Origin of the sequence: Ideonella lacteola (assembly GCF_038066555.1) — a bacterium.
Taxonomy (GTDB): Bacteria; Pseudomonadota; Gammaproteobacteria; order Burkholderiales; family Burkholderiaceae_C; genus Ideonella; species Ideonella lacteola.
This window is the reverse complement of record NZ_JBBUTG010000025.1, coordinates 1-101,532: the sequence shown is the minus strand read 5'-3', so window position 1 is coordinate 101,532 and position 101,532 is coordinate 1. Positions and strand designations below refer to the sequence as shown.

The window sequence follows — 101,532 nt, the reverse complement described above, 5'->3', positions numbered from 1 at the left end:
GTACACTTTGGCATTGGCAGCCCTCTCCTCAACAGGCGTCGTTATTGGCGTCAGATACCTCTAACAACGCCCTCGGAATCAGGGCTGCCGACCGCTCACTCGCGAAATATCCAGGCTAGTGCGTTTTCACACTACGCAGCCCCGGGGCTCCGTAGTGTGGACACGCCCCAATCCACACGAGGCGGAGGCTCGTGCGATCGCCGTCGCCATCACCCGCCTTGTGGATGCCGCCAAGGCCCAGGCCATTGCACAGTGGGGTCCGATGCCAGACGGGTGACGGGGCGGCCAGGTGGTGCGCGGTCGTCCGCAAGGGGGGCTCATGCAGATCCTGGTGGACCGATTTCTTTCGGACAGCGATACGACGATCAGCCATGTGACGGTCGACGGGCAGTTCGTCTGCTTCGGGCTGGAGGACGAGTACCGCGCCGACAAGGTCGCGCACGAGACGCGCATCCCCGCGGGCGAGTACCACGTGGGTGTGCGCACCGCCGGCAAGCACCACACGCAGTACAAGGCCCAATTCCCCGACATTCACCGCGGCATGTTGCATGTGCAGGACGTCCCCGGCTTCGAATTCATCCTCATCCATTGCGGCAACACCCAGGCGGACACCTCGGGCTGCCTGCTGGTGGGCACCGGCGCGGTCACCGATCCGGGCAACATGTCGATTTCCAGCAGCCGCATCGCCTACCGAAAGTTCTACCCGATGGTGATCGGCGCGGCGCTGGAGGGCAGCCTGTCGATCCGCTATGTGGACAACGACCGCCTGCCGTAGACGGGGGCCGCAGGGGGCCTCAAGTCTGGCCGGGCTGCGCCGACAACGGCCCATGAACATCAGCAACAGCCCCAGCGTCAACGCTGCGACAGCCGCTGCTTCGCAAGGCCCCACGGGTGATGCGGTGCAGATCCTTGTGCTTCGCAAGGCGTTGAACACACAGGCCGCCGGCGCCTTGGCGCTGTTGGAGGCTCTTCCCACCCAACCCCCTCTGGCCACCGAAGGCTCGGTGGGCCGGCACGTCAACACCTACGCCTGAGCCGCGTTCGGTCAACAGGCGGGGTCGCCAGAGGCGCTGATCGCCCTCGGCGTGCCGCGTGTGCGCGCTGGACGCGTCAGCCGGGCCGGCGCAGCCGGCAGGCGCGGACGGACCAGTCGAAGCCCGGCTGCACATCACCCTCGCGCCATTGCAGGCGCCAGGTGCCGCTCTCGTCTGGCGCGAATGCCACCTCGCTGGGATTCGGCGTGTGCGACTGGGCGAAACGCAGCGTCAGGCCCTGCAGCACCCAGTCGGTGCCGCGCCAGGGCAGGCGGGCGCCTTGGGCGTCGTCCCCCGGCTGCCAGCGCCCCTGCGCCTGCTGACACTCGGCGACATGGAGGCGAGGCACCAACACCACCGTGGATGGCAGCACCGTCAGCCCGGCGGCTGGCGTGGCGGGCACTCCCAGTTCAAAGCCGCGATCGATCGACGATCCGTGGGCCTGCTGCCATAGAAAGCCGGTGAGTACCGGCACCCAGTCGGGCCGGGATGGCAAGTCGGTGGCGGCGCCTGCTTCGCCCGGCCCGCTCGCCGTGCGGTAGAGCAGGTCGACGCTGAAGCCGGCCGATTCACCAGACGCCTCGTCACCTGACGTCGCCGCCCGGGTGAGCCACCAGGCTTGCCAACCTGCAGCGTCGGGTTGGGCGCCCCAGGCCGCCAATGGTCCGCCTGCGCGAGGCGCGCGCCAGCGCCAGCCGCTGAGCAGCCTCCAGGGCGCGGCGCCGTTGTTGCCCAAGCCGTTCGTTGCGTCGGTGCCGTCGGGCAGTGGGGCCCGCAGCCGCGCGGCCTGCGCCTGCACGTGCTGCGGCACGAGGTTCACCCGCCATTGGTACTGCGGTGCCAGCATGGCCCAGGTGGCAGTGGTGGTCAAGCAGGCTGTGGCCGCGCAGGCGGGCCATCGCCATGACCTGTGGTTGTCGCGGTGAGGGTGAGCTGGGTTCACTGCTTCTTGGTGCCTGGCTTGAACGACCGGTAGGCGACGGCCCAGCGGATAGGGTCGTCAAGGTTGTTGTCCTTGAAGATGACATGATCGGCGTTCCCGCGGGCCGCTTGCAAGCCGAGGTCGAACACACCGATCTCTTTCAGGTGGTGGTCGCTGTTGAGGAAGAAGAACTCGAAGCCGGTGAGGGCAATGGGGCCGGTGATGCGCTTGCCGGAAGACGGCGTCGGCGAGGTGCCAGTGATCTGGTCGTTGCCCTCGAACAACTTCGGGCTGACCCAGGCGTAGCACACGGTCACACCGTAGGGGCGGTACTTGCCGCCGTCAGTGAGGCGGCGCGCGGCGTCAAAGGTGGAGACGGCGCTGCCCATCAAGACACCGTAGGGCACCACCGCCCCGACGGCCAGCGTAGCGCCCACGCTGCCTTCGAAGCCACGGAAGTCGGCACCCTGGTCGTCCATCAACGTCACGCGGATGGTCTGGCGCGCTTCGTCGATCCATGCGCCGATGGCGCGCAGATTGGCGTCCGTGCCCACTCGGCGGATGAAGTCGAAGCCGCACAGCACGGGCACCTCGGTGTCGCCCGGCCGACCCTTCAGCGGGATCTCGAACTGGCCACCCCCCACCTTGGTCTCTTGCTGGACCACCCCGGCGTTGACCAGCGCGAACTGTGCCCTCGCGGCAAACGGATCGTTTCCATCCTGGTCGGCGAAGGTCAGGCGAGCAACGCGGCCATCGGGCAATACGCCGATACGGTTGAGCTTGTGATCGCCGTTCTGGAAGCTGAAGGAGAAGCCTTGCAGGACGGGCACCGGCGACAGTGGGCGGGACGCAGCCACGTCCATCGCCTGGCGGATGTTCGCGTCGCTGACCTCGGCCTGCACCCAACTGGGGGCTTGCAGGGCCTTGGCGAGCTGGGGCTGGTGCAGTCCGTCCAGGCCCTTGGCGGCGGTCTTGGGCACCTGAACGGCCTGGGCCTGGGCGCCGCAGGCCATGGCGGCGACGGCGAAGCCGATGAGCAGGCTCCCGGCTCGCAGGTGAGTCGTGTTGGTCATGAGGTGATCCTTTCGAGCGAGGGCGATTGGGGTCACTGCACCCAGGTCACGGCGGACCAGGTATTGACGTCGCTGGTGCTGCCCAGGCCGAGCTGCCCGTCGGCGTTGGCGCCGGTGGCCTTCGCGCTGCCATCCGTGCCCACGAGCAGCGAATGCGCGTCGCCAGCGGCCACCTGGCTCGCGGCCTGCGCGACCTGGACCAGATTCCCGCCCACCGACGAGTTGCTGCCCTGGCCCAACTGGCCGTTGGAGCCCTTGCCCGCCGCCCACACGGTGCCATCGGCCTTCTGCACCAGGGTGTGGAACGCGGATGCAGCCACCTGCGAGGCCCCCGAGGCCAGCACTTGGGTCAGCGTGCTCACGTTGTCGTCCGAGTGGCCGAGGCCCAGGTTGCCCCAGGCGTTGTATCCGGCGCCCCAGAGGCTGCCGTCGGTCTTGACGATCCAGGTGTCCGTCGGGCCGGCGATGATCCGCTGGGCGCCGTGGGCCAGCACCTGGACCGGGGTGCCGGTCAGTTGCCCCCGGGTGTTGATGCCGAACTGACCGAACTCATCGCGGCCACAAGCCCAGACGCTGCCGTCAGCCTTCAACAGCAGGCTGTAGGCTCGCCCGGCCGCGGCGGCCTGGACACCGCTGGGCAGCACCTGCGCCAGGCTCTGCCGGTCGGTGGCGGTGGGGAAGGACTCGCCCAGGCACAACTGGGCGTGCTGCGCATTGGCGCCCACGGCCCAGAGGCTGCCGTCGGTCTTCACCACCAGCAGGTGGCTGGCGCCGGCCGACACCGAGGCCACGCCGCTGGCCAGCACCTGGGTGGGCGTGGCGCGGTCGGTGTTGTCGCCCAGGCCCAGTTGGCCGCTGCTGTTGTCGCCCATCACCCACAGGCTGCCATCGGTCTTCACGAAGGCGCTGAAGTAGCCGCCCGCGGCCACCTGGGCCACGCCGCTGGCCACCAACTTGAAGGGCGTGCTGCGATCGGCGCTGCCGCCGTCGCCCAGTTGGCCGTGGCTGTTGTCCCCGCTGACCCAAAGGCTGCCGTCGTCCTTCAGGAACAGCGAGTGCGCGGCACCGGCAGCGGCCGCGCTGACCACCGGCGCGTGGCTGGATGAGTCATCGGCGCCGTCGGAGCCGCCGCCGCAGGCGGCCAGGAAGGTGCTCAACGCCAGGCTGCACGCAGTGGCAAGCCAGTGGCGGGGTGGTAGGACGTGAGGGTGCATGGCACGAGGTCTCTGCAAAGGTGAACCGTAGGGGGCTGGGAGGGGCGCGTGCGGCGGCGTGCTGCCCTTCAGGGCCGCGGTGGCGTCATGCCGCCGATCGCTTTGCTCGGGTCGATGACCATGCCGTTCGGCAGCACCATGGAGCCCGGCGCAACGCCGCTGGGGCAGTCGCCGACACGGACGAACGTCATCTCGTGTGCTTCCTCGGCGCGGCCGGGCCGGGCGGGCTGGTAGCGGGCCTGGGTGCGCATCGTCAGGCGAGAGGCGAAGTCGCCGCTGATCTCGCTGTGGTGGGTGGCGGTCACACCGGGCGAGCGGCACACCTGGTCCAGCGTCCATTTGTCCGCTGCGAGTTGCTTCCACACTGGCGCGTCGCACTCGGCGCGCACACCGTCGGGGGGGCGCTGGCGCGTCATGTCGTCGTTGGTACCCACGCACATGCGGCCAGCGCGGGGCATGCCTTGGGCCTGCATTTCCCACAGGCCCGGTGCGCGCAGCGGCGTTGTGCCGCTCGCCCAGGCCGGCATGGTGGCGCACAAGGCGCCCAACAGGCCAAACCCGGCGGTCTTCGAAATGAGCTGGTTCAGGGTCTTTCTCATGGCAAGGCAGTCGTGCTCAACAGGTGCCCCATGGGGCACGGGCGGTCGATCCATGCGGAACCGACCTGGTTCGCGCAGGCGCTCAGTCATGGATCACCAGTGAGGTGTAGCCGAGCGATCCGCCCGTGCTGCCGCTGATGCGGCCCAGGACCTGGATGGCGTTGTCACCCGGCAGCATCGGAACCACCAAAGTGATGGAAGGCCGCACGGCTTGGGTATCCGCATTGCAGAAGGCGTCGTTCAGTCCTTCGGTGAGGGGCAGGACCTGGCCGTTGATCGTGATGTCGATGTCGACCCAGCCGGTGCCGAGCGATCCCCACGCATTGCATTTGGCCGAGAAGGTCAGCACGTAGTTGGTGGTCTTGCTCTTCGGGTTGCGGACGGTGAGCGTGGTGACATCGCTGCCGGTCAGCAGTGGCAGCGGCACCTGCGTGCCCGAAGTCGTCAGCTCGAAGTTGCCCGTGCGTTCGGCGTTGGCGAGGATCTTGGCTTGGCCGCTGGTGCCGATCAGTGAAAGCAGTGCGACGGCGGCCAGTGTGCGGGTGTTCATCATGTCGGTTGGCTCTTCAGAAGAGGAAGGGATGGGCGTTGATCGGGCTGCACCAGGGACGGACAGCCCGTTCCTTCGATCAGACGCAAGCCGTTCCAAAAACGGGCCACGACGACGCAGGCGGTGCCGACGAGCATCGCCCCTTCACTCGGGCGCCTTGGCGAAGCGCTCGCGCATGAAGCTGACATACAGGTAGCCGTAGCGCTGGTACCAGTCGCGGGTGCCGAAGTGATTGGCCTCGCATTCGCCGAGCGCCCGCATGCCGGCTTCAAGGCCGCTCAGGTAGATGGCGGCCTTTTCTTCGTACTTGGCGCGCAGCGTCGCCATGCGGTTCTCGATCGCCGGGCGCTCGTGGGCCTGAAGTACCGGCCCCGCCGCCTGAGCGGCGCCAGACACGGCTTCGAGCATGCTCAGGCCCGCCTTGCCGACCTTGACGGTGTTCACTGTCAGGATGCGGGCACGCAGCAGCCAGTAGCGGTTGAAGTCGATCTTCTCGACGGCTGGCCCGAAGCAGGCGTTGCATGCGGCCTGCTCCAGGCACGACGAGGGCACGGTGGGGCCCGAGTCCGCATCGAAGGCGCGCTGGGCTTCGCGGTCGCTGCCGGCCAGGCCCTCGTAGGCGCCGTTGAGCGTGCCGGCCGCGTCGACCAGCTTGGCCACGTCCTCGACCGCATCGGACACGGTATCGACCTGGTCGTTGTAGTCGCCGCTGTCGTCGTCGGACTTCTGCCCTGACTGGCTGGAACCGCCGGTGCCGCCGCCGGCGTTGTCGTCTTCGGCCAAGGTGGGAGGCGTGCAGACGAGGCCCGACAAGGTCAGGCCGATCCACAGCCACGGGTGTAGAGGGCGCCCGTTCATGACGACCTCCGGCGCAGCCAAAGAGCCGCCAGGCCGCCACCGGCCAGCGCGGCTCCGCCCAGCCAAACCGCCATCGGCACGGTGCTGCCCTGGCCCGCGGGTGCAGTGGCGGGGCTCAGGGCCGAGGTGGGCACCAGGATGGACGGCAGCTTGCGCTTTTCCTCGGGGCCCACCAGCACCAGCAACTGATAGGGCACTGGCTTCGGGCCGCCATGCACCGCGGCGTAGAAGCCACCTTCGGTGCGGAACTTGAGGTTGGCCAGGCCTTTTGCATCCAGCTCGGCCTGGCGCAGCGGCTCGGCCGCCACCTTGCTGAGCACCAGCTTGAGCCCGCTGCCCACGGGCGCGATCAGGGTCACCGACACCGGCTGCAGGATGTTGATCTGGTCCAGGCTGTAGCGTCGCGGCTCGGCACCCGCTGCACCGCGCACCATGGCGCCCTTGGCGGGGGCGAAGCGCCGGGTGGGCTGCAGTTGGATTGGCTGCACCGGGCCCTCGGCGCGGGCCGGGGTGACCGCCGTGGTCGCCACCATGCCCAGGCTGAGGCCCAGGCCCAGACGGGTGAGGGCCTGTCGCCGGCCCGATGGCGGGCGCCCCGATGCTGGGTGGCTTGGTTGTGAGGGGGCTGTAGGTGCCGGTGCTGGTCGTGAGAGCGTCATCATCAGTCTGCCTCTGCGTCAAACTCGCATTCAAGGTGGTGGAGTGGTGCGGCGGTAATCCTGCCCCGGTCGAGGTCGAAGCCCCAGACCTGCAACCAGCGCGGTGCGCGTCCGGCGTTCAGGGCCTCGGTGTCCCTCGTGTAGCCCAGCACCGGCGTGCCGGCCTGGGTGCAACTCAGGAAAGCCTCATCAGGCCGCCCCGGCAAGGCGACCTCGCTCACCACACGTGCCACCGGCCGCGGCCCTTCGTAGCGAATCACCTGCTGCAGAACGAGCCAGTGCCCGTCGCGGCAGTCCCAGCGCGAGAACTGCCAGGCGGCCAGCCGCAGCACATTCGCATCGACCGAACTGCAGCCGGGTGGCAGCGTGACGGCTTGCCAGTTCAGATGGGGCCCGGGCGTGTCGGCGGCCTGGGTCAGCCCGGACAGGGCCGTGCACAGCGCCAGCACCGCCGCGCGGCCGCAGCGCCACGCCCGCCGGCGATGGGCGAGATGGTCGGAAGGAATGGATGAAGGCATGCAGACCTCGTCGGTGGTTCTTGGCGCCCCGGGGTGGGGCATGGGAAGCCTGGCCAAGCCGGCTCTTCTCCCGTCGGCTCTTCTCATGTGCCTTCAGACGCAAACGCGGCGCAGATCGGGCCACCCGAGGGGCTCAAGGTTGCCGGGCTGGCGGTTGGGTGATCGTGAGCGGGGGGCGAGGCGTCACCAGCCGCCCGGCGGCTTGCGCGGCATCTGGCTTCAAGGTTTGCGGCCGGTTCGGGGCCTGGCGGTTGCACTCGGCGAGTTGCTCGCGGCTGAGCGCAGGCCCGTCGACCATGCCGAAGCCGGTGGCCCAGCCCAGCGTCGACACGACGAACCCGCACCAGCCCACGGTGGGCGCGCTCATGGTGGAGACGGCCGTGCAATGGCGCTGGTCGGCTTCACAGCGCCAGAGGATGCTGCCGGCCAAGACCGGCTGGGGGCCGGTGTACGGCGCGAGCAGGGCAATGCGGTAGGTGTGGCCGACGACCCGAGGTTCATCGCCCTTGCCGGCCGCCGAGGCGGCGGCCGGCACCCCGGCGCAGGCAGCGCCCAAGGCGCACCACAGTGCCCAGTGCTGGAGTGATGGGCGGCGATCGGTCGATGAAAGGGTTCCGATGGTTGTGTTCATGAGCGCAGAGGTGGTGTCGAATGGATGGGGTGGTGGCGCTCGTCATCAGCGCAGACTGGGGCCCGGCGGCTGGGGGCGGGCCTGTCGATTGCAGACCATGAGATCGGCCGCGCCCAGCGCCGGCCCACCGACGCGGCCGAATGCAGAGGCCGCCCCGGTCCGGCTCACGAGCGACTGGCAGGCCCGAAGGGTGGGCACCGGCTCGGGCAGGATGGCCTGGCAACGCCGCAGGGTTCCCATGCACGACCAGCGCCGGCCATCGGCCTCGAAGCTACCTCCGATCAGCGACCGCTGCGCCAGCACAGCTTCGTACGGATGACCGTCGGTCTCGGGCGGTGCGGCGGCGCTCTGCCGTGAGCCGATCACCAGCCCCAGCAGTCCGGCGATCGCCGCCCCCCATGTCGCACGGGACGCGGCCTGACGCGCAGCCGATGTCATGGCCGGGCCGTTGGCGGGGTCAGCACGTAGCGCACGCGGATGTGGTTGTTGCTCTCGTCGCGCTCCTGCAGCCGGTTGTCGGGGTCGATGCGGTACTCCAGCACGCCGTTCGTCACGTCGCAGCGGATGTCGCGGTCGAACCGCGCCCACAAGCGCTGCTCCGGCAACAGCACATAGCCGTGCTGACCGGGGTCGTCCGGTGGCATCCGCGACGACACCAGTCGCGTGTCGGCGCCGAGGTAGGGGTTGGGCAGCACCTCCGAGGCACCGATGCCGACCCACATCGACAGCCTGACCGTGTCTTGCGGCGCGTGGCCATTGCAGACCCCGGTCACGTCCAGCGAAATGGGGTCGAGGTTCGTGGCGACGACCGAGCGCAACCGACTGATGTACTGGTCGCCAGTGGGTTGCCAATCAATGCGGCACTCCTGGTAGTACGGGGCACCTGTTTGGCAGTTGTTGGTGTTGGGCGCCTGGGGCAGGTAGCGCATGACGATGAAGCTGTGGTCCACCCACAGGTCCGGCCTGGCGATCGTGCCGGGCGAATCGGGGTTCTTCACACGGGTGGCTGCCTGGATGCAGCCGTAGCGCAGGGTCCGCCCCTCGCTCCACGGCCCGTCAGCGACACGCAGCTTCACCAGCGCGGCGATCTTGTCGCCCGGCAGTTCGAGTGCTTGCTCGAACTGCACCAGATGGAGGGTGGGGTGCCGGTGCAACGGGTCCACACGGTGTGTGACCGGCGCGGACCAGCGGGCCACGCTCTGGTCGTTGACCACCAACTCCATCGTCGCCTTGTCGTCGGTGAAGCCGTCCTCCAGCTGGGCCTGGACCGAGAGCGTCAATCGGGCGACACCGCGGTCGTCGCTGCAGCGCGCCTGGTCGGCATCAAAGGCCAACCAGCGGGGCGGTTGCGCCGTTCGCAGGCTGGCTGCTGGGCCGGGCTTGGCCGCAGTGGGCGGATCCTCCGGGATGGACCGGGCCGGTGCGCGGGTGGACGATGCGTGGTCGAGGCGGCTGGTCGGATGCGCCGCGGTGGCGTTCTTCAGCCGGTCGGCCGCGCCCGCTGCGCGGTTGCACACGCTCAATTCGGACGTGCTCAGGGGGCCGCCGGGGCCGCTGAACGACCGGGCCTCACCGACCTGGGCGACCACCCGTTCGCAGGCTTCGGCCACGGCCATGTTGGCAGGCAGCAGGCCCGAGCAGCGCAACAGGCGTGGCGGGCATTCCCAGCGTTGGCCGGCGAGCCACCACATTCCGGTCCGCGTCGGTGGCTCTACCGTCTGCACGGTGAAGCGTGCCACGTTGGCCATCGACAGGTGGCTGGCCGACGTCAGGGCGGCAAAGAGCATCAAGGCGCGACCAAGCGAGCGCCGGCGTTCGGGGGGCATGCGGATCTCCTGGCCCGCCACCAGATGGGCGGGGTTGCAGGGTCAGACGCGAAATCCGCCCGAAATGGGCCACCACGCGGGCGCTGTGGTCGGAACGCTCAGCCTATCAGGACAGCAGATCCAGCCAGTCGGCGGGGCCGGGCACACGCTGCGGCTGCTGCAGCCAACGCTGCCAGGCCTTGTGCGCCGGGTGCGTGGACGGCAGCTCTGCCATGCCGGCCCGGCAGGCCTGCAGCGCAGGCAGGCGGGCTTGACCCTGCGTGGTCAACAGCGTGTCGACCACGCAGAACTTGCCTCGCAGCGGTTCGTCCGGTGCGAATTCGGACACCAGGCGCCGCGCTTCTGCAAGGTGCTCTGCGTTGCGGGACGGGTTGCTCACCGCCAGGCGCAGCTGCATTTGCATCAGCCGGCTGGGCCGCCAGTTGGCTTCAAAGGCGGCGAGCAGCCGGCCAGCCAGCGCGTGGGCCTCGTCCATGCGGCCCAGGCCGATCAAGGCATCGGTGGCGGCCAGGCTGGCGATATCCGCGCCATAGGCCTCGGGGCGTGGCTCGGCGAGGAAGTAGTCCAGTTGCTCTTGCGCCAGGCGCAGGCCATCGGTTTCGCGGCCGCTGTGCACCCAGGCCAGCGCGCGGTCGGCGAGCAGGGCAACATGCCATTTGCCCCATTCGGGCTTGCTGCGGTCGACCAGCGGCAGCGTCTGCTCGATCAGGGCCAGCGATTCATCGTACAAGCCCATTTCGGTGTCGACCATGACAGCCAGCCGCGATTGGTTGAGCGACAGCACATGCCGTTCACCCAGCCGCGCCAGGAGCTCGGCGCGCAGGGCTGCAGATTCTTCGCGGGCCCGCGCCAGATGGCCCAGGCCCCAGTGGGCGTAGACGAGGTTGCTGCGGGTGTTCAATTGCTCGCGCAAGTCGCGCGATTGGTCACCCTGGGGGTAGCGCCGGTCGTGGTCAATGGCCCGTTGCGTGTAGTCGGCGGCTTCGGCGTAGCGGCCGGTCACGAAGTAGGCGGCCCCGACGTCGTTGTACAGCTCTGCCAGCACCATCGGCGGCATGCGCGGATTGGCCTGCACCTGCTTGAGCAGGTCCACCCGGTCGGCCAGGCCACCTTCGGTGTCGCCCCGGTTACTGCGCAGCGCTGACAACTGCGACATCAGGCTGACCCAGGCCCGGCCGCCTTCGTCGAATTGCTTGCGCGCTGCCGGCAGGGCAGCGCGCCACGTCTTCTCGGCTTCGTCGAGTTGGTCGGACGCCATCAGCGCATCGCCCAGCGACACGCTGGCCAGCGCGACCTCCTGGCTGTCGGCGCCGTGCAGCTCAGTGAGCCAGGCGATCTGCTGGCGCAGCAGCGGCACGCTGCGCTGCGGGTCGCCGGTGCGGGCCCAGACCTCACCCAGCACGCCCGCCAGTTCGGCGCGCGCCGACAGCGGCAGTGTCTTGTTCTCGGCCAGGCGCTTTTCGCCTTCAAGTGCCAGATCACGCGAGGTGGGCAGCTCGTCTTGTGACACCTCGGGCGTTGCCGATCGGAACAGCGAGGTGAGGAATTCGCGCACTGCGTCGGCCCGTGCCGCTTCGGTGGCGGTGCGCTGGGCTTGCCACAGCGTGGCGCCGACCCCGCCAGCCACGGCCACCACGGCGGCGGTGGCAAGCGCCACGGCCGCCGGGTTGCGCCGCACGAACTTGGCGGCGCGATCGGTCCAGGGCGTCTGCCGCGCGGCGACTGGCCGACGCTCCAGGTAGCGGCTCAGATCGTCGACCAGCGCCGGCACGTTGGTGTAGCGCTCGGTGGGGTCGAAGGAGGTGGCCTTGGCAAGGATCGCGTCGAGATCGCCTTTGAGCGCACGGGCGGAGGCCGCAGGATTGGCCACCGTGCTGGCCTTGGGGGCGGTGCGAGCGGGGTGGGTGGCCAAGGCCACGGCGCTGGCGCCCGCGAACGGTCGCCGGCCGGTGAGCAGCTCATAGAGCAGCACGCCGAGGGCGTAGACATCGGTGGCGATGGTGACCCGCCCGCCCAGCACCTGCTCGGGTGCGGCGTAGTCGGGTGTGAAGGCTCGGCCGCTCAACTGCGTCAGTTCAGTGGCATCGCCCATCGCCGCGTCGCCGTCCAGCCACTTGGCAATGCCGAAATCGAGCAGCTTCACCTGCCCTCGGGCATCGACCAGGATGTTCGACGGCTTGAGGTCTCGGTGGACGATCAGGTTCGCATGGGCGTGGGCCACCGCGTCGCAGGCTTGCAAGAAAAGGCGCACCCGTTCGTTGATGGTGAGGCCCGCCTGCTCGGCATGGGCGGTGATGGTGGTGCCGTCGATACGCTCCATCGCCAGGTAAGGCGTGCCGGTCTCGTCCAGACCGGCGTCGTACAGCTGGGCGATGTGCGGGTGAATCAGGCGCTCTTGCAGTGCCTGTTCGCGCTCGAAGCGCTGGCGCATGGCCGAGCTGAGCAGCTCGGGCTTGAGCACCTTGAGCGCCACCAGGCGCTGCGGCCCCTGCCATCGTCGGGCGGCATAGACGTGCGACATGCCGCCACTGCCCAGCAGCGATTCGATGCGGTAAGCGCCCACGGTGTCGGGCCACCGCGCGGCACCGTTGGGTTGCTCGGGCGCCGGTGCGCCCGTGGGCCGCGGCGCCTGCCAGTCGGTGGCGTCGCCGCCTTCGGCGTCGGCCGCGAGCATGGCGCGCACCGCACGCCCGACACGGGGTTCGGCCGCATCCAGCTCGGCCAGGCGCGCGGGCGCATCGGCCTGCGGCAGGTCTTGCAGCGCATCCCACGCCGCCATGGCCCGGCGCAGTTCGTCGGGCGACAGATCGGCCAGGGGTTTCATGCGTCAGCGGCGGGGTCGAGCCCGGCTTCGGCCAAGGCGCCGCGCAAGAAGGCCCGAGCCCCTTGCCATGCGCGCTTGACCGTTCGGGGTGAGAGGTCCAGCGCCTCGGCGGCTTCCTCGATCGTGAGACCAGCAAAGAACTTCAGCTCGACCACCCGCATCATCCTTTCATCGGCTTCGCCCAGGCGATCCAGCGCGTCGTTGAGCGCCAGCAGCCGCTCGTCGTCCATCGCCTCGTCGGCCAGCTCGGGCCATTCGAACTGGGTGCTGTCGATCGATTCGATCTCGACTCCGCCGCCGCGCTTGGCCGCCAGGCGGGCCCGTGCATCATCGATGATGATCGACCGCATGACATGCCCGGCCAGCGCGAAGAACTCGCCGCGTGAGCCGGCACGCACGGCCGCTGATTGCACCAGCTTGAGGTAGGTCTCGTGCACCAAGGTGGTGGCCGACATCGCGCCGTCGCTGTGGACGTGCAATCGCGACCGGGCCAGTTGCTTGAGGTCGCGGTACAGCATGTCGAACAACTGCTGCCTCGCTGACGCGCTACCACCGCGCGCCTGGTCGATCAAGGCTTGAAGGTCACTCATGGCGGTGGCCGCGGCGGCCGGGTACTCCAAACGAACGAGGGCTGGTGCCAATGCTAACGGCAGACATCGGATGCCCGAGGTCGAGTCTGTTTGGCGTCGCGCTCTACCAGCCCCAGGACACCTTCACCGTCTTGCCCTGGCCTTGCCATGCGCCGGTCAGGCTCGCGCCCTGGAGAGTGAGGGAGAGCTGAGCCTTCTTGCCGTCGGTCTCTTCCGTCAACTCCAGCGTCTGGCCCTGAAGCCGGCCAGCGATCGGGATCATTCGGCCGTACTTGTCGTAGTAGTAGCGGCCGGCCACCGAGCCGTCGGTCTGCGGCGTCTCCAGCATCACCGTCACCGGGGCGCCGCCTATCTGGCCGCGAAGGATCTGTCCGAACGGTGAGGCTGGGGCGGGGGCGTCGCCCTGGTTCAGCACCAACGCGCGGCCGTAGGGCGAGAGCAGGGGCTGCAACTCGGCCGTGCGGAACTTCACCGACACCTCGCCCACGTCATCCAGCGCCCGGTTGACGTGTGCACTGCATCGGCCGGTATGGATGGTCACCACCCCGGCGCCCTCGAGCGACAGGGAGGCGTAGTGCAGGGTCTCGGCGCCTTGCTGACTCTGCTTCACGACCTCGCGTGCCCCCTCCAGGCACCCCTGGTTGAGTTCGATGCGTTCGTTCAGGTCGTTCACGACGTCCGCCTGGGCATGGCTCTTTCGCGCCTCGGCGAGCTCCTTCTTCAACGCCTTGAGCTGGCTGACGTAGCGCTGTTCGCGTTCTTTCGCGAAGCGGCGGCCGGCCGCCTGCCAGCCGCTGGGGCTGAACAGGTCGCTCGGCAACAGCAGCCGGCCGGTGCGCGCGTCGAAGTTGTAGACCTGCTCGTAGGTCTCGCAGTACGCACCGCAGCCCTCGATGGTCAGCGAGACTGCCAGCACCCGCTCGTCGTTGCGCACGAGTTGGAACTCCAGCGACGCGGTTCCCTCTGGCAGCAGATCGACGGGTGGGCTGAACGATTCCCCTGGCCGAGGCGGAGGCGGCATGCCGAACTGCTCGATGAACAGGCGCGTGTTGATGCGCATGCCGGCGGCGGGCGGCTCGGCGATGACGAAGGGCATCTTGATCGACCCTTCGGCCCAGCCCGCCGCATACATGCCCAAGTCCTTCGCCTGGGCGGGCGGCTTCATCGTCAACGAGCGCACCTGCAGGGGCGCGGCATGGGCCGACAAAGAGCAAGCAAGGAGGCACGAGAGGCCGAGCACGACCGTGGCCCGTGATGTGAGGCGAGGGATCATGGAAGGATTGTCCACCCCGCGTCGTGCCGCCGCGACCTTGGGGGGATGCCGCAGCATCCGGTGTGCCAGGCATTGACGGGCAAGGGCGCCAGACGACACACTGGCTTCGTGCCGCCCGCCGTTTTCGACTCGACGCCCGGCCTGCTCGATCGGGCCTGGGATCGCTTTGCGCTCGATCCACTGGGTTGCATCGAGCTGTGCGCCCGCGTGGTCGCGCAGGCCCAGGCCGAGGGCGATGCCCGGGCCGAGGCGCTGGCCACCGCGCTGCCCTTGCTGGCGCGTGCGGTGCGGCGCGGCGGCGATGAACCGGCGGCCACGCTGCGCCCTGCGGTGGCGGCCGCCCGGGCTCGTTGCCTGCAACTGGATTGCGAGGCCGCCGCCTGGCTCTGCGACGAAGCCGAGGCGAGGCTGGACATCAGCAGCCATCACTTCGAAGAGGCATCGGCCCGCTTGCTGACCAATCTGGTGCGCCCGGGTCGAAGCCTGCGCGAGCGCTACGTCACCTTGCATGGCTTGCAGCGGCTGGCCGAGCACCAGGGCGATTTCGACGAGGCGCTTCGGGTGAGTTACGAGTTGATCGAGCTGGCTCGCGGGATAGGGCCCGGCCCGTTCTTGACGCATGCCAAGTACAAGCTGGCCTGCCTGCAACTGAACCTGCTGAACCTGGAGCACGGCCTTCCGCTGCATGACGAAGCCCATGCCGAGTTCGAGGCCTTCGGCATCACCTCGATGCGGGTGTCGAAGTTGAACTCCCACGTACTGACGAGTCATTTCCGCCGCATGCCGGAGCAAGGCTATGCGGCTGTGCAGGCTTGGCGGGCGCAGTTCGGCATGGACGACCCCGAGACGCGTTACATGCTCGCCTCACCCGTGGCGCTGGCGGCCATCAACGTCGGCCGTCTGGATGAGGCCGAGGCGGCGTTGGCCGCGGGCGAGCCGCTGCGTGAACGTGAATGGCCCGATCAGGTGTGCATGCGCATCTGGATTCGAGGCCTGCTGCGTTGCGCGCAGGGGCGCCACGCCGAGGCCCGGGAGATGTGCCAGCGCTTCTTGGACTCGGGCGCGCGCACGTCGCCGGCCAACCTGATGCAGTTGCATTCGGTGATCGCCCAGGCGAGTGAGGCCCTGGGAGACCTGCCGGCGGCGCTGCAGGCCACCCGGCAGGCCATGGCCACGATGACGCCGATGGTGGGCCACAGCGCGCGGGCGTTCTACCAGTCGGTGAAGATCGAGCAGGCGATGGCGGGTGAGCCGGTGGTGCCCGAGGTCGATGCCCAGCGCATGCGCGCACTGCAGCAGGCGGTGGACAGGCAGGCGCAGGAGGTCCGCCGCTCCGTCGAGCCGCCGGTGCCCGTGCCGGCGGTGGCACAACCGGCGCCGCCGCCCGGGCCCGATCCGCAGCGGCGTTTCGTGGCCCAGGTCAGCCACGAGATGCGTTCGCAGCTCAACGGGCTGCTGGGCATGACCTCGCTGCTGATGATGTCCGAGCTGGATGAGCGGCAAAGCCGCTATGTGTCACTCGCCCGCAGCTCGGCCCAGCACCTGCTGGAGCTGGCCAACGACATCCTCGATCTGGCCAAGCTCGAAGCCGGCCGGTTCGAGCTGGAGTTGCGCCACTTCAGCCTTCGTGAGCTGGTGGCCGAGGTGTCGGGGCTGTATGAGGGCGAGGCGAGCAGCCGGGGCATTGCGCTGCGCTGGGAGGTGGCCACCGAGGTGGCCGACCATCGGCATGGCGCTGCGTTGCGGTTGCGCCAGGTGCTGACGAATCTCGTCGCCAATGCCTTGCGTTTCACCGACCACGGCTCGGTGCAGGTGCGTGTGATGCCGCTGGTGGGCGAGCGGCTGCGTTTCGAGGTGGCCGACAGCGGCGTCGGCCTCGGCCGGGGGGCGGAGCAGCGCCTGTTCCAGGAGTTCGCCCAGGAGCCCGATCACCGGGGCGGTACCGGCTTGGGCCTGGCCTTGTCGCGCCAACTGGTGCAGCACATGGGCGGAACCATCGGCGTGGTGAGTGCGCCGGGCGAGGGGTCGACGTTCTGGTTTGAGCTGCCGCTGCGGCATGCCGAAGCGGGCCCGACGTTGGGGGCGGTGAGCCGGCCGGGCAAGGGCTGAGCCTCGCGGCGCACGGACACGAGGCTCGACGCCTCAGACCAGCGCGCCAGCGGTCTCCTGCATGCGGTCCGACACCTCGCCCAGGTGGTGCAGCGTGTCGCCGAACTGCATCTCGATCATCGTGAGCCGTTTGAAGTAGTGGCTGGCGATGTATTCGTCGGTCACCCCGATGCCGCCATGCAGCTGGATGCACTGCTGGCCGACGAAGCGGGCCGATTGGCCGATCTGCACCTTGGCCTGGGCGATGGCCTGGCGTCGGCGAGGCTCGGGGTCTGCCAGGCGCAGCGTCGCGTAGTAGCTCATCGAGCGAGCCAGTTCGACCTGCATCTTCACATCGGCGATGCGGTGGCGCAGTGCCTGGAAGCTGGCGAGCGTGGCGCCGAACTGCTTGCGGGTGTTCATGTAGTCGACGGTGATGGCCAGCAGCCTGTCCATCACCCCCACCGCTTCTGCGCACAGTGCGGCAATGCCGATATCCACCGCCGCCTGCAGCACAGCGAGACCATCGGTGGTGATGAGCTGCGCTGACGCGTTGGCCAGCGTGAGCTCGGCGGCGCGGGCGCCGTCTTGGGTGGGATACCCGCGCAACGTCACCCCGGGGGCCGATCGCTCGACGAGGAAGAGGCCGATGCCGCTGTCATCGTCGTCGGCGCCGCCCAGGTTGGCGGGCACCACGAAGGCATCGGCCTCGTCGCCGGCAGGCACGATGCTTTTGACGCCGGTGATCGTGTAGCCGCCACCTTGGGCCACGGCGCGGGTGGCCACGCGGTCGAGCCGGTAGCGTGCGGCGCGCTCCTGGTGGGCCAGCACCACCAATGCCGAGGCATCGGCGATCTGGGGCCACCACGCGTCCTTCAACTCAGCGGGGCCGGTGGCCAGCAGGGCAGGGGCCATCAGCGCACCTTGGGCCAGCGGGGCGTTGACCAGGCCTCGGCCCAGCTCCTCCATCACCACCATCGCCTCGACCGGCCCGAAGCCCATGCCGCCGTGCGAATCGGGCACCGTCAACGCCGTCAGGCCCAGCTCCGCCAGCTCACCGTAAACCTCGCGGGTGCGGCCGCCGGCCTTGGCGATGCCGTGGCGGCGTTCGAAGGAAAAGCCCTTGTCGACCCAGCGGGCCACCGCATCGCGCAGCGAGACCTGGTCGTCGGAAAAATCAAAGTCCATGTCCGTGTCCTGTCGTCAATCGGCCGGGCCGTTCAAGCGCCAAGCACCGTCTGCGAGACGATGTTGCGTTGCACCTCGTTGCTGCCGCCGTAGATGGTGGTCTTGCGGAAGTTGAAGAAGGTGCCGGCCAGCGGTGCGCAGTGCGCCGCGCCGCCCGGCCACATGCCGCCGAGGGCCTGGTCGCCCTGCCAGCCTGCTTCCATCGCTTCGAGCATGAAGGGCACGCCGAACGGGCCGGCGGCCTGCATCATCAGCTCGGTGTAGCGCTGCTGCACTTCGCTGCCGCGGATCTTCAGCAGCCCGGCGATGTCCAGGCTGTGCTTGCCGCTGCGCTCGGCGCTGGCCACCCGCAGCACCAGCATCTCCAGCGCGACCACATCGACCTCGAGCAGCGCGATCTGGTCGCGGAAACGGGTGTCGTCCCACAGGCCCTCGGCCTTGGCGATGCGTTTGAGTCGCTCCAACTCGCGCTTGGCACGGTTCACATCGGCGATGTTGGTGCGCTCGTGGGCCAGCAGGTGCTTGGCGTAGGTCCAGCCCTTGTTTTCTTCGCCGATCAGGTTCTCGGCGGGCACCTCGACGTTGTCGAAGAAGACCTCGTTCACCTCGTGTTCGCCATCGAGCATGATGATCGGCCGCACCGTGACGCCAGGCGATTTCATGTCGATCAGCAGGAACGAGATGCCGGTCTGCGGCTTGCCCTCGGTGGAGGTGCGCACGAGGCAGAAGATCCACTCGCCATATTGGCCCAGGGTCGTCCAGGTCTTCTGGCCGTTGACGATGTACTTGTCGCCATGCCGCTCGGCCCGCGTCTTGAGCGAGGCCAGATCAGAGCCGGAACCCGGCTCGCTGTAGCCCTGGCTCCACCACACCTCCCCCGAGGCGATGCCGGGCAGGAAACGCTTTTGCTGTTCGGGTGAGCCAAACGCCATGATCACCGGGGCCACCATCACCGGGCCGAAGGGCACGATGCGTGGGGCACCGGCCAGCGCGCACTCTTCTTCGAACAGGTGCTTTTGAACGGCGTTCCAGCCCGGCCCGCCGAATTGCTGTGGCCAGGCGTAGCCGAGCCAGCCTTTGGCGCCGAGGATCTTGGCCCAGCGCTGCATGTCGTCGCGCGACAGGCGCAACGAGTTCAGCACTCTGTGGCTCAGGTCGGCCGGCAGGTTGGCGCGCACCCAGTCGCGCACTTCATGGCGGAACGCCAGTTCATCCGGCGTGAGATTCAAGTCCATCGCGGCATGTCTCCAGAGGCGGGGTGGGGCCGGTCGACGCCGGCCGCTGCAGCAGCGGTTCTAGCACGATCGTGCTATTTCTGCTTGTCCCTCGGGCGACAAAAACGCCTGACCACGACGCCTGACTACGACGCGATCGACCGCGACGTTCCTGCTCGGTGGGGTCTCACTGCACCCGCTTGACGCGGGCCGTGCGGTTTGAATTCTCGAGTTCGAGGTAGAAAGCGCCCAGCGCGCCGCGCCGGATCGTCACCTTCGGGTTGGTCAGGTTCATCACCGCATTGCTGTCGTCGGTGACCTGCCAGACCTGGCCGTTGGCGAGCTGGATGCGGTCTTTCGGGCCCCAGCCGGTGAAACGGCCCTCGATCGATGTCTCGAGCGTGTCCACCGAAGCGGCCCTGGCCGCCTTGACCTCGAAGCCGAACTTGGCCGGATCCGGGGCCGCGGGGGGGGGGGCCGTCGGGGTGGCCGTCAGGGTAGCCGTCGGGGCGGCGGGTGCCGTGGAGCTGGTGGCCGGTGCGGCCGCGCCGGTCAAGGGCAGGGCGTCGTAGCACGCGAGGCGCTGGGTGGCGTCGGTGACGGCGCGGCAGGTCTGGAGGCTGGCGTTGCTCTGGGCCAGGGTGGGGGCGGCGGCCAGCGCCAGGGCCCACATCGCAAGGTGTCTCATCGGCGTTCGAAGTGTTCTGTCGAAGCCGCGACGGTACCGCAGCGGCGGTACCCGAAGCCCGTCACGGCTTCTTTTCGAGCCGCATCGTGTCGCCGTCGCGCCGCATGTTGAAGCGCGACAGGTAGTTGTTGCCCAGCAGGATGTACGGCATGTTGGCCTGCACCACGCCCGCCGAGAGGTTGTAGACCTCGACATCGCCGATGCGCACCGAGTTGAGGTTCACCTCGTACATCGGCACGTTGCCGCCGGCGGTGTTGGCCATGCCGCGGCGTCCGCCGTCGTAGCGCAGGCCCAGTCGCTGCGCGTCGGCCGCCCCCATGGCGATGGTGGTGGCACCGGTGTCGACCATGAAGTTGGCGCTCTTGCCGTTGATCGTGCCGTTGGCCATGAAGTGGCCGCCCGGGCCGACGGGCAGCACGATTTCGCGCCCCCCACCGCCGCCCCCCCCTCCGCCGCCCAGGCTGACGGGCGACGCCCCCAGGCGCAGCGCAAAGGGCTTGCCGTCGATCAGCACCACCGCCTCATCGTTGCCAAGGCTGCGCAGCGTGACGCCGCCCATCGTCTGGCCGACCCCCACGGTGCGCATCTGGCCATCGATGATGAGGATGGCCTTGCTGCTGCCCAAGGTGCCCGACAGCACCACGCTCTGGGCCCGGGCCGGGCTGACAAGCCAGGGCCCCAGCACCGCGGCCGTGGCACTGAGGAGGAGACGGCGGCGCGGCAAAGGGGGCATGGGTGGGTCAGTCGCGGAAGTTGTTGAATGACAGCGGCACGTCCACCACGTCCTTGCGCAGCAGTGCCATGGTGGCTTGCAGGTCATCTTTCTTGGCGCCGGTGACGCGCACCGTGTCGCCCTGGATGGCGGCCTGCACCTTCAGCTTGCTCTGCTTGATCAACGATTGGATCTTCTTGGCGGTGTCGCTGTCGATGCCGGCCTTCACGGGAACGGCGAGTTTGAGCTTGTCGCCGCCCAGCTTTTCGGGCTTGCCGGTCAGGTCGAGGAAGCGCACGTCGACATTGCGCTTGCTCAATTTGGCGAGCAGGACATCCTTCACCTGGCTCAGCTGGAAATCGCTGTCGGCGAAGAGGGTGAGGCTCTTGTCTTTGCCTTTGTCGGCCAGCTCGACCCGGGCATCCGAGCCCTTGAAGTCGAAACGGGTGCCGATTTCTTTGTTGGCCTGTTCGGTGGCATTTCGAAGTTCCACCAGGTTGGGTTCGAGGACGGTGTCGAAGCTGGGCATGGGCGTGGTGCGGACAAACGTTGGCTGCCTGCCGCGGGGGCGGGCATGGGATCGTAGAAAATTCTGCCATGCACGACCCTTCCGCGGCCATTGCCGTCGAGTACGACGCGCCCTTGCGCCAGCACAACACCTTCGGGCTGCCCGCCACGGCCAAGCGCCTGGTGCGCATCACCGGCGAGGCCGACGTCCGCCGGGTGCTGGCGCACCCCGAGCTGGGCCGCGCGCCCAAGTTCGTGCTGGGCGGCGGCAGCAACGTCATCCTCACCCGGGACATGCCCGAGGTGGTGCTGAAGGTCGAGGTGCGGGGCATGCGCCTCGTCCAGGAGACTGCAGACGCCTTCATCGTCGAAGCCGGCGCGGGTGAGCGCTGGCACGATCTGGTCGAATTCACGCTCGATCAGGGCTGGCCGGGCCTCGAGAACATGGCCCTCATCCCGGGCACGGTCGGGGCTGCCCCGGTGCAGAACATTGGCGCCTACGGGCTGGAGCTGCAGGATCGTTTCGAATCGCTGGACACGGTGGATCTCGTCACCGGCCGCACCGTGACGCTGAATGCGGCCCAGTGCAAGTTCGGCTACCGAGATAGCATCTTCAAGGGCGCCCTGGCAGGCAAGAGCGTGATCACGCGTCTGCGCTTGCGCCTGCCCAAGCCCTGGCGGCCGGAGCTCGGCTATGTCGACCTGGAGCGCAAGATGGCCGAAACCGGCATCCACGCCCCCGAGCCGCGCACCATCTTTGACTGGATCTGCGCCATCCGCCGCGCCAAGCTGCCCGATCCGGCTGAGATCGGCAACGTCGGCAGCTTCTTCAAGAATCCGCTGGTCACCGCCGAGCAGTGCCGCGACATCATCGCCCGAGACCCGCACGTCGTGCACTACCCGATGGATGATGGCCAGTTCAAGCTGGCCGCGGGTTGGCTGATCGACGCCTGTGGCTGGAAGGGCAAGGCCATTGGCCATGCGGGCGTCTATGAGAAGCAGGCCCTGGTGCTGGTGAACCGGGGCGGCGCCATCGGCTCCGAGGTGGTCACGCTCGCCAAGGCGATCCAGGAGAGCGTCTACGGGCGCTTCGGCATCCGCCTGGAGCCCGAGCCCCTGATCGTCTGAGCCGGCAGGCCCCGCCCCGTCACCTTTCACAGAGTGAGCGTGGAAATCCACCACAGTACCCGGGGCCAAGCCTTTGCGAGGCGGGCGCCGCACGCCGTGCTGGCGATCGGGCTGGCGTTCAGCGTGGGGCTGGGCGTGTGGCAGGCGCGGTCGAACCTGACGGAGCTTGAACGCGCGACCGGCCGGATGGCCGAACGCCTGGCCGACCGCTGCATGGCGCAGCTCGAACGCGCCGCTCTCGGGCTGCGGGCGGCGCGGGGCTTCTTCATGGGGGCTGGGGTGGACGATGCGGACACCACCCACTTCCAGGCCTATGCCGACAGCTGGCAACTCAGCCGCCATTCGCCGGGCGTGATGGGGGTGGGCTTCATCCGCCGGGTGGCCCCCGACGCCGAGGCCAGTTTCATCGCGATGGCGCAGCGCCAGGGCCAGCCCGGCTTTGCCGTGCGGGCGCTTCAGCCGCACGAGGGCGAGCGGCGCATCATCCAGTTCATCGCCCCGGTGGAGTCGAACCGGTCGGCCATCGGCTTGGACATCGCTTCGGAGGCCAACCGGCGGGGTGCCGCCCAGGCGGCGCTGAGCTCCGAGACGCCGGTGCTGACGGCCCCGATCCGCTTGATGCAGTCGCGGCCGAACAGCTCGCAGGGCGTGTTGATGCTGCTGCGGATGCCGCCGCTGGACGGGCCAGCGGGATTCGGCATTGCCGACGGGCCCGCCGGTTTCGTCTACTCGCCGATCCAGTTGGACGAGCTGCTGGCCTCTGCCGAGCTCCAGCCTGAAGCGCTGAGCCTCGGCGTGCGAGACATCGCACCCGATGGCACCGCCACCGATTTCGGCCTGGGCGACCCGGGTGTGCCGCCGCTGGCGCAGGTGCCGGCCGCCGTCGTCGAGCGGCAGATCATGGGAAGGACCTGGCAACTCACCGTCCGCCCCAGGCCTGCGTTTGCCGCCACCATCCCGGCTCGCTCGCCGGTGGGGATGGGGCTGCTGGCGGCCTTCGTCTCCATGCTGCTGGCCGCGCTGGTGCAGGCGTGGGTGGCACTGCGCCAGCGCGCGGTGGATGCCGAACGGCAGGCGGTCGAGCTGCGCGAGCTGGTCGAAGAGCGCAGCGAAATGCTTCGGGTGTTGGCGCACGAGGTTCGCCAGCCATTGAACAATGCATCGGCGGCTTTGCAGGCGGCGCAGCGCGAGCTGGAGCGGCGCCCGGATGGGCCGGCGATGCGGCCCGTGATGGCCGCCCGGGGCGTGCTGAGCGAGGTGGTCACCGGCCTGGACAACACGCTGGCCGTGGCCGCGCTGCTGGCCTCCGGCAAGGCCAGCCATGACGACATCGACATCGACACCCTGCTGCAAATCGCGGTGGCCGACGCGCAGCCCTCGCACATCGGGCGCCTTCGCATCGATCGTGTCTGCGCCACCCGCACCGCGGTGATGGACCTGAACCTGATGCGCCTGGCGTTGCGCAACCTGCTCGCCAACGCCCTGGCCTACTCACCGCCCGAATCGCCGGTGGTCCTGAGGGTTCTGGACAGCGACGACCCGCTGGCCATGATCTTTGAAGTTGAAAGCGCCGGGCCCGCGATCGCAGACGACCTCGCGCCCCAACTTTTCGAGCGTGGCACCCGCGGCGCGACATCGGCCGACAAGCCCGGTAGCGGGCTCGGCCTCTACATCGTGCGCCGTGTCATGCAGCTGCACCAGGGCAGCGTGGCTTTGGCGCGCAACGAAGCCCAGTGCGTCGTCTTTCGCCTGGTGGTGCCACAGGCGCTGGATTGAGCCCGCGCTGAGGCCCTACAACTCGCGCACCAGCGCACCGGACGTCAGGAACTCCAGCCGGCGGCACAGGGTGAGGCTGGCGGCCCAGAGGCGGCGCAGTTCGGCGGCGGCTTGGCCGACCTGCGCGGGTGTCCAGTCGTCGGCCTCGCGCTCGATCGTGTCGGCCTGGGCGGCGAGTGCGGCCAGGCCCAGCAACTGGGCACCGCCCTTGAATCGGTGGGCCGAGGCGTTCATCTCTTCGGTGTCGTGGCGGCCGAGCGCGGCCAGCAGGCCGCTGTAGGCGCCGCTGTCATCGGCGAAAAACGCGGTGAGCAGCGGGCGCACGCCGCCCAGTGTCAGCAGGCCGCTCAACTCGCCAAAGCCCCGCAGGTCGAGCAGTTCAGGGGGCTTGGCGGGCGCGTCCGATTCTTCAGGCCACAGGCCCAGCTCGTCGGTATAGCCGACCAGGCTGGACGCATGGCCGCCGGGGGCCGGCCCCTCGCGGCCGAACAGGTCGAGCAGCAGCTGGTCCAGCTCGGCCGTGCGGAAGGGCTTGACGAGGTGGCGGTCGGCGCCCGCCTCGCGCATGCGTTCGCGGGTGGCCTCGAAGGCATCGGCAGTCACGGCGACGATCTTCACCTGGCCCAACGGTGCGGGTCTGGCTCGCAGTGCCCGCGTGGCGCTGACGCCGTCCATCACCGGCATGTGAATGTCCATCAGGATGAGGTCGGGAACTTCCTTCTCGGCTTCGGCCAAGGCGGCCGCGCCGTTGTCGGCGAACCGCACGCGGTGGCCTGCCCGCTCGAGCACCGTGCCGATGTACTGGCGATTGATGGAGTGGTCTTCGGCGACCAGCACGTTCAGCGGGGCGGGGAGGTGGCGCGCGCCGGGCGGGGGGGCGGCGGCATCGGCCGCGGGCGGGGCGGGCAGGGCACTGAGTGCCGTCAGCGGGAGTTCGAGGCTGAATTCGCTGCCTTCGCCGGGCTGGCTCTCGACGAGGATGTCGCCCCCCATCAACCGGGCCAGGCCGCGGGAGATCTGCAAACCCAGCCCCGTGCCGCCGTGCGCGCGAGTCACGCTGGCATCGGCCTGCATGAAGCGTTCGAACAGGTGCTCTCGCGTGCTGGCATCGATGCCGATGCCGGTGTCGCGAACGCGAAAGGCGAGCCACTGCTGGCCCGGTGGCGCCACCGGTGCATCGGCGTGGGGGGCGACGGGGGCCACCCTGAGCGTCACCTCACCGCGGTCGGTGAATTTGATGGCGTTCGACAGCAGGTTGAAGAGCACCTGCTTCAACCTCGTCCCGTCGGCTACCACAGCCGGTGGCGTTCCTGCCTCCAGGCGGGTGCCGAGCTTCAAGCCCTTGGCCTCGGCGGCTGGCGTCATCACCGTCTGCACCGCGTGGACGAGGGCGTGCAGGTCCACCGGTGCGAGGTGCAGGCTCACCTGGCCATGCTCGAGGCGAGAAACGTCGAGGATGTCGTTGAGCAACGCCAGCAGGTGCTCGGTCGATTCGCGTGCGGTGCGCAGCGTGCGCCGCTGGTCGTCGTCGAGTCGGGTGTCGTCCAGCAGGCCCAGCATGCCTAACACGCCGTTGAAGGGGGTGCGAAGCTCGTGGCTCATGTTCGCCAGGAAAACGCTCTTGCTCTCGTTAGCCACCTCGGCGGCGGCGCGAGCCGCTTCGAGCCGGTCGGCCAGCTCGGCCAGATCGGCCTGGCGGCGCGAGGCCTCGTGCAATTGCCGCACGAGCAGCCACGCGAACCCCAGCGTGGCCAGGCTTTGCAGCGCGGTGAGCACCACGCCCGTGCGCTGGTGCTCGTGCAGGGCTTGGTCTCGCCGCTCGGCGTTGCGCACCGTCATCTGGCTGGACATCTGCGACAGCGCGTGCACCGCTTCGGCCAGCCCGTCCATCTGGCTGCGCAGCGTGGTCACGTCCGTCGGCGTCAGCGGCGTGTCCACCTCGTCAGACAGCAGTGGATCGGCCCGGTTGACGAAAGCGTGCAGTCGGGCGAGCGTGGCGCGATGCTCCTGCGTGCTGGGCAGTGGGGCTTGAACCTGTGCCGGATCGACCAACGCCACCCGGCTGACGAACAGCTCGTAGCGTGCCCGCAGCGCGGCGGCCCGAGGCCCATCCGTGGGCTCGTCAGTGGGCAGATCGCGCAGCGCATCCTGCAGGGCATGGAACTCCGATTCGAGCTGGAAGTGGCTCCAGGTGAGGTTGTTGTCTGCCAGCGTCGACGCTTCGCCGATCAGGCCGTCCAACCTCGCCTGCATCCATGCCGTGCCGAGCAGCAGCACGACCAACGCACCCCCGAGCCACCAGACGAGGCGCTGGGTGGCCCAGGTTCTCGCGCGCTCGGACAGGGGGGTATCGGCGTGGCTCACGTGGCGTTCGTCGGGGGCCTCAAGACCGGACGATCAGGCTGCGCAACTGCCATGCAGACCGGGCGTAGTAGCGATCCGACCGCAGCCGGGGGTCGGCGTCGTACGGATAGACGATGAAGAGGGGCCCTTTGTCGCGCACGCGCATCGGCTCGCCATTCAGCAGGCGTGCCAGCACCACCTCGAAGCGCTCGGCGTCTTCCCACGGGATTTCGCATCGGTAGTCGTTCAGTGCGACGGCGATCAGGTGCTGGCCGCGCGCTCCGGCCTCGGCCAGCACGTCGCGCAGCAGCGGGCCGGTGAAGGTCTGGGGGCCCTGGTGCCAGGGCGTGCGGGTCACCAACTGCCGCTGTGGCAGGGCGGCGAGCATGTCCAGATCGAAATCGGCGCGTCCGGGCGCGTTGGTGCGGCTGACAAGACCGCTGACCGAGAGGACGACCTTCCCTTTGGGCGTCGGCAGGTACCGTGTCGCGCCGGACTCTGCCGCCAAGCCAGGCTGCGAGACCGACAGGGCGCCCAGGGCACCGAGCTGGCGCAGGCATTGGCGACGGTCGATCAGCGCGTGGGTCATGTCGTCGGCGTTGGCGAACCTGCGATCTGGGGCCCCGGGTGAGGACCTTTGAATGAGGCCGGCGATTCTAGGGGGCGAGGCTGGGCCGGCAGCCTATGGGAAAGCCCGCAGTAAGGGTGATACGCGCTCGGGCCTGGGTGCCCTGCGGCGGGCATCAGCGGATGGGGCTGTCGGCCGGGGCGGCCAGGCGCAGATGGCCCAGCGCCTGCTGCAACACGCGTGCGTCGTTGCTGGCGCGGTGGCGGTCGATCTTGAGGCCGGCCCGGGCCTGGGCGCAGGCTGCATCCCAACGCTCGGCTTGCGCATCGTCAAGCAGCTCGCGCAGGTGTCGCAGTTGAAAGGCGGGCGTGGTGTCGGCCTGGTCGAACAGGCGGGCGAGCCAGGCGAAATCGTGGGCCCAGTTGTCGCAGTAGACGGGGCAGCCACGCAGGGTCTCGTTCAGCAGCGCCGCCACTTCGTGGACGGGGCGGCCGTGCCGCAGCAGCAGTTCGCGGGTCAGCCCGTGCAGTTGTTGGGCACTGGCGTCCCAATGCGTCCAACTGGCGTCCGGGCGCACCAAAGTGCAGCGGGCCTGGCCGTCCGGCAGCACGAACCCGATCTCGATCGGATAACTGCCACGTCCGAAGCCGGAGGCCTCAATGTCGATCACGCAGGGCAGGCTGGTCATCGTCGTCGCTGGCGTGGGTGACCGGGCTGGCGTCAAGAGCGGCCCAGGCGTGACCACAATGTAGCGCTGCTCGCTGCCGGCGGCGAGTGATTTGTCGCCGGAGTGACAAGGTGCACTCGGGTGGGCCCGGTTGGCGCCTGGCGGCGAGCCAAGCTATACCCTGGTACCGACGAGTCACGGCGCTGGGCCGGCGGCTTGACCTCTTCATTGGACGACATCGCCATGATCCCTGCCCAACGCCCGCACCTGAAGCACTGGCCCCGTCGGCTGCCGCTGGAATTGACGGTGCCCGAGACCACGCTGTGGTTCAACCTGGAGGTGACGGCCGCTCGCTACCCCCACAAGGTGGCGACCTGGTTTCTGGGCCAGGCCCTGCGCTATGCCGAATTGAAAGCCCAGGCGGAGACGCTGGCGGGCTGGCTGCAAGCGCGCGGGGTGCGCAAGGGGGATCGGGTGGCGCTGTTCATGCAGAACTGCCCGCAGTTCCTGGTGGCGTTCTATGCGGTGATGCGCGCCGATGCGGTGGTGGTGCCGGTCAATCCGATGAACCGGGTCGACGAGTTCGGCCACTACATCACCGATCCCGAGACCAAGGTCGTGATCTGTGCGGCGGATCTGGCGGGCATCGTGGCCGAGGCGAACCAGCGTCTGCCCGAATCGCAGCGCCTGGCGGCTTTGCTCGTGACCCGCTATGCCGAGACGCTGCCTGAGGTATTGGAACCTGGCCTCGCACCCCAGCCGGCCATCGAGCAATGGCTGCGCGCCGACCCACCGCTGCCGGCAGGTGCCACCCGCTGGGCAGATGCCATGGCCGCCGGCCTGAGGCCGCAGGCGCCACCCACGGCGACGGCTGACGATCTGGTGCTGTTGCCCTACACCTCGGGCACCACGGGCTTGCCCAAGGGGTGCATGCACACCCACCGCACCTTGATGCCCAATGCGATCGGCGGGGCGCTGTGGGGCCACGCCAGTGCCGAATCGATCAGCCTCGCGGTTGTGCCCATGTTCCACATCACCGGGATGATGTATGGCGTGATCGGCTCGGTGATGGCCGGGCTGACGATGGTGCTGCTGCCGCGCTGGGACCGCGAACTGGCCGGGCGCCTGATCTCGCACTACAAGGTGACGCACTGGACGTGCATCCCCACGATGATCATCGATCTCTTCGCGAGCCCGCACTACAAGAGCTTCGACCTCTCCAGCCTGGTCTATCTGTCCGGCGGCGGTGCGGCGATGCCCGAGGCGGTGGCCCAGCGCCTGCTCGACGAATTCGGGTTGTCGTTCGCCGAAGGCTACGGCCTCACCGAAACCGCGGCACCGAGCCACGCCAACCCGCCCGAGCGGGCCAAGCTGCAGTGCCTGGGCATGCCCATCTTCGGCGTCGATTCGCTCGTCGTCGACCCCGAAACGCTCGAAGAGTTGCCCGTGGGTGAGGTGGGCGAAATCATCACCAGCGGCCCGATGGTGTTCCAGGGCTACTGGAAGCACCCAGACGCCACGGTGGCGGCCTTCGTCGAGAAAGATGGCCGTCGTTACTTCCGCACCGGCGACCTGGGCCGCATGGATGAAGACGGCTACTTCTTCCTGACCGATCGCCTCAAGCGGATGATCAACGCCAGCGGCTTCAAGGTCTGGCCTTCTGAAGTGGAGCTGCTGCTCTACGGCCACCCGGCCGTGGCCGAGGCCTGCGTGATCGCCTCCAAAGACGAGTACCGCGGCGAGACGGTGAAGGCCATGGTCGTGCTGCGCGCGGACGCCAAGGGCCGTGTGAGTGAGCAGGACGTGATCGCCTGGGCGCGCGAGCACATGGCCGCCTACAAGGCGCCGCGCATCGTGCAATTCGTCGACGCTCTGCCCAAATCGGGTTCGGGCAAGGTGATGTGGCGATTGCTGCAGGAAGCCGAGAGCAGAGCCTGATCCGGGCCGGGCAATGGCCCGGTGGCTCGGCTCAGCCGGTGGTGGATTCGTCGTCGATCCACGACATGGAGGCGATGCGCCAGCCCATCGGGGTCTCGACGAGCTGGAACAGCTTGTGGCCAATGCCCTGATAGGGGCGGCCGTTCAGCAGGCCCTGCTTGGCATAGCGCGAATGCCGGCTCGCCACCCGGCCCCACGCCTGGGTCGTGGCGCCATCTTCCCATTCATGGAAGGAGCTCAGCGTTCCGTCCGTGAGCATGCGGATGCGAGGCCGCACGAAGTCTTCGGGGCTCACGCTGTCGATGTGGCCGTCTTGTCGGAACTGGGTGATGAGCGCTCCGGCGATGAAGAGCCGGCACATGTCGTCGGCTTGCGGCATGCGCCCCTCACGGTTGTCGAACGCGGCGTAGAAGTGCGCCATCAAGGCGTCGATCCCGGTCGGTGCGCCGTTCGTCATCATGGTGGGTGAGGGTGATCGATCAGAACAGCGACTGCCCGGTGAGCGTGGTGAAGCGCTCCAGCGCGTGGCTGCCGGCCATGGAGTTGCCCGAGGGCTCCAGCTCAGGGGACCAGACGCACACGCCGAGCACGTCGGGGATGTGGCCGACGATGCCGCCGCCGACGCCGCTCTTGCAGGGGATGCCCACCCGGTAGGCGAAGTCGCCCGCGGCGTCGTAGGTGCCGCAGGTGAGCATGAGGGCCGACAGGCGTTTGGCCGAGCTGGCATCGACGATGGTTTCGCCCGTCCAGGGGTTCACACCGCCATTGGCGAGGAACGCGACGGCGCGGGCCAGGTCGACGCTGTCCATGCGTATCGCGCAGTGGCGGCAATACGCATCGATCACGTCGTCGACCGGGTTCACCAGATTGCCGAAACTGCGCATGAAGTTGGCCATGGCGCGGTTGCGAAAGCCGGTGGCCAGCTCGCTTTTTGCCACCCGGTCGTCGTACTGGAGCGTGGCGTTGCCAGACAGCCGGCGGACGAACTCCACCAGCGCGGTCTCAGGGTTCACGAAACGTGTGCAAAGCACGTCCGTGATGATCAGCGCTCCGGCGTTGATGAACGGGTTGCGCGGCTTGCCTTGTTCGGTTTCCAACTGCACCAGCGAATTGAAGGCTGAACCGGAGGGCTCGCGGCCCACGCGCTCCCACAGCGCATCGCCGACGCATTGGAAGGCGAGCGTGAGCGCGAACAGCTTCGACACGGACTGGATCGAAAACGGCGTGCGTGCGTCGCCACAGCTGTAGACGGTGCCGTCCAGCGTGACCACGGCCATGCCGAACTGGTCGCCACGCACCTTGGCCAGCTCGGGGATGTAGTCGGCCACGCGGCCGCGCCCCAGCAAGGGCTGCACTTCGGCGTGGATCTGATCGAGGACAGCTTGGTAGTCGACGAAGGGTGGATGGGTCACGATCGGTCGATGAGGGCTCTGTGAACGCGGCCGGATTGTTGCCCATCCCCGCTGGCCTCATGAGATGGGCCTGGACCCAGTTGCTCAGGCTCTTCGCGGCAGCAACAAAAAAGGGCCCGCGAAGGGCCCTTGAGGTTCACGGCGAACCGAGCGATCAGCGACCCAGTTGCTGCCAGAGGTAGGCGAATTCGAGGGCTTGCCGGTCGGCGCGCTGGGCGTTGTCCGCGGCGGCGCTGTGGCCCCCTTCGATGTACTCGTGGTAGAGCACCGGATGGCCCTGCTCGATCATGCGCGCGGCCATCTTGCGGGCGTGCGCCGGATGCACACGGTCGTCACGCGTGCTGGTGATGATCAGCGGCTTCGGGTACTTCACGCCGGCCTTGAGGTTCTGATAGGGGCTGTACTTCGAGATCCAGCCCCATTCCTCCGGCACATCGGGGTTGCCGTATTCACCCATCCAGCTGGCACCCGCCAGCAGTTGGTTGAAGCGCCGCATGTCAAGCAGCGGCACCTGGCAGACCACGGCGTTGAACAGGTCAGGCCGCTGAACCATCACCGCACCGACCAGCAGCCCGCCATTGCTGCCGCCCTGGATGCCCAGGTGGCGCGCATCGGTGATCTTCTGGGCAATCAGGTCTTGCGCCACCGCGATGAAATCGTCGTAGCTCTTTTGCTTGTTCTGCTTGATGGCCGCCTGGTGCCAGCCCGGGCCGAACTCGCCGCCACCGCGGATGTTGGCCAGCACATAGACGCCGCCCTTGCTGTACCAGGCGTTGCCCAACGCGCCCGAGTAAGCCGGGTTCATCGAGACCTCGAAGCCACCATAGCCGTACAGCAGCGTGGGGTTGCTGCCATCGGCTTTGGCGCCCTTGGGCCACACCACGAAGTAGGGCACCTTGGTGCCGTCTTTCGAGGTGGCGAAGCGCTGCTCGACCTTCATGCCGGTGGCGTCAAAGAAGGTGGGGCGGGCCTTGAGCTTTTCCAGCGCATCCGAGCTGGTGGCGCCCAGCGAGAGGGTGTCGGGGGTCAGGAAATCGGTGTAGGTGGCAAAGAAGTTTTCAGCCAGCGGGTCGTCTTGCACCTGTGCATCGTGCAAGCCAGTGACGTGCAGCGTGCCGGGGTAGGGGGCGACGATGTCCTTCTTCGCCCACTGGCCCTTGGCATCGCGGTGCCAGGCCTCGGCGCGGCCCGAGACGTTGTCCAGCACGTTCAGCAACACCCGCGTCTTGGTCGTCGAGTAGCCCGCCAGCGATCGGGTGGCGGTGGGCGTGAACAGCGCAGTGAATGCGCGCTCGCCGCGCAGGTAGGCGGCCGCATCGGCCACCAGCAGCGAGCCGCGGGGCCAGGTCTTGCCGCCCACCGCCCAGTCGCTGCGCAGTTCGACGAACACCAGATCGCGCCAGAAGCTCAGTTGTGCATCGGCGGGCTTGTCGATCACGACCGCCTTGTCGCCCTGCCACAGCGCCATCTCGGTGCTGAAGAAGTCGGGCGAGCGGCCGAAGACCACGCGTTCGAATCCAGGCGTGTGGTCCACGTTGGCGAAGGCCGAGACATCGGTCTTCTGGCCCTCGTACACGGTGACGGCGGCGCTCAGCGGCTCGCCCCGCTTCCAGCGCTTGATGACGCGCGGGTAGCCTGAATCGGTCAACGAGCCGGCCCCGAAGTCGGTGCCAACGAACACCGTGTTTTCGTCGAGCCAATCGACCATGCTCTTGGCTTCGGGCAGCGTGAAGCCACCGTCGACGAAGCGCCGGGTGGCGAGGTCGAACTCGCGCACGACCGAGGCATCAGCGCCGCCGCGAGACAGCGAGATCAGGCAGCGGTTGGACCGCCCGCCCAGGCAGTTGGCGCCAGCCCAGACCCAGTTCTCGCTTTCGGCCTTGGCCAGCGCATCGAGATCGAGCACCACGTCCCACGCCGGTTGCGGCTTGCGGTACTCGGCCAGGGTGGCTCGCCGCCACAGGCCCCGCGGGTGCTGCTCGTCACGCCAGAAGTTGTAGAGCCAACCGCCCTGGTGGTGGGCCATCGGGATGCTCTCTTTGGAGTCGAGGATCTCCTTGAAGCGCGTGCGATTGGCCTGGAAGTCGGGGTGAGCTTCGAGCTGGGGCCGGGTGGCGGCATTGCGCTCACGCACCCACGCGAGCGCCTTGTCGCCGGTCACATCTTCCAGCCACAGGTAAGGATCGGCCTCGGCGGCAGCGGTGGCGGGCGTGACGGGGCTGGGTGTTTGGGCCATGGCAGGTGCGCCCGCGGCGCCGATCAGCGCAGCAGCGAGCGATGTGAGCAGGTGGTTGGGCATGTACGGACGTGGAAGAGGGCCGCGGTGGCGGCGGGGGCTCGGCCCAGGGGTGCGGCCGGCGCGGCGGATGATAGGCCAGCCCCCGGCGCCGCCCGATCAACATCGGTCAGCGCCTGGTGTTGGCGTCCTCAGCGCCTGGTCTGGATCTCTTTCAGCCGCCGAGGTTCCAATGAAACGGAGTCTTTGCCGTTGCCCACCCAGACGGTGCCTTCTTGCACCGTGATCTGCAACTGCATACCGCGTTCGGCCAAGGCGGCCAGCGCCTGGCTCTCGGCGGCATCGATGCGCCAGACTTCCAGGTTGGCCAGACGCGACACCTTGCCCTCGATGCCGCTCCACCAGATCGGTGTGGAGCTGCTGTACGACCAGATGCGCACCTGCTCTGCACGCCCGCAGGCTTTGGCGAGCCGCCGGTCGTCGGGCTGGCCGACTTCGATCCACTGAACCAATGACCCGGTCAGGTCCTTTTGCCACAGGTCAGGTTCGTCGGTGTCCGACAGGCCTGCTGCGAAGTCGAGCGAGCCGCGGTCGGTGTCGGCGGGCACGGCCAGTGAAAAGGCCAGCAGCCGCATCATCATGCGCTCGTCGGTCTCGGAGGGGTGCCGGGCCAGCGTGAGGGAATGGTCGGCGTACAGCGACCGGTCCATGTCGGCGATCTGAAGCTGGGCCTTGAAGATGGTGGATTTGAGGGCCATGGTGCGGGGGCCGCGAGCAGTGCGGGCCGCGGATGGTATCAACCGCCACCGTGTCGGCGCCGCCCCACACGACACCCCTTGGCATCACCACGCCACTTCGCGCCGCTCTTGCGCGCTGCGCCGGCCGAGATCGATCAGGCGCATCACCATGAGCGCTTCCATCGGAGGAACCGGGTTGGCCCCGTGGCCGCGCAGCGCGGCGCAGATGGCGCGGTAGTACTGCGGGTAGTCACCCCGCTGGGTGGCCAGCACCTCGGCGTCCAGCAGGTCGCCGGGCTGGTCGGCTCGCCACAGGCGCAGCTCGCCCGACTGCGTGTCGGCGCCCCAGTCTTCGGGGCGAGCGGGGTCGGGTTGCTGCCCGGCCTTCAGCATGTCTTCCTGCGCGTCCAGGCCCCACTTGCGGTAGCCACCCTTGGTGCCATGCAGCACGAAGCGCGGGCCGGGGTGCGCCGCCAGCGCGCTGGCATGCAGCGTGACGCGCAGCCCGCTGGCGTAGCGCAACTGCCCGTGAAACCAGTCGTCGGCCTCGGCACCCTCGCGCACCGACGCGATGTCGGCCCCGATCGCTTCGGGCACGCCGAAGAGCTGCAGGGCCTGGTCGATCAGGTGGGGGCCCAGATCGATCCACAGCCCGCCGCCCGCATCTGCGGATTCGCGCCAGCGCGGCCGCACCTGGCCGCGGAAACGGTCGAAGTGCAGCTCGGCGTGCACGATGCGGCCCAGGCGGCCGCTGTGCAGCAGTGAGCGAACGGTGAGGAAATCGCCGTCCCAGCGTCGGTTGTGAAAGACGCTCAGCAGCAGCCCGCGGTGCTCGGCCTCGCTCACCAGCTCACCGGCCTGCTCGGCGGACAGGGCAAAGGGCTTGTCAACCACCACCGCTTTGCCAGCCCGCAGCGCCGCCAGGGCCTGCGGATGGTGGCTGGCATTCGGGGTGGCGATGACCACCAACTCGATGTCGTCGCGCTGCAGCAGGGCGTCGACGTGAGGCAGCACGTCGACCTCGTCGCCCAGCGCTTGTCGCACGGCTTCGGCCTGGGTGCTGGCCACGGCGGTCAGCGTCATCCCGGGCGTCGTGCGCAGCAACGGGGCGTGGAAGGTGCGACCGGCGTAGCCAAAGCCGACCAGGCCGACCCGAACGGGTGGCGCGGAGGTTGAGCGGTTGTCCATGGCCGGATTGTGCGTGGGCCCGTGCGCTTGCCGTGCTGGCTGGAAGCCAGATCGCCGCTGGGGTGATTGACAAACCGTGACAGCGCGTGCCAGTGGCATCATCGCCGCCATAACGTCATTCAGCTGTCATATGACTCATTCCGCCGCCGCCCCTTCCGTCAACCCTCTGCTCGCGGCCTGGACGGGGCCGTTCGGCCTGCCGCCTTTTTCCGAGATCCGCCCGGAGCATTTCGCCCCGGCGCTGGCCCACGCGATGCGGCAGCACTTGGCCGAGCTGGACGCCATCGGCGCGCAGCCTGACGAACCCACCTTCGACAACACCGTGGCGGCGCTGGATCGCGCCGGTGCGCTGCTGTATCGGCTCGAAGCGGTCTTGGGCAACCTGACCGCCTCCGAGACATCGCCCGCGCTGCAGGCGGTGCAGCGCGACATGGCCGCCCCGCTGGCCGCACACGACACCGCCGTCAAGATGCATGCGGGCGTGTTCCGGCGTCTGAATGCCCTGCACGCCCGCCGACACGAACTGGGTCTGTCGCCCGAGGCCCAACGGCTGCTGGAGCGGCTGCACGACGACGCCGTGCGCTCGGGGGCTCGCTTCAACCCGGGTGCGCAGGCGCGCTACTCGGCGATCATGCAAGAGCAGGCCACGCTCACGACCCGATTTGCCCAGAACGTGCTGGCGGACGAATCGAGCTATCTGCTGCCGCTGACCAGCGAGGCCGATCTGGCCGGCCTGCCGGACTTTGTGCGCGCTGCTGCGCGGCAAGCCGCGGCCGAACGTGGTCTGCCCGCAGGCAGCCATGTCGTCACGTTGAACCGTTCGCTGATCGTGCCGTTCCTCACCTTCTCTGAGCGGCGCGACCTGCGCGAACAGGCGTGGCGCGCCTGGGTGGGGCGGGGCGAGTCGGGGGGGCCGACCGACAACCGCGCGCTGGCTCGGCAGATCCTGCAGCTGCGCCAGCAGCAGGCCGCGGCGCACGGCTGCACCTGCTACGCCGACTATGCGCTGGCCGACACGATGGCTGGGAACCAGGCCGAGGTGCGCAAGCTGCTGCACGAGGTCTGGCGCCGCGCTTTGCCGGCCGCCGAGCGCGAGCGACAGGCGCTCGTGGCGATGATGCGCACGCACCAGGTCGATGGCGAACCGCAGGCTTGGGATTGGCGCTACTGGTCGGAGAAGGTGCGGCAGGCGCGCTATGCCATCGACGAGGCCGAGCTGAAGCCGTACTTCTCGCTCGACAACATGGTGCAGGCGCTGTTTGACTGTGCGCAGCGCTTGTTCGGTGTTCGCTTCGAGGCGCGCCCTGCCATCCAGGCCTACCACCCGGATGTGAAGGCCTATGAAATGTTCGATGCGGCAGGCCGCAGCGCGGGCCTGTTCCTGCAGGACAACTTCGCACGCCAGAGCAAGCGCTCAGGCGCGTGGATGAGCGACTTCAACTACCAGTCGCGCAACCGCGGCGTTGCGGCGCCGATCATCGTCAACAACAACAACTTCGCGAAGGCGGCGCCCGGAGAGCCGACGCTGCTGTCGTTTGACGACGCGCGCACGCTGTTCCACGAGTTTGGCCACGGCCTGCATGGCTTGCTCTCCAACGTCACCTATCACCGCCTCGCCGGGACGCAGGTGTTGCGCGACTTCGTCGAGCTGCCGTCGCAGTTGTTCGAGCATTGGCTGAGCCAGCCCGAGGTGCTGGCGAGGCACGCCCGGCATTGGCAGACGGGTGAGCCGATCCCGCAGGCGCTGATCGATCGACTTCAAGCCGCGCAGCGGTGGGGGCAGGGCTACGACACGGTGAGCTACCTGGGCAGCGCGCTGGTCGATCTGGCGCTGCACGCGCAAACGAACCTGCAGGGGCTGGACGATGTCAGCGCTTTCGAGCGCGAGGAACTGGCTCGCCTGGGCATGCCACCAGCGCTGGGCGTACGGCACCGGTTGGTGCACTTCCAGCACCTGTTCGCCGGGTCGAGCTATGCCTGTGGCTACTACGTGTACCTCTGGGCCGAGGTACTGGACGCCGATGCGTTCGGCGCCTTTGAAGAGGTGGGGAACCCCTTCGATGCGGATGTGGCGGCGCGCCTGCACCGCCACATCTATTCAGTCGGCGACTCGGTGCCGCCGCAACAGGCTTACACCGACTTCCGCGGCCGCTTGCCGGCGCTGGAGCCCTTGTTGTCGAAGCGCGGCTTGCTCGAAGGCGAGAACTTGCCCGTCGGCTGACCCGCGCGCTGCGGCGCGCGGTCGTGGCGCGGCGCTTCAGCCCGCACGAAGCCCGGGCGATCGCCGCGGTCGTGGTGGTTGAACGCCGGACGATCACCGCCTGCGCGGTGCTCGTGGTGGTGCTCGCGGCGCTCGAAGCCCGCGTGCTCACGGCGTTCGAACGGGGTGCGATCTGCCGGCGGCCGACGGTCGCCACCGAAGCTGGGGCGATCGCCATGGCTGCGGTCAGGGCGCGGGCCGCCGCGCTTGTTGTTGAAGTAATCGCCCACCCGGCCGTATCCCGTACCGCCCTTGCCGTGGTGGCCGCGGGGCGCACCGCTGCGCGGCGGGCGTTGCTGGGTATCGGGCACCGGGCGCGTCGGCTCCAGGCCTTCCACCGTGGCCACCGGGATGGCCTGGGTGGTGTAGTGCTGGATGCGGCGAATCATCGGCACATCGCGGCGCTCGGCGAGCGTCACGGCACGGCCCGAACGGCCGGCGCGGCCGGTGCGGCCGATGCGGTGCACGTAGTCTTCCGCCTTCAGCGGCAGGCCGTAGTTGATGACATGGCTGATCGTCGGCACGTCGATGCCGCGGGCGGCCACGTCGGTGGCCACCAGGATGCGCAGTTGCCGCGAACGCAGGCCTTGCAGCACGCGATTGCGGCGGCCTTGCGGCATGCCACCATGCAGCGAAGCCACCTTGTGGCCCATCTCGTGCAGGCGGTCGGCCAGGCGATCGGCATCGATCTGGGTGCTGGTGAACACGACGGCTTGGTCGACTTCGCGCTCGGTGAGCAGGTGGTCGAGCAGGGCGTGCTTGTGGTCGAGGTCGTCGGCCCACATCAGCTGCTGGGCGATGTTCTCGTGCTTCTCGGTGTGGGCGGCGATTTCGATGCGCTCGACGTCGTCACGTTGCAGGCGCTGGGCCAGTTGGCCCACTTCGCCGGCGAACGTGGCGCTGGCCATCAGCGTCTGGCGCTTGGCGGGCAGCGATTCGGCGATGTGCTCGATGTCTTCGATGAAGCCCATGTCGAGCATGCGATCGGCTTCGTCCAGCACCAGCATCTCGACGTTTTCCAGCACGGCCTTGCCGCTGCCGAGGTGGTCGATCAGGCGGCCCGGCGTGGCCACCAGGATGTCCAGCGGGCTGCGCAGGGCCTTCAGCTGCGCGCCATAGGGCACGCCGCCGACCACATTGGTGACCGCCAGCCACTGGACATGGCGGCCATAGTCCGATGCGGCCTTGCAGACCTGCATGGCGAGCTCACGGGTGGGCACCAGCACGAGGATGCGCGGACCGCGCACTTCGCCGCGCTTGGGCTTGTTGGCCGGATCCTTGCGGGATTCGATGATGCGCATCAGCGCGGGCAGCACGAAGGCCGCGGTCTTGCCGCTGCCGGTGCTGGAGCACACGCGAAGATCCTTGCCGGCCAGCGCGGCCGGAACGGCGCGGGCTTGCACTTCGGTGGGTTGTTCGTAGCCCGCGGTCTTGAGCGCGCGCAACAAAGCCTCGTCGAGGCCGAGCGATTCGAAAGTCATGAAAACAATAGTCCTGGCCACCGAACCGGAGAGGTTCGGCGAGCGGTGGGGCTGAAAAACATCGCCGCCGACCGCTTGATCTGCCACCTGGAAAATTCAGGGGCGAGAACTGTCTACATGGGTGGGTTGCGGCTCGCGCAGCGGCCGGATCCACCAGAAGGGTAGGTCAGAGGGGATGAACTGCTTTGCACTTGGCGCAGGGCCGCCTTGAGTGCAATCACGCAGTATAGCGTAAACCCGGATTTGGCAACGACTATTTATCCGCTGGCCAGACACATTCACACAAAATTCATGCGGCATCCTCTGGCACCCATGTCTCGATATCGTTCCGCGTCCTTTACGGACCACGCCCAAGCGTCCGTTGCTCCCGATGAAGGGCGGCTGCAGTCCGCCGCCGCCACGCCGATGTGGCCCGCCGGATGGCGTCATGCCGGTGTGACGGTCTTGACCGGGTTGGTGTCGATGGCCGCAGCGGCCCAAGACGCCTCGCCGCCGGCCGCGCCAGCGGGCGGTGCCGCACCTGCGCCGAAGCCGGACGCCCCGTCTCAGCGGGTGGAGGTGACCGGTGCCCGCCAGACCGATACCGACGAGCGGCGCCAATCGACCGCGGCCAAGATCATCGTGGGCCGAGACGAGATCGAGCGCTTCGGTGATTCGTCGCTCGGTGACGTGCTCAAGCGGCTGCCCGGCGTCACGGTCGGCGGCAACCCGGGCCGGGGCGGGGCGATCCGCATGCGCGGCTTGGGTGGGGGCTATACGCAGATCCTGCTCGACGGCGAGCGGGTGCAAGGCGGCCTGTCGTTGGACTCGATCGACCCCGAGATGGTCGAGCGCATCGAGATCCTGCGCGCACCCACCGCCGAGACCGGTGCGCGGGCGGTGGCCGGCACGATCAACATCATCACGCGCGAAGGTTTTCGCAAACGCCTGAACGACCTGAAGCTGGGCTTCGGCATCGAGAACGGAAACACCTCTCCCGGCGCCTCCTGGTCACGCGATGACAAGTGGGGCGACCTCAACTACAACGTGACGCTGAACACGTGGTCGTGGCGGCGTGACGACGAGAGCCTGGTCACCACCCACAGCCTGGCGCCTTCATTCGACGAGATCGAGCGCACCGAAACGACCGACCGGCGCCACGGCTTGAACTTCAACGCCCGCCTGCAGTTCCCGATGGGCGAGGGGGCCTCGCTGATGTTGATGCCGTTCATGGTGTTCTCCGAAGGCGGTGGCGCCCGACAGTCCGACGCCGACTTCACACCGGCGACCCCCAAGGACGTGGACGCCTACACCCGCAGCGTGGGCGACAGCGACAGCCGCTTCATGCTGGCCCGCCTCAACGGCCAATGGCGCCAGCCGGTCGGAGGTGGCCGGCTGGAAGTGCGCGGCGGTTTGGGCGCCTCGCAGTCGCGCAATGGTTCGCAGCGGCTGCAGTTCGGCAGCGACACCACCCAGGTCGTCGAAGACACCGATTCGCAGGAGCAGACGGCGCATGCCAATGCCAAGTACACGCTGCTGCTGGGCGAGTCGAACAACCTGGTGGCCGGCGCGGAAGTCGATCTCGGCCGGCGTCGCGAAGACAGCCAGACCCGCATCGTTTTCAACGATCAACTTCGCTATTCGAGTGACGAGAACCTGCGCGCGTCGACGCAGCGTTGGGCCGCGTACGCGCAAGACGAATGGAATCTGACGCCCCAGTGGGCGGCGCACGCGGGCCTGCGCTGGGAAGGCATCACCACCGAGGGGGATGGTGGCGATACGCTGAGCGAGCGCAACCAGTCCAGCGTCTGGACGCCCTTGCTGCACGCGGTGTGGAAGCCCGAGCCCAAAAGCCGCGACCAGGTTCGCATGAGCCTCACCCGCAGCTACCGCTCCCCGACGCTGCAGAACCTGCTCGGCCGGTACAACGTGTCCTCCAGCGCTGCCACGGGCACCAACCAGCCGACGAGCCCCGATAGTGCCGGCAACCCGAACCTGCGACCTGAGATGGCCACCGGCGTGGACCTGGCCTACGAGCACTACCTGTCCGGTGGCGGCATGTTCAGCGCGAACTTGTTCTACCGCCGCATCGAGGACGTGATGCGCACCGTCACTGCGCTGGAAGAGGTGCCCGGCTTCGACGATCCGCGCTGGGTGGCGCGTCCGCAGAACATTGGCAAGGCCAGCACGCAGGGCCTGGAGCTTGAAGCCAAATTCCGGTTGAACGAGTTGGTCGACGATGCGCCGCCGGTCGATTTGCGCGCCAACGTGAGCTTGTTCCGCTCGTCGGTCGACAGCGTACCGGGGCCGAACAACCGGCTCGACTCCCAGCCCGGTGGCACAGCCAACCTGGGCGCCGACTACCGCTGGCCGGGCTTGCCGCTGTCCCTCGGCGGCAACTTCAACTACACGCCGGGATACACGACCCGCCTGGCCGAATCGCAGTGGCTGATCCAGTCGGCGAAACGGGTACTAGATGCCTATGTGCTGTGGACGGTGAACCCTGGCATGCGGGTGCGGGTGACGGCGAGCAACTTGCTGCAGCAGGACGCGGAAACGGTGAGCATGGTGAGCGACGAGACCACCGATACCTTGTCGCCCACGTTCATGAATTGGCGCGTGCAGCTCGAGCTGAAGCTCTGAACATCGTCGTCCATCGCCGCCCGGTCACCCCGGCGGGTGTCACGCGGCGCCTGGTTCGCCGGTCACGCGGATGCACGTATCGCCCCACTGGACGACGCGACCGGCGCGGATCTTGGCCGTTTTGCGCAGCTCGACCTGTCCATCCACCATCACCTCGCCGGAGATGATGGTCTGGCGGGCCGAGCCGCCGCTGGGCGCCATGCCGGTGGCCTTGAGCAAAGCGTCGAGCGCGATGTACTCGCCGCGCAGTTCGAAATCGATCGTGTTCATGCACGGCATTGTCGCCGTCGTGGCAGTGCGCTGATTTTAGGAGTTAGCTAATCGCGCCTTTGAGCTTGTCTGGGGCAGGCTGCGCATCATCCATGTGCATGAGGACGGGCGGCCACACGAAGGATTGACAAGCCAATGGCGGCGCGGCACAGTGCGGGCACCTCGCGCCGGCGACCCGTTGGCGCTCTACCCACCACCGTCGAAGGAGACAGCCATGGATGAAGTCATTGCCACCCCCTTCGCGGTTCGCCAGTCTGTTGCCGCTGACCGGCGCTGACACTTCGGGTTGATCCCGCGCCGTCGCCCTGACGGCGTGTGGCCGGTGATACCGGCCCCCGGTTTCCGACCGATGTCCATTGCTCCGGCACCGACTGCCGGGCGATCCGCACCTCCCCCTCGCTGAGCCCAGGCCTCCAGGCCGGGCTGCCGCATGCGCGTGCCTCATGAAGCCGGCCGCGCAGACGGACCTCCTTTGCCTGACGCGGATCACCCCAGTCATGTTCGACACGATCGATTTCCACGCGCTGCGCCGAATCGGCCTCACCCAAGGCCTGGTGGCGCAGATGTTCAACCTTCAAACCGAACCCGGTGACCGCCTGATGCGCGTCATCGAGGTACACCGCGATCGGGTGCAGTTGCACGACGGCGATCGCGAACATGTCGCCCAGGTCTGGCCCACCCTGCGCATGGCCCTGCAGATGCAAGGCGAGGTGCTGGTGGTGGGCGACTGGGTGGCCGCCCGCGGCGGTGAAGCAGGCGAAGCCCTGTGGGCCGCGGTGCGCGTGCCGCCGGTCAATCACTTGGTGCGCCGCAACGGCAGCGGGCTGCGCCAGACGCTGGTCAGCAACGTCGACACCGCTCTGCTGGTGATGGGCGCAGGACAAGACTTCAACCTTCGTCGCCTTGATCGCTACCTCGCGCTGGTGCGCCTCGCGCAAGTGGCCCCGGTCGTGGTGCTCAGCAAGGCCGATCTGTGTACCGACCCTCGGGCGCGCGTCGAGGCGGTTCGCCACCACACCGGCGGCCGGGTGGATGTGCTCGCATTGAACGGCCTGGATCGGAGCAGTGCCGACGCCCTGGGCCCATGGCTGGGCGAAGGCCAGACGCTGGTGTTGCTCGGCTCCAGTGGTGCCGGCAAGAGCACCCTCACCAACCTGCTCAGCGGTGCATCGCAGGACACCGGTGGCGTGCGCCGTGGCGATGAGCATGGGCGCCACACCACCACCGCCCGATCGCTGCACCGCTGCATCAGCGGCGCGTGCATCATCGACACGCCCGGCCTGCGCGGCCTGCAACTGGACGCGGATGAAGCGCAACTGGACGAGGTGTTCGACGACATCTCGCGGCTGGCGCCGATGTGCCGCTTTCGCGACTGCCAGCACGAAGATGAGCCGGGCTGTGCGGTGCGCCCGATCGTGCCGGCCGGTCGGCTGCTGAGCTATCACAAGCTGCAGCGCGAGGCGCAGCGCCATGAGCAGACGATCTTCGACCGTCACAAGCTGCTCAGCGAATGGAAGGCCCGTGGAAAGAGTGCTCGCGTGGTTGCGCGCCTGAAGCGTGGCTGAACAGTGGGGTGATCACTTTCCATTTTTGCTGGCTCATCGTCTGAGCCACTGCTTTCCTACACTGTGTTCTGCACTGACAGACGGCACCGATGGGACACCGCTCGAAACGATTCGTGGTGGTGAATGGGAGGGCTGCCGGTCGGTGTGGCGCGCCCATCCGGTCGCGCCTGCTTTTTGCAGTTCATGGAGGAACTATGACGTTTCAGACCACGTGGATCCGGCACTTGGCTTGGTTGGCAGTCGCCTTGGCAGGCTCGGCTCAGGCCGAGGCGCTGGCGAGTGGCTTCATCCCGGCCCCGGGCCGGGCCGACATCGCTTTCGACAGCGCCAACCAGGTGCTCTACATCAGCGGCGGAGCCGAGGTGCGGCGTTTCGATTTCGCCAGCAAGAGCTTCCTCGCGCCGTTGGCACTCGGTGGCACGACGATGGGCATGGACATCTCGGCCGATGGCAAGCGCCTGGCGGTGGCCAACGCAACGCGCGGGGCGAACGAAAACTTCGTCGACATCGTGACGCTGAAGAGCGGCAAGACCAAGCGCGTGTCGTTCCCGCTGGCGTTTTACGAAGGTGGCACCCACGCGGTGGCCTACGACGCCGACGGCAAGCTGCTGGTCACGAGCCGCTTCGAGGGCTCGGGTTGGACACCTTTGCGTCGCCATGACTCAGCCACGGGCCTCAGCGAAGAGCTGGGTCAGTTGTCGGCCGCGGCGATGGTGAGCCCCAGCCCCAATCACCGCTATGTGGCGGTTGCCGAGGGCAACATCTCCAGTGGCCCCTACGGGCGCTACACCACCGGTGATGCGAGCTACCAATCAAGCCAGACGACCAACTGGTTCTTGTTCGACATCGCGATCGCGCCGAACGGCTCTCAGATGGCGGTGCCCACCTACAGCGGCACCTTCATCGATGACGCGAAGAAGACCTTCCCCAAGGTGGGCACCTACGCGGGCCAAACGCCGATCGGCGGTGCCTACGCGCCAGCGGGCGATGTCGTGTACTTCCCGTTCGCTCAGAGCAACTTCGTGGCCGAGTACGACCGCAAGACGATGACCGAACGCCGGCGTTTCACCGTGCCGGGCCAGTTCGACTGGGTGGGCAACGGCGCTTTCTCTGAGGGCCGCACCAAGGTGTCGTCCGACGGCCGGCTGTTGTTCGTGACGCTGGACGACGGCGTCTTCTACCAGGAGCTGGCGGCCGCGAAATGAGCGGTTGAGCGGCGATTGATCGGGAGGGGCCGAGGAGGCAACGGCCGCGCAGACGGCCGTCGAATCAGGTGGCGATGCCAGGGAAGGGCCGCCGCATGACAGGCAGCGAAGACTGCCGCAGGGGAGGAGCTGATGGCGGGTTGGCGCGTGTGTGCCAGCCCGCCACTCAGTCTTTCAGCAGGGCCGAGGGGTCAAGGCTTGGCGGGCTGGCCCGCCTTCCACTGCTCTACCGCCTTCATGGCCGCGCTGACGTGGCCGTCGGGATCCAGCGACGAATAGGCCAGCAGTACTTTGCCCTGCGGGCTGATCACGTAAGAGATTCGGCCGGCCATGTTGGGCACGACGGCCATGGTGGCGTCGTACTGCTTGATGATCTTGGCGCCCGGATCGGCGGCGACCGTGAACTGATTGCGGCAGGCCTCCACCGAGAATTTCTTCAGGGTGTCGATGTCGTCGTTGGACATGCCAAGCACCGTCGCGCCCATGGCCGCAAACTTCGGCGTGGCTTCGGCGAACTGGTGGGCCTCGACCGTGCAGCCGCTGGTGAAGGCCTTGGGATAGAAGTACAGCACCACCGGGCCCTTCTTCAGCGCGTCGGCGAGCACGAAGCGGTAGGGCTGCCCCGCCAGGGCGGCGTCGGCGGAGAAGTCCGGGGCCGGTGCCCCGATGGCCAGTGCGGCATGGGCTGCCGGCATCGACAGGCTGGCCAGGCAAAGGGCAACGGCGCTGATGGCGCGCCCCCGGGGCGAGAAGACGTTGTTCATGTCAGGCGTGGTGTGGGGTGGAGAAGCAACCCCTATTGTTTCGGGCAATCACAGGCGTCGTTGCCCATGTCCAGGATGATCCGCCACACGCCAGGGGCTTCCTGGCGCCACACCGAATTGAAGCGGGCCACCAGCTTGCCCGCCGGGTCGCGCACCGGGCCGCTGCTGAGCGCAAGCTGGCCATCGGTCATCACCAGCACGTTGTCGGGCTCCCACGAGAACGGCGCCTGGGGCCCGTCGAAGAATTTCTTCCATGCAGCAGTCACCTCGCCAGGGCCCCGCAGAGGCCCCTTGCCGCCCTGGAACACCGTGTCGGCCGACAGGAAGCGGGTGAACGCGGCGAGGTCACGGTCGGCCATCGTCTTCGCGAATGCGCGTTCGGTCTGCATGACGCTTTGTCGCAAGGCCTCGGCATCCGGCGTCAGTGCACCGGATTGCCCGTGGGCGAGGGTCACCAGGCCCAGGGCACAGCCCAAGGTGGTGAAGAGTCGAAGTGGCGTAGGCATGGTTGGGGGCGGGTTTTGGCAAGACGGTCTGTGCGTTTTACCAGCAGCGCCGCCTCCCCATCAGGGGCCCGACCCCAGGTTGTTGAGCTGGTCTTCGGCTTCGCGCACGTCCTTGGTGTACTCGGCGAGGTAGCGCGAGCGCTCTTCGCTGGTCCACTCCGCGTTGGAGAAGGCCACCAGCGGGTAGTCCTGGGTGCGGTGCACCAGGCCGACGCGTCGTGGCATCAGGGCCCGATCCGGGAAGGCGTCTGGCTTGAGCAGAAAGGCCTCGACATCGCGCAATGCCAGCGGAAACGCCGGTTGCATGTCGCGCAGCAGCTTGCCGAACAACTGCAGCCTGAACTCGCCAGGCCCGACGCCGAGCTCTTCGTTGAAGTTCACCAGCGCCACCGGCCGGCCGTTGGCATCGTCGATGCGGCCGCTGACCACGTAGCGGCCAGCCTGCTGGATCTGCACTGGCAGGTACAGGTTCAACGAGCCCTTCTCGACCGCCTCGCGCACCACACCGCCCCAGACGGCAGGCGCGCCGGGAGAGTGGATGACATCGAAGAACGCGTAGCCTGGCTGGTCGCCTGCCTGAAGCGCGAGCTCGACACGAATCACGCCATCCAGCTCGGCGAATCCGTCGCGCGCCGGTTGCAGCCTGAAGCTCAACACGCCGTCACCGGCCGTCGCATCACCCCCACGGCCGTCGTCGGTGAACTGGATTGACACGGGAGCCACCCGCGAAGGCTTCAACCCAGTGGCACCCTCGTGTGCCATCGCACGTGGCACCTGCATGGGGACGATGCGGCCTTCGCCATCGACCGCCGCCACGGTGAACAGCACGCTCTCGTCGCCTGCCGAGTAGACCCGCTCCTGCGTGGTTCGCAAGTTCAGCCCATCGACGGTCGCACCGCCGGCTACACGCAGCGGGCGCTCGTTGACCACGGGCTCGAAGGGTCGGACCTGGTCGGGGTGCTCGGCAAGGGGCCGGGACTCGTGCGGGTAGCGCGTGGCCAGGCGATAGCTGTCCAGCGTGTGCCTGGCGCGCTGCAGGCGCTGCTCCCACAGCGCCCGCGCCGCCGCCTTGTCGGCATGGCGCGGGGCTGCGGGCTTCGCGCTGTCGGCCATTGGCGCCACGGGCTCGGAGGGGGCGGCCAGGGCCACCGCCGGTGAGGGCGCGGCCTGGGGGCTGTCGTCAGCAGCCCACCACAGCAGCGCTGCGCCGAGCCCCAGCGCCACCACGACGGTGGCGGTGCGACGTGGCTGCATGGCTCAGCGCGCGTTGGCTTCCATGTCGGCGCGCACCTTGCTCATGATGCCGCCCCAGTTGCCGTTGGTGTAGTGGTTGAACGACTCGCCGTTGTCCCGGAAGATCACCGAGTGGTAGCCCCACTTCGCGCGGCCGCCTTCGTTCTTCGCGGTGCCCAGGGTCAGGTCGTTGCAGAACCAGTCCGAGGGGTTGCAGAACGAGCCGTTGCCGCTGCCAGAGACGCCGCCGCTGGAGTGGTAGGCGATGGCCTCGTCGTCTTGCCCTGGCAGCACGAACGAGTAGAGCGTGCCGCTGGCGCCGGCGTACATGTAGAACCAGGTGGCCCGCGTGGAGCTGTGGTCGTACATGGCGCGTGCCGTGGAGGTTTTCAGGTCGGAGACCAAGGGTTCGTCGAGTGCCCAGTCACCCGCATCGGCCAGTTCAGAGCCACCGGCCGCGCCGCCGCCCACATCGACCCACTTGATGTTCCAGCCCGTCTGCGAACTGCCGTTGAGGTTGCCGCATTGGCCCCCGCTGTTCGGCGACGCGTTCTTCACCATGCGCGAGGTGCCGCCGTACATCGCCAGTGCATAGCCGATCTGCAAGTCGCCCGCGCTGTGTGCTGCGATGTAGCACCAGTTCTGCCCGGTGCAATAGCAGTCGAGCGCATCGCGCACGAGGTAGTTCTGGTCGGAGATGTGGTTGTAGCCGTCCCAGTTGACGGACTTCTTGTTGACGCCGGCATTGGCCGTGGCCGGCCCCCAGTAGCTGAAGTCGGCGTGGTTGCCGAGTTGGCCGCCGCCGGTGCGGCCGTTGATCCACAGAGAGTAGTTCGTCGCATGCGCCAGGGCCCAGAACCCTGCTGCGAACAACACGAACCACGACACCCCACGCACGATGCGTTTCGCCATGCTCGTCTCCTGCAGTTTTTAAAATAGCACGCTCGTTCGAAAACGTGCCCGCACACTATGCGACGGAGCCGCGGACGTGAGCAACGGGGGAATTCCCGACGCGACGATCGTGCACGGTGGCTTGGCGATTGCTACGTGCGCTACGTGCGCGCGAGACGAGGCCCGGCTTGGTTGCTGCGACGTACGTTGGGTGCGTTCCGAGGGCGGGCGGGCAGACGCGCGCAGCAAAAAGCCGCCCGGAGGCGGCTGAGAAAGTTGCCATGGCAGTGGGGCCTTGGCGACCCTCCACCGAACGCCCGTCAGGGCAGCTTCATCGTGTCCTTCAGGAAGAGCACGGTGGCGTAGAACTGGTAGTCAGCGTTCTCCTTGCGCTGGAAACCGTGGCCTTCGTTCTCCGCACGCAGGTACCACACCGGTGTGCCGTTGGCTCGCGCTTTCTGCACGATCTGCTCGGCCTCCGTCCATGGCACCCGCGGGTCATTTCGGCCCTGCACCACGAACAGCGGCTTGGTGATGCGCGCAGCATTCGTCAGCGGCGAGATCTGTTCCAGGAAAGCCTTCATCGCGGGGTCGCGCTCGTCACCGTACTCCACCCGACGCAGGTCGCGCCGGTAGCTTTCGGTGTTGTTCAGGAAGGTGACGAAATGCGAGATGCCGACGACATCGATCGATCCGGCGATGCGGTTGGCGTAGTGCGTGGAAACGGCCAGGCTCATGTAGCCGCCGTAGCTGCCGCCTGCCACCACGATGCGTGACGCATCCAGGTTAGGCTGGGTGACGATCCAGTCCAGCAAGGCGCCAATGTCCTTGACCGAATCCTCGCGCTTCATGCCATTGTCCAGCGCCACAAAGGTCTTGCCGTAGCCGGTCGATCCGCGAACGTTCGGCTGCAGGATGGCGATGCCCATCTCCTCGACGAAGTAGTTGTTGCGGTTCAGGAAGCCGAACTGCGCCTGGCCTTCCGGGCCGCCATGGATGTTGATCAGCACCGGGCGCTTGCCGGTGAAGCGCGCGGGGGGCAGGGTGAGCAGGCCCGAGATGGTGCGACCGTCGAAGCTCTTCCAGCGCACGATCTGCTGCGGCGCAAAGCGGCTGGGGTCGACACCGGCCGGCGCGTACGCGCGGGTCCATTGCTGCACGTCGCCGCTGGCGGGATCCAGGCTGTAGATCTGGCTCGGACCCGCCGAGCCGTTCAGGCCGAAGGCCAGCTCGCCACGCTGCGGGTGGAAGTGCAGGCCCCCCAGGTTGCCGGCCGGCAGCGGTGGCACGTTCACTTCCTTGAGGCGGCGAGCGTCGAACAGGTGCAACTTGCCCTGGCCATCTTCGTTGATGTTCAGCGCCGCCAGCTTGCCGTCGTCCGACAAGGCCGTGCCGGCCACGTCCCACGCGATGTCGCTCGTGACGCGGGTGATGCGTCCATTGGCCAGGTCCACCCGTTGCAGCTCGTTGAATTCGCCCGCGGCGTCGCTGGTGAAGAACAGCGCCTTGCTGTCGCGGGAAAAGCCCGCGGCCAGGTGCGTGGCGCGCGTCTTGCTGCCCGCCTTGGGCAGCAGTTGCCGGCGCTGGCCAGTCGCCAGGTCGAGCAGCCACACCTGCGATTCGTTGGCCGAGAGGTAGTTCGTCAGCGCGACCCGCTTGTTGTCCCAGGACACGTGCGAGGCGTTCCAGCCACCGCCCGGCAGCTCGGCCACCTTGCGGCGGGCATCGGGCTTTTGCGGGTCCAGCATCCACAGCGTGGTGTTGATGGTGGAGCGCGCGCCGCCAGCAGCCGTGCGGTCCAGCGGCACCGAGCTGTACAGCAATTGGCTCGGCGTTCCGCGCTTCTCGTGCAGCCAGGTCTCGAAGTTGTGGCGCTGGTCCGGGTCGGTCAACAGGTTGACCGTGCGGGTCTCCAGATCCATGCGGTAAAGCTGGTTCACCTCGTTGCCACCTGCGGCACGCTCGAAGACGATGTAGCGGCCTTCCAGCGGCTCGTACTGCGCACTGGTGACGGGGTCGGCGAAGTCGGTCAGGCGCTCGGGCTCGGCCATCGGGGCCGACACGCGAAAGAGCTGCGGCGTGCTGCCGCCGGCGGGCCGATGCGCCACCAGCATCTCGCGCTTTTGCGGGTGCCAGTCGACAAAAGCGTGGCCGCGGAAATCGGTGTACTTGTCGACCGCCTGCACCAGGCTGCGGGGTACGGCCGGAATGCCCTCGACATGCAGATTGGCGTTCGGTGCGAGCACCTCGACGGGCGGCGGTGCCACGGGGGCCGGCGCGGGAGCCGGGGGCGGGGTGGAGCTGGCGCAGGCGGTGAGCATCAGCACCGTCGCGGCGGCCAGCGCGGCCAGGCGGCTGCCGGGTCGTTGTAGCAGGGCAGGGGTCTTCATGGCGAAGCTTGTTTTCTCACATCAGGTGTCGGCGAATGCGCGGTCGGCGTCATTCATGAGCGATGCAGCCGGCCGGGGTGGGGCGGGCGCCGCGGCACTGTACGGCAAGGCGGCCCAGTCGCCGGCTTTGGGGGGCATGGTGGTGAACGGCCGCCATGCCGGTTCGCCACAGGCTCTAACATCGCGCGTTTTGCTCATCTGCCGAGACCCGCCATGGCCGCTGCCAGCCTGCTTGCCCTGATCGACGACATCGCCACCGTGCTGGACGATGTGGCTGTGCTCACCAAAGTGGCGGCGCAGAAGACCGCCGGCGTGCTGGGCGATGACCTCGCGCTGAATGCCCAGCAGGTCGCCGGTGTGCGCGCCGAGCGGGAGCTGCCGGTGGTCTGGGCCGTGGCCAAAGGTTCGCTGATGAACAAGGCCATCCTCGTGCCGGCCGCGCTGGCCATCAGCGCCGTTGCGCCGTGGCTGATCACGCCGCTGCTGATGATCGGCGGCGCCTACCTGTGCTTCGAGGGCGCCGAGAAGCTGGCGCACCGCTGGTTCCACAGCGCCGCCGACGATGACGCCCAACACGCCGAGCTCACCAAGGCCCTGGTTTCCGGCGAGACCGATCTGGTCGCCTTCGAGAAAGACAAGATCAAGGGCGCGGTCCGCACCGATTTCGTGCTATCAGCGGAAATCATTGCGATCACCCTGGGCAGCGTCGCCGGCACGGCGCTCAGCACCCAGGCCACTGTGCTGGCGCTGGTGGCGGTGGTGATGACGGTGGGCGTCTACGGTTTTGTGGCCGGCATCGTGAAGCTGGACGACGCGGGCCTGGCGCTCAGCCGCCGCCCCGGCGCGTTCGCGCAGAAGTTCGGCGCCTTGCTTCTGGCTGCGGCGCCATGGCTGATGCGGGGGCTGGCCATCGTTGGCACGGCTGCGATGTTCCTCGTGGGCGGCGGCATCCTCGTCCATGGCGTGCCGGCCGTGCACCACGCGATCGAGGCGCTGTCGGCCTCCGTGCCCGCGGTGGATTGGCTGGTGACGGCGCTGGCCAACGCGCTGCTGGGCGTGCTGGCTGGGTTCGTCGTCGTGGCCGCCGTGGTGGCCGGCGGTGCAGCCAAGCGCCGCTTGTCGGACAAACGCTGACACCACGTCGCGTCGGGCACCGACAGCGTTCATCGACGTCGAGCCGCTGCGCCCGCCGGTGGCGGTGCCTACAGTGAGGGCCATACCACCGAATCCTTCCGGTGCCTGCGGAGACTGAAAAATGGACGAAATCCGTGTCGCGGCCCAGCCTACAGCCAAGCGCTTCGAGCTTCGCTTTCAGTCGCTGTTCAATCAGGGGCGCGCGATGGTCTTCCCATGCGATGAGCAGGGCCAGGTCGACATCGACGCGCTGAGTGAGCGAGCACGTGAAAACTACCTGTATGCCCGCGCGGTGATCGGCTTCGAGTTCGCGACGCCCGCCGTCACGCCCGACTACTCACACTGAGTTCGGCCCCGATCCCGCACCGCCTCGCGTCGCGAAGAACGGCGCGCACCTCCTCACCGCACCCCCTGACCACCCCTGAATCTAGGGGAACCTAATTTGGTGCCCAGGCAACCCGATCGAGGGATGGAAGGCACCGGCTTCGCCCTCCAGACTGCAGCCACACTGAACGCCATGTCGAGCGTCAGGGCACCCACGGCACGGGCCGTGGCAGTCATGGAGGGACACCATGCTGATCTGCGACAAGCTCGTGTTCATCGAGCTTCAAAAGACGGGGTCCACCCACATCAAGCAACTGTTGCGTGAGCTGGTGGGCGGCCTCAACGACGGCAAGCACAACACGCCTGACCGCGCCTTGCTCAGCCGCGGTTTGCCCTTCGTGGGCTCGGTGCGAAACCCCTGGCTCTGGTACCTGTCTCTGTGGTCGTATGGCTGCCAGGGCAAGGGTGAGCTGTTCCAGCGACTGACCAACGAAAAGCGCTGGCAGCGCCTGCGCGAGAAAGCCGCGTCGCGCCAACCGACACAGGAAAACAGCGCCGAAGGCGCGCGGCCTGGAGCCCCCAGCCCTGAACGCCGCCTGCCCTTGGATTGGGACGTCGAGCGTGCCCGCTCTTGGTACGCCGATCCCGACGACGCGCATGCATTTCGCGAATGGCTGCAGGCGGTGCTTGCGCGCCGGGCGATGCGACAGATGTTGATGGCGGGGTACGGCAAATCGCCGCTCGGAAAGGCGGCGGGCCTGATGACCTACCGCTACTTCAGCCTGTTCGTGCAGGGGGCCGATCAATTGGGCCCGATGTTCGACAGCCTGCCCGCGCTGCAGGTGATGGACCGCTCGAACTGCATCGTCAGCCACTTCATCCGCAATGAATCGCTGGCCACCGACTTCATCGAAACCCTTGAGGCCTGTGGCGTGCCGCTGAACGACGCGCAGCGCGACCAGGTGCTCTCGGCCCGCAAGGTGAACACGTCGACGCGGCCCCACGGGCCGTCGTACTACTACGACGACGAGAGCATCAAGCTGGTGGCTCGCCGCGAGAAGTTCATCATCGACAAGTTTGGCTACGCTGGCGCGGCACCACGGCGGCAGGCTGCGAGCGCCGGGACAGTGCCCGCGGATGTGCCGGTGCGGCGGCTGGCCCCCTTACCTCGCCCCGTGGCCGAGCCAGCGCCAAGGGCCGAGCCGGTTCCCGAGGCGGTACCGATGCTGTCGGCCGGTGCGCGGCTGATGGCGGAAGCCGAGGCGGCCCGCCAGCGACGCAAGGAACGCCACGCCGAGTGGATGCATGCGGCAGCGGGGGCCTGAACCTGCCGCTGCGGTTGGCATTGCTCAGCCCGCCAAGGGCATGCCGTGCTCACGGGCGTATCGACGCACGGCCTCCGCATTCGTGAAGCGCTCTTCCAGCGAACTGCTGTTCTGCCGCTCGCCGGCACCCGGTGCAGGCGCAGCGAGGGCGGGGTTGACGCCAAGGAACGCCAGCAGGGCGTCGCGTTGCGCATCGATGTGCTCGGTATCGATCTCGAACAGTTCGTGGCCTGCCACCTGCTCGCGGATGGTGGCGTAGCGTGAGCTGACTTTCTCGCAGTAGGCGGCAAACGCCTTGGGCTTGAACTCGATGCGCGGCGCCTCGGGCTCAGGCTGGCCGGCCGCCGCACGCCGCTTCTTGCCCTTGCTGCTCCACTCGCCGGTGATCTTGGCGATCTGCAGCGACGACCATTGGGCCAGCAGGTTGTTGCGGCGCAGCAGGATCACCTTCCAGGCCGGGTCGGCCGAGACATGGTCGATCACGCGTTCATCGTGGTGCAGCATCATCTTGAAGCCGAAGACCGGCTTGGCCGCGGGCCCATGGGCGCACAGGCCCATCAGCTTGTCGAGGTAGACGATCGGCTGCTCGGCCAGCAGCGTCATCATCTGCTCGTCGTAGTAGCCGAGCCGCTTCAGTGCGCCGCCATGCGGGTTGAAGACCTCGCCCAGGCAGGCCACCTGCGCGTGCGCTTCGAGCGCGGCCACCAGATGCGAACTTCCCGAACGGGGTGTCGAGAGAATCACATAGCGCTGGAGCGGGGGAATCGGCATGGCGGCTGCCTCGACGACGTACTGCACAACCTCCGCGCCAGCAGGTGCTTCACCTGCCGGGCGGTTTCGTCACGCTTGGCATCGTAAGTAGCCGAACCGCCGTCGAACAGCCCCTAACGTGGTATCAGGGTGACCCCTTGTTTGCCCCGCGATGAACTTCCCGCTCCGTCACCCGGGCAGGCCTGATTGCACCAAGGTGGCGCTCAGGGTCGCGTTCAAGTGCGCGCTTCAGTGCGCGCTCAAGGGCGCGTTCAACGGCGCGCTCAAGCGCACGTTCAGGGGCGAGCGCGTGGGCGGTAGCGCTCGATCAGCGCTTCGCGCCGGGAAGGGTGCAAGTTCGCACGCGTCAGGTCGCCGCCGTAGTGCGCGGCGACGCGCGGGTCCATCAACCTGAACCACAGCGGTGGCACATAGGCCGCCAACAGCATCGCCGAGTAGCCTGAGGGCAACTGCGGGCTCTGCGCGAAGTGCCGCAGCGCCTGATAGCGGCGCCCCGGATGGGCGTGGTGGTCGCTGTGCCGTTGCAGCTGATAAAGGAACAGGTTCGACAGCACGTGGCTCGAGTTCCACGAATGCGTCACGTCGCAGGGCTCGTGCCGGCCATCGGCCCGCCGTGCCCGCAGCAGGCCGTAGTGCTCGATGTAGTTGACCACCTCCAGCAGCGATGCGCCATAGAACGCCTGCACCGCCAGGAACAGCAGCACCTTGGCCCCGAATGCGACGGCCAAAGCGCCGTAGAGCAGCACGGTCATCGACCAGGACTGCAACACCTCGTTGCGCCAATGCCAGGCGGGCAGCCCCCGCTGTGCCATGCGCCCCGCCTCGATGTGCCAGGCTGAGCGAAGGCCGCCCCACATCGTGCGCGGCAGAAAGCGCCAGAAGCTCTCGCCCATGCGGGCACTGGCCGGGTCTTGGGGCGTTGCCACCCGCAGGTGATGTCCCCGGTTGTGCTCGGTGTAGAAGTGGCCGTACGCCACCGGAGCCAGCGTCACCCGCGAGAGCCACCGTTCCCAACGCGGCCGTTTGTGGCCCAGCTCGTGGGCCGTGTTGATGGCCACCCCGTTGATGCCGCCCACCGTCAGGATCAGGCCGATCCAACCCGCTGGCGTGAGCGGTGCCGAGGCCGCCACCGCGCAGCCGAGGGCGGTGGCCGCGAATTGAAAGGGGATGAACGCCACGACGATCGCGCGGTAGTAGTTGTCGGCCTCCAGGGTGGCCACGCTCGCTTCAGGCGGGTTGCGGTCATCCGGGCCCAGCAGCGCATCGACCAGCGGGATCACGCCATACATGATCCCGGGCAGCAGCCAGAGCCAGAACACCTCACCGGTGCGCTGGAAGTTCAGCAGGTGCCAGGCGGCCGAAAAGGCGAAGAACGGGCTCAGCAGCCACAGGTAGCGGCGCGGATCGCGCCAGGGCCGGGCCGGGGCACCGAGAGGCGTCAGCGTGTTGTCGCTCATCTGCTTATCGTCGCGCGCACGGCGGTGTGGGTCAACGGAGGGCCGACCCGACCCCGTCGGCGGCAGGGGCCGCCGGGGCGCTGGGGCATGATCGCGCCCATGTCTGTTGCCCCGCGCCACCACTGCCACGTCCTCGGCTCGCCCTGGCCGGGCGTTCACGGCACGGTGATCGACAGCGGAAGGCACTATGGGCGACATTGGCACGGCACCTTTGGGCTCGGCCGGCTGGAGCGCGGTGCGCAGCGCTCGGCCAGTGGCCGCGGCGAGGTCGAGGCGGTCGCCGGTCAGCTGATCACCACCAACCCGGGTGAAGTGCACGATGGCCGGCCGATCGATGGAGCGCCGCGCCGCTGGCGCATGGTTTACCTGGAGCCGGCGGTGCTGGCGTCGATGGCGCCGGGGGCTCCCAGCCACACGGAACTCGCCCGCCCGGTGGTCAGTGACCCTCCGGCTGCCCACGCGCTGGGGCGGTTGCTCGATCGGCTCGAGCGCTGGAACGCCGGCGCGACCACGGCCGCGGACGTGCTGGCCTGCGAAGAGTCGCTGGTCGCCTGCTGCGCGGCCGTGCTGAGCCGCCATGCCACGCGCGCACCCGAGGCCGTGCCGAGCGGCCCGGCCCACCACCGCTTGCTGCGGGTGCGCGACCGGCTGGGTGACGAGATGGCTGACGTGCCCGATCTGGCGACGCTGGCGCAGGAGGCGGGTGGCCTGAGCCGTTTCCAGTTGCTGCGGCACTTCCAGCGCGCCTTTGGCCTGACGCCCTATGCCTGGCTGCTGCAGCGCCGCGCCGAGCATGCCCGCGGGTTGATCCGCCAGGGCGTGGGGTTGGCGCAGGCTGCGGCGGCCTGCGGCTTTGCCGATCAGAGCCACATGACACGCACTTTCAGCCGCCACTTCGGCTTCACCCCGGGGGCCTGGCAACAGGCCGTGCGCCCCCGGCCGAAGCCAGGAGGCTGATGCCTCGTCGGGGGTGACGCGGCCCGCTGCTTGCAACCACGTTCAATACGCGTGCCAGCCCCTTGGCCAGACTGCGGCCCGTTTCAACCGACGGGGTCTGCATGTCGCCCACACGTTCGTCTTCAACACTCCCGTCTCACCACGCGGCGCGCGATGCCCTGATGGGGCCCTGGCTGTGCGGCCTGGCGATGGTGCTCGTGGGCAGCACCGTGGTCGTCAGCCGCTTGATTGGCGATGCGATCGAGCCCTTCCTTGCCACGGCGTTGCGCCATGCCGCGGCGCTGCCGGTGTTCCTGCTGATGATGTTCGCGCGGCGTGAGGCCTGGCCGAGGGTCGGCTGGCGCGATGGGGCGCTGCTGCTGGTGCAGGCCGCTGCCGGCAGCGTGGGCTACACCGTGCTGCTGATCGAGGGCGTTCAGCGCTGTGGGCCGGCGGATGCGGGCATCGTGGCTGGCACCTTGCCGGCGGTGTCGGCGCTGGTCTGCGCTGGGTGGCTGGGCGAGCGGCCGGGCTGGCGCCTGTGGGCGGCCATTGCGCTGGCCACGGTGGGCGTGCTGGCGGTGGCGGCCAGCCCCGCGGCGGGTGAGGCAGCACCGCTGCGCTGGCTGGGCATCGCGCTGGTGCTGGCCGCGATCGGTTGCGAGTCGTTGTTCATCCTGGCCAACAAGCGTCTGAGCATGCCGATCTCGCCGCTGGCGCTGTCGACCCTGATGAGTGCGGGTGGCTTGCTGCTCTGCCTCGTGCCCGCCGCCTGGGCGTGGGGCTCGTCGCCGACGGTCTGGACGGCTGATGCGGTGTCGGCGGTTCTGTACTACGCCTGGGTGCCCACGGTCGGCGGCTTTCTGCTCTGGTACGCCGGCAGCGCCCGCACCACGGGGACACGGGCCTCCTTGGCCACCGCGTGGTTGCCCGTGTCGGCACTGATGCTGTCGGCGCTGTGGTTTGGCGAGCCGATCCGTGCGGTGCAGTGGATGGGGTTGGGCTGCGTGCTCGCGGCGGTGGTGCTGGCGGCGCTTGACTCTCACGCAGCGTGAGGGTTGATACTCGGGCCACCTTTTCCCATCTCCCCCCCGGAAGCAGGAGCGTTCGTGCTGAAAGTTGGCGAACTCGCCCGGCGCAGCGGCCTCACCGTCCGCACGCTGCATCACTACGACAGCATCGGCCTGTTGCAGCCGTCCGCCCGGTCCGAGTCGGGCTACCGGCTCTACGGCGATGCCGACATCGAGCGGCTGCACGCCATCCAGGCGTTGCGGGGCATGGGCTTGTCGTTGGCTGAGATCGGGCCCTTGCTCGGGGAGGGCGATCGGGCCCAGGTGCCTGCGCTGGTCGCGCGGCAGATCGCGCAGTTGGATGAGCAGATCGAACGCAGCCAGCGCCTGCGCGAACAACTGGTCTTGACCCAGACCTTGCTCGCCCGTGGCGGGCGCCCACCACCGGAGGATTGGCTCGCCGGCCTGTTGCTGATGAACACCTGCCAGCAGTATTTCAGCCCCGAGGAAACGCGGCGCCTGTTTGAGGATTGGCGGCGTCTGGAGGCCGACAGCACCGCGTTGATCGGCGAGTTTTGCCAGGCGCGCGAAGGCGGGGTTCCGGCTGACGACATCGAGCTGCAGCCGCTGGTGCGACGTTGGATGCGGCTCACCATGCGCTGGATGCGTGGCGACGAAGCGATGCTCGACCGCTGGCGGCAGATGCGCCGCGCCCATCCCCCCACGCGTGGAGGCGGCGGGCTGGACGCGCCGACGCTGCACTACATCGAGCAAGCGGTGCAGGCCCGGCTGGACGTGCTCATGCGGTACTTGTCGCCTGAGGACATCGATCGCCTCGACAAGACCCTCGACGATGCCTGGGACGACCTGGTCGAGCGGATCATGTTGCTGGTGCGCCAGGGCACGACACCCGGCGACCCGGCCGTCCGGCCGCTGGTGCGTGAGTGGTTCGACCTGATGGGGCGCTTGACCCGGCACGACGATGCGCTGCGTGCCCGGCTGATCGAGGCCCATTCCAGGGAGCCCTTTTTGCGCGCAGGCGCGGCCATGACGCCAGCGGCGCGCGAATTCATCCAGCAGGCGATCGCAGCGCTTGACCCTCACCCCACGTGAGCCCGCAGAGTGCGGCTTCGATGTTCAACACAGAACTGGAGCACTCCGATGTGGCAAGCCCCCGACAACCTGATCCACCGTGGCCAACCGAGCCGCACCGCGTGGCGCGTGGCCGAGCAGCGCGCCGTACATGCCTTGCTGGACGACCCGGTCGTGCACCACGACCCAGTGGCCTTGACCATGCTAGGCGCCGACGAGGCGCAGCGGCTGAGAGCGAATCCGTTTTCGTGCAACGACCCGATGTCGCGTGGCTTGCGCGCGGCGGTGGTGGCGCGCAGCCGCATTGCCGAGGATGAGTTGGCGCGTCGCGTGTCGATGGGCGTTCGGCAGTATGTGGTGCTGGGGGCCGGGCTCGATACCTTCGCCGCGCGCAATGTGCATGCGGCCGCCGGGCTGAAGGTGTTCGAGGTGGACCATCCGTCGACCCAGCGCTGGAAGCGCGAGGCCTTGGCGACCGCCGGGCTGGCGACACCGGAGGTGGTCTTCGTACCGGCCGATCTTGAACGGGCAGATCTCATGGCCACGCTGGCCGCGGCGGGCCTGCAACTGCATGAGCCCGTCTTCGTGGCCTGGTTGGGGGTCACCTACTACCTGAGCGCCGCGGCAGTGAGATCCACGCTGCACGCCATCGCCCAAAGCCGGGCAGGCAGCGGCATCGTTTTCGACTATCGCGTGCCCCCGATGCAGTTGAACCTGATCGAGCGCACGGTCATCCATGCGGTGGCCATGCAGCTGGCGGCTCAAGGCGAGCCCTGGCGGTCGGATTTCGAGCCCGACAGCCTCGTGCGAGAGCTGCAGACCATGGGCTTCACCGACGTGGTGGACCTGGACGGCCCGGCGATCAACCAGCGCTGTTTCGACCGTCGCCGGGACGGCCTGCACGCTGGCAACGCCATGCACATCATTTGTGCCAGCGTTTGACGCGACGGCGTCAGAACTTCCTGGTGGGGCGATGGCTGAGCGGGAGTCGGTGCGCGGGCCTGGTGAAGCGCTGGCCATCAGTGAGAAGCAGTGCCGGTCGCGGACCGTCTTGAGCGGCCGGTTGCCGGGTGGGCCGGCCGCCCGCTGCACAATGCGCGGGCCGTTGATGACACCACCGCCATGAGCACCTCTTCCCTGCTGCTGTCCCTCTTCCAGTACAAGGCCTGGGCCAACACCGAATTGTTCGCCGAGCTGCGCAAGGTCGATGGTGAAGCCCACCCCGCCGAGCGCCATTCGGCGATCCGTGTGCTGAACCACATCCACGTGGTCGATCGCATCTTCGTCGCGCACCTGTCGGGCACACCGCACACCTACACCGCGACCAACACCCCAGAGACGCCCACACTCGACGAACTGCAGGCCGCAGTGAGCGCCACCGACCAGTGGTACATCGACCATGTCCGGGCGTTGACACCCGGACAGCTGCGCGAGCCGGTCAGCTTCACGTTCACCGACGGTGCCCGCGGTTGCATGTCGCGCGAGGAGATCCTGCTCCATGTGATCACGCATGGGGGCTATCACCGTGGCGCCGTGGGGCAGACGATGCGCCAGGCCTCGGTGGCGCCGCCGCGTGATCTATTTACCCGCTACCTCCACATCGCCGAGCCCGAACGCCGCGAGCGTTGATCCGGCCAGAACGAGATGCAGTTGCTCTTGGCCCCGATGGAGGGCCTGCTGGACCATCACCTGCGCGACATGCTCACGCGCGTCGGCGGCATCGATCGCTGCGTGAGCGAGTTCATCCGCGTGACGGACACCCTGCTGCCCGAGCGTGTCTTCTTCCGCATCATTCCCGAGCTGGCCCATGGGGGCTGCACGCCGTCGGGCGTACCCGTGCGGGGCCAGTTGCTCGGGTCCGATCCGGTCTGCCTGGCTGACAACGCAGGCCGCTTGGCCTCGCTGGGGCCCACGGGGGTGGACCTGAACTTCGGCTGTCCGGCCAAGGTGGTGAATCGCCACGGCGGCGGTGCGGCCTTGCTCGATGACCCCGAGCTGCTGCACCGCATCATGGCGGCCGTGCGTTCGGCGGTGCCGGCACACCTGCCGGTGTCGGCCAAGATGCGGCTGGGCACCGAGAGCCACGCCCAGGCGGAAGACTGCGTGCTGGCGCTGGCCACGGGCGGCGCCAGCGAAATCGTGGTGCATGCCCGCACCAAGCGCGATGGGTACCGGCCCCCTGCCTACTGGGAGCGCATCGCGGATCTGCGCCGGGTGGTCGAGGTGCCGCTGGTGGCCAATGGCGAGATCTGGTCGGTCGAAGATGCCCTGCGCTGTCGCGAGGTGAGCGGCTGCAGCAGCCTGATGCTGGGGCGCGGCATGGTGTCCGACCCTGGCCTGGCGTGGGCCATCCGCGAGGCGCTCGGCCAGGCGGTGTCCACGCCGACGGGCGAGACGGCCGCGCTCGATTGGCCACGCCTGGTGGGCCTGCTGCATGTCTTCTGGGCCGGCATCGAGCGCCACATCACGCCGCGGCACCGTCCGGGCCGGCTCAAGCAGTGGCTGAATTTTCTGCGCCGCCGGTTCCCTGAAGCCGAGGCCGCCTACCAGCAACTTCGCACGGTCAACGAGCCCGCCGCCATGCGGCAGGCCTTGTACAGCCTGCGGTGATGCTGGACAGTCGCGCCTACGATGGGCGGGTTTCCGGGCGTCTGCGCTCCGTTGTCGAGCCGATCGAGGCGGGTTTGTCCATGCGGTTTGTGGGCCTGTGGCGCCCCGTCGCCGAAGCTGGCCTTGATTTGCACGGGGTGCGGCCGATAGAGATCGAGCGGCCGGGCGTGACCCGACGCTGTCGTTGTGAGACATGGGTTATCCCTTCCTGATCAACTCGCTGGTCAACCTCATCGTTGGCTTGGCGCTCGTACTCGCATGGCGACGCCACCGGGAGCAGCTGTTCCTTCGCTCGCTCGGCCTGGCCACGCTCGTGCAGGTGCTCGTGCCCCCCTCGTTCCTGTGGTGGCAGAACGCCCACGGCCCGAGCGCGTGGCTCGCGGGCGCGCTGCTGGTGGGCGCCGTGACCGGCGCCTTGCTGCTGCTCGCCTCGGGTGCGGCCGGGCTGGCGGGCCGGCCGCTGTCGCGCCATCGCCTGCTGGGCCTGGGCGTGCTGCTGGTGGTCGTCTACACCATCTCGCTGCCGTTGCAGCCCCGTTTCGGCCAGGCGATCTCGGGCCTGCTGAATCTGGCGGTGGGCCTCGTGGCGGCACGCTGGCTGTGGGCGCAGAGGGGCGCCGAACGGCTCAGCGCGGCCATGCTGGTGGGCCTGGGCCTGAACCAGTTCTGGTTCGTGGCCCTGGGCGAGGCCGGCCTGCCGATGCAGGCGAGCCTGGGCACGGTGCTGCGGGTGGGGATGGGGTTCAGCCTGCTGTATGCGGCCTTGCGCCGCAGCGGCGAAGCGGCGCAGCGCCTGCGCGACCAATACCTGCGCATGACGGAGAAGTCGCACTTCGGCGTCATCGTTGTCCAGGACGACCACGTGCCCTATGCCAACAAGGCGGCGCGAACGATCTACAACCACCCCGAGCCGAAACCGTTTCCCTTGCCCTGGCGCAGCCGTTTCGTCAGCGAGGCCGACAAGCAGCGTTCACTCTCGCGGCATCAATCAATCGTCAACGGCGAGGTCGAGCAGGCCCAATGGGAAGGCCCGCGCACCCGGCATGATGGTTTGCCGATGTACCTGCGCTTCGCCTCGTGGCGCATCGAGTGGGACGGCCGGCCCGCCGAACAGGTGGTGGTCATCGACGACACCGACCACCACGCCGCGGCGGCCGCCTTGCTGCGCCAGGCCACCGAAGACGCTCTCACGGGCCTGCCCAACCGAAGTGCGCTGCTGAGCCGGCTGGCCGGCCTGTGCGAGCAGGGGCAGCCCTTCGGCCTGTTGCTGATGGATGTCGACCGCTTCAAGCTCTTCAACGAAGCGCACGGCCCTTCGGTGGGCGACGACGTGCTGCGCGCGCTGGCCAGGGCGCTGCAGGAGGCCGCGCCGCCACCGGCCGAGGTGATGCGCCTGGGCGAAGACGAATTCGCGTTGCTGTGGCCGGCCGCCGGGGAGGGCGGTGCCGAATCAGCGTCGATGGCGGTGGCTGGCCAGGTGCGTGAGCGCCTGCAGCGTCCGCTGGAACTGCCCGATCACCGGTTCTTCGTCGACATGTCGATCGGCCTGGCGCTGCATCCCGAGTCGGGCCGTGCGCCTGAAGCGTTGCTTCGGGCCGCCCAGGCCGCCATGCATGAAGCCAAGCGCGTGCCGGGCCTGTCGGTGCGGCTGGCCGACGCGGGCTATGTGCGTGGCTCGGGTGCGTCGCTGCAGGCCGAACAGGCCCTGCGCGCGGGCTTGCACAACGAAGAGTTTTTGCTGGTGTTCCAGCCCAAGGTGGCGGCCGACGATGGCCGCCTGACAGGCTTCGAGGCGCTGGTGCGCTGGCAGCGGCCTGGCGTGGGCATCGTCAGCCCGGCAGACTTCATCCCCGCGGCCGAGCGCACGGGCTTGATCGGTGCACTGGGTGCGCTGATCCTGGACAAGGCGTGCGCCCAGATTGCCGCGTGGCTGGCGGCCGACGAGCCGGTGGTGCCGGTGGCGGTGAATGTGTCACCCCTGCAGTTGCTCGACCCGGATTTCGCCGGCCTCGTGGCAAGGAGCATGGCGCTGCACCGCGTGCCGCCGCAGTTCCTGACGATCGAGATCACCGAGACGGCGGCGGCCACCCACCTGGACCAGGCCCGCGAGCGCATCGGCGAGTTCCGCGCGCTGGGCCTGCATGTGGCGCTGGACGACTTCGGTGCCGGTGTGTCGTCGCTGAACATCCTGCGCAGCCTGCCATTGCAGACCGTCAAGATCGACCGCCTGCTGATCGATCCGATGCCGGCCGCGGATGCCCAGGCGGTGGTGCGTGCGGTGTGCCAATTGGCGCGAGCGCTGCAGCTGAAGGTGGTGGCCGAGGGCGTGGAGACGGCCCCGCAGGCCGAGGCCGCGCGCGACGTGGGCTGCGACGAGTTCCAGGGCTACTTCTTCAGCCGGCCGTTGCCGGCCGCCGACGCCGTCGCCTGGCTGCGCCGCTCGCGCCTCGCAGCGCCCGTGCCCGATTGACCGCCGCGCCGGCACCGCAGGCCGTCGCAACCCGGTGAACGGCCATGAAAAAAGGGCACCGACGGTGCCCTTGAGGTATCTCGATCGAGCGAAGCCTCAGACCGGCGTGACGGCCGCCACCCCGGCGCGTGCGATCTGCGCGTCTTCGTTCGACTTGACGCCGCTGACGCCCACCGCACCGAGGATGTGGTGGTGCAAGGTGATGGGAACGGCGCCTTCCAGCATGCCGTCGAGCTTCGGGGCACTCAGGAACGCGACGCGGCCCTGGTTGATCATCTCTTCATAGTGGCGCGATTCGCGCTTGCCCAGGGCGGACGTGCGGGCCTTGGCGATGGCCATCTCGGCGCTCAACGCCGGTGCGCCATCCAGCCGGAAATAGCCCAGCAGGTGGCCGCCGTCGTCGACCACGGCGATCGACACCGCCCAGTGGTGCGTCCAGGCTTCGGCGCGTGCGGCCTCGAGAATCTTCTGCACGTCCGCGTGTTCGAGATAAGGTTTCTGTTGCATGACGAATGGGTGTGGGGGGGTGATGACGAGCGAAGCCCGAAAGTATCGCCAATCGAATCAGCTCTCCGTGCTGGGACCGCGCATCAAAGCTGAATCAATTTGTTGCAGCGGTAAAGCAGGGAACGTGCCGGCGGGCAGCCCGAGGGTTCCACTTAGCAGCCGGCGCGACAGGCTGCGCATGCCCGGCGTGCGGCTGGCCGGGGTGAATACCAGGTCGCGCATCCGGGCCAGCAGATCGGCGCGCGACTGGAACAGCGGCGTCAGCCCATGGCTGGCCCAGCGGTACCACCGCACGTGGCGCTGGCGCTGGGCGGCAAACCTGGGCAATTGCTGCAGATCCAGCCGGGGCCCCAGGGCGTCTGCCAGCACCATGGCATCCAGCAGCGCCATGTTCACCCCCTGGCCCAGCTGTGGGCTCATGCCGTGGGCGGCATCGCCGATCCACACCGCCCGGCCGTGGTGCCAGCGCGGCAGGTTCACGGCCCGGTAGGTGGCGTGGGCCAGCGGCCGGGGTGCGTGAGCGCGCAGTTGGCGGGCGGCCTCCGGCCAGAGCGGGGCGAGCGCCTCGGCCACGGTGTGCGAGCTGGCATCGGCCGGTGGTGCCTGGTCGGCTGGCATGCTCCAGTACAGGCACAGCATCTCGGGCAGGTCGGGCCGGTGCCGGCCCACCGGCAGCAGGCCAGCCATCTGGCGCGCCAGGCGATAGCGCTGGTTCAGCTCGTGGGGTGTCGACCAGCCTTCGGCGGGCACCAGGCACCACCAGGCTCCCCAGGGGTATGGCGTGGCGGGCCGGGGGCCGAACTGCTGCTCGCGCAGCGATGAGCGTGAACCATCGGCGACAACGATCAGGTCGAACGGCCCATGCTCGCGGCCACGGTGATCGTGCAGCCGCCCGGCGTCGGGCTCCAACCGGGTGATGGTGCTGCCGGGCTCCCAGCGCACCGTGGCGGGCTGGTGGCGGTGCAGCAGCTCGAACAGCGCGCCCCGCTGCAGGCCCAGGCCTTGCCGCTGCGGGTCGGCGTGGTCGTAGCGCATGTCCATCACCAGCCGGCCGCGGTGGTTGTGGCCCAGCAGGCATTCGACCCGCGCGCCGAGGGCCTGCGCCTCGGCCAGCAGGCCCCAACGGGCCAACACCGCCTGCCCGGTCGGTTGCAGCAGAAAGCCCGCGCCGGCGGGGCCCGGTTCGGCGGCTTGCTCGAAGAGGGTGATCTCGGCGTCTGGCACCTGCCGGCCCAGCGCGATGGCGGCGGCCTGCCCGGCCGTGCCCAGGCCGATGATCGCGATGCGGGGCGCCGTCACGCCAGGATGAACCGTCGCAGCGCGGCGAAGGCAGCCTCGGGTTCGTCGCGCCATGCGCCGTGGCCGCTGCCGGCGTAGACCTGCAGCTCGACCAGATGAGCGGGCAGCGCGGCGGCGATGTCCTCGCTGTCGGCCGGGGGGCACACCGGGTCCTGGGCGCCCGCCATCACCAGCACCGGGCACTGCGCCGCGGCGAGGCCGGGGCGAAGATCCATCGTGTGCATCTCGTGGACGATGAAGTGGCGCAGGATGTCCAGGCGGTAGCGGGCGCGTTGGCGGCCATCGGCGCTGGCCGGCGGCCGGGTGTTGTACAGCGGGTGCAGCTCGCGCAGGTACTGCTCGGTGTGGGCCTCGGTCGGGTTGAGCCAGAAGGTCTCGGCCAGTTGCCGGGCCGCGGGGCCGCCCAGGCGCTCGAAGACCGGCAGCTTGCGTTCCAGGTTGAAGGCCGGCGAGGTCGATGACAGCACCACTTTGGCGGGATGGCCCGGGTGGCGCGCCAGGTAGCGTTGCGCCACGAAGCCGCCGAACGACTGGCCGAGCACGATGGGTTTGACGATGCCCAGCGCGTCGCACAGCCGCACCACGTCGTCAGCCCAGGTGTCGAGCGTCCATTCGTCCACCGGTCTGGGGTCGCTGCGGCCATGGCCCCGGTGGTCGTAGGTGATGACCTGGGCGATGTCTGTCAGTGGCGAGAACGCGGGCTTGAAGCCCGTGTGATCGAAGCCCGGGCCGCCATGCAGCAGCAGCAGGGTGGGCTTCTCGCGCATCGTCGGCCCATCGGGCACGAGGCCGAAGCCATCGACGTCGACAAACAGGCGCACGCCGGGGGCGATCTCGATGCGCATGGGGGCTCCAGGTCAAGGGTTCAACGGCGGGCGGCCCCGGCGGGGGCCAGCACTGCGCCGGCCAAGAGCATATCCACCACCGCACGGGCGGCTTGCTCGATCGGCATCGGGATTGTCCCGGCCAGCATCCCGTCGACATGCAGCGACGCGAGGCCGTGGCAGATCGACCAGCCGGCCAGCGCCACCGTCTCGGGCGGGCCGCCCCCGACGAGGCCGGCTGCCTGCGCGTTGCGGACGGCCAGCAGCAGCACGCCGCGTGCACGTGCGCCTGCATCCATCAGGTCCGGATGGGCAGCCTTGTCGCATTCGGGGCCGAACATCAGCCGGTAGACCGAGGGGTGGGCGGCCGCAAAGTCCACATACGCCAAGCCCACGGCCCGCAGGGCCTGCAAGGCATCGGGCGCGGCCTGACGTGCGGCTTCGGTGTGGGCGGTGAGGCCATCGAAGCCCGCCGTCAGCACGGCGGCGAGCAGTGCTTCGCGGTCGGCGAAATGGCGGTACGGCGCGGCGACGCTGACGCCCGCCAGCCGGGCGGCATCTCTGAGCGTGAGTGCGGCCGGGCCGCCTTGCTCCACGAGGTGCATGGCGGCCTGCACCAGAGCGCGGGCCAGGTCGCCATGGTGGTAGCCGGCCTTCACCGACACGGTGGCGGGTGCGGCAGCGGGTGCGTCCCGCCCGGCCACCGAGGCCGACCGTCTCCGGGGGCGGGGCGGCGTGCCGGCAGATCGTGTCGTCATGTTGACGAAGATAACATTGTGGTTTATGTTATCAGCGTTAACTTAACCGACGGCTTCGCGCCTGGCGACGCCTGCTCCGCCCCGCGGCATGCGGGGCATTCGTCGCAACGGAGGCTTCATGAGTTCGACGGCACTTCATCCATCTTCGCCGGCGGCGGTGGCCACAGCCCAGGAGGCGGGCCTGGCGCAGGGCCGGGCCGCACCCGGCTTGTTGCTGATAGCGTGCTTACTGGTGCTCGTCACCTGTGGGGCCTACGTGATGGCCGGGCCGCAGGCGGCCATGCCGGCGGGCGCGTCGAGCCTGGATGCGGCCCGCGCCGCCACCGCCGGTGCTGGCGGCTGGATGTTGCTGGCCTGCTGGGCCGGCATCCCCGGAGATGCCTTGCTGACGGTGGCCAGCTTGATGCTGGCGCAACGTGCGGCGGCGCCGGGCTTGCGAGCAGGCTGGATCATGGTGGCGCTCGTGGGCGCCGTGTTCCTGGGGGTCGACACGATGGTCGGCCAGGTGCTGCCTCCTTTGGCCGCCGCCACGCAAGCCGAGGGGGCCTACCTCGCGGCGCGCACGCTGTTCGATGCGCTGTTCCACATGGGCACGTTCATCGGCGGCGTGGGCGCCTTGATGGTGGCCTGGTCGTCCGTCCAGCGTCCCCGCGTGTGGGGCACGTGGCTGGGGGGCTCGGGTCTGTTGGCGGTGCTGGCCGGCGCGGCCGGATTGCTCGGCTGGGGCTGGTGGCTGGCCACCGGGGCCGCGGTCACCATGATGGTGGCCGCACTGGCCGGTTGGGGCTGGGCCGGGTTTCGCTCAGCCCATTGATCCATCGCTCAGGCCGCGCGAGCGGCGCGCTTTCGGGTGGCCGGCTTGCTCAGCGCCGCGTGCAAGGCCACGAACTCTTGCGTCAGCTTGTGGCGGGCGTCCAGGTGGATCATCGGCAGCGAGCGCTCATGCGATTCTTTGACCTTCACGCTCGCGCCCAGGTAGGGCTCCAGCACCGGCAGGCCTTCATCCACCAGTTCCTGCACGGTGCGCTGCGGCAGGTTGGCGCGGGGCTGGAACTGGTTGACCACGATGCCTTCGATCTTCAGGCCCGGGTTGTGGTCGGCCTGGATCTCCTGCACGTTTTCCATCAGCGCATACAGCGCGCGGCGCGAAAAATCGTCGCAATCGAACGGGATCAGGCAGGCGTCTGCCGCAATCAGCGCCGAGCGGGTGTAGAAGTTCAGCGCCGGTGGCGTGTCGATCCAGATGGCGTCGTACTGGTCTTCGAGTGACGCCAGCGCATCGCGCAGCTTGTAGATCTTGTAGCGCGACTCGAGCTTGGAATGCAGTTCTTCCAGCGCAGGCTGCGAGGGCAGCAGGTGCAGGTGCTCGAATGGCGTCTCGACGATGTAGTCTTCCGGCGTCTTGGCGCGGACGCTGAACTTCAGTGTCTGGTCGAAGAAGTCGGCGGCCCCGTCTTCGATGCCTTCCGCCTCGGCGCCCAGCAGGTAGCGGGTGGAATTGCCCTGCGGATCGAGATCAACCACCAGCGTGCGCTGGCCGGAGTGGGCGCCAATGGCGGCCAGGTTGCAGGTGATGGTCGACTTTCCGACCCCGCCCTTCTGGTTGAACACGACGCGACGCATGGCAGGCTCCCAACGTTGGCAATGGACCTGGATTGTGCATCGCACCATCGTCCCATCACCAACGTTGATTCACGCTGCGTGGTGCAACGCAGCAGCCGCCGCCTCAGCCGGCGGACGCCGGCGCCCGCCAGACCATCACCGGCACCTCGCTGTGGGCGAGCACACGCTGGGTTTCGCTGCCCAGCAAGGTGCTGATCAGCCCGCGCCGGCCATGCGAGGCCATCAGGATCAGGTCGCATGACAGGCGCCTTGCGGCTTTGACAATGGCGTCGTGCGGGTGGTCACTCAGCTCGGCGACGGTGGCGCATTCGACGCGCGCCTCGTCGGCGATGCGCCGGATGAATTCGAGGTGGCGCTCCGCGTGGGCCTGGGCGTCCTGGGCGAAATGGTCGCGCGATTCATCGAGCGCGGCCGCCCGGTAGCTGAGCAGGTGGAACTCCGGCATGGCGTGCAGGCCGGTCACCCGGGCGCCATGCTGGCGCGCGAGTTCGATGCCGTTGAAGATGGCGATCTCGGACAACCGGGAACCGTCGGTCGGCAGCAGGATGTGCTTGAACATCATGTCACTCCGGTCAGAACAGCCGGGCACCGTGTGGGGCTCGACGCCCTTCTGATGTCCCTCCTGCCGACCGGCCCGGCCACGGGCGGCCTTCGAGTTGACGGGCACTGTGCCCGTCGTCAGGCCGAGACGAATGCGTTCGGCCTGCAGGGCACTATAGGCCGCTGTGTTGGGCGGCACAAGAACGTTTCGGGCCTGCGTTCAGCCCGCCCGCGCGGCAGCGAGGCGCGCTTCCAGGCCGGCGATGAAGATCTCGACGTAGGCGTCGAAGCCGCCGTCGAGCGGCTGCTGGGTGCCCGGCGTCCAACGCAGCACGAACGACCGATCGGCCATCCGGTGCAGGTGGCGCGCCAGCACCGGGTGCTGCATCGCGGGAATCTGGTGCACGCGCTGCTGCAGGTCGGCAGCCCAGCCCATCGGGTCTTCGGCGGGCAGAGGGGCCAGCTCGATCGTGGGGTAGCCGCACAAGGCGGCCACGACCGCGTTGTACAGGTCGACCAGCGGGCCATCGGGACAGCCGGCCTGTTGCAGCATGTGCAAGATGCCGTCAACCAGCGTGAGATCGAGGCTGGCGTTGGACAGCATCTGCGCACCCACCAACTGCGCCAGGTGTGGGTGGGTGCGCATCGCCTGGCGATAGCGCCGGAACAACTCGCGCAGCCACGCCTGCCAGTCCCCTTGGCGGGGCGGCGGCACGATGTCGCGCTGCGCCGCGGCGCACACCGCCGCCAGCAGCTCATTGCGGCTGCGAAAGTACCAGTACACGGCGGTGGGGTAGACACCCAGCGTGCGGGCCACATCGCGCAGGCTGAAACGTTCGACACCCCGCTCGGCGATCTGCGCGAGGGCTGCTTCGACGATGCGTTCGGCACTCAGCGGCGTCGCGCTCTTGGGCTTGGGCTTGGGTTCGTCCGTGGCCTGGCGTCGTGGTGCTTGCGTGGCGCTGGCGTCGGTACCTGGCATGGGTCAGGGCGTGGACAGGGTTTCAATGACACGGCCGGCAGCCTCGGCGAAGGCGTCGAGATCGGCATCGGTCAAGGGCAGCGACAGGCTGATGAATCCACGGCGGGCCAGGTAGAAACCTTGCTCCAGCATCAGGAAGAAGAACGAATCGCGCATGGCCTGGCCGTCGCTGGGCAGGTCGTCCACCCGCTCGATCGCGCGGGCCGTCGGGTGCAGGTTCATCAGCGAGCCCAGCCCGGTGAACTGCATCGCGGCGCCCTGCGCACGGCACAGCGCATTCAGCCGCTCGCGCAGCGCGTCGCCTCGCTGGTTCAGCGCGATGGCGGCTTCGGGGGTGTACACCTGCCCCAGGCCCGCGATACCGGCCGACATGGTCAGCACGTTGTTGTTGAAGGTGCCCGCGTGGGGCAGGTGCCCCGGGCGCCGGGGGTCGAACAGCTCCATCACCTCAGCCCGGCCGCCAAAGGCCCCGAACGACATGCCGCCGCCGATGTATTTGCCGAGCGTCGTCAGGTCTGGCGTGATGCCCCACCGGCCCTGCAGGCCCCCTGGCGACAGGCGAGAGGTCATCACCTCGTCGAAGATGAGCATGGCACCCACGGCGTGTGCCGCATCGCTCAGGCCGCGCAGGAAGGCCGGATCGGCGGGAATGCAGCCGCCCGAGCCCTGCATCGGCTCGACCAGGATCGCGGCCAGGTGGTTGGCGTTGTCGTCGATCAGCGCCCGCGCGCGGGCCAGATCGTTGTAGCGGCCGACGATGAACTCGTGCGGCACGTTGACCGCGGCGCCTCCGTTCGCAAAGGTGAGCACGCCCCCGTGGTAGCCCCCTTTGAACACCAAGACCCTGCGGCGCCCGGTGTGGGCGATGGCAACGGCCAGCGCCATCAGGTTGGCCTCGGTGCCCGAGTTGGTGAAGCGCAACCGCTGCATCGACGGCAAGCGGGCACTGATGAGGCCGGCCAGACGGCTTTCGAGCACGGTGTGGCCGGCGAGGTTGATCCCCTGGTCGAGCGCCGAATCGATGGCGGCGCGGATCACCGGGTGTGAATGGCCGTACAGGCCCGCGGTGAACTCGCCGAGGAAGTCGGTGTAGCCGTGCCCGTCAGCGTCCCACAGGCGGGCGCCTTGGCCCTTGACCATGGCCAGTGGAAAGGGCTCGTAGTAGAGAACCGATCGGGTATTGCCGCCCGGCAAATGCGCGCAGGCCGCCTCGTACTGGGCGGCGCTGGCCGGGTGGCGCGCCGCATAGGCGCTGCGCAAGGCGGCAAGGCGTTCGGTCAGATCCATGCGAGGCTCCTTCAGGTGGGCCGGCCAGGGCGCCGCACGGGTTGCCGTACGCGACGATGTCTGGCTACCAATGATTCATTGTACGGTGTACAGCGATCACGCGCTCCGCCAAAAGAAAGGCGCCCGGTCAAGCCGGGCGCCATCTACGTCGGAGGAGCAAGAACCATCGGATGGAGCGCAGGTCACCAGGTCTTCAGTGCTTCACGGACCTCGTCGCGCCACAGTTCGTTGGCGGCCGCGTCGTGGGCCTGGGTGTAGTCCACATCGGCAGGGCAGTTGGTGCCCGGCGTCTCGGTGTCTTCCCAGCAGGGCACCGGTGTGTCCGAGATCAGGTGGCCGAAGGCGTAGTCGCGGTAGGTCTGGAACCCTTGGGTGTAGACCGGCAGGCGAACGAGGCCGGTGCCTGAGCGCACGATGACCTTCTGCCCGCATCCGCCGTTGTCATCCGGCAGGCAGGTGTTGTATTTGCCGGTGTTGCCCCAGGTGCGCACCAGTGCGCCGAACGCAGCGGCCTGGGCCGTCTTGCCCTGTTTGGCCGCTTCCTCGTTGATGATCGCCTGCAGCGCGCCGGCCCCCAGCGTCGGGTTGGCCGATTCCAGGAACTCATCGCGCGCCGAATGGGCCGAGCCCAGCAGGCTCTGGTTCCACACGCCTTCGTACAGATGGGCGAGGTTTGCGGCGGTCGTGTCGTTGCGCAGCGAGGCGGGGTCGTAGCGGAAGGTGGTGGGGTTCCAGTAGGCGCAGCCGTCGTCGTGGCGCAAGGTGGTGCTGGTCATGCCGGACGCGGCAGCCGTGCTGTTCAGCGTCGAGAAGCTGCCGCCGTAGCGCAACAGCGTGCCCCGCGCTGCGCGGTTGTCGGAGATGGACATCATCTGGTCCAGCCCGGCTTCGAAACTGGCGGCCTGGCGTTCGTTGGCCGCCACCTCTTTGCTGGAGGTCGGGCAGATGTACGGGCCTCGGGTGGGGTCGTACTCGTAGTAGGTGAACGCCGAGTTCAACGTGTCCAGGCCCAGCTCGACCTGTTTCATCGCATGCAACAGATACAGGGCCTTCACCGAGCTGCCCGTCTCGGCGCGGCGAGCGCTGTTGAGGTCGACCTTGACGGCGCCATTGACCTGCTTGAGGTAGGACTCGAAGATGCCCTTGGTGGGGTTGCCGTTGGCATCGAGGAAGGTCTTGCCGAGCAGGTCTCGCATACGGCGGGTGGAGGCGTTGGCGTTGTCGATGAAGACGGCGTCATAGCGGCGTGCGCCGTTGCCGTCGACGTAGGTGGTGATGTCGATGGGGCGCGAGGCGACCTGCAGGCCGTAGTTGTTCAGGTCGGTCATCGAGGCGAAGCCGTACTGGTACCACCAGGCGGAGTTGTCGCTGCCGGTGTTCTTGACCTGGATGAAGTTGTAGGTGCCGTTGGACTGGCGCTCGAGCTTGACGATGCGGCCCTGGAAGGAGCTGACCTTGCTGGCGATGGAGGCCGGGGTCTGGTTGATCCACCACTGCCAGCTCTTGGCGTCGGCGCCGGTGTTGGCGACGAAGGCGGCGGTGTACTTCTTGACGCCCCCTTCGGTGTAGCTGTCCAGGTCGATCAGGCGGTGGCCGCTGGAGTTGATGTGGTCGGTGATCTGGGCGGAGCTGACGCCCATCAGGTAGCTCCAGGCGCGGGCGGCGCCGGCGGTGTTGGAGACCATGACGACGGCGAAGCGGATCTGGCCACCGCCGATGTCATAGGGCTCGAGCTCGATGAGGCGGCCGTTGTTGGCGTTGACATAGGAGGTGACCTGGGCGGCGGTCAGGCCGTAGTACCACCACCAGCCGGGCACGGCGTAGGCGCCGGAGTTCTTGACCATGCGCACGGTGAAGCGGGGCACGCCGCTGGTGACCGAGTAGACCTCGATCTCGGTCAGGCGGGCGCCGTTCTGGCTCAGGAAGGTGCCCACCTGGTCGGCGGTCACGTTCGTGTAGGTCCACCACGATGTCGGCAGGTTGACCGAGTGGTCGTCGGTGGAGGCGTTCACGTCCAGGGCCTCCAGGGCCTCCAGGGCCTCCATCCCGGCCTGTGCCGGGACGTGCAGCGCGAGGGCCGTGGCGGTGGCGAGGGTGGCGAGCAAGAGGTTCATGGCGTGTTCGCAACGAAAGTGAGAGCGGGTGAAAAGAAGCGCCCGGCGGGGCCGGGCGCTCGGTGGGCGTGAGAGGCAGACGCTGGCCGATTACCAGGTCTTCAGCGCCTCGCGGATCTCGTCGCGGTACAGCTCGTTGGCGGCGTTGCTGTAGGCGTTGGTGTAGTCCACGTCAGCCTGGCAGTTGGTGCCCGGGGTGTCGTAGTCTTCCCAGCACGGAACCGGCGTGTCCGAGATCAGGCGGCCGAACACGTAGTCGCGGTACGACAGCACGCCGTTGACCTTGATCGGCAACTGGATCAGGCCCGTGCCCGAACGCACGATCACCTGCTGGCCACAGCCGCCGTTCGAATCCGGCAGGCAGGTGCCGTAGCTGCCGCCCTTGCCCCAGCTCTTGATCAGCGAGCCGAACTGCGCGGCGATCGCCGACTTGCCTTGCTTGGCGGCCTCATCGTTGATGATGGCTTGCAGCGCGCTGCCGGCGCCGGTGCCCGGGTTGGCCGATTCCAGGAACTCGCTGCGCGCAGAGTTCTTGTTGGTCAGCAGCGTCTGGTTCCACACGCCTTCGTAGATGTGGGCCAGGTCGGCGGCGGTCGTGTCGTTGCGGCGGGTGGCCGGGTCGTACTTGCCGGTCGTGAAGTTCCAGTAGGCGCAACCGATGTTGTGGCGCAGCGTCGTGCCGGTCATGCCCGAGTTGGCGGCCGTCGTGTTGAACGGCGTGAAGGTGCCGCCGTAGCGCAGCACGGTGCCACGCGTGGTGCGGTTGTCGGAGATGCGCATCATCTCGTCCAGGCCCATCTCGAAGTTGTAGTTGGTGCGGCGGTTGGCGGTCGTCTCCTTCGAGGGATCCGGGCAGGCGTTGCTGCCGTCATCCGCGTCGTACTCGTAGTAGGTGAAGGCCGAGTTCAACGTGTCCAGGCCCAGTTCGACCTGCTTCATCGAGTGCAACAGGTGCAGCGACTTCAGCGAGCTGGCGGTCTCGGCGCGGCGAGCGCTGTTGAGGTCGACCTTGACGGCGCCGTTGACCTGCTTGAGGTAGGACTCGAAGATGCCCTTGGTGGGGTTGCCGTTGGCATCGAGGAAGGTCTTGCCGAGCAGGTCCCGCATGCGGCGGGTGGAGGCGTTGGCGTTGTCGATGAAGACGGCGTCATAGCGGCGTGTGCCGTTGCCGTCGACGTAGGTGGTGATGTCGATGGGGCGCGAGGCGACCTGCAGGCCGTAGTTGTTCAGGTCGGTCATCGAGGCGAAGCCGTACTGGTACCACCAGGCGGAGTTGTCGCTGCCGGTGTTCTTGACCTGGATGAAGTTGTAGGTGCCGTTGGACTGGCGCTCGAGCTTGACGATGCGGCCCTGGAAGGAGCTGACCTTGCTGGCGATGGAGGCCGGGGTCTGGTTGATCCACCACTGCCAGCTCTTGGCGTCGGCGCCGGTGTTGGCGACGAAGGCGGCGGTGTACTTCTTGACGCCCCCTTCGGTGTAGCTGTCCAGGTCGATCAGGCGGTGGCCGCTGGAGTTGATGTGGTCGGTGATCTGGGCGGAGCTGACGCCCATCAGGTAGCTCCAGGCGCGGGCGGCGCCGGCGGTGTTGGAGACCATGACGACGGCGAAGCGGATCTGGCCACCGCCGATGTCATAGGGCTCGACTTCGATGAGGCGGCCGTTGTTGGCGTTGACGTAGGAGGTGACCTGGGCGGCGGTCAGGCCGTAGTACCACCACCAGCCGGGCACGGCGTAGGCGCCCGAGTTCTTGACCATGCGCACGGTGAATCGGGGCACGCCGCTGGTGACCGAGTAGACCTCGATCTCGGTCAGGCGAGCGCCGTTCTGATTCAGGTAGGTGCCCACCTGGTCGGCGGTCACGTTCGTGTAGGTCCACCAGGCGGTCGGCGCGTTCGTCGAGTGGTCGTCGGTCAGCGCGTTCACGTCCAGCGATTCGGGCTGGATCAGCGCCTGGCCATCCACCGCCATCGCGTCGGCGGCTTCCTGGGCACGGGCGGTGCCGTGCGACATCATGCAGGCCGAGGCCGCGGCGATCGCGGCAACCAGCAGGGTGGGGCGGGGCTGTTCGAAGCGGGTTTTCATAGGTTTCTCCAGTGTTTTCGATGAAATGCAGTGAGGTTGCGTGTTGAGCCGATGTGTTGTGTCGTGCGGCCCTACTCAACAATTCGTGAGCTCGCGTCCGAACCGGACACGCACATCCCCCCTACGTTTAGGCCCCCCCAATGGGGGATGCGGCTAGGGCGTGTTCACACGACGCAGCCCCGTGCGAACGGGTCGTCCAGTGAGGGGCCCGGCGACGCGGGCGCGGCCCTGTGCCGCCCTGGCGGCAGGGCATGAACAAAACGGGCGTGGGGGGCGAGGAAGCCCAAACGGCAGCGGGCGCCGCCGGGGGCTCAGAGCGTGCGCGTCTTTCTGGCGTTTGGGCGCGAACGAGAGACGCTCACGCCCTCACAGCACGATGCGCAGCGGAACAGGCGCCTCGGCGCCGGCGAGCTCGCGGTAGCGGGCCCGGGCTTGCCGCTCGGTGGTGTCGGCCTCGGTGGAGCGGCCCACGGCGCGCAGCCATTGGGCGCGCACCAGGGCGGCCAGTTGCTGTTCGGGATGCGGGCCGGTGTGGTGGTCTTGCAGCAGCTTCTCGGCGCTGGCGATGAGCGGCTCGGCGCGCGCGGTGTCGCCGGCGGTGATCCAGCCGAGGGCGGCATTCAATTGGGCCCGTGCGGTGCCCACGTGGCCAGCAGCCCCCAGGGCGGCGCCGGCCTGCCGCCAGGCCTCTACCGCGGCCTCGCCGGCCAACCCCGCCTCCCGGCCCCGCCCCAGGGCGTTCAGCGCGCCGGCCCGCAGCATCAAGGTGGAGGCGTGCCGCGTGTCTTTCTGGCCCGCGGCTTCTTCCTCGGCGACCAGCCGGTCGAACCACCGCAGGGCCTCTTCGGGCTTGCCGTTCACCACCAGCGCCGAGGCCAGGCGACGGGTGAAGCCCCGCACCTCCGAGGCTGACAGCGAGCTGCCCTGGGCCTGCGCCAGCCGCACGGACTCGCGTGCACTCTCTTCAGCGCCGTCAGCGTCCCCCACGCGGTTGAGCGTCATCACATGGAACGACAGGTTGAGCGCGGTCTCGCTGTCATCGTGGCCATAGACCTGCCGTGAGCGCTCGACATTGCTGGCGAAGATCTTGTCCGCCTGAAGGTACTGGCCACTGTCCATGTAGGCCATGCCCAGGGTGCGGCCGGCCTGGATCGAAAGCGTGTTGTTGTGGCCGGCCAATCGATCGAGCTCGGCTATGGCCTTTTCCAGCGTGCGGATCGCTTCAGGAAATAGCCGCATCTGCCAGAACGTGTAGCCCACATCGGCCCGCAGCGCGGCGGCCCCCATGCCTTCGGAACGCCAGTCCTTCTCAAGCAGCGGCTGAAGATCTTGAAGCGCCTTGGTGGCGTCTTCCTTGCGGCCCTCGCTGGCGAGTGATGTGGCCAGGCGCACGCGGGCCTGCGCGACCTCGTAGCTGTCCGGCCCGTACTGGCGCTCGATGGACGGCAGCAGTCGCTGCAGCAGGCTGCGCCCTTCGTCGTGCCGATTGAGATCGAGCAGGTTGTCAGCCACCGCCTGGTCCACGCGCAGCAGATCCGCCGCGTCAGCCGGGTGGCGTGCCAGCAGCATGGGGCGGGCCTCGTTCAGCAGCGACAGCGACTTGTCGTGGTGGCCCAGCGATTTGTGCACGTGCGCCAGCGTGATCAGCGCCTGCGCGTGCTCGATGCTGCCTTCGCCGTGGCTCTTCACCATCAGGTCGCGCCGGGCCTCGGCCAACGGCAAGGTGGGCTTGTGGTCGCCCAGCTTGTCGTAGATGTCGATCAGCACGCCGCTCAGGGCCACGTTCAGATCAGGCTCGGCCACCAGCCTGGCCTGCAGGTCGCGCTCGCCGCGTGCGAGCAGGTCGCGCACGGTCAGCTCGCGGCCCTGGGCCCGCGCCGGGTCGGCTTCGTTGAAGAGGCCGACGAGGAAGTCCTGCACCGCCTTCGTCCGCTGGCTTTCGCGGCGCGCGGCCTCGGCCTGGTCGAGCGCCACCGCCAGGGCCGCGAGCATGCCGGTGCCGGCCAGCGCGGTGGCAGCCACCGGCAGCTTGTGCCGTTGGATGAACTTGCGCGTGCGGTACCACCAACTGCCCGGGTGCGCATGCACGGGCTTGTTGCGCAGCCAGCGCTTGAGATCCTGCTTGAAGGCTTCGGCCGAGGGGTAGCGCTCGGCCGGGTTCTTGCGCAGCGCCATCAGCGCGATGTTGTCGAGATCGCCCCGCAGCTGCCGCCGCAGGCCCGCCGGCCGCAGTGCTCGTTGCGCTGCGGCGGTCTCGGTGGTGGGCATGCGGCTGGGTTTGGTGGGATCGATGCCGAGGATGGCGTCTTCCAGCGCGCCGCGGGTTTCGCGCGGCAAGCGGTACGGGCGTTGCCCGGTGACCAGCTCGTAGAACACCACGCCCAGCGAGTACACATCTGACGAGGTGCCGATCGGCTGATGTGCGATTTGCTCCGGCGAGGCGTAGTCGGGCGTCATCGGCGCGTGCGCCCATTCGGTGGGGGCGTGGCTGCGCGGTGATTCGCCGTCGTCCAGCAGCGTGGCGATGCCGAAGTCGAGCAGGCGAACCTGCCCGTCGTGGGTGACGAAGATGTTCGACGGCTTCAGGTCGCGGTGCACCACCAGCCGCGCGTGGGCGTACTGAATGGCTTCTAGCACCTGCAGGAACAGATCGATGCGGGCCCGCAGTGGCAGCTGCTTCTCGTCGCAGTAGGTGGTGATCGGCAGGCCCTCGACGTATTCGAGGGCGAGGTAGGGTTGCCCGGCGGGCGTGACGCCCGCGTCGTACAGGCGCGCGATGTGCGGGTGTTCGAGCGCGGCGAGGATGTCGCGCTCGCGCTCGAACCGGTGCGCCAGCGCCGGCTGGTGCAGCGAGCTGATGTGCGGCAGCTTCAGGGCCACGGCGCGTTGCAGCGCGCCATCCACCCGCTCGGCCAGCCACACCGTGCCCATGCCGCCCTGGCCCAGCGTGCGCAGCAGGCAATAGGGGCCGATCTGCCGCAGGCCTGGGTCCGCACTGGCCATCTTGGCTTCGGCGGCCACGCCGGCGAGGCCGGGCAGCGCGTCGAGCACATCGATCAGGCCCGGAGCTTCGCTGGCCCCACCGGTGGTCTCGTCATCGGCCTCGGCCAGCATGGCCTCGAGCTGGGGCCGCAGCGTGGCATCGGCCTCGCCAAGCCGGCCCAGCCAGGCTGCGCGTTCGGCACGCGGTAGATCCAGGGCCTGGTCGAGTAGTTGCGAGAGGCGGGCGAGTTCATCGCGCGAGAGGCTCATGCGGCCTCCGCCGTGCCCGCCAAAGGCGCTGGGGGTGACAACCGCGGGCGCCGGGCAAAGGTGGCCGGCGCCATCGTCACTGCAGCACGGCTTTCAGCAGCAGCCTGGCCTTCTGCCAGTCGCGCCGCACGGTGCGGTCGGTCACGCCCAGGGCTTGGGCGATGGCCAGTTCGTCCAGCCCGGCGAAGCAGCGCATCTCGACGATGCGGGCCAGCCGGTCGTCCACCTGGGCCAGCTCTTCGATGGCCTCGTGGATGCGAATGACATCGTCATCTTTGACGGACACCGACTCGGCCACCTCGGTGTTGAGGGTGACGTGCAATTGATCGCCGCCGCGCCGCTCGGCATGACGCTGTCGAACGAAATCGATCACCACGAAGCGCATCACCCGCGCGGCATAGGCCAGAAACTGGCCCTGGCTCATGCCGCCCAGATCGCTCTGGTGCTGGAAGCGCAGGTAAGACTCGTGCACCAGCGCCGTGGTGTCGAGCATCGTGATGTTCTCGCTGCGGCGCAGGCGCGAGCTGGCCAGGCGGCGCAAGTCTTGGTACATCGTCCGGAACAGCTCGTCGGCGGTGTCCGGCGCGGGGGCATTGGGGTCCAACATACTCGCGGCGGAGTATGCCAGCGCGTGGTGTCTGCGGGCGTCCATGTTCGCCCCAGGGGGGCCTAGTCCAGTGAGACGGAGAAATCGGATGTTCGTGGACACCTGACAGCGATGCAATCAAGGCGCCAAGCGCAGTCGGGTTGGACACCCGGCGAGCATTGGCAACGCCGAGTGCGCCGCTGGCAGGTGCCCACCCTGTGGGCCGGTGCTTGGCAGGGCGCGCCGCGGCGTTGCGACCCTTGCCCAGGCGTACAGCCTGGGCTGCGGGCCGCGCCTTGCTGCGCGCCCTGCCAAACACCGGCGAACTTCCGATTTCTCCGTTTCACTGGACTAGCCCTTAGCCGCCGGCGGCCACCCGAACGTGGGACGCCGTCGGGGTCAGTCGAGCGTCTGTCGGTAGCGCTTCAAGGCCACCGCGCCGGCCACGGCGAGGAAGGCCAGCATGGGCCACAGCTCGGGCAGCAGTTCCGCGGCGCCGTTCCCCTTGAGCAGGATGCCCCGCACGATGCGCAGGAAGTGGGTGAGTGGCAGTGCTTCGCCGATCGCCTGGGCCCAATCCGGCATACCCCGGAACGGGAACATGAAGCCCGACAGCAGCATCGACGGCAGGAAAAAGAAAAACGTCATCTGCAGGGCCTGCAACTGGTTCTTCGCGAGCGTCGAGAAGGTGAAGCCCACCGCCAGGTTGGCCAGCATGAACACGCCGATCATCAGCATCAGCAGCGTCATGCTGCCGACCATCGGCACCTGAAAGAGCAAGGCGGCCGCGCCGAGGATGACGCCGAGCTGCACATAGCCGATCACCACATACGGCAGGATCTTGCCGATCATCACCTCCACCGGCCGCACCGGGGTGGCGAGCAGGTTCTCCATCGTGCCGCGCTCGCGCTCGCGCGTCATCGCGAGGCCGGTCAGCATCACCATCGTCATCGTCAAGATGGTGCCGATGAGACCCGGCACGATGTTGTAGCGCGACAGCCCTTCGGGGTTGTAGCGGCGGTGCACCCGCAACTCGAACGGGGGTTCTCTGGGCTGCAGCGCCGCCAGTGGGCCGGTGAGGGTGTGGGGCATGGCGCGCGGCGCCACGGCCGCCAGGGCCGCCAGTGCCGTGCCCGAGGCAGAGGGGTCGGTCGCATCCACGCTCACCAGCAACGCGGGCTTCTCGCCTCGCACCAGCCGCCGAGAAAAATCGGGCGGGATGGCGATGAGGAACTGCACCTCGCCTTGCTCCAGCAGGCCCTCGCCCTCGGCCTCGCTGGCAGGTTGGGCCACGATGCGAAAGTAGCCGGTGTTCTGCAACGTGGCCACCAGCTCGCGTGCGGCGGGGCCGCTGTCCATCGCCACCAGCGCAGTGGGCAGGCCCTTCGGATCGGTGTTGATCGCGTAGCCGAACAGCACCAGCTGGATGATGGGCACACCCACCGCCATGCCGAAGGTGGGCCGGTCACGCAGCATCTGCTGGAACTCTTTGAGGAAGATGGCCAGCGTGCGGGCCCAGGAGAAGCGGGCGCTCATGGCGTGGTGCGGCGCGGTGCCGCTGCCACGGCCGGCCCCATGTTGTCGGGCGCCCGGCCGATGAGGCTGATGAACACGTCTTCGAGGTTGGGCTCGGCGCGGCTCCAGTGCAGCTCGGGCCGCTGGCGGTAGGGCGCTATCGCGGTGTCCAGCGCGGCGCCGTCTTGCCCAGCCACATGCACCGAGCTGCCGAAGGCCGCCACGCTCAACACGCCGGGGGCCTGCTTCAGCGGGGCCAACAGGCCGCTGAGCAGGGCGGGGGCGCCCGGTGCCTGCACGGCCCACACCGTCAAGGCGGCCTGCTCGATGATCTCACTTTCGGTGCCTCGCGCGAGCAACTGGCCGTAGGCGATGTAGGCCAGTTCGTGGCAGCGCTCGGCCTCGTCCATGTAGTGGGTGGAAACGAGCACGGTGATGCCTTCGGCGGCCAGCCGGTGGATCTCATCCCAGAACTCGCGGCGCGCCTTGGGGTCTACCCCGGCGGTGGGTTCGTCCAGCAGCAGCAGGCGTGGCTCATGCAGCAGGCAGGCGGCCAGCGCCAGGCGCTGCTTCCACCCGCCCGACAACGAGCCGGCCAATTGCTGCGCGCGAGTCGTCAGGCCCAGGCGATCGAGCGCGGCATCCACACGCTGCGTGCGCTGATCCAGTTCGAAAAGCCGAGCGATGAAATCGAGGTTCTGGCGGATCGACAGGTCTTCGTACAGGCCGAACTTCTGCGTCATGTAGCCGACCTGGCGCTTGATCTTCAAGCCCTCGCGCCGCAGATCAAAACCCAGGCAGGTGCCTTCGCCCGCATCCGGCGTCAACAGGCCGCAGAGCATGCGGATGGTCGTGGTCTTGCCGCTGCCATTGGGGCCGAGAAAGCCGCAGATGCGTCCAGCGCGCAACTGCAGTGCCACATCGTCCACCACGGCCCGTCCGTCGTAGCGCTTGGTGAGCCCGCGTACGTCGATGGCCAGATCGTCGGCCCGCTTGCTGCTGGCGGGTGTCGACGGTGTGGAAGCGGTCGCGCCGTTCATCGAGCCGAGGCCAAGTGCACATCGAGCGGCTGACCCGGGTGCAGCCGGGCGGCCTGGTCGGCCTCGGGCCGGGCTTCGACGAGAAAGACCAGTTTGGCGCGCTGGGTGTTCGAGTAGATCACCGGTGGTGTGTACTCGGGCTGGCTGTTGATGCGGCTGATGTGGGCCTCGATGGGCGTGCCGCAGCCATCACACTGCAGCTTCACCGCTTGGCCAATCTTCAGCGCACCGAGCTCCGCCTCGGGCACATAGAACCGTGCCTTGCGCGCTGCCGGTGGCAGCAGCGACAACACCGGTTGCCCGGCCGGCACGTATTCGCCGGGCCGCCAGAAGGTGTCGGCCACCAGGCCGGCCGCCGGCGCCGTCTGCACCGCCTGCTGCTCGCGCCAGGCCAACTGCTTCTGGGCCTGCTCGGCGGCATCCACCTGGGCCTTGGCGCTGTCGGTTTCATCGGGGCGCGCAGGCAAGTGCGACACCTTCAATTGCGCTTCGAGCTCGGCCACCCGATCGCGCGCCTGCTGTCGGGCGGTGGCGGCGTCGTCCAGCCGCGACTGGCTCACGAAATGCTGCTCGACCAAGGCCTTTTGCCGCTGCCATTCGCTCTCGGCCCGGGCCGCCAGCGCCTGGGCCTGGGCGAGCTGCGCGCGCACCACGGCAATCTCGTCGGCGCGCCGGCCCTTGGTGGTGTTCTGAGCCTGAGCTTGGGCCGCGCGCAGGCGGGCATCGGCCTCGGCGCGGGCAGCTTGGGCGGGGGTGGCATCGAGCGTGAACAACGAGGTGCCAGCGGCCACCTGCTGGCCGGGCTGCACCGACAGTGTCTGCAAGGTGCCGCTCACCGGTGCGGCGATGTAGATGTAGTCACCTTCGGCATAGCCCGACCAGCCGTGTTCGTCGGCTGACTTGCAGCCAGCCATGGCCAGGGCGGCCAGCGAGGCGGCCAGGCAGGCGACCAGCACCACTGCCCGGCCGAGTGCGTTGACGGCCGATCTCGCTGCAGGCGCATCGACCGTGGCGAAGCCTGGCGGGTGGTGGTTCATGGGCGGGTCCTCGATCGGGTGGTGGCGCGGCGGCGTGGGGTGGCGGGTGGTGTGGTGGTGGAGATCTCGCTGGCGGGCGGGCGCTGGACGAGCGCAGCCAGCGCCCATTGCACCCGCTGGCGAATCGCGTCGTCACTCAGGGCCTGGGCGGCGCCCATCGCCGCCGCGGGCGCCACACCGAGCGCTGCCATGGCCTGCACCATCAACATCGGCGCGGCCACGCTGCCCATCAGGAACACGAAGCGCTGCATCGGCGGCGCCGGTATCAGAAGGCCGGCACTTTCGGCCTCGCCGAGCAACTGCAGCAGCAGCGTGAGGTGCCGCGGCGCATTGGTGCGCAGGAACTGCTGCACCACCGTTTCGCCGTGCGCTGCATCGATCGCCAGCCGGGCCAGCAAGGCGTGGTGCTCGCGCACGAATCGAGCCAGTGTCAGCAGCGCGTCTTCAAGGCGCCCTAGCACCGGCCCATCTCGCGCGGCGCTGGCCGAGAGCTGGCTGAACATCTGTTCGTAGACCTGCTGCAGCACCGCTTCGAGGAACGCGCCCTTGCTGCCGAAGTGGTAGTGAAACATTGCCGGGTTCACGCCCGCGTGCTCGGCCACCTTGCGCACCGACAAGCCTGCGCATCCCGACTGAGGCCAGAGGGCGAGGCCGCTGCGCAGCAGCGCTTGATCGATGCCTTGGGAGGGACGTGGCATGGATGAATTATTGGTCGAATGACCAGTAACGCGCAAGTGGCCACTTCTTTGGTGTTTTCGCCCTCGGCTGTGCACAGCGACGCAAAACAGGGCATCAGGCTGGCCCCGGAGCGGCCGACAACGAGACATATCTGTCCGGGAGGGATGGTCATGCACGTTCAATTGGCGTTCGCCGGTGCCCCCACTGGCCTGGCCCGCTTCGCCGCCGCGAGGGCTGTCGATTCCGCTGGATTGCAGGCCCGTTTGGCCAGCGGACTGACGTCGCGTACATCGGACGGCCGCACCTCAACTGCTCAGCCGTTGACCGGTGCCACGACCCGGGACACGTCACGCGCCACGCCAGGCGCTGCGGTGGACAAGAGCGTCGCTTCCACCACCGTGGCGCTGGGCAACGCGCAAGCTGATCCGCTCGTCTATCAACCTCGGTCGGGTGTCCAGCGTTCCGACGAACTGCCGGTCTGGGCCGGGCCGCAAGACAATGAACTAGGCCGGCTGATGCTGGCTGACTCTGGCGCACAGGCGCATACGCTGGCAGACCGTTGGCACGGTCTTGGTGGCGCATTGCTGCGTCAACTGGCCAGCACCGGAGAAGGCTACTCCCAGACGCTCGCGTGGACAGCGGCGCCCGAGACCGATACGAGCTCTGACGCGACCCGGCCCACCGACGAACTCGGTGGCACATCGGATGTATCGGCCTCTGATACGCGGGCCGCGACACCGCCCGAGGCGATGTCGGCCGAAGACGCTGCCAAGCTCAACGATGCCGCCCTGAAGCAAGTGGCCGATGGCGCGGTGAAGGTCAAGCTGACACTCACGACCCAGGCCGGGCAGCGTGTGGACCTGGTGATTGCCGTCAACGATGGGCAAGACGGCGGCACCAAGGGGCTACAACTGCAGGTGAAGAGCTCGGGCGAGTTGAGCCAGGGCGAGCGAGAGTCGCTGGCCGCGATGGCCGACGGTCTGGATCAGGCGCTGGATGGGCTGGGCCGGGATGATCCCGAGGTGCAACTGTCGCGGTTGAAGGAGTTCATGAGCGACGGCACGTTGGCCAACCTGGAGCTGTCGATCGACAACCCCCGGGCCGAAGTCTCAGGCAAGGCGCTCAAGTCGTTCCAGCTGAGTTGGGATGCAGACAAGGTGGCACTGTCGATGGAGCGCGGCCAAAGCAAGATGGCGCTGTCCGTCGCCACCGGTGCCGCGGGCCAAGTCAACGGTGCACAGCGTCAGTCCGCCATCGACCAGATGTTGGCGCAGATCGACGCGGCGGGCCAGCGTGGCCACGAAGACCGCGAGTGGGTCGGCTTGTTCAAGCAGGCCTTTGCGCAGTTGCAGGCTGCCCCATGGGCCGGGCGCGCGGACGAGCCTGCTGATGTCGACGAAACAAATCACCGGGCCGCATTGACGACAGCAGCCACCACGAGCGTTGCTTCCCAAGACAGCGAGGTCAACTCAACGGGCGATGCTCAGCCCGCGAAGGCGCAGTTGCCGCAGAGCGGCCTGGCCGACTTCGAAGCCCGGTTCTGGGGCGAGACCCGGAAGACCAATCGTTTCGGTGGCTTGGTGGAGCAGGGCACGGTCGATTACAGCATCGGACAAAGGACGACCAGCAGCCGCAAGGGCTCGACGGGCGAGCAGACCATCACCCAACAGCGCACCGAGACGCTGGATGCCACCATCGCCAAGACGCGCACTTTGCTGCTGGATGTGGAGTCGGGCAATTACGATGCCCTGGGCATCAAGGACCGCAAGACCGAGACTACCCTGATCGACATGATGCAGGGGGCCGTCAAGGGGGCGCTTCGCAAGACGGATGAACACCAGATGACCACCCGCGCCTCGTTGGAGCGGGACCGGGTGACATCCCGCAGCGACACACCGCGCGACCTGCAGTTCATCCAGCGGCTGATCTGAATCGTCGGCAATACAGCCACCGGCGTGACGCAGGGCGGGCCCAGTTGTGCGGGCGCTTGCGCGGACTGACCTGGCGGCGGCTGCTGTGCCGGGCCAAACTTTTCGGCGAACCTGTCACCGTGTCGCGCCGTGCGGGTTGAGCCTGGGGCTGCTGCATAGAACGGTAAGGCTTTGTTGGATGCGGTTAACGGTGCGGAGGCTGGTCACAGCTTGGTACGTTTGCGTCGCAGAAGTGCCTAAAGTCGTGTGACTTTCTTCATGAACGACTTCAACGATGTCGAGACTCTCACCCCTGATCGTTGCCAGCAGCCTTTTGTTGCTGAGCGCTTGCGCCACGAAAGAGTTCGTCAAAGAGACGGTCGCTCCGGTACAGACCAGCGTGGATGGCCTTGGCACTCGCGTGCAGGCACTGGACAGCCGAGTGCAGAACAGCGAGGCGCGCATCCAGGCCCTGCAGCAAGAGGCTGCGGCGCGGGCCCAGGCCGCCAACAATCTGCCTGCGCCGCCGGGGCTGCTGATGAGCACGCTGCTCACCGATGACAAGATCAAGTTCACCTCGGGCCGCGCCGAGCTCACCGAGCAAGCGGGCCAGGAACTCGATCAACTCGTTGCCAAACTCAAGGCCGACAACCAGCCGGTGTTCGTCGAGATCCAGGGCCACACTGATGCCACGGGCAACGACGCGCTCAACCAGCAACTGGGCTTGAAGCGGGCTGAAGCCGTTCGTCTGCATCTGGCCCGTGCCGGCCTGCCGCTGGCCCGCATGGCCACCATCAGCTACGGCGAATCGGCGCCGCTGGCCGACAACAGCACCCGCGAAGGCCGCAGCATGAACCGGCGCGTTCAGCTGATCGTGATGCGTTGATCTTGAGGAGCCTTCCGGCTCCTGCATGGCGACCCACCGCCTCCACACCCTTGCTGGCCTGCCAGCGGGGTGGTTCACTGGGTGGGTCGATATGGAAGACGTCGATGGACGAGGGCGCCGCGCCTCAGCCGTTGCGCGTCTGAACCTGCTGCCGCAGCCGCTCTTCCTGCTCGCGCAACTCGGGCGTGAGCGCATCGCCGAAATCTTCTGCGGAGTAGATGGGTCGAATCTCGATCTCCGAATCGGTGCGCATCGGATTCGGGCATTGCCTCACCCACTCAATCGCCTCTTGCAGGGAGGCGCAGTTCCAGATCCAGAAGCCGGCGACCAACTCGTTGGTGATCGGGAAGGGCCCGTTGATCACTTGACGTGAGCTGCCCGAGAAGGCGACCCGCGCGCCGCGCGCGCTGGGGTGCAGGCCTTCGCCCGCCTCCATGACGCCCGCCTGAACCAGCCTCTCGTTGAAGGCGCCCATCGCCGCAAACTCGTCGGCTGAGGGCATCACACCGGCCTCGCTGTCGGCCGTGGCCTTCACCATCACCATGAATCGCATGCCAATCTCCTTTGTGCAGTGGGGCGGCCTTCCGCCCGCTGTACCCACGACGATCGGCGGGCCGCCAGATCGACACTGAAGCCTTCGCGCGCTTTGCGTGAGGCGGCTCTCGCGGTGGCCCGCCTCAGGGCGCGGCCTCTGGCGGCCCTTCAGGCGCAGCCACCGCATCCGTACCGGACCACAGCTGCACCAGCGTCAGGCCGATGGCGAGCATGGGGGGGCCGATGAAGATGCCGATGAAGCCGAAGGCGACGATGCCGCCGAAGACGCCGAGCAAGATGAGCAACAGCGGCAGGCTGCTGGCGCGGCTGATGAGGTAGGGCTTGATCACGTTGTCGATCGAGCTGATGGCAAACAGGCCCCAGGCCACCATGAAGATGCCCCAGCCGACCGAGCCTTGCACGAAGAGCCAGATGGCCGCGCCGCCCCAGACGAGCGGTGGGCCGACGGGCACCATCGAGAGCAGGAAGGTGAGGGCCGCCAGCGCCACCGAGCCGGGCACGCCCGCCACCAGAAAGCCGATCAGGGCCACCAGGGCCTGGGCCAGCGCGGTGCCGAAGATGCCGTGCACCACGCCGATCACCGTGCCATTGATGGTGGACAGCAGCGTTTCACCCAAGTGGCCGGCCAGCTTCACCAGGATGGCGCGCGCGGCGTCGACCATGCGCTCACCATCGCGGAAGAAAAAGAACGCGATGAAGGTGGCGAAGGTGAGCTGAACCAGGCTGCCGCCGATGGCTTTGCCGGCACCCAGCAGCAGGATGCGGGCGGGCTCGAAGAGGCTCTTGAGCAGCGTGTTCAGCTCTTCGCGGCTGGCCGCGATGCGGTGCCAGTATTCACTGAGCGCCTGGCCGACCAGCGGCACCTCGCGCAGCCAGGAGGGCGGCTCGATGGGGCCGTGGTCGAGCAACCCCTTGGCGCCGTCGAACACCGCGGCCACATCGTCGGCCAGGCTCAGTGCGAGAAGCGTCGATGGCCCGATCACCAGCACCACGAGCAGCAGCGTCATCGCCAGCGCGGCCCAGGTCGAGCGGCCGCCCAGTGCGTCGCGCAGGCGCCGGTAGAGCGGCCAGCTCGCCGCGCAGACCACGGCCGCGAACAGCAGCGCGGGGATGAACGGATGCAAGACCTGATAGCAGCCGACAACGACCACCACCACCGCGCCCAGGCGGGCGTAGTGCTGAAGACTGTGATTCACCTGGCGTCCTGTCCCTCGGTTCAATGGCGTTGGAGTCGCGCGGCCTCGCCGGAGCCGGCGCGGTGCGTGAGGTGGGCCGACTATGCCATCGTCAGGCGGGCGTGGGCAGGGCGGGCGAGGGCTGGTAGACTCCTTGCCCATCAGCGCCGATTTGCTCCGGATTGCGGGCGCTTCAACAAACAAATGCAGCTAAACAGGACCCGACCACACCCGGTGTCCGCGTCTTTGCTGCGGCACCGGGTTTTTCGTTGGAAGGTCGAACCATGAGGTCGGTTGGGGTCGTCGTCCCGCAAACCATGCATTTCGCCGAGCCGTTGCGCCTTCAAAGCGGCGCACAGCTGGCTGACTACACGCTGGTCTACGAGACCTACGGCACGCTGAATGCCGATGCCAGCAATGCGGTGCTGGTCTGCCATGCGCTCAATGCCTCGCACCACGTGGCCGGCGAGCATGCCGACCAACCCGGCAGCACCGGCTGGTGGGACAATCTCGTGGGCCCCGGCAAGCCGCTGGACACCGAGCGCTTCTTCGTGATCGGCATCAACAACCCCGGCTCCTGCTTCGGCTCGACCGGCCCGATGCACACCAACCCGGCCACCGGGCAGCCCTACGGGGCCGACTTTCCGGTGGTGACGGTGGAAGACTGGGTGGACGCGCAGGCGCGCCTGGTCGAGCGGCTGGGCATCCGGCAACTGGCGGCCGTGGTGGGCGGCAGCCTGGGTGGCATGCAGGCGCTGGCCTGGACGCTGCGTCACACCGACAAGCTGCGGCACTGCGTGGCGGTGGCCACGGCCCCGAGCCTGTCGGCGCAGAACATCGCATTCAACGAGGTGGCGCGGCGCGCGATCATCACCGACCCCGATTTCCACGGCGGTCACTTCTATGCCCACGGCGTGGTGCCCAAGCGCGGGTTGCGGGTGGCCCGCATGATCGGCCACATCACCTACCTCTCGGACGACTCGATGGAGGCCAAGTTCGGCCGCGAGTTGCGCGACAACAAGCTGGGCTACAGCACGCAGGACATTGAGTTCCAGATCGAAAGCTATCTGCGCTACCAGGGCGACAAGTTCAGCGAGTACTTCGATGCGAACACCTACCTGCTGATCACCCGCGCACTCGATTACTTCGACCCTGCTCGCGCCTTTGGCGGCGACTTGAGCGCGGCCTTCAAGGTGGCGCGGGAGAAGAAGTTCCTGGTGGTGAGCTTCACCACCGACTGGCGCTTCTCACCGGCGCGTTCGCGCGAGATCGTCAAGGCGCTGGTCCACAACCGGGTGGACGTGAGCTATGCCGAGATCGAGGCGCCGCATGGTCACGATGCCTTCCTGCTCGAAGACCCGCGCTACCACGGCGTGATGCGGGCCTACTTCGAGCGGATGACGTGAGCGGCCGCGCCGCCCGCCGTGCCAGAACCTGCTGGTTGACCTTCTCCCGACATCTCCTCCCGACCTATCCGTCATGAGCGAACGCAAAGACTTCGAGGTGATTGCCCAACTGGTGCCCCAGGGTGCCCGGGTGCTCGACCTGGGCTGCGGCACCGGCGAGTTGCTGGCCCATCTGCGCGACACGCGGGGGTGCAGCGGCTACGGGGTCGAGCTCGACGACGCCAACCTGCTGGCGTGTGCCAAGCGCGGCGTCAACGTGATCCAGCTGAACCTCGAAGAGGGGCTGAAGCTTTTCGAAGACCGCAGCTTCGATGTGGTGCTGCAGCTGGAGACCCTGCAGCACCTGCGCAACGCGGAAAACATGCTGCGTGAAACCGCGCGGGTCGGTCGCATCGGCATTGTCAGCTTCCCGAATTTTGCGCACTGGCCCAACCGGCTCTCGGTGCTTCGAGGCCGCATGCCGGTGACGCGCGCGCTGCCCTACGAGTGGTACGACACACCCAACATTCGCGTGGGCACATACAAGGATTTCGAGGTGCTGGCGCGCAAGAACGGGCTGCAGGTGATCGACAGCTTCGGCCTGCAGAACGGCGAGGTGATCCGCCAGTGGCCGAACCTGATGGCCAACGTGGCGGTGTTCAAGTTCGAGCGCGGCTGAAGGGCCTCGAAGGGCCACAGCCCTTGGCGCGCGAGGCTGCGCGCGATCAGCAGGTCACGCGGCCACGCCCGTTGCGTTTGGCCTCGTAGAGCGCACGATCGGCGCGCCCCAGCAGCGCCTGCAGGTCTTCGCCGCGCTGCCATTGCGCCACGCCCAGGCTGATGCCCACCGGCTCACCGTGCGGATAAGGTTCTTTCTGCAAGGTGGTGTGCAGCATGGTGCAGAGGATGCGCGCCTGCTCGATGGCCGCGTCGGGCAGCAGCAAGGCGAATTCGTCGCCGCCCAGGCGCCCCAGCAGGTCTGAGCTGCGAACGCGCCCATGCACCCGGCGCACCACTTCACGCAGCACGGCATCGCCGGCCGCGTGGCCGTGTTGGTCGTTGATCTGCTTGAAGCGATCGATGTCGAACATCGCGAGCGACAGGTCTTCCTCGCAGGTCGCCGCGCGCGTGAGCGCCGATTCGGCAGCCTCCAGGAAGCCGCGGCGGTTGATGGCACCGGTCAATTCGTCTTCGCGCGCCTGGCGGTGCAGCTCGCCGTGCCGGCTGGCGATGGGATTGAGCAGCACCCGGCGCAGCATCGCATTGAGCGCGAGGAACACCGCCAGCACCACGCCGCACGCACCCGCAAGGAACTGCCACAGTGATTGCTGCGCGCGTTCGAGCGGCACGGTCATAGGCAGCGAGACGATCTGCGCGCCTACCGTCTCGCCCATCTTCCAGCCGAAGCCGTGCTGGTCGCCATAGGCCACGAGCATGGCTGGCGGCGCGGCGGCGGGCGTGCTGTGGCAGACCAGGCAGGCCGAATCCTTCACTTTCAGCGGCTTGGCGAAGTACAGCATGTGCTGGCCGTTTTCGCTGGTCTGCCGCTGCACGCTCTCGGCGTCGGTTGATCGCAGGGCCTCGACGATTTCGGCGTGGATGCCCGTGGCACGGTTGCTCGGGTTGGTGGGGTTCAGCGCCACCTCGCGGTAGCTCACGCCGGGGTAGCGCCGATGCAGCTCGGTCATCGCGGTGGTGGCGGCGAACGAGGGCACAGCCTCGACCTGGAAGTGCGCCGGGTCGGAGTTCAGCAGGGGGCGCACATGCTCGGCGGTGTAGCCGCGCAGCGCGGTGGCCGCCTCCATGTGCAGCTCGGCCTCGCGCTGCACCTCGCCCATGGCGCGCTCGCGCAACTGGCCGCGCATGTACAGGCCGGCCAGCAGCACTGCCACCACGGCACAGGCTCCAAGCGCGATGTTCAGGCGGGTCTTCAGGTTCATGCGGGGCGGCAGTGTGCCAGCAGGATCGCGGTTCGTGCGTCCTGCAGTCTAGGGTCTGTTCACACGACGATAGGGGATCGCCTTGATGGCCACAACGGCGCAAGCGAGGCGCAAACCGCCGCCGGGTGGATGACCCGGCTGAAGCCTGGCAACGCCGCCTGCGGCCTGGGGGGCAACCATCTTTCGCGATCGTTTTCTTCGCGTGAGCAGACCTGGCTGCCCTGATTTCGGCAACGCCAGCGGGAAAAACAGGCCCCGGACGACCGGCGGTGTCGCATTCGGCACGAACCCGTCAGCCGCGTTCGGCGTCTTCGCGCCACTGCCGGGGCGACTGCCCCAGCTTTTGGGCGAACAGGCGCGACAGGGCCGACGGGTTCGCGTAGCCCAGGTCGGCGGCGATCATCTTCACCGAGTCGCCCCGGCGCAGCCGGGTCTGCGCCAACGACAGCCGCCAGCGTGCCAGGTAGTCGGCGGGCGTCTGCCCCACGCGATCCTTGAACAGCACGGCGAATGCGCTGCGGGACATGGCGGCGCACTCGGCCATGCGCTGGAGGTTCCAGGCCTCGCCCGGTTGCGCATGCAGCGCCACCAGGGTGCGTGCCAGCCGCTCGTCCGACAGGCCGGTGATCAGCCCCGGTGGGATGCCGGCTTCGGCTGGGTGGTCGACCAGCCAGCGCAGCAACTGGATCAACACCACCTCGAACATCCGGTCGGCCAACAGGCGCGAGCCGCAGCGAAGCCGCTCGGTTTCGGCAAAGAGCACGTGCAGCGCGGCTTCCAGGCCCTCCACGCGCGCCAGCGGCAGGCAGATCAGCGGGGGCAGCGATTGCACCAGCGGGTGCTGGTCGCCGCCGTCGAAGTCCAGCGTGGCGCAGGCGAAATCGGCCCCGTCGACGGGGGCGTTGTGGAAGTCGTGGGTGAAGGGGCGTGGATAGAACAGCAATGTCGGTTCACGCACCTCGACCCTCTGGGGGGCGCCCCCTCGGGGGCGGTGCGTGACCGACATCTCACCGCGCTTGAGCACATGCAGGAACGCGCGCCCGGGCTGGGCGGCGAAGTGCGTGGTGCCGCACAACGGACCGGCGTGGAACAGGTGTGCCCGCACGCGGAAGTGCTCCAGCAAGGCGGAAAGCCGATCGACGGAGGGGACCATGGCTGGACGATTGGGTATGAACGGTGTACGAAACGGATCCTATCGTACTGCCTTCGCTCAGACACTGAACCCAGGCTGCACTCACCACCCCTGCCAGGGCGTGATCCACCGATGGTGGCCGCGGCTGTTCATCCGTTCCTCTCTTTGCAAAAGGAAGCCCCATGTCCCGAGTTCCTCTGATCGATGCCACCCACACCAACGACGCCCGTGGCGCCTTGCTCGCCCCCATCCACGCGGCGTTCGGCAGCACGCCGGCGATGTTCCGCGCGGTGGCCAACTCACCCGCTGCGCTGAAGTCGATGTGGGGCTCATTCGGCGCCTTGGGCGGCGGCGTGCTGCCGGCGAAGTTGGCCGAGCAGATCGCCGTGGCGGTGGCCGATCGCAATGCCTGCGAGTACTGCCTGGCGGCGCACACCGCGCTGGGCCGCAAGGCCGGCGCCACGGCAGATGAGATGGCCGCGGCGCAGATGGGCGAATCGGCCGACCCGAAGACTGCTGCCGCACTGCGCTTTGCGCTGAAGCTGGTCGAGCACCGCGGCCAGGTGGCCGATGCGGATGTGCAGGCGCTGCGCGGCGTGGGCTTTGATGATGAGGCGATCGTGGAGATCCTCGCGCATGTGGCGCTGAACCTCTTCACGAACTACGTCAACGTCGCATTCGCGGTGCCGGTCGATTTCCCGGCCGTGCCGCTGCGCCGCGGCGCGCGCTGATCAGCTGCGCTCCAGCGGGGCCAGCGGTTCAAAGGCCGCTGGCTGCTTGGCCTTCCAGGCGGTGATGGCCTTCTCCATTTCGCCGATGTCGAAGATGGCGCTTTGCAGCAGCGTCATCTGGGCCAGTGCATCGGCCGTGGCGTGGTCGCGCGCCTGGTTGAGCGCCAGCTTGCTGCCGGCGATAGCCAGCGGGCTCTTGGCGGCGATCTGGGCCGCCAGCTCGTTGGTGTGCAGCGCGAGGGCATCGGCATCGGGCAGCACTGCGTTCACCAGGCCGATCGCCAGCGCGCGCTGGGCATCGACCCGCTCGCCGGTGTAGGCCATTTGCCGAGCCATGCCGGGCGCCACGATCTTGGGCAGGCGCTGCAGTGAGCCCAGATCGGCCACCATGCCGATGTGGATCTCTTGCACGGTGAAGAAGGCATCGGCCGTGCACACACGCAGGTCGCACGCGGCGGCGAGGTCGAGTGCGCCGCCGATGCACCCACCGTGCACGGCGCAGATCACCGGGAAGCGGGCCTCGTCGATCGCGTCGAAGCACGCCATCAGCCGGCGCAGGCCGGTCTGGAACGCCTGCCGCTTTCGTGATGACGACAGATCCAGCATCGGCATGTTTGCGCCCGCGAACACATCGAGCGCCATGCCGGCCGAGAAGTGCTTGCCGGTGGACGACAGGATGAGCACGCGGGTCCCGCCTTCGTCGTCCAGCCGGTGGATGGCATCGCGCAGCGCCGGGAAGAAACCCGGATCCATCGTGTTCATCCGCTCGGGGCGGTTCAGCGTGAGACGGGCGATGCCGGTGGCGCTGTCGTGCTGCAGGTCGAAGTAGGACGATGAGGCAGAGGTCATGGCGGTTTCGCTGGAATGGGCTGCGCGGGCTGGCGATTCTCCAGGCTATCCGCTTCGGGCTGCTTGGGGGATCACCTGGGCGACACGCAGGCCCTTTGCACAGGCCCGCCTTTGCACAGGCCCTCTGATCGGGCGCCTGTGGCCCCCATAGCCGAAGCGGCAATGCCCTCAGCCCGGGACTTGCCCGATCCAGACAAGCCCGCTTCTTTCAAGAACCCGCCTTGAACAGGCTCTAGACTCTGCCAAATGCACGCCCTTGTACAAACCCACGATGGCCTGGCTTTGCATGAGCAGCGCTGGCGCCCCTCGGGCCCGGCCCGCGGCCTGGTGTTGATCGTCCACGGGCTGGGCGAGCACAGCGGGCGGTATGCGCATGTCGCGGCCGCGTTGCAGGCGCGGGGGTGGGATGTGGCGGCGTACGACCAGCGTGGCCACGGCCACTCGGCCGGGGCGACCGGCGACATCGCCACCATCGACAGCCTGCTGGCCGATCTGTCGAAGGTGATCGACAGCCTGAGGCCGCAGGCCTCGGGCCCGCTGGTGGTGCTGGGCCACAGCCTGGGTGGCCTGGTGACCGCGCGCTTCGTGGCCGAGGGGCTTCAGCCCCAGCCGGCAGGCTGGTCTCGGCCGGTGGATGCCTTGGTGCTGTCTTCGCCGGCCCTGGACCCCGGCATGAACGCCATTCAGAAGATGTTGCTGGCGGTCGTGCCGAAGGTGCTGCCGCATTTGCGCGTGGGCAATGGCTTGAACCCCGACTGGATCAGCCGCGACCCGGCGGTCGTGAAAGCCTACGTCGACGACCCGTTGGTGCATGACCGCATCAGCGGGTTGCTCGGTCAGTTCATCGCCGAGGCCGGCCCGGTGGTGATCGACGCGGCGGGCCGCTGGCGCGTGCCGACCTTGCTGATGTGGGCGGGTGCCGACCGGTGCGTGAGCCCGTCAGGCTCAGCCCGCTTTGCCGCGGCGGCGCCCATCGACGTGGTGGCCCGCCGCGAATGGCCCGGGCTGGCGCACGAGATCTTCAACGAACCCGAGAAGGATCGGGTGCTGGCCGAGTTGAACCGCTGGCTGGACGAGCGCTTTCCGTCCAACGCCTGACGGTAGGCGGGCTCGAAAGCCGCGTCAGAAGGCGAACTTCAAGCCCGCGCTGACCAACTTGGCCCGGTCGGGGCCGGTTTGTTCCAGATAGCCGAGGTTGAAGCTCCAGGTGTCGCTGGGGGTGTAGCGCAGGCCGACCCCCCACTGCGGCAGGCTGTGCTCGGCGCCCAGGTACTCGGCGCCCACATCCACCGTGGGGCTGAAGGCCAGTTCCACTGCGGTGTTCCAGGTGTGGGTCGAGGTGTCGCTGACCGGGTCGCGGCACCAGCCGGCGTTCAGATGCAGCGTCCAGCCCTCGGCCGGCTGGATCGTCGTGACGAGGTTGGCAAATTGGGCGGAAGGCCGGAACGGCTCACTGCCGGCCTTCCCCCAGGACAGACCGTACGCCAGCGTCAACGCCAGCGGGCTGTCGTCATCCCCCCACAACAGGGTCTTGCCGCCCAGGAGGACATCCTGGGCAGTCTGTTCATCGGCGCGTGCAGCCACGTGGGCCAGCGCCAGCTGGGTGCGCCACGGTGTGCCGCAGGCCACCTGGTTGGCCAGTGCGTTCTCACTCTCGGTGCCCGGCAGGCTCAGGCGCGCCGCCACCGCTTCCCACTCGCAATCGTGTTCGGCCAGCACGCCCGCGTCTTCGGTGGCCAGTGGCCGGCCGGCGTGGGCGCTGCTGCACCAGACCGATGTCCCGACGACCAGTGCGCAGGCGGCGCGAGCGGCAAGCGTGGTGAGAGGTTTCATGTCTTGAAGGCGGATACCTGCCGCGCCAGGCGACCGGCCTGTTGGTTCAGGCTGGCCGCGGCAGTAGTGGTTTCTTCCACCAGGGTGGCATTGCCCTGGGTCGATTGATCGAGCTGGGCCACGGCCGACGACACTTCGCCGATCCCCAGCTTCTGCTCTCTCGTCGCCGAACTGATCTCCGACACCAGATGGCTCACCTGCTCGACGGCTCCCACGATTTCGGCCATCGTGGCCCCCGCTTGATCGGCCTGGCCCACGCCTTGTGAGACGCGTTCCACACTATCGGTGATCAATGACTTGATCTGCTTGGCGGATTCGGCGCTGCGCTGAGCCAAGGTGCGAACCTCGTTGGCGACCACGTTGAAGCCGCGGCCCTGCTCGCCGGCGCGGGCGGCCTCGACGGCGGCGTTGAGCGCGAGGATGTTGGTCTGGAAGGCGATGCCGTCGATGACACCGATGATCTCGGAGATGCGCTGCGACGACTCGTTGATGCCCTTCATCGCCGAGACCACTTCGACGACCAGTTGGTTGCCCTGGCGCGCGATGTCGGCGGTGCGGTGCGCGAGATCGTTCACCTGACCGGCGCTGTCCGCATTGGCCGTGACCGTGCCGGAAATCTGTTCGAGCGCCGCGGCCGATTTCTCCAGCGCCGCGGCCTGTTGGCCCGTGCGAGAGGAGAGTTCCTGGCTGCCCGACGCCACCTGCTCTGCGGCGGAGGCCACCTCGTCGGCGTGCCCTCGCACGTCGGTGACCAGGCGACGCAGTTGCACCACCATCGACGACAGACCGGCCATCAGGCTGTGGTTGTCGCCCTCGCGCACGGGGATGTGCAGGCCCAGGTCGCCGCCCGCCGCGCGAGCCATCAGGCGCCTCACCTCGACGGGCTCGGCCCCGATGGTGTTCATCAGGTGGCGGGTGATGGCAAGCGAGAGCGCCAGCAGCGCCATGGCGGCCAGGGCCGTGACGATCCCGATGCTGCGCGTGGCCAATGTGGCCTCGGTGTCAGCCTGCTCTTGGGCCTCGTCGCTGGTGCTCTCAATCGCCTCGCCAAGCTGGTCGAGCCGGCTTTCCAATTCTTTGAACGAGGCCAGGAACTCGGGCAGCTTGCCGGTGGCTGCCGCGGTGTCGGTCTTCGCCGTGTCAATGAGCTGCCGGCCCTGCTCGATGTAGCGTTGGACGACAGGCTCGACCGACTTCACCGAGTCGATCAGCTTCGGTTCGAGCGGCAAGGCACGCACCTGGCCGATGAGCTTGGTGAATTCGGCCGCGTGCTCGGCGAGCTCTTTCTGCGCTGCCACGACGTCGTCAGCATGGCTGGTGGCCGCGCCGTGCAGCGCCATGTACACGTCGGCGCGGAGCGCGTCGTGGAACATGTCGGCCATCGAGAGGTCGTGGGCTGCACTGACGGAGGCACGGCTTGTCTTCAGATCCTGGCTCAGCGTGCCGAGGCTCCACGTGGCCACGCCTCCCACGACGAGGGTGGATGTCACGCCGAGCAGGCCGAGCATCAAGAGGGTTTGCTTGGTCTTCATGTTTTTGTCTGCCAGTCGAAGGCCGAGCGGAGCTGGGCTGGGCCTCTATACGTTTGAAATGGGCACCCGGATGCTAGAAAGCACGCGTCACAGGTGATCAAACGAACAGCAGGTCAAGCCGCGGCCTGTTTACATCTGGCCAGACGGCGCCACAGAGGGCCCCGAGCCAGGGCCGCGGCGCGCCACAGAGGGGTGCGCCCGCGCGGCATCGAATGGCCGGCGCGGTCGGAAGGATGGCGAACGCAGAAGAGGGCGGCGCGTGGCGCGCACCTCAAGGGGAACGGATCGGGGCCGTTCGATGCCCGGCCGGCTCAGGCGGCTCAGCCGGGCGGCAGCATCACTTGGCCGTGGGCATCACGAACTCGGCGCCCTTGCCGATGCTGGCGGGCCAGCGCTGCATCACGCTCTTTTGCTTGGTGTAGAAGCGCACGCCTTCTTCGCCGTAGGCGTGCATGTCGCCGAACAGGCTCTTCTTCCAGCCACCAAAGCCGTGCCACGCCATCGGCACGGGGATCGGCACGTTGATGCCCACCATGCCCACTTGCACCCGGCGGCTGAACTCACGCGCCACGTTGCCGTCGCTGGTGAAGCAGGCCACGCCGTTGCCGAACTCGTGGGCGTTGACCAGGGCCAGCGCTTCGGCGAAGTCTTTCACGCGCACGCAGGCGAGCACCGGGCCGAAGATCTCTTCCTTGTAGATGCGCATCCCGGGTGTCACGTGGTCGAACAGCGTGCCGCCGGTGAAGAAGCCGCCTTCGTGGCCGGCCACCTGGTGACCGCGGCCGTCGACGACCAGCGTTGCGCCTTCTTCGACGCCGATGCCGATGTAGCCCTCGATGCGGGCCTTGGCCTCGGCCGTGACGATCGGGCCCATCTCAGCATCGAGCTCCATGCCGTTCTTGATCTTGAGCGACTTCGCGCGCTCGGCCACCTTGGCAACGATCTGGTCACCGATCTCACCCACCAGCACCGCCACCGAGATGGCCATGCAGCGCTCACCTGCCGAGCCATAGGCCGCCCCCACCAGCGCATCGACCGCCTGGTCGACGTCGGCATCGGGCATCACCACCATGTGGTTCTTCGCGCCACCGAGCGCCTGCACCCGCTTGCCGTGCTTGGCGCCGGTCTCGTAGATGTATTGCGCGATTGGCGTGGAGCCGACGAAGCTCACCGCCTTCACGTCGGGGTGCATGAGCAACGTGTCCACCGCGAGCTTGTCGCCCTGCACGACGTTGAACACGCCGTCCGGCAGGCCGGCTTGCTTGAGCAACTCGGCCATGAAGAGGCTGGGCGAGGGGTCGCGCTCGCTGGGCTTCAGGATGAAGGTGTTGCCGGTGGCCAGAGCCATCGGGAACATCCACATCGGCACCATGCACGGGAAGTTGAACGGGGTGATGCCGGCCACCACGCCCAGCGGCTGGCGCAGCAGCCAGTTGTCGATGCCGGTACCCACCTGGTCGGTGAAGTCGGTCTTCAGCAATTGCGGTGCGCCGCACGCGAACTCGACGATTTCGATCCCGCGGGTGACTTCGCCCTGGGCGTCGGTGAAGACTTTGCCATGCTCGGCCGTGATCATCGCGGCCAGCGTGTCGCGGTGCTGGTTCAGCAGCCCGAGGAAGTTGTTCAGGATGCGCGCGCGGCGCAGCGGCGGGGTGTCGGCCCACGCCGGGAAGGCTGCGCGGGCGGCGTCGATGGCGGCGAGCACATCGGCCTCGCTGGCCAGCGCCACCCGGCGCGCCACCTGCCCGGTGGCCGGGTTGTAGACCGCCTGGCTGCGGCCGCCGGTGCCGGGGTGAACCTGGCCGCCGATGAAGTGGCCCACGTCGGTGGTCTGGGTGAAGGCTTCGGGTGCGCCCATGGTCGTGCTCGCTGGTTGGTGCGGAATGCCGGCAGTCTAGGCAGCGGGCCCCACGCTGCCAATGGCGCCGGGGTGGATTCATTGTTCGCTCTGCTGAACAATAGATGCCCATGGCTAAGAACCAATCGACCACCGGCTTGTGGTCACCGATCCATGCCTTGACGGTGCTGGCCGAGGCCGGCAGCTTCACGGCCGCGGCGCAGCGCCTGAACCTGAGCAAGGCGGCCATGAGCCAACGGGTGGCCGAGTTGGAGGCGGCGGCCGGCGTGCCTTTGGTGCAGCGCACCACCCGTAGCATGCAGCTGACCGACGCCGGTCGGCAGTTGGTGAGCGCCACCTACCAGGCCTTCGCCACCATCGACCAGGCCTTTGCCGAAGTGCGGGACCTCGCCGAGGCACCGAGCGGGCGCCTGCGGGTGACCGCGCCCGTGGCCCTCGCCCGGCAGTGCATCGTGCCGGTGCTTCCTGGGTTTCTGCGCGCCTTCCCCACACTGCAGGTCGAGCTCGATCTGTCGGACCGCGTGCGGCCGCTCGCGCAGGAGGGCTTCGACCTGGCGATTCGCCACACCAGCACGCCGCCCGATACCCACGTGGCGTGGCCGCTGCGGGAGACGCGCAGCGTGCTGCTGGCCAGCCCTGAGTACCTCGCCCGGCGATCCCCTCCGCGCACGCCGAACGACCTGCGGGAGCATGACTGCCTGTACTACCCCAGGCCGGGCGACACCGCAGCGTGGAGCTTCGAGCGCAAGGCCGGCGAACGCCTCAGCGTGCCGCTGCGCGGGCCTTTTGCGGCGAACAACAGCGAGGCGCTGCGGGAGGCGGCCCTGGCGGGGCTGGGCATCGCCTTGCTGCCCGATTTCAGTGCCGAGCCGGCCCTGGCCGAAGGCCGGCTGGTCGAGTTGCTGCCGACCTGGCGGGCGGTGGGCGCCTTTGGCACGCACCTGTGGGCGATTCGCCCCTATGCCGCCCAGGTGCCGCGGGGCGTTCGGGCGCTGGTGGGCTGGCTGGCTCAGGCCCTGGGCGGCGCGCCGCCGGCTTGAGCCAGCGCAAAAACAGCGCCCGCTGCGTCCCCCCGGGTGCCCGTAGAACGGAATAGGGCGGTTGGAGTGCCGCAAATCACGCGAGCTTGCTCAAGAGTGACGGCGAACAATCCGAAAACGGTCCAGATTCCCTCCTATGGACATGATCGCGGAGACTGACATGCCTGTTCCTTCCTTCACTCACCTGACACTGGCCAGACGTTTGGGCCTGGGTTTCGGTGGCCTGCTGCTGATGTTGTTGATCGTTGCCGGCCTGAGCGTGGCGGAAATGCGAGCCCAGGGCGGCCGGGTGCAGGACATCGTCGGCGTCAAGAACGAAAAGCTGGCGTTGGCCAACGGGATGCTCGAAAGCATCAACAGCCTGGCGATCCAGGCCCGCACGGTCACGCTGCTCACCGATGTGAAGGCGATCGATGGCGAAATGGCCATCCTGGGTGAGGCCAAGAAGCGGTACGTGGCCGCCGAGGCCAAGCTGGTCGAGCTGATCGGCAGCACGGGTGACGAGGCCGAACGCAAGCTGATGGACGAGATCGTCGACGGCGGCAAGAAAACCATTCCGCTGGTCGAGCGGGCGGCCAAGGAAGGCCAGGATGGCGCTGGCGTGGAAGCCACGATGACCTTGACCGAAGCCGTGCGGCCCGTCGAGGTCGTTTGGCGCCAGAAGGTCGGCAAGCTGATCGAACTGGTCCAGACGCAGAACGCTGAAGCCGCCGCGGCGATGGTGTCGTCACAGAAGCGCGCGCTGGTGATGGTGGGGGCGTTGATGGCCGGTGCGATGGCCATCGGCGTGCTGCTGGCCTGGCGCACGACCCGCAGCATCACCACGCCGGTAGCGCGCGCGGTCAAGGTGGCCGAGCGCATTGCCGAGGGCGATTTGACCTCGACCGTCGAGATCACCTCGCAAGACGAGATCGGTCGTCTGCTGCAAGCCATCCACGGCATGCAGGACCGGTTGCGCGTGCTGGTGGGCGACATCCGCTCGTCGGCCGATTCCATCCAGACGGCCAGCAGCGAAGTGGCCATCGGCAACCAGGACTTGTCGCAGCGTACCGAGCAGACCGCGAGCAACCTGCAGCAGGCTGCCTCGTCGATGACGCAGCTGACCGGCACGGTGAACCAATCGGCCGAGGCCGCGTCGCAGGCCAACCAGATGGCCAGCTCCGCGTCGGCCGTGGCCCAGCGTGGCGGCGAAGTGGTGGCGCAGGTCGTCTCGACGATGAACGAGATCAACAACAGCTCGCGCAAGATCTCCGACATCATCGGCGTGATCGACGGCATCGCCTTCCAGACCAACATCCTCGCGCT

The 101,532-nt window shown here is 68.2% G+C and carries 89 protein-coding genes; 29 read left to right on the top strand and 60 right to left on the bottom strand.

Annotation, left to right across the window (positions count from 1 at the left end):
* Window positions 1–319 precede the first annotated feature (319 nt).
* Both AACH06_RS25390 and AACH06_RS25385 read left to right on the top strand, forming a co-directional pair.
* Window positions 320–775: a DUF5675 family protein gene (locus AACH06_RS25390; RefSeq protein WP_341428602.1), complete on the top strand. Its 456-nt coding sequence runs from the start codon at window positions 320–322 to the stop codon at window positions 773–775.
* Window positions 776–827: 52 nt separating this feature from the next.
* On the top strand, window positions 828–1,034 hold the full coding sequence (locus tag AACH06_RS25385) for a putative motility protein (protein WP_341428601.1): 207 nt from the start codon (window positions 828–830) through the stop codon (window positions 1,032–1,034).
* A gap of 76 nt (window positions 1,035–1,110) precedes the next feature.
* Here AACH06_RS25385 and AACH06_RS25380 read toward each other — a convergent pair whose 3' ends face one another.
* From AACH06_RS25380 to AACH06_RS25315, 14 genes are all read right to left on the bottom strand, one after another.
* On the bottom strand, window positions 1,111–1,905 hold the full coding sequence (locus tag AACH06_RS25380; protein ID WP_341428600.1) for a hypothetical protein: 795 nt from the start codon (window positions 1,903–1,905) through the stop codon (window positions 1,111–1,113).
* A 68-nt stretch (window positions 1,906–1,973) separates the two neighbouring features.
* The gene (locus AACH06_RS25375) at window positions 1,974–3,029 is read right to left on the bottom strand and encodes a hypothetical protein (RefSeq protein ID WP_341428599.1); all 1,056 of its coding nucleotides are present in this window, start codon (window positions 3,027–3,029) and stop codon (window positions 1,974–1,976) included.
* A 32-nt stretch (window positions 3,030–3,061) separates the two neighbouring features.
* On the bottom strand, window positions 3,062–4,186 hold the full coding sequence (locus tag AACH06_RS25370; protein WP_341428598.1) for an RCC1 domain-containing protein: 1,125 nt from the start codon (window positions 4,184–4,186) through the stop codon (window positions 3,062–3,064).
* Window positions 4,187–4,311: 125 nt separating this feature from the next.
* Window positions 4,312–4,842, bottom strand: coding sequence for a DUF3617 domain-containing protein (locus AACH06_RS25365; protein ID WP_341428597.1), 531 nt, complete (start codon window positions 4,840–4,842; stop codon window positions 4,312–4,314).
* An 82-nt stretch (window positions 4,843–4,924) separates the two neighbouring features.
* Window positions 4,925–5,395 (bottom strand): hypothetical protein, encoded by a 471-nt coding sequence (locus AACH06_RS25360; protein ID WP_341428596.1) that lies wholly within the window; start codon window positions 5,393–5,395, stop codon window positions 4,925–4,927.
* Between the two features lie 141 nt (window positions 5,396–5,536).
* Window positions 5,537–6,250 carry a hypothetical protein gene (locus AACH06_RS25355; protein WP_341428595.1) on the bottom strand — a complete coding sequence of 238 codons (714 nt, stop codon included), beginning with the start codon at window positions 6,248–6,250 and terminating at the stop codon, window positions 5,537–5,539.
* A complete protein-coding gene (locus AACH06_RS25350) occupies window positions 6,247–6,783 on the bottom strand; it encodes a hypothetical protein (protein WP_341428594.1) in 537 nt (178 codons plus the stop codon). Before AACH06_RS25350 ends, AACH06_RS25355 begins: the two co-directional genes overlap by 4 nt.
* Window positions 6,784–6,911: 128 nt before the next feature.
* Window positions 6,912–7,427 (bottom strand): hypothetical protein, encoded by a 516-nt coding sequence (locus tag AACH06_RS25345; RefSeq protein ID WP_341428592.1) that lies wholly within the window; start codon window positions 7,425–7,427, stop codon window positions 6,912–6,914.
* A 133-nt stretch (window positions 7,428–7,560) separates the two neighbouring features.
* A complete protein-coding gene (locus AACH06_RS25340) occupies window positions 7,561–8,058 on the bottom strand; it encodes a DUF8200 family protein (protein ID WP_341428591.1) in 498 nt (165 codons plus the stop codon).
* A 45-nt stretch (window positions 8,059–8,103) separates the two neighbouring features.
* Window positions 8,104–8,496, bottom strand: coding sequence for a DUF8200 family protein (locus AACH06_RS25335; protein ID WP_341428590.1), 393 nt, complete (start codon window positions 8,494–8,496; stop codon window positions 8,104–8,106).
* A complete protein-coding gene (locus AACH06_RS25330) occupies window positions 8,493–9,884 on the bottom strand; it encodes a DUF8200 family protein (protein WP_341428589.1) in 1,392 nt (463 codons plus the stop codon). The genes AACH06_RS25335 and AACH06_RS25330 overlap by 4 nt, the downstream gene beginning before the upstream one ends.
* Window positions 9,885–9,990: 106 nt before the next feature.
* Complete coding sequence (locus AACH06_RS25325; protein WP_341428588.1) at window positions 9,991–12,708, bottom strand: serine/threonine-protein kinase; 2,718 nt, start codon at window positions 12,706–12,708, stop codon at window positions 9,991–9,993.
* Complete coding sequence (locus AACH06_RS25320) at window positions 12,705–13,298, bottom strand: ECF-type sigma factor (RefSeq protein WP_341428587.1); 594 nt, start codon at window positions 13,296–13,298, stop codon at window positions 12,705–12,707. The genes AACH06_RS25325 and AACH06_RS25320 overlap by 4 nt, the downstream gene beginning before the upstream one ends.
* A 103-nt stretch (window positions 13,299–13,401) precedes the next feature.
* A complete protein-coding gene (locus AACH06_RS25315) occupies window positions 13,402–14,571 on the bottom strand; it encodes a hypothetical protein (protein ID WP_341428586.1) in 1,170 nt (389 codons plus the stop codon).
* 108 nt (window positions 14,572–14,679) lie between these two features.
* Here AACH06_RS25315 and AACH06_RS25310 point away from each other — a divergent pair, with 108 nt between their 5' ends.
* A complete protein-coding gene (locus AACH06_RS25310) occupies window positions 14,680–16,680 on the top strand; it encodes a sensor histidine kinase (protein WP_341428585.1) in 2,001 nt (666 codons plus the stop codon).
* A gap of 33 nt (window positions 16,681–16,713) precedes the next feature.
* Here the strand turns inward: AACH06_RS25310 and AACH06_RS25305 are convergent, their stop codons facing one another.
* The 5 genes from AACH06_RS25305 to AACH06_RS25285 form a co-directional block, all read right to left on the bottom strand.
* Entirely contained in the window at window positions 16,714–17,847 is a 1,134-nt protein-coding gene (locus tag AACH06_RS25305) for an acyl-CoA dehydrogenase family protein (protein WP_341428584.1), read from the bottom strand.
* Window positions 17,848–17,879: 32 nt separating this feature from the next.
* Window positions 17,880–19,082: an acyl-CoA dehydrogenase family protein gene (locus AACH06_RS25300; protein ID WP_341428583.1), complete on the bottom strand. Its 1,203-nt coding sequence runs from the start codon at window positions 19,080–19,082 to the stop codon at window positions 17,880–17,882.
* A 166-nt stretch (window positions 19,083–19,248) separates the two neighbouring features.
* A complete protein-coding gene (locus AACH06_RS25295) occupies window positions 19,249–19,749 on the bottom strand; it encodes a hypothetical protein (protein WP_341428582.1) in 501 nt (166 codons plus the stop codon).
* A gap of 61 nt (window positions 19,750–19,810) precedes the next feature.
* Window positions 19,811–20,482 (bottom strand): retropepsin-like aspartic protease family protein, encoded by a 672-nt coding sequence (locus tag AACH06_RS25290; RefSeq protein ID WP_341428581.1) that lies wholly within the window; start codon window positions 20,480–20,482, stop codon window positions 19,811–19,813.
* Between the two features lie 7 nt (window positions 20,483–20,489).
* Window positions 20,490–20,990 (bottom strand): YajQ family cyclic di-GMP-binding protein, encoded by a 501-nt coding sequence (locus AACH06_RS25285; RefSeq protein WP_341428580.1) that lies wholly within the window; start codon window positions 20,988–20,990, stop codon window positions 20,490–20,492.
* Window positions 20,991–21,058: 68 nt separating this feature from the next.
* Between AACH06_RS25285 and murB the strand changes: the two genes are divergently transcribed.
* Both murB and AACH06_RS25275 read left to right on the top strand, forming a co-directional pair.
* Entirely contained in the window at window positions 21,059–22,096 is a 1,038-nt protein-coding gene (gene murB / locus AACH06_RS25280; protein WP_341428579.1) for a UDP-N-acetylmuramate dehydrogenase, read from the top strand.
* Window positions 22,097–22,135: 39 nt separating this feature from the next.
* Entirely contained in the window at window positions 22,136–23,872 is a 1,737-nt protein-coding gene (locus AACH06_RS25275) for a CHASE domain-containing protein (RefSeq protein WP_341428578.1), read from the top strand.
* Between the two features lie 15 nt (window positions 23,873–23,887).
* On the opposite strand, the gene AACH06_RS25270 is transcribed toward AACH06_RS25275, so the two are convergent.
* The 3 genes from AACH06_RS25270 to AACH06_RS25260 form a co-directional block, all read right to left on the bottom strand.
* On the bottom strand, window positions 23,888–26,236 hold the full coding sequence (locus tag AACH06_RS25270) for an ATP-binding protein (RefSeq protein WP_341428577.1): 2,349 nt from the start codon (window positions 26,234–26,236) through the stop codon (window positions 23,888–23,890).
* A 19-nt stretch (window positions 26,237–26,255) separates the two neighbouring features.
* Window positions 26,256–26,804: a putative pterin-binding protein gene (locus tag AACH06_RS25265; protein WP_341428576.1), complete on the bottom strand. Its 549-nt coding sequence runs from the start codon at window positions 26,802–26,804 to the stop codon at window positions 26,256–26,258.
* A gap of 154 nt (window positions 26,805–26,958) precedes the next feature.
* On the bottom strand, window positions 26,959–27,471 hold the full coding sequence (locus AACH06_RS25260; RefSeq protein WP_341428575.1) for a 3'-5' exonuclease: 513 nt from the start codon (window positions 27,469–27,471) through the stop codon (window positions 26,959–26,961).
* A gap of 222 nt (window positions 27,472–27,693) precedes the next feature.
* Between AACH06_RS25260 and AACH06_RS25255 the strand changes: the two genes are divergently transcribed.
* A complete protein-coding gene (locus AACH06_RS25255) occupies window positions 27,694–29,388 on the top strand; it encodes a long-chain fatty acid--CoA ligase (RefSeq protein ID WP_341428574.1) in 1,695 nt (564 codons plus the stop codon).
* A 31-nt stretch (window positions 29,389–29,419) separates the two neighbouring features.
* Here AACH06_RS25255 and AACH06_RS25250 read toward each other — a convergent pair whose 3' ends face one another.
* From AACH06_RS25250 to AACH06_RS25230, 5 genes are all read right to left on the bottom strand, one after another.
* A complete protein-coding gene (locus AACH06_RS25250; protein ID WP_341428573.1) occupies window positions 29,420–29,848 on the bottom strand; it encodes a hypothetical protein in 429 nt (142 codons plus the stop codon).
* 19 nt (window positions 29,849–29,867) lie between these two features.
* Window positions 29,868–30,800: a glutaminase gene (locus AACH06_RS25245; RefSeq protein WP_341428572.1), complete on the bottom strand. Its 933-nt coding sequence runs from the start codon at window positions 30,798–30,800 to the stop codon at window positions 29,868–29,870.
* Between the two features lie 154 nt (window positions 30,801–30,954).
* Window positions 30,955–33,099: a prolyl oligopeptidase family serine peptidase gene (locus AACH06_RS25240; RefSeq protein WP_341428571.1), complete on the bottom strand. Its 2,145-nt coding sequence runs from the start codon at window positions 33,097–33,099 to the stop codon at window positions 30,955–30,957.
* 128 nt (window positions 33,100–33,227) lie between these two features.
* Entirely contained in the window at window positions 33,228–33,794 is a 567-nt protein-coding gene (locus tag AACH06_RS25235) for a YaeQ family protein (protein WP_341428570.1), read from the bottom strand.
* A gap of 84 nt (window positions 33,795–33,878) precedes the next feature.
* Window positions 33,879–34,961: an oxidoreductase gene (locus tag AACH06_RS25230; RefSeq protein WP_341428569.1), complete on the bottom strand. Its 1,083-nt coding sequence runs from the start codon at window positions 34,959–34,961 to the stop codon at window positions 33,879–33,881.
* 130 nt (window positions 34,962–35,091) lie between these two features.
* Here AACH06_RS25230 and AACH06_RS25225 point away from each other — a divergent pair, with 130 nt between their 5' ends.
* Window positions 35,092–37,182 (top strand): M3 family metallopeptidase, encoded by a 2,091-nt coding sequence (locus AACH06_RS25225; protein ID WP_341428568.1) that lies wholly within the window; start codon window positions 35,092–35,094, stop codon window positions 37,180–37,182.
* On the opposite strand, the gene AACH06_RS25220 is transcribed toward AACH06_RS25225, so the two are convergent.
* Window positions 37,092–38,702, bottom strand: a complete 1,611-nt coding sequence (locus AACH06_RS25220; protein ID WP_341428567.1) for a DEAD/DEAH box helicase — start codon at window positions 38,700–38,702, stop codon at window positions 37,092–37,094. The two genes, AACH06_RS25225 and AACH06_RS25220, sit on opposite strands and share 91 nt — an antisense overlap.
* Window positions 38,703–39,014: 312 nt before the next feature.
* Here AACH06_RS25220 and AACH06_RS25215 point away from each other — a divergent pair, with 312 nt between their 5' ends.
* Window positions 39,015–41,324, top strand: coding sequence for a TonB-dependent receptor plug domain-containing protein (locus tag AACH06_RS25215; protein ID WP_341428566.1), 2,310 nt, complete (start codon window positions 39,015–39,017; stop codon window positions 41,322–41,324).
* Between the two features lie 39 nt (window positions 41,325–41,363).
* On the opposite strand, the gene AACH06_RS25210 is transcribed toward AACH06_RS25215, so the two are convergent.
* Window positions 41,364–41,594 (bottom strand): RNA-binding S4 domain-containing protein, encoded by a 231-nt coding sequence (locus AACH06_RS25210; protein ID WP_341428565.1) that lies wholly within the window; start codon window positions 41,592–41,594, stop codon window positions 41,364–41,366.
* 497 nt (window positions 41,595–42,091) lie between these two features.
* On the opposite strand from AACH06_RS25210, the gene rsgA reads away from it, so the two are divergent.
* Both rsgA and AACH06_RS25200 read left to right on the top strand, forming a co-directional pair.
* Window positions 42,092–43,159, top strand: coding sequence for a ribosome small subunit-dependent GTPase A (gene rsgA / locus AACH06_RS25205; protein WP_341428564.1), 1,068 nt, complete (start codon window positions 42,092–42,094; stop codon window positions 43,157–43,159).
* Between the two features lie 194 nt (window positions 43,160–43,353).
* Complete coding sequence (locus AACH06_RS25200) at window positions 43,354–44,364, top strand: YncE family protein (protein WP_341428563.1); 1,011 nt, start codon at window positions 43,354–43,356, stop codon at window positions 44,362–44,364.
* Between the two features lie 191 nt (window positions 44,365–44,555).
* Here the strand turns inward: AACH06_RS25200 and AACH06_RS25195 are convergent, their stop codons facing one another.
* The 5 genes from AACH06_RS25195 to AACH06_RS25175 all read right to left on the bottom strand — a co-directional run bounded on the left by AACH06_RS25195 (window position 44,556) and on the right by AACH06_RS25175 (window position 50,148).
* On the bottom strand, window positions 44,556–45,128 hold the full coding sequence (locus AACH06_RS25195; protein WP_423222082.1) for a peroxiredoxin: 573 nt from the start codon (window positions 45,126–45,128) through the stop codon (window positions 44,556–44,558).
* Between the two features lie 32 nt (window positions 45,129–45,160).
* Window positions 45,161–45,634, bottom strand: coding sequence for a YybH family protein (locus tag AACH06_RS25190; RefSeq protein ID WP_341428562.1), 474 nt, complete (start codon window positions 45,632–45,634; stop codon window positions 45,161–45,163).
* A gap of 60 nt (window positions 45,635–45,694) precedes the next feature.
* Window positions 45,695–46,888, bottom strand: coding sequence for a hypothetical protein (locus tag AACH06_RS25185; protein WP_341428561.1), 1,194 nt, complete (start codon window positions 46,886–46,888; stop codon window positions 45,695–45,697).
* 3 nt (window positions 46,889–46,891) lie between these two features.
* Window positions 46,892–47,779 (bottom strand): hypothetical protein, encoded by an 888-nt coding sequence (locus AACH06_RS25180; protein WP_341428560.1) that lies wholly within the window; start codon window positions 47,777–47,779, stop codon window positions 46,892–46,894.
* Window positions 47,780–48,078: 299 nt separating this feature from the next.
* Window positions 48,079–50,148, bottom strand: a complete 2,070-nt coding sequence (locus AACH06_RS25175) for a S9 family peptidase (RefSeq protein WP_341428559.1) — start codon at window positions 50,146–50,148, stop codon at window positions 48,079–48,081.
* A 213-nt stretch (window positions 50,149–50,361) separates the two neighbouring features.
* Between AACH06_RS25175 and AACH06_RS25170 the strand changes: the two genes are divergently transcribed.
* From AACH06_RS25170 to AACH06_RS25160, 3 genes are all read left to right on the top strand, one after another.
* Complete coding sequence (locus tag AACH06_RS25170; RefSeq protein WP_341428558.1) at window positions 50,362–51,282, top strand: DUF808 domain-containing protein; 921 nt, start codon at window positions 50,362–50,364, stop codon at window positions 51,280–51,282.
* Between the two features lie 121 nt (window positions 51,283–51,403).
* Window positions 51,404–51,628 carry a hypothetical protein gene (locus tag AACH06_RS25165; RefSeq protein ID WP_341428557.1) on the top strand — a complete coding sequence of 75 codons (225 nt, stop codon included), beginning with the start codon at window positions 51,404–51,406 and terminating at the stop codon, window positions 51,626–51,628.
* 226 nt (window positions 51,629–51,854) lie between these two features.
* Window positions 51,855–52,931, top strand: a complete 1,077-nt coding sequence (locus tag AACH06_RS25160; RefSeq protein ID WP_341428556.1) for a hypothetical protein — start codon at window positions 51,855–51,857, stop codon at window positions 52,929–52,931.
* Between the two features lie 24 nt (window positions 52,932–52,955).
* Here AACH06_RS25160 and AACH06_RS25155 read toward each other — a convergent pair whose 3' ends face one another.
* Both AACH06_RS25155 and AACH06_RS25150 read right to left on the bottom strand, forming a co-directional pair.
* On the bottom strand, window positions 52,956–53,702 hold the full coding sequence (locus AACH06_RS25155; RefSeq protein ID WP_341428555.1) for a hypothetical protein: 747 nt from the start codon (window positions 53,700–53,702) through the stop codon (window positions 52,956–52,958).
* Between the two features lie 275 nt (window positions 53,703–53,977).
* Window positions 53,978–55,159 (bottom strand): alkane 1-monooxygenase, encoded by a 1,182-nt coding sequence (locus AACH06_RS25150; RefSeq protein ID WP_341428554.1) that lies wholly within the window; start codon window positions 55,157–55,159, stop codon window positions 53,978–53,980.
* 99 nt (window positions 55,160–55,258) lie between these two features.
* Here AACH06_RS25150 and AACH06_RS25145 point away from each other — a divergent pair, with 99 nt between their 5' ends.
* From AACH06_RS25145 to AACH06_RS25115, 7 genes are all read left to right on the top strand, one after another.
* Window positions 55,259–56,116: an AraC family transcriptional regulator gene (locus tag AACH06_RS25145; RefSeq protein WP_341428553.1), complete on the top strand. Its 858-nt coding sequence runs from the start codon at window positions 55,259–55,261 to the stop codon at window positions 56,114–56,116.
* A 101-nt stretch (window positions 56,117–56,217) separates the two neighbouring features.
* The gene (locus tag AACH06_RS25140; protein WP_341428552.1) at window positions 56,218–57,150 is read left to right on the top strand and encodes a DMT family transporter; all 933 of its coding nucleotides are present in this window, start codon (window positions 56,218–56,220) and stop codon (window positions 57,148–57,150) included.
* A gap of 54 nt (window positions 57,151–57,204) precedes the next feature.
* Window positions 57,205–58,218: a MerR family transcriptional regulator gene (locus AACH06_RS25135; RefSeq protein WP_341428551.1), complete on the top strand. Its 1,014-nt coding sequence runs from the start codon at window positions 57,205–57,207 to the stop codon at window positions 58,216–58,218.
* A 48-nt stretch (window positions 58,219–58,266) separates the two neighbouring features.
* Complete coding sequence (locus AACH06_RS25130; protein ID WP_341428550.1) at window positions 58,267–59,139, top strand: class I SAM-dependent methyltransferase; 873 nt, start codon at window positions 58,267–58,269, stop codon at window positions 59,137–59,139.
* 180 nt (window positions 59,140–59,319) lie between these two features.
* Entirely contained in the window at window positions 59,320–59,826 is a 507-nt protein-coding gene (locus AACH06_RS25125) for a DinB family protein (RefSeq protein WP_341428549.1), read from the top strand.
* 15 nt (window positions 59,827–59,841) lie between these two features.
* On the top strand, window positions 59,842–60,807 hold the full coding sequence (locus AACH06_RS25120) for a tRNA dihydrouridine synthase (RefSeq protein WP_341428548.1): 966 nt from the start codon (window positions 59,842–59,844) through the stop codon (window positions 60,805–60,807).
* A gap of 193 nt (window positions 60,808–61,000) precedes the next feature.
* Entirely contained in the window at window positions 61,001–63,277 is a 2,277-nt protein-coding gene (locus AACH06_RS25115) for a putative bifunctional diguanylate cyclase/phosphodiesterase (RefSeq protein WP_341428547.1), read from the top strand.
* Window positions 63,278–63,373: 96 nt separating this feature from the next.
* On the opposite strand, the gene AACH06_RS25110 is transcribed toward AACH06_RS25115, so the two are convergent.
* From AACH06_RS25110 to AACH06_RS25095, 4 genes are read right to left on the bottom strand one after another with little or no spacing between them, the layout of a single operon-like run.
* A complete protein-coding gene (locus AACH06_RS25110; protein ID WP_341428546.1) occupies window positions 63,374–63,784 on the bottom strand; it encodes a GlcG/HbpS family heme-binding protein in 411 nt (136 codons plus the stop codon).
* Between the two features lie 57 nt (window positions 63,785–63,841).
* Window positions 63,842–65,083, bottom strand: a complete 1,242-nt coding sequence (locus tag AACH06_RS25105; protein ID WP_341428545.1) for an FAD-dependent oxidoreductase — start codon at window positions 65,081–65,083, stop codon at window positions 63,842–63,844.
* Entirely contained in the window at window positions 65,080–65,928 is an 849-nt protein-coding gene (locus AACH06_RS25100) for an alpha/beta fold hydrolase (protein ID WP_341428544.1), read from the bottom strand. The genes AACH06_RS25105 and AACH06_RS25100 overlap by 4 nt, the downstream gene beginning before the upstream one ends.
* A gap of 20 nt (window positions 65,929–65,948) precedes the next feature.
* Window positions 65,949–66,665, bottom strand: a complete 717-nt coding sequence (locus AACH06_RS25095) for a TetR/AcrR family transcriptional regulator (protein WP_341428543.1) — start codon at window positions 66,663–66,665, stop codon at window positions 65,949–65,951.
* 118 nt (window positions 66,666–66,783) lie between these two features.
* Between AACH06_RS25095 and AACH06_RS25090 the strand changes: the two genes are divergently transcribed.
* Entirely contained in the window at window positions 66,784–67,479 is a 696-nt protein-coding gene (locus AACH06_RS25090) for a hypothetical protein (protein ID WP_341428542.1), read from the top strand.
* A gap of 8 nt (window positions 67,480–67,487) precedes the next feature.
* On the opposite strand, the gene AACH06_RS25085 is transcribed toward AACH06_RS25090, so the two are convergent.
* From AACH06_RS25085 to AACH06_RS25030, 12 genes are all read right to left on the bottom strand, one after another.
* On the bottom strand, window positions 67,488–68,288 hold the full coding sequence (locus AACH06_RS25085) for a ParA family protein (protein WP_341428541.1): 801 nt from the start codon (window positions 68,286–68,288) through the stop codon (window positions 67,488–67,490).
* A gap of 103 nt (window positions 68,289–68,391) precedes the next feature.
* Window positions 68,392–68,847, bottom strand: coding sequence for a universal stress protein (locus AACH06_RS25080; RefSeq protein WP_341428540.1), 456 nt, complete (start codon window positions 68,845–68,847; stop codon window positions 68,392–68,394).
* Between the two features lie 201 nt (window positions 68,848–69,048).
* On the bottom strand, window positions 69,049–69,810 hold the full coding sequence (locus AACH06_RS25075; RefSeq protein ID WP_341428539.1) for a TetR/AcrR family transcriptional regulator: 762 nt from the start codon (window positions 69,808–69,810) through the stop codon (window positions 69,049–69,051).
* A 3-nt stretch (window positions 69,811–69,813) separates the two neighbouring features.
* Window positions 69,814–71,097 (bottom strand): aspartate aminotransferase family protein, encoded by a 1,284-nt coding sequence (locus tag AACH06_RS25070; RefSeq protein WP_341428538.1) that lies wholly within the window; start codon window positions 71,095–71,097, stop codon window positions 69,814–69,816.
* A 182-nt stretch (window positions 71,098–71,279) separates the two neighbouring features.
* Window positions 71,280–73,211: a serine hydrolase gene (locus AACH06_RS25065; protein ID WP_341428537.1), complete on the bottom strand. Its 1,932-nt coding sequence runs from the start codon at window positions 73,209–73,211 to the stop codon at window positions 71,280–71,282.
* Between the two features lie 90 nt (window positions 73,212–73,301).
* A complete protein-coding gene (locus tag AACH06_RS25060; RefSeq protein WP_341428536.1) occupies window positions 73,302–75,293 on the bottom strand; it encodes a serine hydrolase in 1,992 nt (663 codons plus the stop codon).
* A gap of 366 nt (window positions 75,294–75,659) precedes the next feature.
* Window positions 75,660–78,545 (bottom strand): serine/threonine-protein kinase, encoded by a 2,886-nt coding sequence (locus AACH06_RS25055; RefSeq protein ID WP_341428535.1) that lies wholly within the window; start codon window positions 78,543–78,545, stop codon window positions 75,660–75,662.
* A 76-nt stretch (window positions 78,546–78,621) separates the two neighbouring features.
* Window positions 78,622–79,152 (bottom strand): ECF-type sigma factor, encoded by a 531-nt coding sequence (locus AACH06_RS25050; RefSeq protein ID WP_341428534.1) that lies wholly within the window; start codon window positions 79,150–79,152, stop codon window positions 78,622–78,624.
* Window positions 79,153–79,530: 378 nt separating this feature from the next.
* A complete protein-coding gene (locus tag AACH06_RS25045; RefSeq protein ID WP_341428533.1) occupies window positions 79,531–80,667 on the bottom strand; it encodes an ABC transporter permease in 1,137 nt (378 codons plus the stop codon).
* A complete protein-coding gene (locus AACH06_RS25040) occupies window positions 80,664–81,686 on the bottom strand; it encodes an ABC transporter ATP-binding protein (RefSeq protein WP_341428532.1) in 1,023 nt (340 codons plus the stop codon). Before AACH06_RS25040 ends, AACH06_RS25045 begins: the two co-directional genes overlap by 4 nt.
* On the bottom strand, window positions 81,683–82,723 hold the full coding sequence (locus AACH06_RS25035) for an HlyD family secretion protein (RefSeq protein WP_341428531.1): 1,041 nt from the start codon (window positions 82,721–82,723) through the stop codon (window positions 81,683–81,685). Before AACH06_RS25035 ends, AACH06_RS25040 begins: the two co-directional genes overlap by 4 nt.
* On the bottom strand, window positions 82,720–83,421 hold the full coding sequence (locus AACH06_RS25030; protein WP_341428530.1) for a TetR/AcrR family transcriptional regulator: 702 nt from the start codon (window positions 83,419–83,421) through the stop codon (window positions 82,720–82,722). The genes AACH06_RS25035 and AACH06_RS25030 overlap by 4 nt, the downstream gene beginning before the upstream one ends.
* A gap of 150 nt (window positions 83,422–83,571) precedes the next feature.
* Between AACH06_RS25030 and AACH06_RS25025 the strand changes: the two genes are divergently transcribed.
* Both AACH06_RS25025 and AACH06_RS25020 read left to right on the top strand, forming a co-directional pair.
* Complete coding sequence (locus tag AACH06_RS25025) at window positions 83,572–85,332, top strand: hypothetical protein (RefSeq protein ID WP_341428529.1); 1,761 nt, start codon at window positions 83,572–83,574, stop codon at window positions 85,330–85,332.
* Between the two features lie 274 nt (window positions 85,333–85,606).
* A complete protein-coding gene (locus AACH06_RS25020; RefSeq protein WP_341428528.1) occupies window positions 85,607–86,197 on the top strand; it encodes an OmpA family protein in 591 nt (196 codons plus the stop codon).
* 124 nt (window positions 86,198–86,321) lie between these two features.
* Here AACH06_RS25020 and AACH06_RS25015 read toward each other — a convergent pair whose 3' ends face one another.
* Together AACH06_RS25015 and AACH06_RS25010 are read right to left on the bottom strand one after the other, a co-directional pair.
* A complete protein-coding gene (locus AACH06_RS25015; RefSeq protein ID WP_341428527.1) occupies window positions 86,322–86,750 on the bottom strand; it encodes a YciI family protein in 429 nt (142 codons plus the stop codon).
* Between the two features lie 124 nt (window positions 86,751–86,874).
* Window positions 86,875–87,948: an AI-2E family transporter gene (locus AACH06_RS25010; protein WP_341428526.1), complete on the bottom strand. Its 1,074-nt coding sequence runs from the start codon at window positions 87,946–87,948 to the stop codon at window positions 86,875–86,877.
* Between the two features lie 263 nt (window positions 87,949–88,211).
* Between AACH06_RS25010 and metX the strand changes: the two genes are divergently transcribed.
* A complete protein-coding gene (gene metX, locus AACH06_RS25005) occupies window positions 88,212–89,333 on the top strand; it encodes a homoserine O-succinyltransferase MetX (RefSeq protein WP_341428525.1) in 1,122 nt (373 codons plus the stop codon).
* Between the two features lie 73 nt (window positions 89,334–89,406).
* A complete protein-coding gene (gene metW / locus AACH06_RS25000; RefSeq protein WP_341428524.1) occupies window positions 89,407–89,991 on the top strand; it encodes a methionine biosynthesis protein MetW in 585 nt (194 codons plus the stop codon).
* 46 nt (window positions 89,992–90,037) lie between these two features.
* On the opposite strand, the gene AACH06_RS24995 is transcribed toward metW, so the two are convergent.
* Together AACH06_RS24995 and AACH06_RS24990 are read right to left on the bottom strand one after the other, a co-directional pair.
* Window positions 90,038–91,252, bottom strand: coding sequence for a diguanylate cyclase (locus AACH06_RS24995; RefSeq protein ID WP_341428523.1), 1,215 nt, complete (start codon window positions 91,250–91,252; stop codon window positions 90,038–90,040).
* Between the two features lie 292 nt (window positions 91,253–91,544).
* Window positions 91,545–92,405: an AraC family transcriptional regulator gene (locus AACH06_RS24990; protein WP_341428521.1), complete on the bottom strand. Its 861-nt coding sequence runs from the start codon at window positions 92,403–92,405 to the stop codon at window positions 91,545–91,547.
* 161 nt (window positions 92,406–92,566) lie between these two features.
* Here AACH06_RS24990 and AACH06_RS24985 point away from each other — a divergent pair, with 161 nt between their 5' ends.
* Entirely contained in the window at window positions 92,567–93,115 is a 549-nt protein-coding gene (locus tag AACH06_RS24985) for a carboxymuconolactone decarboxylase family protein (protein WP_341428520.1), read from the top strand.
* Here the strand turns inward: AACH06_RS24985 and AACH06_RS24980 are convergent, their stop codons facing one another.
* Window positions 93,116–93,964: an enoyl-CoA hydratase-related protein gene (locus AACH06_RS24980; protein WP_341428519.1), complete on the bottom strand. Its 849-nt coding sequence runs from the start codon at window positions 93,962–93,964 to the stop codon at window positions 93,116–93,118.
* Between the two features lie 246 nt (window positions 93,965–94,210).
* Here AACH06_RS24980 and AACH06_RS24975 point away from each other — a divergent pair, with 246 nt between their 5' ends.
* The gene (locus AACH06_RS24975; protein WP_341428518.1) at window positions 94,211–95,062 is read left to right on the top strand and encodes an alpha/beta hydrolase; all 852 of its coding nucleotides are present in this window, start codon (window positions 94,211–94,213) and stop codon (window positions 95,060–95,062) included.
* A gap of 24 nt (window positions 95,063–95,086) precedes the next feature.
* Here AACH06_RS24975 and AACH06_RS24970 read toward each other — a convergent pair whose 3' ends face one another.
* From AACH06_RS24970 to AACH06_RS24960, 3 genes are all read right to left on the bottom strand, one after another.
* Window positions 95,087–95,797, bottom strand: coding sequence for a transporter (locus AACH06_RS24970; protein ID WP_341428517.1), 711 nt, complete (start codon window positions 95,795–95,797; stop codon window positions 95,087–95,089).
* Complete coding sequence (locus AACH06_RS24965; RefSeq protein ID WP_341428516.1) at window positions 95,794–97,329, bottom strand: methyl-accepting chemotaxis protein; 1,536 nt, start codon at window positions 97,327–97,329, stop codon at window positions 95,794–95,796. Before AACH06_RS24965 ends, AACH06_RS24970 begins: the two co-directional genes overlap by 4 nt.
* Window positions 97,330–97,666: 337 nt before the next feature.
* Window positions 97,667–99,187, bottom strand: a complete 1,521-nt coding sequence (locus tag AACH06_RS24960; RefSeq protein ID WP_341428515.1) for a CoA-acylating methylmalonate-semialdehyde dehydrogenase — start codon at window positions 99,185–99,187, stop codon at window positions 97,667–97,669.
* 110 nt (window positions 99,188–99,297) lie between these two features.
* Between AACH06_RS24960 and AACH06_RS24955 the strand changes: the two genes are divergently transcribed.
* Together AACH06_RS24955 and AACH06_RS24950 are read left to right on the top strand one after the other, a co-directional pair.
* Complete coding sequence (locus AACH06_RS24955; RefSeq protein ID WP_341428514.1) at window positions 99,298–100,227, top strand: LysR family transcriptional regulator; 930 nt, start codon at window positions 99,298–99,300, stop codon at window positions 100,225–100,227.
* Between the two features lie 160 nt (window positions 100,228–100,387).
* Window positions 100,388–101,532: methyl-accepting chemotaxis protein (locus AACH06_RS24950; protein ID WP_341428513.1), on the top strand; the 1,145-nt coding region annotated here is incomplete at its 3' end.

What these genes read in the sequence shown, in the direction of transcription:
- AACH06_RS25390 (WP_341428602.1), top strand. Translation starts at nt 320, where the DNA reads ATGCAGATCCTGGTGGACCGATTTCTTTCGGACAGCGATACGACGATC.
- AACH06_RS25385 (WP_341428601.1), top strand. Translation starts at nt 828, where the DNA reads ATGAACATCAGCAACAGCCCCAGCGTCAACGCTGCGACAGCCGCTGCT.
- AACH06_RS25375 (WP_341428599.1), bottom strand. Translation starts at nt 3,029, where the DNA reads ATGACCAACACGACTCACCTGCGAGCCGGGAGCCTGCTCATCGGCTTC.
- AACH06_RS25365 (WP_341428597.1), bottom strand. Translation starts at nt 4,842, where the DNA reads ATGAGAAAGACCCTGAACCAGCTCATTTCGAAGACCGCCGGGTTTGGC.
- AACH06_RS25360 (WP_341428596.1), bottom strand. Translation starts at nt 5,395, where the DNA reads ATGATGAACACCCGCACACTGGCCGCCGTCGCACTGCTTTCACTGATC.
- AACH06_RS25355 (WP_341428595.1), bottom strand. Translation starts at nt 6,250, where the DNA reads ATGAACGGGCGCCCTCTACACCCGTGGCTGTGGATCGGCCTGACCTTG.
- AACH06_RS25350 (WP_341428594.1), bottom strand. Translation starts at nt 6,783, where the DNA reads ATGGTGGCGACCACGGCGGTCACCCCGGCCCGCGCCGAGGGCCCGGTG.
- AACH06_RS25345 (WP_341428592.1), bottom strand. Translation starts at nt 7,427, where the DNA reads ATGCCTTCATCCATTCCTTCCGACCATCTCGCCCATCGCCGGCGGGCG.
- AACH06_RS25340 (WP_341428591.1), bottom strand. Translation starts at nt 8,058, where the DNA reads ATGAACACAACCATCGGAACCCTTTCATCGACCGATCGCCGCCCATCA.
- AACH06_RS25335 (WP_341428590.1), bottom strand. Translation starts at nt 8,496, where the DNA reads ATGACATCGGCTGCGCGTCAGGCCGCGTCCCGTGCGACATGGGGGGCG.
- AACH06_RS25330 (WP_341428589.1), bottom strand. Translation starts at nt 9,884, where the DNA reads ATGCCCCCCGAACGCCGGCGCTCGCTTGGTCGCGCCTTGATGCTCTTT.
- AACH06_RS25325 (WP_341428588.1), bottom strand. Translation starts at nt 12,708, where the DNA reads ATGAAACCCCTGGCCGATCTGTCGCCCGACGAACTGCGCCGGGCCATG.
- AACH06_RS25320 (WP_341428587.1), bottom strand. Translation starts at nt 13,298, where the DNA reads ATGAGTGACCTTCAAGCCTTGATCGACCAGGCGCGCGGTGGTAGCGCG.
- AACH06_RS25315 (WP_341428586.1), bottom strand. Translation starts at nt 14,571, where the DNA reads ATGATCCCTCGCCTCACATCACGGGCCACGGTCGTGCTCGGCCTCTCG.
- AACH06_RS25305 (WP_341428584.1), bottom strand. Translation starts at nt 17,847, where the DNA reads ATGGACTTTGATTTTTCCGACGACCAGGTCTCGCTGCGCGATGCGGTG.
- AACH06_RS25300 (WP_341428583.1), bottom strand. Translation starts at nt 19,082, where the DNA reads ATGGACTTGAATCTCACGCCGGATGAACTGGCGTTCCGCCATGAAGTG.
- AACH06_RS25295 (WP_341428582.1), bottom strand. Translation starts at nt 19,749, where the DNA reads ATGAGACACCTTGCGATGTGGGCCCTGGCGCTGGCCGCCGCCCCCACC.
- AACH06_RS25290 (WP_341428581.1), bottom strand. Translation starts at nt 20,482, where the DNA reads ATGCCCCCTTTGCCGCGCCGCCGTCTCCTCCTCAGTGCCACGGCCGCG.
- AACH06_RS25285 (WP_341428580.1), bottom strand. Translation starts at nt 20,990, where the DNA reads ATGCCCAGCTTCGACACCGTCCTCGAACCCAACCTGGTGGAACTTCGA.
- murB (WP_341428579.1), top strand. Translation starts at nt 21,059, where the DNA reads ATGCACGACCCTTCCGCGGCCATTGCCGTCGAGTACGACGCGCCCTTG.
- AACH06_RS25265 (WP_341428576.1), bottom strand. Translation starts at nt 26,804, where the DNA reads ATGACCCACGCGCTGATCGACCGTCGCCAATGCCTGCGCCAGCTCGGT.
- AACH06_RS25260 (WP_341428575.1), bottom strand. Translation starts at nt 27,471, where the DNA reads ATGACCAGCCTGCCCTGCGTGATCGACATTGAGGCCTCCGGCTTCGGA.
- AACH06_RS25255 (WP_341428574.1), top strand. Translation starts at nt 27,694, where the DNA reads ATGATCCCTGCCCAACGCCCGCACCTGAAGCACTGGCCCCGTCGGCTG.
- AACH06_RS25250 (WP_341428573.1), bottom strand. Translation starts at nt 29,848, where the DNA reads ATGATGACGAACGGCGCACCGACCGGGATCGACGCCTTGATGGCGCAC.
- AACH06_RS25240 (WP_341428571.1), bottom strand. Translation starts at nt 33,099, where the DNA reads ATGCCCAACCACCTGCTCACATCGCTCGCTGCTGCGCTGATCGGCGCC.
- AACH06_RS25235 (WP_341428570.1), bottom strand. Translation starts at nt 33,794, where the DNA reads ATGGCCCTCAAATCCACCATCTTCAAGGCCCAGCTTCAGATCGCCGAC.
- AACH06_RS25230 (WP_341428569.1), bottom strand. Translation starts at nt 34,961, where the DNA reads ATGGACAACCGCTCAACCTCCGCGCCACCCGTTCGGGTCGGCCTGGTC.
- AACH06_RS25225 (WP_341428568.1), top strand. Translation starts at nt 35,092, where the DNA reads ATGACTCATTCCGCCGCCGCCCCTTCCGTCAACCCTCTGCTCGCGGCC.
- AACH06_RS25220 (WP_341428567.1), bottom strand. Translation starts at nt 38,702, where the DNA reads ATGACTTTCGAATCGCTCGGCCTCGACGAGGCTTTGTTGCGCGCGCTC.
- AACH06_RS25215 (WP_341428566.1), top strand. Translation starts at nt 39,015, where the DNA reads ATGTCTCGATATCGTTCCGCGTCCTTTACGGACCACGCCCAAGCGTCC.
- AACH06_RS25210 (WP_341428565.1), bottom strand. Translation starts at nt 41,594, where the DNA reads ATGAACACGATCGATTTCGAACTGCGCGGCGAGTACATCGCGCTCGAC.
- rsgA (WP_341428564.1), top strand. Translation starts at nt 42,092, where the DNA reads ATGTTCGACACGATCGATTTCCACGCGCTGCGCCGAATCGGCCTCACC.
- AACH06_RS25200 (WP_341428563.1), top strand. Translation starts at nt 43,354, where the DNA reads ATGACGTTTCAGACCACGTGGATCCGGCACTTGGCTTGGTTGGCAGTC.
- AACH06_RS25195 (WP_423222082.1), bottom strand. Translation starts at nt 45,128, where the DNA reads ATGAACAACGTCTTCTCGCCCCGGGGGCGCGCCATCAGCGCCGTTGCC.
- AACH06_RS25190 (WP_341428562.1), bottom strand. Translation starts at nt 45,634, where the DNA reads ATGCCTACGCCACTTCGACTCTTCACCACCTTGGGCTGTGCCCTGGGC.
- AACH06_RS25185 (WP_341428561.1), bottom strand. Translation starts at nt 46,888, where the DNA reads ATGCAGCCACGTCGCACCGCCACCGTCGTGGTGGCGCTGGGGCTCGGC.
- AACH06_RS25180 (WP_341428560.1), bottom strand. Translation starts at nt 47,779, where the DNA reads ATGGCGAAACGCATCGTGCGTGGGGTGTCGTGGTTCGTGTTGTTCGCA.
- AACH06_RS25175 (WP_341428559.1), bottom strand. Translation starts at nt 50,148, where the DNA reads ATGAAGACCCCTGCCCTGCTACAACGACCCGGCAGCCGCCTGGCCGCG.
- AACH06_RS25170 (WP_341428558.1), top strand. Translation starts at nt 50,362, where the DNA reads ATGGCCGCTGCCAGCCTGCTTGCCCTGATCGACGACATCGCCACCGTG.
- AACH06_RS25165 (WP_341428557.1), top strand. Translation starts at nt 51,404, where the DNA reads ATGGACGAAATCCGTGTCGCGGCCCAGCCTACAGCCAAGCGCTTCGAG.
- AACH06_RS25160 (WP_341428556.1), top strand. Translation starts at nt 51,855, where the DNA reads ATGCTGATCTGCGACAAGCTCGTGTTCATCGAGCTTCAAAAGACGGGG.
- AACH06_RS25155 (WP_341428555.1), bottom strand. Translation starts at nt 53,702, where the DNA reads ATGCCGATTCCCCCGCTCCAGCGCTATGTGATTCTCTCGACACCCCGT.
- AACH06_RS25150 (WP_341428554.1), bottom strand. Translation starts at nt 55,159, where the DNA reads ATGAGCGACAACACGCTGACGCCTCTCGGTGCCCCGGCCCGGCCCTGG.
- AACH06_RS25145 (WP_341428553.1), top strand. Translation starts at nt 55,259, where the DNA reads ATGTCTGTTGCCCCGCGCCACCACTGCCACGTCCTCGGCTCGCCCTGG.
- AACH06_RS25140 (WP_341428552.1), top strand. Translation starts at nt 56,218, where the DNA reads ATGTCGCCCACACGTTCGTCTTCAACACTCCCGTCTCACCACGCGGCG.
- AACH06_RS25130 (WP_341428550.1), top strand. Translation starts at nt 58,267, where the DNA reads ATGTGGCAAGCCCCCGACAACCTGATCCACCGTGGCCAACCGAGCCGC.
- AACH06_RS25125 (WP_341428549.1), top strand. Translation starts at nt 59,320, where the DNA reads ATGAGCACCTCTTCCCTGCTGCTGTCCCTCTTCCAGTACAAGGCCTGG.
- AACH06_RS25120 (WP_341428548.1), top strand. Translation starts at nt 59,842, where the DNA reads ATGCAGTTGCTCTTGGCCCCGATGGAGGGCCTGCTGGACCATCACCTG.
- AACH06_RS25115 (WP_341428547.1), top strand. Translation starts at nt 61,001, where the DNA reads ATGGGTTATCCCTTCCTGATCAACTCGCTGGTCAACCTCATCGTTGGC.
- AACH06_RS25110 (WP_341428546.1), bottom strand. Translation starts at nt 63,784, where the DNA reads ATGCAACAGAAACCTTATCTCGAACACGCGGACGTGCAGAAGATTCTC.
- AACH06_RS25100 (WP_341428544.1), bottom strand. Translation starts at nt 65,928, where the DNA reads ATGCGCATCGAGATCGCCCCCGGCGTGCGCCTGTTTGTCGACGTCGAT.
- AACH06_RS25095 (WP_341428543.1), bottom strand. Translation starts at nt 66,665, where the DNA reads ATGACGACACGATCTGCCGGCACGCCGCCCCGCCCCCGGAGACGGTCG.
- AACH06_RS25090 (WP_341428542.1), top strand. Translation starts at nt 66,784, where the DNA reads ATGAGTTCGACGGCACTTCATCCATCTTCGCCGGCGGCGGTGGCCACA.
- AACH06_RS25085 (WP_341428541.1), bottom strand. Translation starts at nt 68,288, where the DNA reads ATGCGTCGCGTCGTGTTCAACCAGAAGGGCGGGGTCGGAAAGTCGACC.
- AACH06_RS25080 (WP_341428540.1), bottom strand. Translation starts at nt 68,847, where the DNA reads ATGTTCAAGCACATCCTGCTGCCGACCGACGGTTCCCGGTTGTCCGAG.
- AACH06_RS25075 (WP_341428539.1), bottom strand. Translation starts at nt 69,810, where the DNA reads ATGCCAGGTACCGACGCCAGCGCCACGCAAGCACCACGACGCCAGGCC.
- AACH06_RS25070 (WP_341428538.1), bottom strand. Translation starts at nt 71,097, where the DNA reads ATGGATCTGACCGAACGCCTTGCCGCCTTGCGCAGCGCCTATGCGGCG.
- AACH06_RS25065 (WP_341428537.1), bottom strand. Translation starts at nt 73,211, where the DNA reads ATGAACCTCTTGCTCGCCACCCTCGCCACCGCCACGGCCCTCGCGCTG.
- AACH06_RS25060 (WP_341428536.1), bottom strand. Translation starts at nt 75,293, where the DNA reads ATGAAAACCCGCTTCGAACAGCCCCGCCCCACCCTGCTGGTTGCCGCG.
- AACH06_RS25055 (WP_341428535.1), bottom strand. Translation starts at nt 78,545, where the DNA reads ATGAGCCTCTCGCGCGATGAACTCGCCCGCCTCTCGCAACTACTCGAC.
- AACH06_RS25050 (WP_341428534.1), bottom strand. Translation starts at nt 79,152, where the DNA reads ATGTTGGACCCCAATGCCCCCGCGCCGGACACCGCCGACGAGCTGTTC.
- AACH06_RS25045 (WP_341428533.1), bottom strand. Translation starts at nt 80,667, where the DNA reads ATGAGCGCCCGCTTCTCCTGGGCCCGCACGCTGGCCATCTTCCTCAAA.
- AACH06_RS25040 (WP_341428532.1), bottom strand. Translation starts at nt 81,686, where the DNA reads ATGAACGGCGCGACCGCTTCCACACCGTCGACACCCGCCAGCAGCAAG.
- AACH06_RS25035 (WP_341428531.1), bottom strand. Translation starts at nt 82,723, where the DNA reads ATGAACCACCACCCGCCAGGCTTCGCCACGGTCGATGCGCCTGCAGCG.
- AACH06_RS25030 (WP_341428530.1), bottom strand. Translation starts at nt 83,421, where the DNA reads ATGCCACGTCCCTCCCAAGGCATCGATCAAGCGCTGCTGCGCAGCGGC.
- AACH06_RS25025 (WP_341428529.1), top strand. Translation starts at nt 83,572, where the DNA reads ATGCACGTTCAATTGGCGTTCGCCGGTGCCCCCACTGGCCTGGCCCGC.
- AACH06_RS25020 (WP_341428528.1), top strand. Translation starts at nt 85,607, where the DNA reads ATGTCGAGACTCTCACCCCTGATCGTTGCCAGCAGCCTTTTGTTGCTG.
- AACH06_RS25015 (WP_341428527.1), bottom strand. Translation starts at nt 86,750, where the DNA reads ATGCGATTCATGGTGATGGTGAAGGCCACGGCCGACAGCGAGGCCGGT.
- metX (WP_341428525.1), top strand. Translation starts at nt 88,212, where the DNA reads ATGAGGTCGGTTGGGGTCGTCGTCCCGCAAACCATGCATTTCGCCGAG.
- metW (WP_341428524.1), top strand. Translation starts at nt 89,407, where the DNA reads ATGAGCGAACGCAAAGACTTCGAGGTGATTGCCCAACTGGTGCCCCAG.
- AACH06_RS24995 (WP_341428523.1), bottom strand. Translation starts at nt 91,252, where the DNA reads ATGAACCTGAAGACCCGCCTGAACATCGCGCTTGGAGCCTGTGCCGTG.
- AACH06_RS24990 (WP_341428521.1), bottom strand. Translation starts at nt 92,405, where the DNA reads ATGGTCCCCTCCGTCGATCGGCTTTCCGCCTTGCTGGAGCACTTCCGC.
- AACH06_RS24985 (WP_341428520.1), top strand. Translation starts at nt 92,567, where the DNA reads ATGTCCCGAGTTCCTCTGATCGATGCCACCCACACCAACGACGCCCGT.
- AACH06_RS24980 (WP_341428519.1), bottom strand. Translation starts at nt 93,964, where the DNA reads ATGACCTCTGCCTCATCGTCCTACTTCGACCTGCAGCACGACAGCGCC.
- AACH06_RS24975 (WP_341428518.1), top strand. Translation starts at nt 94,211, where the DNA reads ATGCACGCCCTTGTACAAACCCACGATGGCCTGGCTTTGCATGAGCAG.
- AACH06_RS24970 (WP_341428517.1), bottom strand. Translation starts at nt 95,797, where the DNA reads ATGAAACCTCTCACCACGCTTGCCGCTCGCGCCGCCTGCGCACTGGTC.
- AACH06_RS24965 (WP_341428516.1), bottom strand. Translation starts at nt 97,329, where the DNA reads ATGAAGACCAAGCAAACCCTCTTGATGCTCGGCCTGCTCGGCGTGACA.
- AACH06_RS24960 (WP_341428515.1), bottom strand. Translation starts at nt 99,187, where the DNA reads ATGGGCGCACCCGAAGCCTTCACCCAGACCACCGACGTGGGCCACTTC.
- AACH06_RS24955 (WP_341428514.1), top strand. Translation starts at nt 99,298, where the DNA reads ATGGCTAAGAACCAATCGACCACCGGCTTGTGGTCACCGATCCATGCC.